This window comes from Rhodococcus sp. MT28 (genome assembly GCF_058792695.1).
The window spans coordinates 511939-627281 of record NZ_JBXAFD010000001.1; the positions used below are offsets into that span (position 1 = coordinate 511939).

The following is a 115343-nucleotide window of genomic DNA, read 5'->3' on the forward strand; positions in this document are numbered from 1 at the left end:
ATGACGCGACCACGGCGGTCGACGGCAATGCGGCGGCGGCCATCGGCGAATTGGCGCGGGCACGTTGGAAATCCGCAACCGGCGAGGATCTCACACCGGTCGAGAGCACCGCGACTCCGTGGCCCGTCAATCTGGCGCCCACCTTGCGGGTTGTCGACGTAGCCGTCGCCAGAACATTGCCGGAGCTCGGCGAACGCACGGAGGTGCGTGAGATCGAGGCGCTGTATCTCGCGGCCATCGCCGGGGCCGAGCACACGCTGTACATCGAAAGCCAGTACCTCGCCTCACGCACTCTGGCCGAGGCGATTGCCGCGCGCCTGCGTGAGGACGACGGACCGGAGATCGTTCTGGTCATTCCGCGCAACGCCGACGGTTGGCTGGAACAAAAGGCGATGGACGGGGCGCGCCACGACCTGTTGCATCTGCTGTGGTCCGCCGATATCCACGACCGGTTCGGGGCGTTTTATCCCGTGACCTCTTCTGGCGCACCTATTTACGTCCACGCCAAGGTTCTCGTGATGGACGATCGCCTCCTGCGAATCGGGTCGTCGAATCTCAACAACCGTTCGATGGGCTTCGACACCGAGTGCGACATCGCCGTCGAATCCGACGACGACGCAGATGTCGAGTTGCGCGCCTCGATCATCGGATTGAGGCGCCGCCTACTCAGCGAGCACCTCGACGTCACCGAGGAAGAAGTCGACGACGCGTTGGGCGAGCAGTCACTGTTGTCGACGGTTCGCGCTCTCGCGACCTCCGACGCTCGCAGTCTGCGCGAATTCGACCGGAACACAGTCGACGGCGAAGACCACGTGCTCGCTGAAAATGTACTGATGGATCCCGAGCGCACGCCACCCAGACTGAGCGATCGAATCGAAGGATTGCGCCGCCTGCTCGGCAAACGCTGAGACTCTAGAACACGCGCACGCAGTGCCCGGTTGCCAGCGCGAGTTCGACGAGCGTTGCACCGTGAACACTCGGGACGAGCGCGAGGAGAAACGTATCGCTGTCGCTGTCGAGCCAGGCAAGTGAAACGCCCGTATCGGTGATGTTGTCGACGATACGGGCGAGAAGCGATTCGAGTCCGGCAGCTCGATCGAAGCCCATGGCAAGACTGTCCGCCCACTCCCACGATCCTGCCGGCGCCGACGTGAGCACTCGCAGCTGACCCAGAACCTCGGCAGCGCCCTCGTTCCAATCCACCCAGACCAGGCGTTCTTGTTCGTGCAATGCGTCGACGAGAGCAAACCACGCCATTTCCGGGTGCGGCTTCTCGAGCGTCTGTGAGTACAACTCGTTCTGTACTTCGACATACCGTTCCGGCTGGTCGATCGCGAGAGTCACACGATCGATGACAACAGCGCTGTCAGGGGCGAGCAGTTCGGCGATCGCGCGCAACGCGTCGCGAGCAGTTCCACTCACTATGGCTCCAAGTTCAATTCGGTCATCGGTGCGGTTTCCACATTCTGACATGCGTGTGCGCCTCGTTCGGACGTGTCCTCGATGTCGGGACACGAGCCAGATGCTTGCCGTGAGTTCCACGAATTCCCGGGCAACACCGCTCGACGAGCTACCAAATTGGACTTTCCGGCTATCCCATTCGCCGCACTTGTCCGTTTACCCTTTCACCTGGCCTTACAATCCGGATATAGTCATCGGCGATCCAAGAAGCCAACTGGGATGTAGCGAGCCAGCGAACAGTCTGTTACCGTTCAGCTAACTACCCCTTCTGGTCAAACCGGATCGAAGGGGTTCGGGCAATGACCCACGGGGGGTTGACGTGAAGGGGCCATGTTCCGCATGAAACACGATTCACACACGACAACCTCTTGGTGGTCGATCGGCGAATGGCGCCTGGGATGGAAGGTCATCGCCGTTCTCGCATTGCCGATGATCGTCGCCGTCGTCCTCGGAGCCCTTCGCGTTCAGACGGAACTCGAAGAAGCCGCACAGCTGAGTTCCTCGTCCGAGCGCGCCCTCGCTGTGCCCGCCGCGATCAATCTCGAATCCGCGCTGTACGAGCTCGCCGAAGCCGCATCGGCACGCACTGACACCGGCCCCGCCACACAAGCGGTTTCGGACGCAATGGATCAACTGGTCGACGCCGCGCGCGCGTTCCAGTCCGACGACGACCTCAACGACCAAGTGACTTCGGCGCTCGCAGAGAGCCGTTCCATCATGGAAGAGGTCGCCGCCGGCGCGGTGGCTCCCGCACGCTTGGTTTCGCGGGTCGGCGAAGTCTCTCGCGCACTCTCGAGCACCTTCACCAGCGTCGTCGAGCATTCTCAGCGTCCGGCGCTGCGCGAAGAGGGTGGCCGACTCTCAGCACTCTGGGATGCGCGACGAGCACTGGCCGAACAACGAATCCTCTTCGGCTCAGGTGATCCGGACCAGCAGGCTCGTACCTCGATGGTCAGTGCCGCCGGTGCCGAACTGGTCGCTCTGAACAACATTCTCGCCATCGACGGGAGCAACGACACCGTCCGGACCCTCAGCAACTCCGCTCAGAACCGGATCAACGCACTCGGATCAACCCCGTCGACCTCTCCTCTGGGGAGCCGCGTCGGTACCGATCTGAAATCCGGAAACGACCAGTACAACAGCCTGACCGACACCACCGTCACCGAGTTCGGCGATACCGTCACCGCTGAATCCAATGCAGCACGAACCGCAGCACTTCGTGACACTGCAATCGTGCTCGGCGCGGTCCTGCTGGCACTGGCCATCGCCCTCGTCATCAGCCGATCGCTCATCGATCCGATCCGTCGGCTGCGATTTGCCGCATTGCAAGCAGCACGACGCGGACTCCCCGACGCGATCGAACGAATTCGCGCAGGTGCCAGTATCGACGACGTCGACTTCGCCCGTGTACCGATCCGCACCCACGAGGAAATCGGCGAGCTTGCACGCGCGGTGGACGACATGCACGGTCAGGCCATCACGCTGGCCGGCGAGCAGGCCACCCTGCGGCGCCAGGTCAACGACATGTTCGAAACGCTGTCGAGGCGTAACAAGTCCCTCGTCGACCAGCAACTCGGTTTGATCGAACAGTTGGAGCAGGACGAAGACGACCCTCGTCGCCTCGAGAATCTGTTCCGGCTCGACCACATCGCCGCGAGAATGCGTAGAAACGGCGACAACTTGTTGGTTCTCGCCGGAACCGATGTACGCCGCGCCAGAACCGCCCCCGTCGCTCTCGGCGATATCCTTCGTGCGGCGGTATCAGGCGTCGAGGAATATCGACGCGTCGAACTCGGGCAGATACCGCCCGGAGTCGTCACCGGTCATGCTGCCCCGGACGTCGTTCACCTCATCGCTGAACTGCTCGACAATTCTCTGCGGTACTCCCCGCCGGAGACCACCGTCTCCATCAACGCTGCCCGCACCATCGACGGCTCCATGATCGTCGAGATCGCAGATCTCGGTATCGGCATGTCGCCTGCCGATATCCTCGATGCCAACGAGCGCCTCGCCGCCGGCGGCGAGATGAGCGCGGATACAGCGCGTCGCATGGGTTTGTTCGTCGTGAGCCGAATCAGTCGTCGCTACAACATCTCTGTGCGCCTGCGCCCGACGGCAACGTCGTCGACGCACAGCGGCATCACCGCAACGGTGCTCCTACCGACGTCGATACTCGATTCTTCTCGGGGACCCGAGATCCGCACGCCGCGAACCGGACCCGTGCCCACGCTCGATCGGACTCCGCCGCCCGCACCGTCTGAACCGTCCTGGTCACAGCCCGTCCCGACCGAATTGGCACCCCCGCAGCCTGCGACCAGAAGTTTCGCAGATCTCCCGCGTCGAACGCCCAGCAACAGCACCGACCGGACTGAGACGTTCGCCCCGATCACACCGCAATCCATTCCCACGACAACAGCGCCTTCGGGGTTGCCACGTCGCACTCCGGGCACAAGTGGAGTACCGGCGGTCAGTACCTCGACTCCGACCACCGCTGCACCCGCCACCTCCGTGTCGTCCTTCGCTCCTCTGCCCGATCCCGAAGGCACAAGCGCATCGACGTCCCTTCCCGTGCGTACTCCTTCGCCGGAATTCACCTCGCCGGCACAGGGTCCCGAGATCCCGGTGGGTCCACACCCGTCGACAACCCCGCCGCCACGGCACCGGCTCTCAGCCCCGACGCCGACAAACACTGCGGCGTTCTTCTCCTCGCGCACCCGTGACGGGCTCTCTGCTCGCGCATCGGCGCGCGCTGACGGCGCGGGAGACGGCAACTCGAACGGCGTACTCGCTGCCCCGACCACGATGCCGATTTTCGCCCGGATGGTGTCCGAGTGGCTCGTGGACCCGACGGCGGAGACGTCAGCTGCTTCCACCGGCAGTGCGTGGACCACCGACGCGGATCAAGGCTGGCTGGCCGCTCGGACCTCGTTCGAGATGCCGGTCACCAAGATCGCCGATTCCGGACTTCCCATTCGAGACCGCGGAGCCCGCCTGGTTCCCGGCGCAGTCGGGAGAGGTGGAACGACACAGCGCCATGCATCCAATCCGGCGGACGTCCAACGTGGTTGGAGCAGTTACCAATCCGGAGTACAACGAGGGCGTCGGCGCGCTGCCGACCATCAGCCCGATGGCGGACAGTCTTTCGAATCGTCCACGATGTTGCACAACGATGAAGGAGAACAGTGAACACTGTCGGAGCCCAAGAGACTCCCCGCGCACTCGACTGGCTGGTATCGGCTTTTGCCCGAGACGTGCCGGGTGTGAGTCACGCGATCATCGTCTCAGCCGACGGGTTGTTGACGGCCTCGAGCACACATCTTCCGCTCGATCGGGCCGATCAATTAGCCGCTGTCACTTCCGGACTCGCCAGCCTGTCCGCGGGGGCGTCACGCCTCTTCGACGGTGGAGCCGTCATGCAGTCCGTCGTCGAGATGGAGAACGGCTACCTGCTTCTCATGGGCGTCGGTAGTGGCGCTTACCTTGCCGCTCTCGCTGTCGCCGGATGCGACATCGGCCAGATCGGTTACGAAATGGCGACTCTCGTCGATCGCGTCGGCACCACCATGGACATTGCCCCGAGAACATCGCAGGGTATTTGAGTTCGATGCCTCACCATCAATCCGAGTACGACGACGCCGAACCGAGCTTGGTCCGGCCGTACGCGCTCACCGAAGGTCGGACCCTGCCGTCCATCGACCTCCCACTCGAAGCGATCATCGCGACGATCGAAGACGCGGTCTCGAACAATCTTGCACCGCAGGATATTCGTGCATCGATCGTCGCACTCTGCGAGCAGCGGATCTCGGTTGCCGAGATCGCTGCCCACCTGGGTGTTCCGATCGGAGTCGTGCGGGTACTGGTCGCCGACCTCGTAGTAGCCGGATCACTGGAAATACATGCCACTCTGCGAAGCGACGCATCTCGAGTCGAGCGACGCGAACTGATCGAAAGGACCCTCAGTGGACTTCGGGCACTCTGACTCATCGTCTCGCGTGAAATCGACAAAAATCGTGATCGCCGGGGGTTTCGGTGTTGGCAAGACAACACTTGTGGGGACCGTCTCCGAAATCGTCCCCCTTCGCACGGAGGCCATGGTCACCGACGCCAGCGACGGTATCGACAATCTCGGATCCACTCCCGACAAGAGCACCACGACGGTCGCGATGGACTTCGGGCGCATCACTCTCGCCGACGACCTGGTCCTCTATCTGTTCGGAACCCCGGGACAGCGCCGCTTCTGGTTCATGTGGGACGACCTGATCACCGGTGCGATCGGTGCGGTCATTCTGGTCGACACGCGTCGCCTGGAAGACAGCTTCGCCGCAGTCGACTTCTTCGAGGCGCGAGGCCTCCCGTTCATCGTGGCGGTCAACCGTTTCGACGGCGCGCCAATCCATTCGGCGAGCGATCTCCGCCAGGCGTTGGCTCTACCCAACCGGGTTCCCATGATCGAGATCGACGCCCGAAACCGCGAATCAGCCAAACGCGCGCTGATCGCCGTCACCGAATACTCCCTCGAACGACTTGCAGCTGAAGCAGTCGTCTAGATGAATCACCAGATGCGAATCGTCGCCGAAAGGAACTGGCATGTCGGATGAAATGCACCATTTCTCGATGGGAATCTGGCTGCTCGGACTCGCCTACGTCGTGTCCGTGGTCGGGTCGGTAGTCGGCCTGGCGTGCACCAGGCATTCAGCGTCGGCGACGACAACCGCCACACGCATGCGATGGCTCGCCATGGCTGCCTTGTCGATCGGTGGCGTCGCCATCTGGCTCATGCATTTCATCGCCATGCTCGGCTTCGCGGTCCCCGGCAGTCCCATTCGATACAACCTCGGATGGACCGTGATCTCCGCGATCATCTCAGTAGGGGCCGTGTTTGTCGGCCTGCTGATCATCGGGACCGAATTTCGCTGGACGCGGCTTCTGATCGGGGGCGTGGTAACCGGTCTCGCCGTGAACATCATGCATTACACGGGTATGCGCGCCTTGCGCTTTCAGGGCGAGATCCACTACGACCTGCTCTTCGTTGCACTGTCGGTTCTGATCGCAGTCGTCGCCGGAACCGCTGCACTGTGGTTCACCATGGTGCTCGAGTCCACGATTCTGCGTTTTGTCGCCGGAATCATCATGGGCATCGCTGTCGTCGGTATGCACTACACCGGAATGGCCGCTGTCGAGGTTGTTCACGACGCGGCAGCCCCGGCGCCACAGGGACTCGAAGTGTTCTCGTTCCTCTTCCCTGTCTTCGTTCTCGGCCTGCTGGCGTTGGCAGTTCCGATTGTCGCAGTGCTGACAGCACCCAACCGCGCGACGGCACGAATGGAATCCGCCGCCGACGATCTGGCGTTCGAAGCACGAGAGTTCGCGATCTCGAACTGAGCGAGTACGGGGCGAGTACGGGGCGAGTTCACGTAAATCGACAACGCCCCGTACATTTCGGGGATGGTGGATGCCGGACACAACCCCCAGCCATCGACTCGCGCAACGCTCGTCGTGATCGGTGGTTTGCCGGCCACCGGCAAGTCGACGATCGCGCGGGCGCTTGCGCAGCGTCACCAAATCCCCTTCGTGCGGATCGATACCATCGAACAGGCGCTGATCCGCAGCGGTATCGCTGACGGGTCCGGGACCGCCGGATACATCACCGGGTACGCGCTCGCCGCCGAACAATTGCGACTCGGACTTTCGGTCGTGGTCGAATGCGTCAAGCCCGTCGAGGCGACACGAGACGCCTGGTCCGCTACCGCACAACATAATTCGGCGCGCCTGCTCGGTGTCGAGGTCATCTGTTCGGATCCCGACGAGCATCGCAGACGCGCTGAACGGCGAGTCGTCGACATCCCGGATCTCGTACTACCGACGTGGCAGGAAATTCTGGATCGAGACTACGAGCCGTGGACTACGGAACGGCTGGTGCTCGACACCGCAATCATGGACTCCGACAGTGCAGTACGACGCATCACAGCAAAGATGCTGTAGCGTGCGAGCTGCTCACAAGGTGAGAACGAAGAATGCGCTGTTCGGGTCTTCGCGGTAGTTCCCGAACGGTGGACAAGGCACGAACCCGAATTTCGCGTACAACCGGCGAGCTGGATCGAAGAACTCTTGCGTACCGGTCTCCAATTCGAGTTGCCGGTAACCTCGTTGTCTCGACTCGTCCACGACGTGTTGAAGAAGTCGCGTTCCCACGCCACGCCCCCTTGCTGCCGATGACGTTCGCATCGACTTGATCTCGCCGCCCGCCGACGACCGTTCCTTGAGCGCGACGCAACCGAGTAACTCGTCACCTTCGCTCCACAGCGTCCACATGGTCACAGAGATATCCATCAGCCCCGTGACGTCCAGCGCGTGAACGCTGTCCGAGGGCGAGGTCGCGTGCATGTCGGCGAGATGTTCGGTGAGTAGAGCACGGACCGCATCCCGACTCAGGTCGTCAATTTCGATTCGCACAGACCCTCACTGTCCTCTTCGCTTCCGGCAGCATCGAATGAAAGTATGACTGTCCGTCACTTCGCCGAAGGCCTGGCCCGAACGTGGATGCGTTCTCCTTGGGGGCCGAACAGACTCAGTACCTCGACCGGGCCGCGCCCGTCACTGCCGAACCAATGCGGGTTTCGGGTGTCGAATTCAGCAGCTTCACCCGTACCCATCACGATGTCGTGATCGGCCAACACCAACCGCAACCTCCCCGACAACACGTACAGCCATTCGTAGCCGTCGTGCACTTGGGGATCCGGTTCCGTCTGGCTTGCCGGGATGGTCATCTTGAATGCCTGCAACCCACCCGGTTGCCGAGTGAGCGGCAATACCTTTCGCCCACTGACGCTTCGAGGCGCACTCTGGATGCGTGGATCGGCGACCTGCGGTGCCGCCACCAGTTGGTCCAACGGCACTTGGTGGGCAAGCGCGATCGGAAGCAGCAACTCCAAGCTCGGGCGACGCTCCCCCGCTTCGAGCCTCGACAGGGTGCTCTTCGAAATACCGGTGGACTCGGACAGCGCTGTGAGCGTGACGTTCCTCTGTGTACGAATGCGTTTGAGGCGCGCGCCGATCTGCGAGATGGCGGCATCGATGTGCGGACCGTTGACATTCATGGTGCCGAGTCTGACGACGATTCCCAGAAATGGCAACATTAGTTGCTGAAGAACCCCCTCCGCGAGCAATCTGTGCTCATGCGAACACACACTGAAACTGAGATCCTCGACGCCGTGATCGTCGGCGGTGGCGCCGCCGGACTCAGCGCAGCCCTGGTGTTGGGTCGTGCTCGGCGCTCGGTCGCCGTCATCGATTCCGGCAAACCGCGCAACGCACCGGCAGCACACATGCACGGCTTCCTCTCGCGCGACGGCATGGCGCCACGTGAGTTGCTCGCCGTCGGACGCAGCGAATTGCAGACGTACGGAGTGGAATTGACACAAGATGACGTAGTCGACATCTCCTGGCGCGGTATCGAACCCGGCTTTGTCGTCGAACTGTCAGGAGGCACGACGCTCGAAACTCGTACTGTGCTGGTTGCCACCGGTCTACGGGATTCACTCCCGGAAATACAAGGCATCCAGGAGCTTTGGGGACAAAGCGTGCTCCATTGCCCGTACTGCCATGCGTACGAGATCAGCGACCAACCGATCGGCGTTCTCGGCGGCGACGCTCGCGAGATGTCACTTCACCAGGCGTTTCTACTCCGACAGTGGTCGTCGGATGTGACGTTATTCCCCGACAAGATCTCGCTCACCCCCGACGAACGCGCGCGACTGGCTGCCCGAGGAGTGACGGTTGCCGACGGATCGGTATCTGGATTGATCGGTGAGAGAGGCGAACTGAGGGCCGTCGAACTCGACAACGGCCAGTTGGTCCCTCGCTCAGCATTGTTCGTTGCGCCACGTTTCAATCCGAACGACACACATCTGACGCGACTCGGGTGCAAAACCGGCCCTACGGGATTCGCGGTTGTCGACCCTTCCGGCGCCACCAGCGTTCCGGGCGTCTGGGGCGCCGGCAACGTCGTCGACCCTCGCGCCCAGGTAATCAATGCTGCGGCGGCAGGTTCGACCGCGGCAATCGCGATCAACGGATATCTGGTCGAGCAAGACGTCGAATCGGCTCTTCGTTCGACCGAGCCGGAAGGGGGCTTCTCGGCGACCGTGGAGCAACGCGTCTGCGAGTTGAACGGCGGCAGCGCCCTCCACGGCATGTGACCGAGGTGTCTACGTCGCGGGGCCGCCGTGCAACTTCTCGTAGGCGGCCTTCTCGGCGTCGTGGCGCGAGATCTTCTTCGGGTTCTCGAGGTCGGAAGGCAAACCGTGACGCTCGAGGCGGCGCGACCTGTTCTGAGCCATGTAGGAGACCGAATAGAACAGTGCCAGAAGCACTCCGAGCAGCACCATCGATGCCCGCAGGGCCCACGGCCCGGGGAAGAGCATGAAGGCCGCGAACACTGGAATGAACGGCACCATGCTTCGGATCAGGTGACGCGGCACGGCCCAGTCACCGATCAGGTCGTTTCGTACCCAGTCCTGCATCGAATCGGGCAGTTTGCGCCCCACTGAATAACCCAACCACTGAAGAGGATTCGGGCTCGTACGTTGCTTTTTGGAAGTCACGGAAGTCACCTGTTCGGTACGCATCGACGGTACTGACGCAGTCATCACGTTTCTTTCGGATGCAGTCATCACATTTCTCTCATTGGTCCAAGGCTCCGGCGCGGAGCGCGGCCTCGTTGACCCGCGTCAGAACGTTGTGAAGTTCTTCGAGTTCGGCGAGGCTGACGCCGAGCTTCGCGACAACCGCCGGCGGGATCTTCTCCGCCTCCGCGCGCAGTGCCACACCGGCTTCGGTGAGGTCCACGTCCAGTTGCCGTTCGTCGGCGCGGCTACGGGTTCGCGTGATCAGCCCGGACGCCTCGAGTCGCTTGAGGAGCGGCGACAGCGTCGGCGAATCGAGTTGCAGTGCCTGCCCGATTTCCTTGACCGCCATCGGCGACTTTCCCCACAGTGCCAGCATCACCAGGTACTGGGGATGCGTGAGGCCCATCGGCTCGAGCAGTGGCCGGTAGACGGACAGCACCGCCCGGTTCGCGACCGCAAGTGCAAAGCACACCTGCCGGTCGAGAGCCAGCGGATCATCCATCTGCGTCTGCGGAGCCTTCGTCGTCATGAATCCGATGTTATCAGATTAATTAGTGCAGCAACTATTATTGCACTAATCAATCTGGCGACGATCGTCACTCTTCTCCAACGTCGACGTGGGTTGCCCGGTGAGACCCACGTGCGCTTCCGCCCTCATTCGCTCCACCATGTGCGGGTAGTGCAGCTCGAACGCCGGACGTTCACTGCGGATGCGCGGTAACTCGGTGAAGTTGTGACGCGGCGGCGGGCAGGTGGTTGCCCACTCCAGCGAGTTTCCGTAACCCCACGGATCGTCGACGGTGACAACTTCGCCGTAGCGGTAGCTCTTGAAAACGTTCCAGATGAACGGAAGCGTCGAGGCACCGAGCACGAAGGCAAAGATCGTGGACACCGAGTTCAGCACCGTGAACCCGTCCGAGGGCAGGTAGTCGGCATAGCGACGCGGCATCCCCTCGCCGCCGAGCCAGTGCTGAACGAGGAACGTGCCGTGGAAACCGACGAACGTGGTCCAGAAGTGCCACTTGCCGAGACGCTCGTCCATCATGCGACCGGTCATCTTCGGGAACCAGAAGTAGATACCGGCGTACGTGGCGAACACGACCGTACCGAAGACCACGTAATGGAAGTGGGCGACGACAAAATACGTGTCGGTGACATGGAAGTCGATCGGCGGGCTCGCGAGAATGACACCCGACAGACCACCGAAGAGGAAGGTGATCAAGAAGCCGACCGAGAACAGCATCGGCGACTCGAAGGTCAACTGCCCCTTCCACATCGTGCCGATCCAGTTGAAGATCTTCACACCTGTCGGCACGGCGATCAGGAACGTCATGAACGAGAAGTACGGCAGGAGAACAGCACCCGTCGCGTACATGTGGTGAGCCCACACCGCGATCGACAGAGCTGAAATCGCCAGTGTCGCATAGACCAATCCGGTGTACCCGAAGATCGGCTTACGGCTGAAGACCGGGAAGATCTCCGAGACGATGCCGAAGAACGGCAGCGCGATGATGTACACCTCGGGGTGACCGAAGAACCAGAACAGGTGCTGCCACAACAGAACTCCACCCGACGCCGGGTCGAAGATGTGCCCACCGAGATGACGGTCGACGAACAGACCCATGAACGCAGCGGTCAAGAGCGGGAACGCCATCAAGATCAGAATGCTGGTGATGAAGATGTTCCACGTGAAGATGGACATCCGAAACATCGTCATACCTGGTGCGCGCAGGCAGATCACGGTGGTGATCATGTTGACCGCACCGAGAATGGTGCCGAGGCCACCGACCGTCAGACCGAAGACCCACAGGTCGGCGCCGACGCCGGGACTGTGCACCGCACCCGACAACGGGGTGTACGCGGTCCAACCGAAGTCGGCAGCGCCGCCCGGCGTGAGGAATCCGCCGAGAACGATGAGACCACCAAAAGTGAAGAGCCAGAACCCGAATGCGTTCAGACGCGGGAACGCCACGTCCGGGGCACCGATCTGCAGCGGAAGTATGTAGTTCGCGAAGCCGAAAACGACGGGCGTCGCATACAGCAGCAACATGATCGTGCCGTGCATGGTGAACAACTGGTTGAACTGCTCGTTCGAGAGGAACTGCATCCCGGGGACAGCCAGTTCCGCACGCATGAACAGGGCCATCAGGCCGCCGATCAGGAAGAACACGAAAGCCGTGATCATGTACATGATCCCGATCTTCTTGTGATCGGTGGTCTTGATCATGTCGAACATCCACGACCCCTTGGGATCACGGCGCTTCGGGTACGGCCGCTCCGGAATCGGCTCCAACTCTCCGGTCCGCTCGTCCGGCACCGTTGTCGTCATGCTCGCGCGTCCTCTTTCGTGCTCGATACCGCCTCAAGAACTTTCCGCACGACCATATCGCATGTTAATAGTTAATGCACAAACTAAGTGTGGCCGACGTGAGCATCTATCGAAAACCGAACGTACGCAACCTTTTGCAGATTTCGGTGAGATAAAGTCAGGCGGCGGAATAGGTCGAGGGTCCGCCGCGTTGAACAAACCCGTGACTCTTCCCGACACATCGACAGCACCCGAGGCCTCCGCGTTGCGCGGCCTCTTCGAGCCTTTCGAGGTCAAATCACTCTCGTTGCGTAACCGTTTCGCCATGGCCCCGATGACGCGCGCCTTCTCGCCGGACGGAATCCCCGGCGCCGACGTAGCCGAGTACTACCGTCGTCGCGCAGCAGGTGGTGTCGGCTTGATCATCACCGAAGGCACGTACATCCCGGACCCGGCAGCCGGCCCGCACACCCGCGTACCGCGCATCTACGGCGATTCGAGCCTGGGTGGCTGGAAGTCGGTTGTCGACGCCGTCCACGCCGAAGGCGGATCGATCATTCCTCAGCTGTGGCACCTCGGAGTCGAACGCGGCGAGAACTCGCGCCTGAACCCCGAGGTCGAAACCGTCAGCCCCTCCGGCCTGGCACTGGACGGCACCCGCCTGGGACGAGAATTCACCACCTCTGACCTCGACGACTTGAAGCAGTCGTGGGTCGACGCCGCACTCAACGCGAAGAACACCGGCTTCGACGGTCTCGAGTTGCACGGAGCACATGGCTACCTGCTCGACGAATTTCTCTGGGCGGGAACCAATGTCCGAACCGACGGATACGGCGGATCACTCGAGGCCCGCACCCGTTTCCCGGCCGAGGTCGTCGCCGCAATCCGAGAGGCCGTCGGGGCCGAGTTCGCGATCGTCTACCGATTCTCGCAGTGGAAGTCCGGCCATTACGACGCTCGTATCGCCCAGAGCCCGGCAGAACTCGGCCGCATCCTCACTCCCCTGGTCGACGCCGGCGTCGACGTTCTGCATCCGTCCACGAGGCGTCATTGGGAACCGGCATTCGCTGAACTCGACGGTGAAGACGGCACACTCGGCCTCGCCGGTTGGACGAAGAAGCTGACCGGGTTGCCGACCATCACCGTCGGTTCGGTCGGACTCGATTCCGTGTTCACGACGGCATTCACCGGCGAAGCTGCATCTGCTGTCACCGGACTGGAGCGTCTCGAAGCTCAGTACGAGAGGGGTGAATTCGACATGGTTGCCATCGGGCGCGCGCTGCTCGCCGATCCCGAGTGGGTCGAGAAGCTCCGCACCGGACGCGCGGACGAGCACATCGCATTCACCGCAGAACATCGCACACACCTGAACTGACCTCGCACGACAAAACGGCACTCCCGCAATTGTGGGAGTGCCGTTTGTGGGTCTGCCGGAAGTACTAGCTGCCGAGCGTGACCGGGTCGGGGCCGATGCGGCCGGCCGGGTCGTCGAGAGCACCGATCGCGTTGATCTGTTCCGGTGTCAGTTCGAATCCGAAGACATCGAAGTTGGCGGCGATACGTTCGGGGGTCACCGACTTCGGAATCACCACGTTTCCGATCTGCAGGTGCCAGCGAATGATCACCTGAGCCGCGGTGACGCCATGAGCGTCGGCGATAGCGGTGATCACGGGGTCGCCGAGAACGGTTCCCTGTCCGAGCGGGCTCCACGCTTCCGTCGCGATTCCCTTGCCGGTGTGGAAGGCGCGCAGTTCGGCTTGGTTGAACTTGGGGTGAAGCTCGATCTGATTGAGGACCGGCACCTCACCGGTTTCGCCGATGACGCGCTCGAGGTTCTCGATGGTGAAGTTGGAGACGCCGATGGATCGAACCCGTCCGTCGGCCTTGAGCTTCTGGAATGCCTTGAACGTCTCGACGTACAGGTCCTTGGACGGAACCGGCCAGTGGATCAGGTACAGGTCGAGGTACTCGAGACCCAACTTGTCGAGGCTGGCGTCGAATGCCGCAAGCGTCGAGTCGTAGCCTTGGTCGTCGTTCCACAGTTTTGTCGTGATGTAGAGGTCTTCGCGGGCGATGCCGGATTCGGCGATCGCGCGGCCGACGCCCACCTCGTTGCCGTAGATCTTGGCGGTGTCGATACTGCGGTAGCCGGTCTTCAGGGCTGTGGAGACGGCCTCCTGCGTCTCGTCGTCCGGAACCTGGAACACACCGAATCCGAGTGCGGGGATCGTCTTACCGTCGTTCAGAACAATGGTCGGTACAGAGGTCACATCGTTGGTCTCGGTCATATATGGATCCAACGCGCGAGGGCCGGGAGGCATTCCCCGCCGAACCTCCGGGCAGTGCCCTTGTACCGCCCGAAATGCCGGTCTACCTTGGAAGACAAGTATTGGAATCGCCTCGAGAAAAGAGAGAGCGATGAATCTTTCATATCGTCTCGCCTACAAGGTCGGTGTCACTCCGTGGGAGCACACCGGGCACGGGTTCGACGCTCAACTGTCCGGCCTTCTGGATGCGATTCCCGTCCCGGAAGGTGGCCGTGCACTCGATATCGGTTGCGGCACCGGACGCCATTCCATCGAGCTGGCGCAACGCGGTTGGCACGTCACCGGCGTCGACGCCGAACAGGAACCGCTGGACAAAGCGCGCATACACGCGCGTGAAGCACACGTCGACGTCCGGTTCCTCCACGAGGACGCGGCAGACCTGCACATTGCTGTCGACGGCGGGCACATGCTGGTGCTCGACATCGGCTGTTTTCACGGGCTCACCGATCATCAACGACGGGACTACGGGAGGTCGGTCAACGCGATCACCGCACCCAGGGCGTCCATGGTGATGTTCGCATTCGGACCGGGGCACCGTTGGCCGATGCCACACGGCGTCTCGGAGGAGGACGTCATGCGAGCATTCGACGGTTGGTCGATGGCCTCGAGCATGGCCGCGGACGTGAGTGAATCGCCACTTCCGGTCCGTGCGGCACATCCGTGCTGGTATCACCTGGTCCGTGGCTGACTGCTGTGGGCCCTTCTTCACCGCCCGCGGTTAATAAAGGCGCACAGCACCGGGGATACTTCTCAGGTGACTGCAACACTGCGCATCAGCGGCCTCTCTGCTTCCCGGGGAGAACGCACCCTGTTCTCCGACCTCGACCTCACCGTTGCCCCCGGCGACGTCATCGGCCTCGTCGGCGCGAACGGCGCCGGCAAGTCGACGCTTCTCACCGCACTGGCCGGAATCGGAACTGCCGACGTCGAAGGTTCGATCATCCTCAGCCCGCCGGATGCTGCGGTCGGTTACCTCGCGCAGGAACCCGATCGCATCGAGGGTGAGACCGTCCTCGAGTTCCTCGGCCGCCGCACCGGCGTCGCCCACGCCGAGGAAGTCATGAACGCCGCAGCCGAAACCCTGGCCGAAGCCGAAGAGGATCTGTACTCCCCGGCTCTCGAACGCTGGCTCGCTCTCGGCGGCGCCGACCTGCTCGAGCGCGCCGAGAAGGTGGTCGAAGAACTCGGTCTCGGAGTTCCACTCGATGCTCACATGACGGCATTGTCCGGCGGTCAGGCCGCGCGCGCCGGCCTCGCGTCACTGTTGCTTTCGCGCTACGACATTCTCTTGTTGGACGAGCCCACCAACGATCTCGACCTACGCGGTCTCGAGCAGTTGGAGCGATTTGTCGCCGAGACGCGCGCAGCACTGGTTGTCGTGAGCCATGATCGCGAGTTCCTCTCGCGCACCGTCACCGGAATCGTGGAACTCGATCTGGCACAACAGGACATCGCCGTGTACGACGGCGGCTACGAGTCGTACCTCGCCGAACGCGAGATCGCCCGCCAGCACGCACGCGAGGCGTTCGAGGAATACGCAGGCACCCGCTCCGATCTCGAAGATCGCGCACAGATGCAGCGCAACTGGATGGAACACGGCGTCCGCAACGCGCGTCGTAAAGCCAAGGACAACGACAAGTTCGGACGCGGATTGCGGACCGAGTCGACGGAGAAGCAAGCCGCGAAAGCCCGCCAGACTCAACGCCGCATCGAGCGACTCGAAGTCGTCGAGGAACCGCGCAAGGAGTGGGAACTTCGCATGGAGATCGCGGCGGCGCCGCGGTCCGGTTCCGTTGTCGCAACCACGAACGGCGCCAAGGTAACTCGCGGTCAGTTCACGTTCGGTCCGGTCACGACGCAGATCGACTGGGGCGATCGAATTCTCGTCACGGGCGCGAACGGGGCAGGCAAGACCACCCTCCTCAACGTCCTGCTCGGCAAACTCGTCCCGGACGAGGGCATCGCGTCGCTGGGTTCCGGTGTCGCGATCGGTGAGATCGATCAGGCGCGTGGATTGTTCGAAGGTGATCAACCAGTCGTGGAGGCCTTCGGGGCACAGGTTCCGGACTGGCCCGATGCCGATGTCCGCACTCTCCTCGCCAAGTTCGGCCTGCGCGGACACCACGTACTCAGATCTGCCGCTTCCCTGTCCCCCGGCGAAAGAACAAGGGCTGCGCTTGCTTTGCTCCAGGCTCGCGGCGTGAACCTACTGGTACTGGACGAGCCGACGAACCATCTCGACCTTCCGGCGATCGAACAGCTCGAGCAGGCAATGGAGTCGTTCGAGGGAACCCTCCTTCTGGTCACTCACGATCGACGCATGCTGCAGTCCACCCGAAGCACGCGCCGGTGGCGAATGGAGAACGGACAGCTCTTCGAGGAGTAGCCGATCGACTCTGCTTGCGCAGACAACCCGCGTGTGCAACTATTTATCAGGCGCACGCAATAGTTGCATGCGCGGCACAGGTGGCCCGCGGATGACATGATCCCCCGTCGAGCTGCCACATCCCAGTCCCGAAAGGCACTCTTCAATGTTGTCGATCCCCGACCGCACACTGACTCACGGAACCACCGGCGAGCCGATCACCATCCCGCAACTCGGGTACGGCGTTTTCCAGGTACCGGACGCACAGACCGAAGAGGTCACTGCCGCAGCTCTCGAGATCGGCTACCGCCACATCGACACGGCCGCGATCTACGGAAATGAAGCCGGGGTCGGCCGCGCCATCGCAGGTTCGGATATCCCTAGGTCAGAGCTTTTTGTCACCACCAAGCTGTGGAATGACGATCAGGGCCACGACCGAACACTCGCCGCTTTCGACACCAGCCTCGACAAGCTCGGACTCGACTACGTCGACCTCTATCTGATTCACTGGCCCGCGCCGGCAAAGGGCCTGTTCGTCGAGACCTGGGCGGCATTCGAGCAAATTCTCGCCTCCGGCCGCACCCGGGCGATCGGTGTGTCCAACTTCCTGCCCGAGCACCTCGAACTGCTGGCCGAGCACAGCTCGATCACCCCGGCCGTCAACCAGATCGAATTGCACCCCAGACTGCAACAGCACGCGTCACGGGAGTACGCGCGAAGTCGCGGCATCGAAATCGAGGCTTGGAGCCCATTGGGACAGGGAACCATCCTCGACGACCCGGCCATCGGGAAAATTGCTGCAGCACACGGCAAGAGCCCGGCACAGATAATTCTGCGCTGGCATCTCGAACAGGGTCACACCGTTCTGTCGAAGTCGGTCACGCCTGCACGCATGCGCGACAACGCCGCAATCTTCGACTTCGCACTCGATGCCGACGAGTCAGCGACCATCGCAGCGCTGAACACCGACAGCCGTGTCGGGCCTGATCCAGTCGAATTGAACTGAATCGAAACGGCTTCAAGAATTTTCGTGGGGAGTCAACGTCAGCAGCACAGAATCGACGGACTGCTCGGCCAGGAGCGCGTCCAGCGGTAAGTGACGGAACAACGCTCGGTAATAGATCGGCGACGCCAGCGCGTCCAGGACGAAGTCCAGGTCGAAGTCGCTCCGTATGTCGCCGCGTAGCCGCGCCGATTCCAGCACTGCCGCAGTGGAATCGCGTCGAGGCTGAAAGAATGCCGACTGGAAATCCCGCGCCAATTCCGGGTCCGCCGCCAGATCCGCGACCAACGCGGGCAGGATCCGACCGACTACCGTTTCACTCAGTCCCACAACCAATGTCGTGATGCCGGCGACCAGGTCTGCCCTGAGATCGCCGGTGTCCGGCGTTGGATCAGTACCGATGTGCGCCACGACAACGTCGACCACCAGATGCCGCTTCGACGGCCATCTCCGGTAGATGGCGGGTCGATGCACGCCCGCTCTCGTCGCCACCGAACCGATCGACAGCTCCGCATATCCGTTCTCCCCCAACAACTCCAGGGTTGCCGCCAGAACGGCGTCGTCGATCCGCTCGTCGCGGGCGCGCACCATCTACAGCACCGGCCGCGGCATGAGCACCAGACGCCAGCCGTCGGGATCTTCGAAAGTCATCCCCGCATTCTCCTCCCAGTACGGATTCTCGGCGCCAACGGGTTCGTGCCCTGCTTCCCCCAACCTCTGAACTACCTCGTACATCGCCGACTCGCCGGCGAAGTAGAGCACCAACAGGTTGTCCTGCGTCGGCGCCGGGCATGGGCTTCCGTCTTCGTGGGTCGTGAATTCGAGGTGATAGTTCGAATCCGGCAGACCCAGCATGATTCCGTCGTACCCGGCATGACCGGAGAACCGGTAGAGCTCTGGCAATCCCAGACAGTCGCGATAGAACGCAATCACGTCGTCGAGCCTGTCGGTGGGTCGCGCTACGCGCACTTGCACTACTGCGAGGTCGTTCGGCCAAGTTGTCATTCCACAACAGTACAGTACGTACCGTAATGTTTCGAGAAGATGGCTGCCAGCCTCCCGACGGCAGCTCGCTGCAACTACAAGCGATCATTCTCCGGAAACGCCGCCTTGGGCATGAATTTCGGCCTGGCGAACAGCACAGACAGTTTGGTGGGCTGCGACTCCACCGGGCGATCGGACCGGTACAGCAACGCCTGCTGCGGGGTACTCACCCATTCACTGGCGAAGATCTCACCGAGGCGCGAAACCGGCACGTGCGACCCGTCCTCGAGTCGAACGGTGACGTCCGCCCCGATGTCCGACTGGCCGTACACGACCCACCACGATTCGCCTTCCACATCCCCCGGAGTGTGCTGCCCGATACCGATGACTGCACCCTTCTCCATCGGATCGCGCCAGACCGCTTCGCGCCCTTGCGGTCCCACGCAGTAGCTACCATCCTCGCGCACCTGCACGACCAGGCCGGACTCTTCGAGCACCAACTGTTCGACCACCATGCCAAGCCCCTTCCGTTGCCCGAACCTTATCCGCCGGCACGCCCCAGAAGCGGAACAATCGCGGTTCGTGTTGACAAATTGTTGGGTTTTTACAACACTTTGATGCATGAGCCCAGTCCGGCGGGGAGACGCGCTCCCCATCTTCAATCGCATCGGAGTGCTTCGCGCCGAGCGGAAGATGAGCCGGGCACAGCTTGCGCAACTCGTCGACGTGAATCCGCAGACGGTGGGGGCACTCGAACGCGGTGACCACTACCCCAGCCTGGATCTTGCATTCCGAATCTGCTGGGTGTTCGACCTCCCGGTGGAGGCGGTGTTCTCCCGGACAGAGTTCGGGCCGCTGTCGACGGAGGTCTACCGGAATGCACCGTCGACGGAGGTCTACCGATCTGACCGCACTACCGAGGGGAGTGAAAAGCCAAGTGCCTGAATCAAATCTGATCGACCGCTACCAGGCCCACCGCACTCGGCGGTTCCTGCAGAACGAGGAGACGTTCCGACATTGGCTCCCGAATTGGCGAACCCGTCGACGTCGGCGCGTACTCGTCGTCGCCCTGGCGGTCCTGTTCACCACGATGGTTGCCGTCAGCACAGCATGCCTGTTCAATCCGCTCTTCGCCGTGGCATGGCCGGTCCTCACCCTGCTGTTCCTGCCGACGTGGTCCTCACTTCAAATCGTGTCGGGCCGGCAAGGGGATGCTCCGCGGCAGGCGTTGGACGAATGGGAGATCCAGCAACGCAACGACGCTCGCTCCGTCGGGCTCAGCGTGACCCAAACGTTGGTCTTCATTGTCGCCATTTTCCTCATTTTCACCTCGTCGGTGCAGTGGAATGTAGAGAGGCTGCCTTACACGGGAGGTTTATTGGCACTGACTGCAATGCTGATCGGCGCGTGCACGCCCGCGATGATTCTCTCGTGGACCAATCCAGACCCGGATCCGATTGATTCGGAAGAGTTCGATCTCTGACCCGTATTACCGAAGCGCACCACTCGACCGATGGGAAGGACCCATGTCAGCCACCCTCACGATCGACGGCATCTCGAAACGCTACGGCGACGTCGTCGCACTCGACAACCTGAGTTTCGAAGTGCGCCCAGGCGAGATCTTCGGATTCGTCGGCAGCAACGGCGCCGGCAAGACGACCACGATGCGCATTGCGCTGGGTGTGCTCGGAGCAGATTCGGGAGAAGTTCGCCTCGGCGGCAAACCCGTCGACCTCGACGTGCGTCGCACTATCGGATACATGCCGGAGGAACGCGGCCTCTACCCCAAGATGAAGGTGGGAGCGCAACTTTCCTATCTGGCCGAGCTACACGGACTGTCGAAGGCCGACGCGCACGCGGCCACTGAGCGGTGGACCGAACGTCTGGGCATCGCCGAACGCGTCAAGGACACCGTCGATTCCCTGTCCCTCGGTAATCAGCAACGTGTGCAGCTCGCGGCGGCGCTGGTTCACGACCCATCGGTACTCGTTCTGGACGAACCGTTTTCGGGCCTCGACCCCGTAGCAGTCGATGTCATGAGTGACGTGCTGGTCGAGAAGGCTCGCACCGGCGTTCCCGTAATCTTCTCCAGCCATCAGCTGGATCTGGTGGAGCGCCTGTGCGATCGCGTGGGCATCATCAGCCGCGGCAGCATGCGAGAGATCGGAACCGTCGACGAGCTACGAGGCAAGGGCGACGGCCGAATCGAAGTCTTCGCCCCTGACGCGCCGGTCGGTTGGGCACACCATCTGATCGGTGTCACCACACTGAGCCACCTCGACGGCCGAACGCTCCTGAGCGTCGACGGCACGGCCGACGATCAGCAGATCCTGCACGCAGCATTGAAAACCGGACCGGTGCACGAGTTCACGCTACGACGTCCGTCACTGACCGATCTGTTCCGAGAGGTAGTAGCCGCATGAGCAACCAGTTGAGCGGAGGTCGAGCCATCGGGTTGGTCGCCCGACGCGAATTCATGACGCAGATCTCGAAGAAGAGTTTTGTGATCAGCAACGTCATCATTCTGGTCGCGATCATCGGCGGCATCATCGCCTTCTCGCTCTTCTCCGGCGGCGACGAGGACAAGTCGAAGATCGGCTTGGTCGGCAACCAATCACTCAGTGCCACGATGGTGTCCATCGGCGACACCCTCGGAAATCCGGTGACGGTAACGGAGGTTTCCGACGACGGCACCGCGCGTGATCAAGTCAAGGACGGCGACCTCGACGTGGCCGTGATCGCTGGATCGGGCGGCGGCGTCACTGTCGTGACCAAGAAGGAAGTAGCCACGAATCTGCGGGCCGTCATCGAGAGTTCCGTTGCACAGCAGGCACAATCGAATGCACTTTCCGCTGCGGGGATCGACCCGGCTCAGCTCGCCGAAGCCACGTCCACCGCAGTGGTCACCATCGATGCCATCGATCCCCCGGATCCCGAACAGGGCCAACGTATAGCGATGTCGATCGCTGCTGTGGTGCTCCTGTACATGCAGATCCTGTTGTTCGGAACGTACGTGGCGATGGGCGTCGTCGAGGAGAAGTCCAGCCGTGTCGTCGAGTTGCTGCTCTCCACTCTCCGTCCACTGCAGTTGTTGTGGGGCAAGGTTCTCGGAATCGGTGCTGTCGGCTTGATGCAGATGGCTGCCTATGCCGTCGCGGGCGTCGCCACCGGACTGGCGACGGGCGTCCTGACCGTGACGGGCACCGCAATCGGCGTTCTGTTCGGCACTCTCGGGTGGTTCATTCTCGGCTTCCTCTTCTTCGCCGTGCTGTACGCCGCGGCCGGGTCCATGGTCTCGCGACAGGAGGACGTCAACGCCACCGCGATGCCTCTCGCGCTGCTCGTCATGGCAATGGTCAGCGTGGCTTTCGTTTCGGTGAGCAATCCAGAAGGAACCCTGAGCAACGTGTTGAGTTGGATTCCGCCGTTCTCGGCAATCCTCATGCCCCTGCGCATTTCCGCCGGTGTTGCTTCTCCGTTCCAGATCGTGGGAACGATTCTGCTGATGCTGGTCGTGACTGCTGCGCTGTCGATGATCGCGGCAAAGATCTACCAGCGCTCCATCCTTCGTATCGGCAAGGTCGTTTCGTGGAAAGAGGCGTTCGGACGCTGATTTATCCGGCGCACAACTGACACCACACGATCACGGCAGCACCCCGCCCAGGTAGGTTCATCCTGGACGGGGTGCTGCTTACTTGGAGGACGTTGTGCGAATCTCGGCCGAAGAACTACTCACTGCGGTACTCGATCCCGAGAGCTTCGTCTCTTGGGACTCCCCGCCCGTCGACGTCGGACCTGGCGCGAAATACGCGGAAGACCTGGCGAAGGCCCGCGAGAAGAGCGGAGTTGACGAGTCCGTCGTCACCGGTGTCGGTACCGTTCGGGGACGTCGGGTCGCGGTAATTGCCTGTGAATTCAGCTTTCTCGCCGGTTCGATCGGAGTTGCTGCAGCCGAGCGGATCGTGACCGCTGTCGAACGTGCTACGGCAGAACAACTCCCGCTGCTGGCCTCGCCCACCTCCGGCGGAACGCGGATGCAGGAGGGCACCGTGGCGTTCGTTCAGATGGTGAAGATCGCTGCGGCAGTGGCTGTTCACAAAGCGGCACACCTACCCTACCTGGTTTACCTGCGCAATCCCACCACCGGCGGGGTCTTCGCCTCGTGGGGATCCCTCGGCCACATCACCGTCGCGGAACCCGGTGCTCTGGTGGGATTCCTCGGACCCCGTGTCTACGAATCCCTGTACGGCGAAAAGTTTCCCGACGGTATCCAGACGTCCGAAAACTTGTATCGCAACGGCGTGATCGACGGCGTCGTCCCCGTCGACCGCCTCCGTCTGCTGGTCAACCGAGCGTTGTGCGTGCTCACCGATCCCCCGGCCCCGGCGGCCACGGACCCGATTCCCTCACCCGAGATTCCCGATGTTCCCGCCTGGCAGTCGGTGATGCTCTCGCGCCGGGCCGATCGACCCGGCATCCGGCAGTTGCTCCGCCATGCCGCAACTGAACAGGTACCGCTCAGCGGCACCGGGCAGGGTGAAACCGACAAGACGATCTTGCTCTCGCTCGCCCGCTTCCGAGGCTTTCCGTGCATCCTGCTCGGCCAGGACCGCAGTGGCCAATCCGCGCTCACCACGATGGGACCGGCCGCGCTCAGGGAAGCGCGACGGGGCATGAAACTTGCCGAAGAACTACAACTCCCGCTTGTCCTCGTGATCGACACTTTGGGCGCGTCGCTGTCCAAAGAAGCTGAAGAACGTGGACTGGCCCCTGAGATCGCCCGTTGCATCGCCGACCTCGTGACGCTGAAGACCCCGACAGTGTCGGTGTTGCTCGGCCAGGGAACAGGCGGCGGGGCGCTCGCGCTGCTGCCCGCCGATCGGGTACTCGCGGCACAGAACGGGTGGCTCGCTCCCCTGCCGCCGGAAGGCGCAAGCGCGATCGTCCATCGCGACATCAGTCACGCACCGGAGATGGCGGCAGCGCAGGGCATTCGTTCGTTGGATCTGCTTCGAGACGGCGTGATCGACGCGATCATTCCCGAAACGCCTGACGCGGCCGACGAACCCGTGGAATTCTCCAAGAGGGTAGGGGCTGCGATAGCGCACGAACTCTTCGTGCTTGCCGAAGAGTCGGACACCGATCGCCAGTCCTCCCGTATCGCGCGCTATCGAAACCTGGGAGTTCCGCAATGACGACGAAGGACCGGAATGCGCTGACGCTGCCGCACAGTTACGACCGCGCGGCACTCGCTCGTTTCGAATTGTTCCTGTTCGCGGGCATCGCCACCGTGCTGATCACCCGCGCATATCTGGCGGCAACGGGCTATCCCCAGATCGGGGGCGGCGCCCTCCACATCGCACACGTTCTCTGGGGCGGATTGCTGATGGCCGTAGCCATCGTGGCGACCGCCATCACCGAAGGCTCTCGTACGCGTGACCTGGCCACGCTCGTCGGCGGAATCGGGTTCGGTCTCTTCATTGACGAGGTCGGAAAATTCGTCACCGCCGACGTCGATTACTTCTACCAGCCTGCCATCGCGATCATGTACGTCGTCTTCGTTCTCTTCTATCTTGCCGCGCGCGAGGTGGTGATTCGGCGCGGAATGAATGATCGTCATCGGCTCGCCATCGGGGCGCGAGCGCTCTCGGACCTCGCTCTCGGTCAGCTCGACGAGATCCAGTACAACCACGCCCTCCGCGTACTCGACGGCGTCGAAGACCGCAGCCTCACCGACCTCGTCGATTCGATCAAAGCCGGCCTGCATTCACAGACTCCGCCGACCGGCGGTATCGAATCGAAGATCACTCGTGGCCGCAACGCGTTCTTCCACCGTGCCGAGGAACTGCTCCGGCACCGGGTCGTCCGCCGACTGGTACTGACCCTGTTCGTACTGCAGGCTCTTCTGGCGATTGTCCAGGTGATCTACGCGTTGGTTTCCGAGAACGTCGTCGAGGCCGACGACGTCTCCGACCTGGTGGTCCAGATCTCCACCGTCGCAACCGGAGTTCTTGTGGTTCTGGGAGTGTGGTTCCTCTTCCGCGGTCCGTACCTGCGAGCCCTGAGACTCCTGCGTGCATCCCTCATCGTGAGTCTCCTGGTGACGCAGGTCTATCTGTTCACGCAGGACCAGTTCGGCGCGCTTTTCGGTTTCGCAGTGTCACTGTTCATGCTCGCGACACTTCGCATCGCGATTCGAAGCGAAGAGTCCGCCGCAGCTCTACCGCAGTAATCCTCTACCGCAGTGGGACCGCAGGCCGACTCGGTAGATCGCGGATCCCGCGGAGCGGGCTGAAGAGCAGGACCAATCCGCACGGCGCGATCAGGCAGGCCATGATCCACATCGTCCCGCGCGGTCCCACTGCGTCGCCGAGGTAGCCTGCCGTCAGCGCACCGAGCGGAATGCTGCTGTGCAGCAGGAACATACTCGTTGCCACCACTCGTCCGAGGCGGTCCGGCGGACAGTAACTTTGACGGAAACTGCCGAGCACCACGTTGCACGACACGACGCCCACAACCATCACCATGCCGCCGATGCAGAACCAGAACAGGCCGGCACCGTACGTCGTCAGAGGTGCTAACAGGATGAACGGTCCCGTCACCAACTGACAGATGAGAACGCTTCGGGCAGTGCCGAATCTGCGGCCGAGCGGGCGCGCGATCATCGATCCGACAATTCCGCCCACCCCGGCAATCGCCAGGAGAAGCCCGAGTCCGAACTCCCCCACGCCAACCGTCTTTTCCAGGAACACGATCTGGATCGTGGAGTACCCGGTGAGACCGAAATTGAGCAGAGTGCCGTAGACGACGATCGACCGCAGATACGGATCACCGGCGACGAATCGCAGTCCGAGCGCAATCTGGCGTCGCAACGGTTCTCGCTGATTCTGTCCGCGATGGACGGTCTCCTGCACACGAATCAGCCAGATGCATACAAAGCAGAAGGCGAACGTGAACGCGTCGACAACCAGACCGGCCGCGAGCCCGACAGTTGCAACCACCAGCCCACCGACGCTTGGGCCGATCACCCGAGTTGCGGCCTCGGCGCCCTGAATCTTCGAGTTCCCTTCGACAAGATCCGCTTCGGCGAGCACCGTGGGGAGATACGAGTGATAGGCCGCCTGGAAGAAGACGGTGGCTGTACCGGTGAGCAGCGCGACCAGGAGCAGGTGGCCGTATGTCATCGCCTCCAGGAAGCCGGCGATCGCGAGGCTCGCGAAGAACAGCGCGCACGCAGCGTTCGCGATCATCATGATCGGGCGCCGAGGCAGTCGGTCGATCCAGGCACCGGCTGGTAGTCCGACGATCAACCACGGCAACCACACTGCTGATGCCAGCACACCGATCTGGAAGCTACTCGCGTCCAGTTCGCGAAGCGCGATCAGCGGCAGTACGACGGTCGTGACACCGTTTCCGATACCGCTGACTGCGTCGCCGGTCCACAGAAGTCGGAAGTCACGCAGAGCGAGGACTCCCCAGAAGCCTGCGCGTTGCGCTGCACCTGTCACATCGATCCCCCCTTTCAGTCCCTGCCCTATCCCACCCCTGCGCGCCACTGGCCGACGGGACAGGCCCGCCCGGCGCAAAGGGACGGTACCCGCACCGCTACTGAGGCGCACCGCACTGACGGTGACCTAAGGTGTTTCAGGTCACCGGTAAGCGAAGTTCACGAGAGGACACACGTCGATGAGCTCTTCCGAGCAGGCGTCCCACACCACGTATGCCGACGCATATCGCGAGAGCATGGATCAGCCGGAGAAGTTCTGGCTCGACGCTGCGCGGGCCGTCGACTGGGATGTCGCCCCCACCAAGGCTCTCGACGACTCTGCCGCGCCGATCTATCGCTGGTTCCCGGATGCTTCGCTCAACACCAGCTTCAATGCCCTCGATCGGCACGTCCGCGACGGCCGCGGCGATCAGACCGCGTTGATCTTCGACTCCGCGATGGTCCCCACCAAGGCCACGTACACCTACGCCGAATTGCTCGAGCAGGTCTCACTCTTCGCCGGCGTCTTGAAAGATCAGGGTGTGGTGGCGGGCGACCGCGTGATCATCTACATGCCGATGATCCCCGAGGCTGCGATCGCGATGCTCGCGTGTGCGCGAATCGGCGCGGTGCATTCGGTGGTGTTCGGCGGCTTTGCGGCCAAGGAGCTCGCAACCCGTATCGACGACGCCGGTCCAGTGGTGCTCGTGACGGCGTCCGGCGGCCTCGAACCCGGACGAACAATCGAGTACCTGCCGATGGTCGAGAAGGCTCTGCAACTGTCCGCCACTCCCGCGCACACCGTGATCGTGAAGAATCGCGAGCAGATTCCCGGTGCAGCTTCCGACTACAAGTCAAGTGCCGCAGCCTGGTTCGACTGGGACGAGCTGATCGCCGACGCCACCCCGGCCGACCCGGTGTCGGTCGCCGCGACGGATCCGCTCTACATCCTCTACACCTCGGGAACGACCGGTAAGCCCAAGGGCGTCGTCCGGGACAACGGTGGCCATGCCGTTGCGCTGACGTGGACCATGAAGAATCTGTACGACATCAGCCCAGGACAGGTGTGGTGGACCGCCTCCGACGTCGGCTGGGTGGTCGGCCACTCCTACATCGTCTACGGACCGTTGCTCGCCGGAGCCACGACGGTCATGTACGAAGGCAAGCCCGTCGGCACCCCCGACGCCGGTGCGTTCTGGCGCATCATTTCCGAATACAACGTGTCGGCACTCTTCACCGCTCCGACAGCGATCCGCGCGGTCCGCAAGGCCGACCCGGACGCAAAAGAGCTTGCCAAGTACGACATCTCGTCGCTCGACACACTCTTCGCGGCCGGCGAGCGCTTGGATCCCGACACCTACGAGTGGGCTACTCGGATTCTCGATCGCCCGGTGGTCGATCACTGGTGGCAGACAGAAACCGGTTGGGCCATATGCGCGAATCTGCGCGGCCTCGAACCCATGGAGATCAAAGCGGGCTCACCCACCGTCGCCTGCCCCGGATACCGCGTCGAAATCGTCGACGGCAAGGGCGAACTCGTGGGTCCGGGCACCGAGGGCAACATCGTGATCGGCCTGCCGCTTCCTCCCGGAACACTCGCCGGACTGTGGCGTGACGAGGACCGGTACGTGAAGTCCTACCTGTCGACTTTCGAAGGCTATTACCTCACCGGCGACTCCGGGTACATCGACGAGGACAACTACGTCTTCGTGCTCGGACGAAGTGACGACGTGATCAACGTTGCCGGACATCGCCTTTCGACCGGAAGCATGGAGGCCGTCGTCGCCGGCCACCCGGCTGTCGCCGAATGCGCGGTCATCGGCATTCACGACGAACTCAAGGGGCAACGGCCGAGCGGTTATGTCGTGCTCAAGTCCGGCGTCGACATCGATCCCGAAACACTCCGACAGGAACTGGTCGCGCGGGTGCGAGACCAGATCGGTGCCGTCGCCACGTTCCGGGACGTCACCGTCGTCGCCGCACTACCGAAGACTCGTTCCGGCAAGATCCTCCGCAAGACCATGCGGCAGATCGCCGACAACGAGGAGTACACGGTCCCGTCGACCATCGAGGACGCGAGCGTATTGGACGAGTTGTCCAAACTCCTTCGCGGATAAGGATTCAGCGAATTCCCCTGTCTGTCTGCCTCCGGACGTAGCAGTATGAACACGTTCCAGTTTCGGCGATTCACACGGGCAGGGGAAGTTCGATGGGCAATTTGGACGGTCAGGTCGCATTCATCACCGGAGCGGCGCGTGGTCAAGGGCGCGCGCATGCCGTCAAGCTCGCGTCCGAGGGCGCGGACATCATCGCGGTGGATCTCTGCGCGCCGGTCGCAACGGCGGGGTACGACATGGCCACCGAAGCCGACCTCGCCCAGACCGTCGCCCTGGTCGAAGCTCAGGGCCGGCGTATCGTCGCATCCGTCGCGGACACTCGCGACCTCGATGCCCTGAAATCAGCGGTCGACGCCGGAGTCGAGAAACTCGGCCGACTGGACATCGTGATCGCCAACGCGGGAATCGCGGCGTCGGCGAAATTGTCCTGGGACCTGAGCGCCGAAGAGTTCCGCGAGCTGATGGACATCAACGTCACCGGCGTCTGGTTGACGACCAAGGTGTCGATTCCGCACATCATGAACGGCAATCGAGGTGGATCCATTGTGTTGATCAGCTCGATGGCCGGGCTTCGAGGCGTGCCGGGGATTGCACATTACTCCGCGTCCAAGCACGCCGTTCGGGGGTTGGCGAAGTCTCTGGCCAACGAACTCGGCTGGGCGGACATCCGAGTCAACTCCGTACACCCGGGCAATGTGCGAACGACGATGATCGACAACGAACCGATGGTTCGTGCGTTCCGTCCAGACTTGGAGAATCCTGTCCTCGCCGATACCGCTCCGATCATGTCGAAGCTGAATCTGCTGCCCCACCCGTGGGTCGACCCCGAAGTGATTGCGGATGCGGTGTTCTATCTGGTGGGGCCGGCCGGGCGCGGGATCACCGGCATCGCGTTGCCGATCGATCTCGGCACCTCGGAAAAATTCGCCGGCGGCTGAAGGCCCGAACTGATGCAGAATTGCCTCTGCCGGATGGGTCTCGAGCACCATCCGGCAGAGGCAATTCCGGCTTGATCAAGCCTTCGTAGCAACAGAACAAGTAGTCGACAACCTCATAGGCGCTCCTCGTCTGGTGTGGGAAAAACCGTTGTGGGATGCGCAACAAACCCAAGACCCAGCGTAGAAGCATTTGGCCGCAAACGCGCGTCATTCGGCACTATTTTTTTGGATTCGGGCATACTGGGCAACGCTCCCACCACGTATTATGGACCCGAGTTCACACTTACAGGGGGTAGGCACAGTGACGGTCAAATACGCCGTAATGGACCCGATTCACGGAAAAGTCGAGATCTCGTTCGATGTCGACACGGGGGTCGTCGACGTCCGAAACGGCAACTCACACGCTCTGTTGACGCGTCGAGTCGATGCCCCGCGCCGTGAAGGCACACCCATCGGAACGCGCGCCGCCGCCGACTTGTTCTTCACTGTCGGTGGCGACGAAGTCGAACTCACTGTCGGCAAAGGGTTTCTGTCCCGTCGCTCGTACTCTGTCTCGGCACTCGTCGACGGCGTGAGTTTGAACTTCGCCCCAGTCGACGACGCGAACAGTGCATTCACCCGCGACGGATTGCGGATCGGGCACTTCTCCAAGAACGAGGAATCCGATCCCAGACAGACCGACGCAGTCTGGTCGAGCACGCCGAGCACCGACGAACTTGTCATCGGTTACGCCCTGGCCGAAGCCTTCGATTGCGGAGCACTCAACGGGGCTTTTGCGTTGATCGAATCACTGGTGCTCGGCGGCGGATAGAGACCACTCAAAGCAGGTGGATTACCAGCAGAACAACGGCAATAGCTGGGAAAAGCATCTGCACGACGGCTGCGCGGGCTTTGTCGGGAGACGAGAGAATCAGCACCAATCCCGCGGCAACCATCGATCCTGCGCCTGCCAGGACGAGGGCAATTCCGACCGACGCGGAGCCGGTCGCCGCAATCACGATGCCGACCGCCGACACGATCGCCAGGAAAAGGTTGTAAAAGCCCTGGTTGAAGGCGAGCGGCTGCGTGGTGATCGCCTCTTCCTCGGACTTCACGCCGAACGTGGCGCGGGTCTTCGGGGCCGTCCAGAGAATCGATTCGAGGACAAAAATGTATACGTGCACTGCTGCGGCCAGTCCCGCGACGATGTAGCCGGCGACGTTCATCGTTGAGCTCCTGTTGCTTCGAGTGAATTCTGTATCGTTCGGTCCAATATATACTGGACCGAACGATACAGAAAGAGCGAGGCTTTGATGGGCAGATCACAAGAATTCGACACAACAGCCGTGGTCGCTGCCGCTTTGGACGTTTTCTGGGCACGCGGATACGAAGGCGCCTCACTCGGCGACCTCGAATCCGCGACGGGGCTGAGTCGGTCAAGTCTCTACAACTCGTTCACCAACAAGCGCGGATTGTTCGACGCCGCCGTGCAGCTGTACCTCGACCATGTCATCCGGCCACGTCTGCGCAGCCTCACGACAAATCCCGGGGCAGACGCCGTCGACGACTACCTTTCCTCGCTTGCGCACGCGATCGGCACCATGACCGCCGACTCACCTCGGCGCGGTTGCCTACTTCTCAATACGGCTGCCGGACTCGGCGCGCACGACGATGCGGTGGCCGCAGTGATCCGCGCTTACCGCCGAGAGCTCGCCGACGCGATCAACAGTGGATTACACGCCGCGTTTCCAACCGAGACAGACGCCACGCTCTCAGATCGCACTCGAATCCTTCTCTCCTGCACGGTAAGTGCATTGGTACTCGCACGAGTTGACACCGAAGAGGCCATCGCAACTCTGGAATCTGCGCGCCGACTGAACGCAGAGTGGCAGGGATAATGACCGGAAAGCTCACGCCATTGCCCGCCATCAGGCGGGTAGGCGATGATGCTTCACGTGCCCAAGTTGACTACGCCCGCGATCGCCACTGGCTCTCTCGAGGGGATGGACCAACCCTCGATCCGCGTGGGGACTTCCGCGATTCTCCGACCCTGGACCCGCGACGACGCACCGGCCGTCATGGAAGCCTTTCGCGATCCGTCGATTCAGCGTTGGCACATCCGCCGCGCCGACTCGATCGACGAAGCACGGGGTTGGCTCACCCAGTGGAGAGACGGGTGGGCAAGCGAATCCGAATGCCATTGGGCGATCGCCGCTCCCGAGACAAATGAACTCCTCGGCCGAATCGCAGCAAAGGGGGTGAATTTGTGGGACGGCACTGCCGAGCTCGCATATTGGGTGACCCCAGCGGCGCGCGGCCGCGGACTGTGCACCCAGGCTGTAACCGCACTGTCCGAGTGGGCATTCCGCGAAGTAGGGTTTCATCGATTGGAACTCGCACACTCGATCCACAACCCACGATCGTGCCGAGTCGCCACCAAAGCAGGGTTCAGCGAAGAAGGTGTTCGACGAAGCTCCGCCAGGCACGCCGACGGCTGGCACGACATGCACGTCCACGCCCGACTACGTAGCGATCAGCCTTCGGCAACGACCCGCGCCGCGAGGGCAAGCGTCTGATCCACCAATTCCGCAACTCGCTGCGGCACGACCGGTTCGAGGTCGAACAGAATTCGGTAGATGATCGGCGCCACTACATGGTCGACCACCGAATCACCATCCACGCCGGCAGCTTCCGGCCAACGCGCGAGGATCACGTCGATCTGCGTCCGACAGAAGAAGGCACACTTGAACTTCTTCGTACCGTCCGGTGCATGCGTCTGATCGTCGCTCATCAACACGTCACGCAACGAAGCACGACCGACAGGCGCAGACATCTCCTCGAGGTACTCCTGCGCCCAAATCGTCAGATCCCCTCGGAGCGAGCCCGTTTCACGCGGGTCGGCGTCCGGGCGCAATCTCTCGATCGAGACGTCGGCAAAGACTTCGTTGATGTCACCCCACCGCCGATAGATGGTCGACGGGGTCACTCCCGCATCGGTCGCGATCATCGGCACCGTGATCTCGGCTCGATCACGCTGTTCCAACAACTTGCGCGCCGACGCATGCACGGCCTGTTGGATGCGCGCACTACGGCCACCGGGGCGCGGACCTGCGGACGGACTCATAAATCCAATACTAACGCAAAGATGTTGCATTAGGCTACGGCCAGGCGTAGCGTCCCAAACGCAAAGTATTTGCGTTTGAAGTCTTCACCACCCGCACGGGAAGCGCTACGACAATGACAACGACCGTTTCACCACAGACCGAAAGCACTTCACGCCCACGCCTTGGGCGAGGCGTCGCTTTCACACTCATCGCCGTCATCATCGCCACGTTCCTGGGCGCATCCGCGACCCCGACACCGTTGTACGAGCACTATCAACAGTTGTGGGGATTCTCCTCGCTCGCGTCGACGCTCGTGTTCGGCATCTACGCTCTCGCATTGCTCGCCACGCTCCTGACCGCCGGATCCCTGTCCGATCACATCGGCAGGCGCCCGGTCCTGCTCGGAGCACTCGCGCTCGAGGCAGTCTCGCTCGCACTGTTCGCCTCGGCCGACGGTTTGACCATCCTGCTCATCGCCCGGGTCGTACAGGGTGTTGCCACCGGCGCTGCAATCAGTGCTCTGGGTTCGGCATTGATCGACCTCGAACGCACTCCGGGCCGAGGATCGATCATCAACAGCGTCGCTCCGACGATGGGGCTTGCAGTCGGAGCAGTGGGTTCGAGCCTCATCAGCGAGCACCTGCCCCGGCCCACCAGCACTGTCTACCTGGTCCTTCTCGTGCTTGTCATTCTCGAGATCTTCGGAGTATGGGCCGCTCCCGAGACTTCGGGCGGACGCCCCGGAGCCTGGCAGTCCCTGCGCCCCACACTGGCCGTTCCTCGTCAGGCGCGCACGATGATTGCCCTGACCGCACCGTGCCTGATCGCGGTCTGGGCGCTGGGAGGTTTCTACCTCTCACTCGGACCTGCATTGGCGCGCAACGCACTTGACGTTCACAGCTCCCTCATCGGTGCCATCATGGTTGCAACACTGACAGGATTCGGAGCGGCAGCAGTACTCACCTTCCGCAAACTCGGCGGCCGGACCGTGATGCTGATCGGAACCACCGCCTTGGTGCTCGGGGTGGCCGTCACACTCATCGGTGCTGAAACATCCTCTGCCGTATTGATTCTGGTCGGTACGGCTGTTGCAGGTATCGGCTTCGGAGCAGGATTCCAAGGAACTATCCTCACCGTCATGCCGCTGGCCGAGAACCACGAACGCGCGGGTTTGTTGTCCACCGTCTACGTCATCGCATATCTGGCCAACAGTCTTCCCGCCTTGCTGGCCGGCTACCTGGTCGGCAAGGTCGGATTGGTGGATACGACGCGTGGTTACGGAGCACTCGTCATGGTGCTCGCGGCAGCCGCACTGATCGGACTGCTGGTCACCGGCGAGCGAAAGGTCGAAGCCGTCTCGGTGTCGGAGTAGGTGTCCCCCGATCGGTGGACACACCGTTCCGCCTGCACAGGGTCCGGGGAGTGGACATACGACATCGATCTGCTCCGACATAGTTGTCTTCGAGAGAGCCAACCGAACGCTCACCCGGACAAAGGACACCGACGATGACGAACCCACGCTACGTAGTTGCCGCAATCACAGCTCTGGCCGCCGGCGCCCTCACGTTGGGATTGAGCGGAATCGCCAGTGCCGGAACCCTTCCCACAACCGGCAACAGCATCACGATGACGATCAGCAACGACACCGAACAGACAATTCATCTCGAAGGCGCCGACAACCCCTACGGACAGTGGATGCAGAGCCCACGCCAGTCGCTCGCGCCTCACGAGACCGAGATCGTCACGGCATACAACCAGGACCCGCGCGGCCTGACGGTCGACGTCGTCTATTCCACTCCCGACGGCGGACAAGCAGTCTTCATGGCCAACGACTATCCGCAGTTCGACACCGACGGAACTCGCACCACCGACCCTGATCACTACTTCATCTCGAGCTACATCGACGGCTACTACCCGAACCTGAGCGTCGGGTACCACCTCAGTGCGGTGTGACTGCAGCAGTCGTCATAAGTAATCCATCTGCCTCTCAGACGCACTTGTTCTTGGACATTCGTCCGGCGCGCGGGGATTGTTGAACGCAGCCCCGCACGACCAGGCACACGCCCCGCTGCCGGTGGCCCGAACATCAACGGGAGAGGGAAAACCACAGTGCGACTACCCAACCAGTTTCTGATCTACGTCAGCGATGCCGCCTCCGCAGCAGCGTTCTACGGCGAATTGTTCGACGCGAAGCCTGAGGTCCTCAGCCCTCGGTACATGACCTTCGACCTCGGCGGCGGTGTGGTCCTTGCACTGTGGAGCGGCAAGTCCCGCGACCTCGATCCCGCGACACCGCGCAATTTCGAAGTCGGCATCTTGGTCGACGGCGGGAGCAACGAAATTCGGGCGATCCACGACGAGTGGGTGGCCAAGGGAGTCGAGGTCGTCGAAGAACCCAACGAAGATGTCTTCGGTCTGACGTTTGTCATTTCAGATCTGGACGGAAACCGCGTCCGCGTAGCGCCCGCAGATCACTGAGCACTCAGCCTTTGATCTCGCCGTACCGGCGCAAGGCCTCCTCACGCTGGTGCGCGTGATCGACTATCGGGTCCGGGTAGTCGACTGGGCGCATCGCCTTCAACGAGTGGACGGCCTTCCCGGGAACATCGCGAAGTTCGGGGACCCACCGACGGACGTATGTGCCGTCGGGATCGAACTTCTCCCCTTGCGTGATCGGGTTGAAGACGCGGAAGAAGGGCGAAGCATCCGTACCCGACCCGGCAGTCCACTGCCACCCGTGCTGATTGGAGGCCAAGTCACCGTCCACCAGTTGCGACATGAAGTACCGTGCGCCGCGCCACCACGGAATGTGCAGGTCCTTCACCAGGAATGACGCGACGATCATTCGGACCCGATTGTGCATCCAGTTCTCGGCGGCGAGTTGCCGCATGCCGGCATCCACGATCGGGAAGCCGGTCTTGCCTTCACACCAGGCCGTGAAGGCGGCGTCTGCGTCGACTCCCCCGTCGTGACGTAAACGGTCGAACTTGTCGTCGTAGTTCTTCCGCGCGCTGTCGGGGCGCTGAAACAGGATGTCTGCGTAGAAGTCTCGCCAAGCAAGCTGGCGACGGTACGCCTGAGCGCCGTCTCCGAGTCGCTTGGAGAGATCTGCCAACATGGTTCTCGGATGAATCGTGCCGTACTTGAGCGGGATCGACATCCGACTCGTGGTGTCGAGGTCGGGTCGATTTCGTTCGTCGTCGTACCGGTCAAGATCGTTCTCGCAGTATTCTTTCCACTGTTCGAGCGCACCGGCCTCACCGACGACATCGCTAACGGTGCCGGACGGCGCGGGGATACTCACCCGGCGCGGGCCACCGTCCTTCTCGCTCGGATCGAACCAACGGACCGTCCCCGCATCGGTCGACGCGGGGCCCCGCCAACCATGTTCCATCCACTGACGGAAGTACGGCGTGAACACCTTGTACGGATCACCGTCCGCCTTGGTGACGCGTCCGGGCGCCACGGCATATGGTGACCCGGTGGCGATCAACTCCACCTTCTCGGCCACGGCCGCGTCGCGCCGTCGGCCGTAGGGCCCGTAGTCGCCACTGATGTGAACTTCTTCGGCGCCAACGGATTCCGCCACGCGGGGCACCACGTCTGCCGGATCACCTCGAACAACCATCAATCGTCCGTCGAGCTGGTTGTCGAGTGCCGACAAGTTGGCGAACAGTTGATTCTGGCGGGGTGAGCCTGCCGGTCCGAGCAACTTCTCGTCGAGGACGAACAAACCCAACGTCTGTCCGCCGGCATCCGCCGCTGCAGTCAGAGTCGGAAGATCACCGACCCTCAGATCGCGTCGAAACCAGATCACAGAGTTACTCACCCAGTCGAGCCTACCGATCAGATCTCAGAACGCATCCCACCGCGCGGGCCGCCAGTTGCGCCGCTCTTTCGGCTGTCGGTTCGGAGGTGAGCCCGAGCAGTCGCCGCCGGTGCTCCTCCCCGAGCAGCAAGGTGTACAACTGATCCGCGCACAGCGCAGCCTTCTGGCCGTGCTGATCGATCAAAATCTTCTCCAGAAAGGCAATCGACTTGGCCGGGCCGGATTCGTAGAACGCTGCGGCCAATTCAGGGAACTGCACGGCCTCGCCGATCATCATGCGGTGCAGCGCAATCGAGTTGTCGCTGTGCAGGGCGATGACGATGTCCACTGCAGCGGCGAGCAGGTCGGACTGGCCCTCGCCGGCATCGTCGACGTACGCGTGCTGACGCGCAACCGCAGCTGCAAAGACCGCAGACTTGTCGCCGAAGTAGCTGTACACGGTGCGCTTGGCGACGCCGGCCACCGTGGCAATGCCCTCGATGGTAGTTCGGGCGAACCCGACATCTCGAAACGAGTCGACAGCGACGTCGAGAATCTCGTTGCGTCGTTCGGCGCGCTCGGCGTCACTGGTTCTCCCACGTCTGCGCGGTTGCTCCATCAAGTCCCCTGTTACCGAGCCGGTGAATTAATGCTACGTTGACGTTTCATTAATTCGAATACTACAGGAGCACTGCATGACCGGACAACGACTCGTCCACGTCGCTATCGCCGACGACTGGGAAGCATGCAAGCGTTTCGGTGAGTACGAGGTCTCGACGCGCGGAATCAGTTACGACGAGGCAGGATTCATTCGCGCAACGAACCCGGACGCACTCGCTTCGGTGCTCGATCTGGTGTTCGGCGACCTCACATTGCCACTGGTCGTCGCCGTCATCGATCAGGACGCCCTGACCTCCGCAGGCATCGACGTCGAATGGGAGGCGGGAAAGCCCCGAATCCTCCGACCTCTACCGATGGACGAGGACACCGTGGTCGCCGAACTGGCCATGGAACGCGTTGACGGGGTCTGGCCGATTCCCGACCTGACCCCGTACGCAAGCCGCACCGACTAGACCAGCGCAGCCTCGGGTTCGACCACGGGGGTCGACGCCTTCTTCCGACCGGCAGCCACGCACAGCGCGATCCCGACGGCAATCCAGCACACCAGCACCAGAAGTGGCGTGGTGGCGCCATGGCCGTCGAAGAACGCCATCGAACGGACGGATGCTCCTGCGGCGCCGGGTGGGAGCAGCTGCCCCAAAGCGCCCCAACCCGCGGGCAACCACGCGGCAGTTGTCGCCATCCCCGAGAGTGGGTTTCCGATGAACATCATCGTGACGGCGCCCAAAGCGAACCCCTTCATCCCGAGCAGGGATTCGAGCCCCAAAATGGGAAGCGAGATGGCCGAAATACCAACGGCGAGTGTGAGCGCGGTGAGCAGGTAGTTTCCGTCAAGACTGTTGGTGCCGAACTGCAGAATGGCAGTCAGTGCAAAACCCGCGACCACCGCGACGCCGGCAGCGCCCAACACTCGCTTGACAATGCTGCGCGGAAACAGCTGCACGAGAACAACAGCAGGCATGATTCCACCGAACACCAGAGGCAAGGCCAATGCCGTGAGCCCAGCACCAGTCGGGTCGTCCGCCGTCAACGGCACAACGTCTTCGACGGGAACCTTTGCCCCCGAGGCCTCCGAGAGGCCGTTGGCCACCCCGGTCAGGGTCTGGGCGATCGGGGTTCCGCCTGCAGTCGCGATCAACACGTGAGGACCGTTGGCATCAACGGCGATTCCGCCGACCACGTCGCGATTCCGAATCGCGTCACGCAGGGCGTCGGCGTCGGCGAATTCTCGAGTATCGAAGGCGCCTTGCTTACTCGCCTCGAGCGAGGTGCTGATCTGTTCGGTTGCCGCAGCTGGACCGGTGATGCCCAACTTCAGTTCGTGCGGGCCACTGTTGACCGAGGGCAGTACGAAGGCAAGCAGCATCAGCCCGATCACGGCGGACAAGCCCAACACCACAGCCACCAACTTCTTGCGGTCCTGTGCTTCAACTTCGGCGTTCATAACTACCCTCCCTAAGTGGAAGTTTTTCCTCCACTATTTGTGGAAGATATTCCTCCGGTTATGATGAACTGTCAATACCGGAGGTGGATGTGCGAGCCGATGCACGTGAACGCAGAAACGCAATAGTCGACGCCGCACGAGCGGTGTTCACCGAACGCGGGCACGACGCGCCGCTCGATGCAGTCGCAGAACTCGCGAAAGTGGGCATCGCCACGCTGTATCGAAACTTTCCGACGCGCGAGGACCTCGTGACCGCCGTCGCCGTCGCAACACTGACCGATGTCCGCGAGGCTGCCGACATCGCACTCACGGCAATGTCCACCGATCCGGCAAACGCGTGGCACACGCTGGTGGACCGCCTCGTGGAACTGCGCCTGGGTGCGCTCATTCCTGCGCTGGTGGAACGCAGTTTCACCGAGCTGGCGCCCGAAGTTCTGGCGGTGCGTGAGGTGACGAAAACGAAGATGACCGCGACGATCGGCGCCGCTCAGAGCGCCGGACTGGTTCGCGCCGATCTGCAACCGCTCGAATTCGTCATGGCTCTGGCCAAACTGACGCGCCCGCAAATCGAGTTGTCCGACGAGGCCATGCCGAACCTGGTCCCGCGGTTGGTCGCGGTGTTCATGGCCGGTCTGCGTCCGGACGGTACCGACTTGCCGGTCTGATCGGCGAAACCCGACGTACCAGGCAAGGCACAATGGGGCTGTGACCGAGATACCGAAAATCCTCGTAGTCGACGACGACGCAGACGTCCTGACCTCACTCGAACGCGGATTGCGGCTCTCGGGATTCACCGTACTGACGGCGGTGGACGGCGCCGACGCGCTCCGAGTGATCTCCGACAAGCGACCGGACGCGGTAGTCCTCGACATCAACATGCCGGTGCTCGACGGCACCGGTGTGGTGACGGCGCTTCGTGCCGCCGGCAACGAAATCCCGATCTGCGTGCTCAGTGCGCGCAACTCGGTCGACGATCGCATCGCCGGACTCGAATCCGGTGCAGACGACTACATGGTCAAACCGTTTGTTCTTGCCGAACTGGTTGCCCGGATCCGCGCAATGCTCCGTCGCAGCAACACTCCGGCCGGCGATCACTCCGAGGGTACGAATACCCTGCGGGTCGGAAACCTCGACATCGATCTCTCCGGTCGCCGGGTTCGTGTCGACGGCAAGGAAGTACCGCTCACCAAACGCGAATTCGAGCTACTCGAAGTGCTCGCACACAATTCCGGCATCGTGCTCACTCGCGAACGTCTCCTCGAACTGGTGTGGGGCTACGACTTCGTCGCCGACACGAACGTCGTGGACGTCTTCATCGGCTATCTGCGTCGAAAGTTCGAATCCGGCGGTTCACCTCGTCTGCTGCATACCGTTCGCGGCGTCGGGTTCGTGCTTCGGGAGAACCCGTGAAGCGTCGCCGCTTCTCACTACGAACTCGCGTTGCCGCGGCCGCGGCACTGGGGGCGACGTTCATCGTCATCGCACTCGGTGTGGTCGTTGCACTGGCTATCGCACGAAACAATTTGGCGCAGTTGGACCGTCGATTGGAGACGGCATCGACGGTCATCGTGGCCAATGCGGCTACAGCGGGACCTTTTCTCGGCGCGTTCGGAGACGGCGGCGCCTTTTCCGTGACCATCCGATCCGACACCGACGGAACCGTCAAATCCAGTACCCCGACGCGACTGCCCGAACTACCGGTCGGCTCGGCGACCGTCGACGTGGACGGTACGAAGTACCGGGCATATACCGCCGAGGCCGACGGGATCAATGCCCTTGTCTCGCTGGCGGTTCCCTATGCCGAAGCGCGAGACATCACAGTCGACCAACAGCGACAGGTTGCGTTCTTCGGCGTCGGGGCCGTAGCGGCCGCAGCTGCGTTGGGATGGTTGTTCGGTGGCCCGGCGGTGCGCCCCCTCGTGGAGTTGACCCGCCGGATCGCCAGGCGCGATCCCGATCTCGCCACCGAGGTTTCCGGAATCCGTGAAGCGGACGAGCTTGCCGCAGCAGCAGAATCGATGCTCAGCGACGTCGCTCGAGCGCAAGCCGCAACCAACTCCGCCCTTGCCGCCGCCCGAGATTTTGCGTCCGCCTCGGCTCACGAACTCCGAACTCCGTTGACAGCAATGCGAACCGACATCGAAGTGTTGTCCATTCACGACCTCGATCACGAACAAAGACGGGAGATCCTCACAGATCTGGCCCGCGCGCAGGGCCGCGTCGAGTCAACTCTGAGAGACCTCGAGCGCCTGGCGAAGGGTGAACTCTCGACGGCCGAGGATTTCAAGGACACCGATTTGACCGAGGTCTGCGACATCGCTGCCGACGACGCACGCCGACATCATCCTGGGCTCGACGTCGGCGTCGTCACGGTGGATTCCCCACTCCCCTATTGCATCCGGGCCCTTCCCGGCGGAATCCGGTTGATCCTCGACAACGCGATCACCAATGCAGTCCGCCACGGCGGCGCGAGCGCGGTGCGCATCACCCTCGCTCGCCCGGCAGATTCACCGGACACCGTCACGATCACGATCGACGACAACGGTTGCGGAATACCGGCCGAGGAACGCTCGAGCGTGTTCGAGCGCTTCACTCGCGGATCGACGGCAGGCAAGACAGGCTCCGGTTTGGGCCTGGCGCTGGTGGCGCAGCAGGCGGCCCTGCACGGCGGACGGACGACATTTCACGACAGTCCACTCGGCGGGGCTCGCCTGCTGGTCGAACTCAGGGATCAGCCCGGACCCGAATAGCCCTTCAGGTCTCGATCAACTGGCCGATCCCCGACGCTGTCACTTCGATGACCCGAGCCGAGCCGATGTCGAAGAACAGTCCGGCGATACGCAGGCGACCATCCACACGGGCCTGACCGACGAGAGGATGGCGTTCGAGAGTCTGCAATTGGACTGCGACATTGACCATTCCGAGCTGATCGACCTCCGAGAAACCTGCCTCGGCCGCAGCACGCGCGACCGGATGGCCACTCGTATAGGCCTGCAAGCTCGTCTCCGCATGCCGCAGCCATTCACCGACGACTCCCGATTCCGACGGACCGTTGGTCAGGAGTGCTTGCATCGCGCCGCAGCCCGAATGTCCGCACACGACCACCGAGCTGACACCCAACTCGTCGATCCCGAAGGCCAGTGCCGCTTCCACCGACGTATCGCGGCCGCCGGCAGGAACCAGGTTTCCGACATTGCGCACGGTGAACAGGTCGCCGGGGCCACTGCTCGTGATGATGTTCGGCACCACTCGCGAATCTGCGCAGGTAAGGAAAAGAGAGTCGGGGTTCTGCCCGTCGCGCAACTGATCCATGTGCGGCCGTATCGCTTCGGCGCGATGGCGATGATAGTTGGACACCCCGTCGAGAATGGGCCGCAAGGCCGGCGGGCTGCTCAGATTCCTCCCCGAAGCCTGTGGTTGCCAACTGCCCCACGGCGCGAGCAAGCCGCGCAGGTCGGTGACTGCGGCGCCGCGCTTCGGCGGACCGGTGGTCGCGCTCTCCATACTCACCGAGCCGACTTCGTCGATGACCACCGAACCACCTGCCAACTCGTACTGCCTCGCCCACTCTTCGATGACGTCGAAGACGGCATGGTCGAGGAAGTCGACAGACAGCTCGACGGTGACGTCCGACCGCGGTGGGAGTCCGGCGAGCACCGACGTCAGCTTGGGCAGCACCAGGAAGGTGCACGAGCCTTCGACCAGGACGCGCCACTTCCCGGAATCGTTGTCGCCCAACTCTTCTGCGGTGACAGTTGCGCGGATGACACGCCACACCAGGAGGGCGATGGCCAGCGCCAACCCGATCAGGACGCCCTCGAGCAGATTCAAGAACACGACGCCGACCACCGTGATGCCGTACACCCACAGATCACCGGTCCGTCGCGCCAACCGAATGTGCGCCAGCTTGACCAGTTGAATACCGATGACAATCAACAGTCCGGCCAATGCAGACTTCGGAATCTGCTGGACCAACCCGGCGAGCGCAGCCGAGAACAGCAGAATCCACAGGCCGTGCATGATCGACGACGCGCGGGACTTCGCCCCGGCCTCGACATTGGTCGCACTGCGCACGATCACCCCGGTGACCGGAAGGCCGCCGATGGCCCCGGACACCATGTTCGCGGTGCCCTGGCCGAGCATCTCGCGATCGAAGTTCGACCGCGGGCCCGAGTGCATCTTGTCCACGGCCACGGCCGAGAGCAGACTCTCCACACTGGCGATCAGGGCGATGGTGAGGATGCCGGTTGCGACGCCGAGCCACTGGCCGTCGGGCAGAGCGGGGAGGCCGATCGAGTCCAGCAAAGATCCGTCGAGAGCAATACGCTCGACGTCGATCGGCAGCGCCAGCGAAGCGAGAGTTGCCAATACGATGCCCACCAACGCCGCCGGAACCTTGCGGACACCGGCAGGGAGATAGCGCCACCCGAGAAGGGTGGCGATGACGACGAGTCCGATCATCAGGTCCTCGACATGCAAGGCACCGATCTGTGCGGGCAACTGCCGTAGATTGTCCAGCGCCGAGCTGGCCGAGCTTCCACCCAACAACACGTGAACCTGTTGTAGCGCAATGGTGATGCCGATACCGGCGAGCATCGCATGCACCACCACTGGAGCAATAGCCAGCGCCGCACGGGCAATTCGGCTGAGCCCGAACACGATCTGCAGAATTCCGGCGCCGACGGTGATCAGGCAGGTGACTTTCCACCCGAACTTGCCGATCAGTTCGGCGACCACCACGGTCAGGCCGGCTGCGGGACCACTGACTTGCAGCGGTGAACCTCCCACAGCTCCGGCCACCACTCCGCCGACGATTGCGGCGATCAGACCTGCCATGATCGGCGCCCCGGAGGCGATCGCAATTCCCAATGACAGGGGAAGCGCCACCAGGAATACGACCAGCGACGCCGGCACGTCGTATCTGATCAGTTGCTCGAGATATCGCCTGCTTCCACCACCCGGCGGAGACGAATCCCCCACGACGCTCTCGTCTGCGGATGATTGTGCGTGCACTACGGACTGCGTCGACATAGATCTCCTCGCCGGACCCCGGATCCGGCTGCTGGGCAACATGTTCGAAGCGAATCGGCGATCGGTATCGCCGATCGACTGTGACCATGGTAACCGCGATTCCTTACCGTTCCCTTAGATGCGAGCCCAGACGTGGTCGACGTCACCGCCGCCCGGCACTGTGACTCGAACCTGAACATCGGTCCAAAAGATCGATCGAATTGCTTTAAACCGCAAGCATTTTGACTGACACACCTCCAGCGGCCGGCACACCTGAGCGCCGTCGGCGATAATGGTCGGGAGTGAACGCTCAACCGCAAACACAACGATGTGAAGGCAGGCACCATGTCCGATCAGTACGTCGCCGCGCAGGACCGCTACGAAGCCATGCCGTACCGCCGAACCGGTCGGAGCGGTCTCAAACTCCCGGCCATCTCGCTGGGCCTCTGGCACAACTTCGGCGACGACGTACCGATCGAGAACCAGCGCGCAGTTCTGCGGCGGGCATTCGATCTCGGAATCACCCACTTCGATCTTGCGAACAACTACGGTCCCCCGTACGGAAGCGCCGAGACGAACTTCGGCAGGATCCTGCGTGAGGATTTCTCTTCGTACCGCGAGGAATTGGTCATCTCGTCCAAAGCCGGCTGGGACATGTGGCCCGGCCCCTACGGATTCGGTGGTTCCCGCAAGTATTTGCTGTCGTCCCTCGATCAGTCGCTCGGACGACTCGGCGTCGACTATGTCGATATCTTCTACAGCCATCGCCCTGACGCCGAAACTCCGATCGACGAGACCGCAGGCGCCCTGATCAGCGCTGTCCAGCAGGGCAAGGCCCTGTACGCGGGTATTAGTTCGTACTCGCCGGAGCGCACCCGTGAAATCGCCGCACTGCTCGCCGCTGCGGGGGTTCCGCTCTTGATCCACCAGCCGAGCTATTCGATGCTGAACCGCTGGATAGAGCAGGACCTGCTGTCGGCTGTCGACGATCTCGGCGTCGGCGTCATCGCGTTCTCACCACTCGCTCAAGGCATGCTCACCGATCGCTATCTGAACGGCGTCCCCGAGGATTCCCGTGCAGCTCAAGGTAAGTCACTGGATCCGTCGTGGTTGACCGACGACGCTCTCACCCACATCCGCGCGCTCAACGACATCGCGGCAGACCGCGGCCAGTCGCTGGCTCAGCTGGCACTGAGCTGGGCACTCCGCGATTCGCGGGTCACCTCGGTACTGATCGGTGCGTCCAGTGTCGCCCAACTCGAAGCCAACGTCGGCGCGCTCGACAATCTCGAATTCAGCGCAGCCGAACTGGCCTCCATAGATCAGCACGCCAAGGACAGCGGCATCAATCTGTGGGCAGAGGCCAGTTCGATCTGAGCGATCACCTGCGCTAGAGCTGAGGCAACTCCACGTTCACGTGCTCGCCCTCTTCGAATACGGCCGACGCCGGCCCGACGATCAAGGGATCCGGAGTACCGACAGCCCGGTGATCCTTGTTGGGATAGTCGAAGCTGGCGAGCACGTGACGCATCGCCTCGAGGCGAGCGCGCTTCTTGTCGTTGCTCTTGATCACCGTCCAGGGCGCATCCCCGGTATCGGTGTAGAAGAACATGGCTTCCTTGGCCTGGGTGTAGTCGTCCCACTTATCGAGCGAAGCCAGATCGGTCGGTGAGAGCTTCCACTGACGCACCGGGTCCGTTCGGCGGGCCGCGAACCGCGCCAACTGCTCTTCGCGGCTGACCGAGAACCACAGCTTGTGCAGATGAATCCCGGAGTTGACGAGCATCCGCTCGAAGTCCGGGGTCTCTCTCATGAACTCGAGATACTGCGTCGGCGTGCAGTAACCCATCACTCGTTCGACGCCGGCGCGGTTGTACCAGGACCGGTCCATCATCACTATCTCGCCGCCGCTGGGTAGGTGTGCGACATAGCGTTGGAAATACCACTGCGTCCGCTCGATGTCGGTGGGCTTCTCGAGCGCGACCACGCGGGCTCCACGGGGATTGAGATGCTCGGTGAATCTCTTGATCGACCCGCCCTTACCGGCAGCATCGCGACCTTCGAAGATGATGAGCACCTTCTGACCGGTTTCCTTGACCCACAGCTGCAGCTTGAGCAACTCGATCTGCAGACGCCGCTTCTTCCGCTCGTACTCGCGGCGCGACATCTTCTTCTCGTACGGATAGCCCTGCTTCCAGGCATCCGCGAACTCCGAAGGCTCCAGCACGCCGAGCTTGTGCTTGAGACTCGACAGCTCGTCGATCTCGGCCGCGTAATCCTCGGTGACGGAAATTCTGGTCGACGGGGTCGGCAGGTCAGGAACCCGACCGTCCACACCGCTGGCGTCGGGGCTCATGAATACGCACTCCCTGTCGTCGAAATGAACGAACGTCCGGAAACTGAATTTTACGCGCCGAAGCCCGCTCCCGCGGGTCCGAAGAGAATGTTGCTTGGCATCGAGGAGGTAACGACAGGTCCGGCTTCCCAGTCGCCGAACCCTCACGCGGTACCTTGATCGAGGTAACTGAGACGGTCGGTAACCCCGAGAGAAGAGAGTTCTGGCGAGATGCGAGTAGACGGACGGGAGATCCCGGTAACGGGAAGCCTCCTGCCACCACTGCACCGCCGTACGAGCGACATCATGCGGGTTGCGATCGCTGCTGTGCTGCTCGGCGGCGTGATCGCGGGATCTCTGATCACTCGAAGTCAGTGGGACGCCCTCGAAACGTCGGTGTCCAACATCGTCGGTGTTCTCTCGCCGAGCCTGTCAGACACTGTGTACCTGCTCTACGGCATCGCAATTCTGGCGCTACCGTTCGCCATCCTGATCGGCCTGATCGTCGGGCGCCGGTGGAAGTTGCTGGCCGGATACGCCGCCGCCGGCCTGTGCGCCGGTGTCGCGCTGTCCTTCACCGGAACAGGCCTGGCGGCACCGAAATGGCACCTCGACGTGCCGGACCGACTCGACGCCACCTTCCTGTCGCAATTCCTCGACGATCCGCGATGGATCGCGATGCTCGCGGCGGTGCTCACCGTCTCGGGCCCGTGGCTTCCGAAGAAGTGGCGACGAGCCTGGTGGACGCTGCTTCTGCTCTTCGCTCCCATCCATCTGATCGTCAGCTCGATCGTTCCCGCACGATCGATGCTGGGTCTCGCCGTCGGTTACCTGATCGGCGCGGTGATCGTTCTCGCCGTCGGCACCCCTGCCCTCGAAGTGCCGTTGGACTCGGCAGTACGCGTACTCGCGCGGCGCGGTTACCGCGTCACCGCGTTCCGCGTCGTGAGTCCCTCGGGAATCGGGCCTCTTGTCATGTCCGCAGCCATCGACCAAGCACCGGACGACGAACCTTTCGACGAACTCGTCGTCGAGTTGTACGGACAGAACCAGCGAAGCAGCGGAGCAATTCGACAGACGTTCCGTTGGATCTCGTTCCGGAACCGTGAAACTCCGCCGCCCTACGGATCACTTCGTCGCGCCGTCGAACACCGAGCGCTCATGGGTATCGCGTTCGCCGACATCGGTCTGGCCAGTTCCAAGGCCGTCGCAATCTCGGTACTCGATCGCGGGTGGGAGATGTACGCGCGCCCGAGTCCTCGTGGCATCCCCCTTGCCGTCGCCGTCGAGAACCAGGCGGGCGAGGAAGAATCCACCAAACTGATCGACGCGCTGTGGCAAACACTGCATACCGCTCACGTGCACCAGATGGCGCACGGCGACCTGCGCGCTTCCGAAATTCGTGTCGAAGGCGGAACCATCCTCTTCGGCGGGTACGCGTACTCCGAATTCGGCGCCACCGAAGTTCAGATGCAGTCCGACAACGCACAACTTCTCTTCGCCACCGCATCATTGTTCGGGGTCGATGCAGCGGTGGACGCCGCGATTCGAGCGCAAGGCGCAGACACGATTCTCGCCGCCTCCGGCCGATTGACCACCGCTGCATTGCCCAACCGAATTCGGCGGACGGTCACGGATTCCGCGAAACTGATGACCGAGATCCGAGACGAGGTCGGTGCCAAGAACGGGATCGAAAAGGTCGCTCCCGCACAGGTCACCCGATTCAGTCGCAACCAGCTGATCCAGCTCGTTCTGCTCATCGGTCTGGTCTACGTCGCCTATCCCTTCATCAGCCAGGTCCCCGCGTTCATCACCGAGCTGAAGACGGCCAACTGGTGGTGGGCACTGCTCGGCCTCGGCGTCTCCGCACTGACGTACGTCGGCGCGGCTGCGGCCCTGTGGGCCTGTGCGTCGTCGATGGTCAGTTACCGCAACCTCTTGATCATGCAGGTGGCCAACACCTTCGCGGCGACGACAACTCCGGCCGGAGTCGGCGGGCTCGCGCTGAGCGTGCGGTTCCTGCAGAAGGGCGGGCTCGGTACCGTCCGCGCAACGGCCGCAGTCGCGCTGCAACAGACGGTTCAGGTGGTCACCCACGTCGGCTTGCTGATCTTCTTCTCGATCGTCGCCGGACGTGATACGAACCTCTCGCACTTCATCCCGGGATCCACTGTTCTGTACCTGGCGGGCGGCGTAGCGCTCGGAGTTCTCGGTGCATTCATGTTCATCCCGAAACTCCGTGGGTGGCTGCGCGACGATCTGCGTCCTCAGATCACCGAGGTGTTGGGTGAACTGAGCCAACTCGCGCGAAACCCGACCCGCTTCCTCATCATCGTGGGCGGCAGCGCCGCAACAACTCTCGGTGCCGCCCTGGCTCTGTGGGCGAGCGTCGAAGCATTCGGCGGCGGAACGACGTTCATCACCGTCACCATCGTGACGATGATCGGTGGGACGCTCGCCTCGGCGGCTCCGACACCGGGTGGCGTCGGAGCCGTCGAGGCCGCCCTCATCGGTGGTCTGTCCGCATTCGGACTGCCGGCAAGTATCGCGGTCCCGTCGGTCCTGCTCTACCGAGTGCTGACCTGCTGGCTCCCGGTGTTCTGCGGTTGGCCGACACTGCGGTGGCTGCAGAAGAACGACATGGTCTGAGCCGTTCCGCTACTTTTGGCGAACGACGTGAGCCTGCAGTGCTTCGCCGTCCTCGTCCACCCAGCCTTTGCTCTGGGCGTAGTCGACCATCGCGGCAACACCTTCGACGTCCGTGGTGCTCTCGCGAACGCGGGCTACCGAGATGAATGCACTACCACCGCTGACGTATCCGTAATCCTGAAGGCGCAAGAGTTCGTCCAGTTCGGCTTCGGAGATGTCGGCACTCACCTCGACGTGAAAGGCCTTCAGGTTGTCCACATCGTGGATGCTGACGCGGCCGTCGTCCACCAGTACATACATGGCTCTCCTTCCTAGAGCACTGACGTCGGTGCGTGCGTACCGAATACACGCCGGTGGTAGGTCAGTGGATTCGACTCGCGGTGCTCGACCTCGTCCACCGATCCTGTCACGATCTTGTGATCACCACCGTCCACGACGGCATCAACGGTGCACGCGATCCAGATGGATACGTCCGGCAGTCTCGGAACACCGAGATGCTCCGCCCACTCGACACCGTCGAACTTCGCACGGCCCTTCCTCGCAAAGGCAACCGCCAGTGAGCTTTGCGCGGTCCCGAGGACATTGATCGCGAACCTCCGCGTTCCTTCGATGAGGCCGAGAACTTCCGACTGTCGATCCAGAGCCACCGCGGTCATCGGCGGGTCCATCGACAACGACATGAATGCGCTGACCGTCGTGCCGTGCGGCCGGTCGCCGTCCATTGCCGTGACGACGGCGACCGGTGAGCACACGTGCGCCATGGCTTCTCGAAAACGCAACGCCCGGTTGCCCTGTGGGACATTCACGATGTCAGCCCTTGTCTGCCAACTCTTGTGCGTACTTCTTCGTCATGTGGTCGACGGCGTCGACTTGCGCCTTCGCATGCCCCTCCCTGACGGCGCGCGCGTGAGCGCGGACAGCATAAACACTACTTCGAAAAAACGGACAACTTCGCCGCCTACCAGCACTGTTGATGCCGATAACCGATACTGAGCTGTATGTCGGAACTCGGAAATGAACCAGACTCGAAGCAGAAGGCGGTGCTCGAGCGACACGCGTCGTGGATCGAATTGTTCTTCGACCTCGTCGTGGTTGCCGGTATCGGTCAGCTGGCTCACCTGCTCCACGGTTCACCGTCGTGGTCGGATGTCGCGCTCTACGCGTTGCTCTATCTCGCGTTCTGGACCGCCTGGGCGACGTTCACGATGTACGGCAACGTTGCCGGTGACCGTGTCCGAATCCCGAGCATGCTGATCGCTATGTTCGGACTGGCCGTCATGATGGCGGCCGTGGCCGGCATCCACGACAACCATGCGCTGGCCTTCGCTGTCGCCTACGTAGCCGTACGTCTGCTGGCGAGTCGGGTGTGGCACAACGGTCAGATAGTCGTGGACTGGCCGATCGCCCAGATGTCACTCGGTGTGATTCCGTGGATCGTCTCGTTCTGGTTCGAGGGTGACACCCGCTTCTGGCTCTGGACTGCCGGTGTCACCATCGACCTGCTGATCATGTTCGTCGTCTCCGGCAGCGCGATCATGGAAGACGCGCAGGAAAAGCTCGACCGCATCATCAAGGTCCGCGGGTTCAAGGACGACCGGATGCCCGAACTCGAAGCCCTGCATTCCGATCGGGCTCATCTTGCCGAGCGGCTGGGCCTGTACGTCATCATCGTATTGGGCGAGGGTGTGATCCTCGTGATCTCTGCAGCCTCGAAGCTCACCTGGGACTCCACGGTGGTCAGCCTCGCAGTCGGATCGTTTGTCCTGCTCTCGGGCATGTGGGCTCTCTCGCTTCTCTACGGCCACGCCGGTGTTCCGCACCTGCAGCCCGAGAAGTTTCCCGCTCGCATCGACATGGCGCTGCACTGTTTCACCACCGGCGCTATCGCGGTTCTGGTCGCGGGGCTCGGAGCGGCAACCGAACACGGCGCGGAGCACACGCCCGCGAACCTGCGGTGGTTGTTGTGCGGAAGCATCGCAGTCTATTTCGGAATCAGCCTGGTGGCAGGGCTGTTCGCGCGATCGGACCGACGGTGGCTGCTCGGCTGGGCGCTCCCGTGCACCGCCGTCCCCATCGTCATGGGCATCGTCGGCACGCACATGAGCGCCACGTGGATCATCTGGGTGCTGGTGGCCACCGTGACCTGGCAGAACGGCTACGAGTACGCGCAGGTGCGGCGTTCGCGCCGCTCTGCTGTGCGCATTTATTAACCCCCCGCGGTTAATAAAGGCGCACAGCAGGGACGGTTTTTACCCTCACCGCCGGGTCGAAGCGATAGGGCTGAGCCAACAGGATTCCGGCCAATCGCTTACGCAACCTCGACATCTCGGCCCGGACGGTCACCGTCTTGCGTGGATCGCCGAACAACTGTGAGGCGAGCTGCGCGGCCGTGAGGCCCTCGGGCGCCTGTGTCAGAGCCACGAGGATCTGCGAATGGCGCGGGCTGAGGTCGATACTCCAGCTCCCCATTGCCGAGGAGTACCGCAATTCCATCGCATTCGGATCTTGCACATCCAATTCGACTTCTGCACAAACCGTTCCGGACGCCGGATCCATCTGAGGGCGGACGAGCCAACCACCCGGAAGCGGCTCGCACATACATAGTCCGAGCGACGGGAGCCAATGCTCGCCGCTGCTCATCACTTTCGGCAGTGCGATTCTGTAGATCGGTGCCATCGAGTCCACCGCCGCGACCCAGCCACTGCGGTCCACGACCACAGTCGGCTGACTCGCACGAGCCAGCGTCGATGCCGAGATCATCCGGAGCTGATCCAATCCGATTCGATGCTTCTCCCGCAGTGCGGATTCCGCCAGCCTGGCCACACTGTCCACCAGAGCGAGAGTCGACGGGTGGACCGTGTCTGCTGCGCCGGCGACGTTCACGACGGCGATGGCCCGGCGACTACGCGGATCTCGAACCGTCGCCCCGGAGCAGGTCCACGGATGCTGCGAGCGCGAGTAGTGCTCGGCCGAGAACACCTGCACTGCCGAACCTGATGCCAAGGAAGTGCCGATCCCGTTGGTACCGACAGCTTCCTCCGTCCACGACGCACCCTCGATCATCCCGAGCCGTTCGGCCCGATCCAGCATTCGACTGGACCCGTGTCGCCAGAGGATACGTCCGTAGCGGTCCGCCACCACGATCAGATTCGCGTCGTCCGGGCCGACGAGTGGTGCCAGACCGTGCACCGCCTCGTCGAAGATCTCCGCCATGCCGGCTGCGCGTCTGCCTTCTTCGATCTCGGATTCGCGGCCCGTCTCGGTGATCGAGCACCGGTCCGGATCGAGTCCGAGCGCACGCAAACGCGACCACGAATTCGCGATGACGGAGCGCGGACGCGCAGGCGGCTTGCGTCCCGACATCGTTGCTTCGTAGACGGATTCGAGAACACGTGCGTACTGCGCCGGGTCTTCACCACTGGCCAGGGCCGGTTCGAGTCGATTCGTTTCGCCGATCACACTCCAGTCCTATGTGACGGGGTCATCGAAAGCGAGCGTTGCACCCGGTTGCAGAGTTGTTCGCGTGCGTGAACGAAAGGACGGCGTTCACGCACGCGAACGGTGCTCACGCGTTGAGGGGTCTCCCCAGCGCCGAGAGCACAGACTCGTGCATTGCCTCCGAGAGCGTCGGATGAGCAAACACGACCTCGGCGAGATCCTCGCCGGTGGCTTCGAGGGATCGAGCGATACCGAAACCCTGAATCTGCTCGGTCACATCCGGACCGACCATGTGCGCGCCGAGAAGTTCCCCGGTATCGGCGTCGAAGATCGTCTTGACGAAGCCTTCGGCCTCGCCGATCGCCAGTGCCTTGCCGTTCGCCTGCAGGTCGAAGTGTCCGACCCGCAGCGCGCGACCAGTACCGGCGCACTGCTTCTCCGTCAGACCCAGGCTCGCCACCTGTGGGCGGGCATACGTGCATCCCGGAACGTAGTCGCGATCGAGCGGATGAACGTCGGGCACGCCTGCCAACTTTTCGACGCACAAGACAGCTTCGTGACTTGCCTTGTGCGCCAGACATGGAGCGCCCGCGACGTCACCGATCGCATAGATCCCGAAAGCGCTGGTACGGCACCACTGGTCGGTGACGATCGCACCGCGCTCGATCTCGACGCCCAGAGCCTCCAACCCCAGATCCTCGACGTTGCCGGTGATTCCGGCCGCCACCAACACCCGGTCCACGGTCAACGACTCGACACCGTCGCTCGTCTGCACATTCACCTCGACGGCGTCGTCGCCGACGGTCACCGCCGACACCGAGGCTCCGGTGTGAATCGTGATGCCACGCTTCTCGAACTGCTTGCGAACGAAGGCCGAGATCTCTTCGTCCTCGACCGGCATGATGTGTGGTGCCATCTCGACGATGGTCACCTCGGTTCCGAGATCGCGGTACAGGCTGGCGAATTCGACTCCGATCGCGCCGGACCCGATCACGAGCAGCGACTTCGGCAGTTCCTTCGGGACGAGCGCGTCGAAGTAGGTCCACACCCGATCACCGTCGGGGGCAACGCCGGGAATCGAACGCGGCCGGGCACCGGTTGCAATGATCACGTGGTCGGCTCGATACGTCTGTCCTCCCACGGATACGACGCCTTTGTCCACCAACTTCGCGGCGCCTGAGATGACGTCGACGCCGTTCTTCTTCATCAGATAGGCAACACCGCCGGACAACCTCTCCGAAACCCCTCGGCTGAACGATACCAACTTCGAGATGTCGAACTGGACAGACGCCGAACTGAATCCGTATGTGTCGAGTTCACTCAAGGTATGCGCGACGTCCGCGCCGTGCAGCATCGCCTTGGTGGGGATACAACCCCAGTTGAGGCAGATACCTCCGAGGCGATCACGTTCTACCAGCGCGACGTTCAACCCCAACTGGGCAGCCCGGATCGCCGCCACGTAACCACCGGGGCCGCCACCGATGACAAGAACGTCGTACTTATGCGACGTATTGTTTTCCACCACAGCCCCTTACACCAACATCAGCGCGGGAGAAGCGACAAAGCGCTGGAGCTCCCGAAGGAAGGTCGCACCCAGGGCTCCGTCGATAACCCGGTGATCGCACGAGAGGGTCACGGTCATCACGGTCCGGGCAGAAACACTGTCACCGACCACCACCGCGCGCTTCTCCCCCGCACCTACGGCAAGGATCGCTCCCTGGGGCGGATTGATGATCGCGTCGAATGCCTTGATCCCGAACATGCCGAGGTTGGACACCGTGAAGGTTCCGCCCTGGAATTCTTCGGGACGAAGTTTGCCGGTCTTCGCCTTGGTGGCCAACGAGAGCACCTCACCCGAGATGTCCGCCAACGACTTGGTATTCGCGCTACGCACGATGGGCGTGATCAGCCCGGTCGGAAGTGCAACTGCCACCGAGACATCTGCCGACGCGAATCGAAGAACCGATTCGTTCGCGGCATCGAACTGGACGTTCACGTCCGGCACCTTCATCAGTGCAGCGGCGCAAGCCTTCACGATGAAGTCGTTGACCGACAGCTTGACCGCCGGGACGGTCGAATTGATCTCCTTGCGCAGAGCGAGAAGCGCATCGAGCTCGAGGTCTGCGGTGAGCCGGAAATGGGGTGCCTGCTGCTTGGACGCCTGCAACCTACCGGCGATTGCCGATCGCATGGGGGTGAAAGGAATTGTGTCGTACTCGGGTTCGGCCGCAACAGATTCGGTCTCAGCCGCCGCCTCGGGCAGGAGCTGCGCGGAACGAGCGGCGTCGTGCACGTCGGCGACGCAGACGCGCCCCCGCGAACCCGTCGGACGACAGTCATGCAGGTTGACCCCCAGTGATCGGGCAGTTCTGCGTGCGACCGGGGTGGCAGGCACGGCACTGTCGTCGGCGGTCGATCGCAGCGGGAGGCCGGATCTCGCGGCCGGCACTACCGGCGCAACAGTGCCACCGGCGTCACGAATCGCGTCGTCGATGTCGCGGACACTGATCCGCCCGAGGGGACCGGTACCCACTACGGCGGCGAGATCGATTCCGAGCGATTCCGCACGTCGGAGTGCGCGAGGACTCGCAAACACATCGTCCTGCGTCGTGCCTTGCAGAACGCTCGGTACGACGGTGGAACCGGTTGTTGCAGGTTTCGGTGCAACAACCACCTTCGCAGCCGGTGTAGCCGCAGGTGTCACGGGAGCCGCCGGCGCAGCAGCTGGTGACGGTGCCGGCTCTTCCGCCGGCGCGGTTGCGCCGCGGGCGGCGAGGAACTGCTCGATCTCCGCATCCGTCGCGGACGCATCGGCGGATACACCGATCACGGCGCCGACGGGCAGAGTCTGCCCAGGCGTGCCGACGATCTTGCGGAGAACACCGTCGAACGGCGCCTCGAGCTCGTTGGTGATCTTGCTGGTCTCGATCTCACAGATCAACTGGCCCTTGGTGAACGAGTCACCTTCCTCGATGAGCCACGCGTTGACCAACCCCTCCTCCATGGAGAGCCCCCATTTGGGGATGTCGATAGCTTTGATGTCAGCCATGATCAGGCTCTCACCAGCTTGCGAACCGACTCTTCGATGCGCGCCGCGTCAGGCAGCCAGGCAGTTTCGAGGGTTGGGGAGAACGGAACCGGCGTGTGCGGCGGCGTGATCAGTTCGATCGGCGCTTTCAGGTAGTTGAATCCCTTGGTGGCGATCAGCGCGGCTACGTCGTGCCCGAAACCGCAGCGGGCGGCGGATTCGTCGACGATCACGACCCTTCCAGTCGATGCGACGGATTCGAGGATGCCGTCCTCGTCCAATGGTGAGACGGTACGAGGATCGACAACCTCGACCGAAATACCCTCGGCGGCCAGCTTGTCTGCTACGTCGTTGGCGCGGTTCACCATTGCGGACAACGCGATGATCGTGACGTCGTCGCCCTGCCTGGTGTAGTTGGCGACGCCGAACGGAATCGCGTACGGCTCGTCCGGCACTTCGTCCTTGAGGTCGTAGAGAACCTTGTGCTCACAGAAGACGACGGGATCGTCGTCCCGGATGGCTTGGATGAGAAGGCCTTTGGCGTCGTAGGCATTGGACGGCGCGACTACCTTCAGACCAGGCACCGCCGCGAACACGTTGTACGGAGACTGAGAGTGCTGTGCAGCGGCGGAGAACCCTGCGCCGATCATGCCTCGCACCACCAGCGGGGTTCTGGCCTTGCCACCGAACATGTAGCGGAACTTGGCAGCCTGGTTGTAGAGCGCGTCGTAGGAGACTCCGAAGAAGTCCATGAACATCAGCTCGGCGACCGGCCTCAGGCCGGTCAGTGCGGCTCCGGCAGCCATTCCGATGATCGCGGATTCGGTGATCGGGGTATCGATTACACGCTCCGATCCGAACTCCGTCCACAATCCCTTGGTGACACCCAGGACACCGCCAAATGCCTCGATCTTCTTCGTCTCCAGATCGGGATTGGTACCGGCATGCCCACCCCGTACGTCCTCACCGATGAGAACGACGCTCGGGTCGCGTTGCATTTCTTGGGCGATGGCCTCTTTGACGGCCTCGCGGTAGGTCTTCTTCGACACGTTCTCGGCTTCCACGCTTGTCATCTCGGGCTCCTCAGTACGACACGTAGACATCGGTCAGCAGATTCTCGACGGGTGGATACGCCGCGGCACGCGCCTTCGCTACCGCCTCGTCCACCAGCACTCGCGACTGCTCGTCCACCGCGTCCAGATCAGCGGTGCTGACCTTCTTCACATCCACGCTGCTACGGAAATTCTTGAGCGGATCCTTGGTTTCCCGTAGTTGCGCAACCTGTTCCGCCGTGCGGTACAGCTGCGCGTCACCCTCGAAGTGGCCGTGCCAACGGAATGCCGCCGCCTCGATCGTGGTGGGGCCGCCGCCGATCCTGGCGCGCTCGGATGCTTCCGCCATTGCGTCGTAGACCGCGAAGAAGTCGGTGCCGTCCACCTTGACGGCAGGCATGCCGAAGGATGCGGCGCGCGCGGCGATGTCGGGTGCACCAACTGCGTAGTCGGTTCCGGTGGCCTCACCGAATCCGTTGTTCTCGATCACGAAGACGATCGGAAGGTCCAGCACCACAGCCATGTTCATCGCCTCGAAGACGGTTCCCTGGTTGGATCCACCGTCACCCGTGAACGACGCTGCGATGACACCGTTTCGAAGCGTCTTACCACTCAGTGCAGCGCCGATCGCCAACGACGGGGCTCCGCCGACAATCGCGTTGGCGCCGAGCATTCCCACGGACAGGTCGGCGATGTGCATCGAGCCGCCCTTACCGCGACACAGGCCGTCGTCCTTGCCGAAGATCTCGGCCATCATGCCGTTCAGATCGCAGCCCTTGGCGATGCAGTGCCCGTGACCGCGGTGAGTGGATCCGATGTAATCGGCGTCGCTCAGGTTCTCGCACACTCCCACCGCGATGGCTTCCTGGCCCGAGTAGAGGTGAATGAAGCCGGGGATGTCACCGGTTGCATTCTCTTCGTGCAGTCGATCCTCGAACGCACGGATGCGCGACATCTTCTCGTACGCCTTCAGCAATGCATCCCGGTCCAGCCCCGAATGAGGCTTGGCGCCGGTCTTTTTCGATCCTGGGGTTGTCGGCTTCTGCGCCGTCCGTTGAACCACAGTCACACTCCTCGTTCTCGATCACTCGTCGCCATGCAGTGTCGTGCAGGTCACGGGCGAAGGGAAAGAGTTGCGTGAGGTTGCCGGGAGTTGCGAAGGGTTGCAGCTGTTGACTTTCGAGCGTTGATTCAGGCGCCGCTCAGGCTGTCGCGTCTGATCTTGGCCAGCGCGCGGTGTTGGGCGAGTTCGACGGCGCTCGTTGTCGTTCTCAGTGACAGCGCCGTCTCGCGCACGTCGAAGCCGACAACGATGCGAGCTACCAAGACGTTGCGTTCTGCGGCCGACAGATCACCGAAGGGCAGAGTGAGTCGACTGGAGGCGGGTAGCGAATCGATTTCGCGACTGATCGCGTCGTACAGATGCGCGAGGAACGCTTCTCCGGCACGTCTACGTCGCCGAATGTCGGACAGGACGGATCGGCAGATACCGACGGCAATACGATCAGCGTCGAGCGGTCGCAGTTCGGCACGGCAGCGCCGCGTCACCAGAGGCACGATGCGTTGAAGGAGTTCTGCAATCGCGTCCCGATCCCCTCGGGACGCATCGTCGGCAACACTGTCGATCGAACGTCCACCTGCCCTGCTTGTCATTCCGATCTCCCCCTGCTTCGGCTCTTGGTCGAATTCCCGACTACTGCTCAGGTTTTGAAGTCGCTAGGGGCGTATCGGCTCGGGGCAGATCCCGGTTTGTTCCCCGATGATGTTGATCTCGGCGTTGGAACGAGGGTCAGCGCCGTAGTTGATCTGGTCGGTGCATTTCTCGGAGGGCTCGACGGCATCGGGCGGGAGCGGCGCCGGGCATGAACCCATCTGCTCTCCGATGCTGTTGATCTCCGCATTCGAACGAGGGTCACCCACATAATTGATCTGATCGGTGCACTTGGTCGACTCGGTAGCCGGACCAGGGGCCGCAGGGGCAACCGCGCTGGTCGAGACCGGGGTCCAGGCCGGCGCTGCTCCGCCCGCCGGGACTCCGGGGGTGGATGCGTCCGTACCGCCGCCCACCGAGTTGGAGCTTTCGACTGTCTCCGAAGTGGTCGCTGCGGTCAGCGGCGGTGGGGTCGTAGACGCCGCAACCACCGATGTAGTCGTCGGTTCGTCTCCTGGAGCGCTGTTGTCATCACTCGAACACCCTGTCATCGCGCACACCACCCCGATCGTCAGTACGGCGAGCAGCACTCGCAGACGCCGAGTCTTGTTGGTCAGCAATACTTCAGGCATTTGCTCTCACACTCCTCGATACGCGGATCAGCTCGTTCCGCCCAAGCGGTGAACACCGACGTGACTCACTCTAGGAGCCTGATTCCATCGGTTTCGTAACAGAATTCCGTCGGTCGCGTACCAACTCTCGACGGTCCTGACATTCATACGATTACGTAACGGTGGGTGGCAAAACTCCGATATCGAGATCACCTGTGATCGTATGAAAACGCACATGCCGATGAGAGGGTTCGCAGCGGCCGGGGAGGGGAACGTGTTGTATCGGAGTGACATCTGCGGCGGTCGATCAGACCGTACTCGCAGCCTGTTCGGTACAGCGCTCGCGGCAGCAACCCTCGGAGCGTCCGTGATCACCGGCTGCGCGTCCACCCAGGGCGTTGTGATCGAAGGCGATGTCGCTTCCACCGGGTTGCCCGTCACACAACCTGCAGACCTGGCCAGACGGGTTGCCGAAAACTCGAGGTTGGGCCGGGCGCTCCTCGACGATCCTGGGGTGTCCGAGGGAGTGAAGACAGAACTTCGGTCGTGCCCTGACTGGTATCCGATCTCGGTCGGGTCCATCCTTCTCGATCCAGGCGCACCGCGTATCGTGCCGGAGACCGAACTCGTCGTCATGAATGTGTATCCGTGCCAACCGGCCCACCAACCCGGGACCGGAGTGTCGATTTCGGTCAACCTTGCCGGCTACGTCTACCGCAGCGGCAAGGCCGGTTCGAGTGAAGACGATCCCGAACTGGGTGAGCGCCTGTTCTCCGTCGAAGAGCGCGGAAAGTTCATCGTCAGCGGTCAACGCGCCGCGAGTTTGTCTGTCCTGGAAACGGATCCGCGGCCACCGGAGTTCGAATGTTGCCCCCGTCCACCGCTTCGGACCGAGTTCCACTGGGATGGAATGGAGTTCATCCGTGATTGATCGCCGTCGGCGCGCGATGCTCGCCGGTGTTTGCCTGCCGGTCGCGTTTGCTCTCGCCTCCTGTTTCACCGAGCCTGAATCAGAACCCACTCCGAATATCGCAGCATCACTCGACCCCTCGGATCTCTCACAGGGCTTGAGCATCGATCCTGTTGCCCTCCTCAGAGCAGACCCGGAAGTGTCCGATGCGGTCAAGGACAGTCTCCGACTGTGCGGTGATGCGAACTTCCCCTACGAAATCCGGTACTCCCCCGTGACAGGCGCCGTTTGGCAAGATGCCGTCGTCAATGTCTTCACCTGCGAGTCTGTCGGCATCTGGGGACGACCGGCCCCACCGGTCAGCTTCATGGTCGCCGGATTCGTCTACCAGATCGACGAATCGGGCGCTCACAAAGTCTTCGGAGTGCAAGACCCGGGACGCTACGTCGTCGGCTCAACCGGAGGATTGTCGGTCATGGTCGACCTGTGCAAAGACCCCGGCATTCCGGAGTTCTGTCAATCGTCGACTGCATACAAGTGGACCGGTGAAGGGTTTGAGAGTGTTCCGTTCCCATGAAAGCGAAGGCCGATGACCGATCCGTTGATTTTGCTGGTCGAAGACGACGCTGTCATCCGCGAAGCAACGCAATTGAATCTCGAACGCAACGGGTTTCGGGTGATCACCGCATCGGGAGGGTTGACCGGAATGAATATGGCGGTCGACGCCAAGCCGGATATCGCCGTCCTCGACGTGATGCTTCCCGACCTGAACGGAATCAGCCTGTGCCGACGCATTCGTGAGGAACTGTCGGTGCCGGTCATCATGCTGTCCGCGCGCGACGACCCGGTCGACATCGTTCTCGGATTGGAAGCCGGTGCCGACGACTACGTCACCAAGCCCTTCGACAGCGGTGTCCTGGTGGCACGCATCCGAAGTGTGCTCCGGCGGGTCGAATCCCATTCCGGTACGGAGAAAGACATCGTGACTCTCGGCGATCTGGAGATCGATCGCGAGTTGGTGACCGTCACGCGTTCGGGCGCCGAAGTGGCTCTCACACCCACCGAAATGAAGCTGCTCCTGGTCATGGTGAGTGTGCCGCGCAAAGTCTGGTCTCGCTCCGAACTGCTCTCGGACGTCTGGGATTACGACTGGGGCGGCGATACTCGCATCGTCGACGTTCACGTTCAGCGATTGCGCACGAAGATCGGCTCCGAACAGATCCGGACCGTCCGGGGGTTCGGCTACACGATGGACAACCATCGGTGAGATCGCGGGATCTCGCCGCCAAGCTCCCGTCCACCGGGAGGCGGTTGTCGTTTCAGTGGAAGATCGCGGCGGCCATCACGTTCGTGATTGCCGTCGCCTCGATCACGCTCAGTACCGTGATGCATCAAACCTTTTCACACAACCAAGAGGATGCAGCGCGGGCGGCAGCTGATCGCAATCTCCAACTGGTGCTGCAGGACGAAACGGGCAGCATGCGTGCGCTGTTCCGCGCCACCACAGATGGTCTCGACGTTCCGGAAGAGTTGCGCGAGGCCGTGGCGGGCGGCAAACGTGCCACCTACCTTGTCGACAGCGGGGACCAGCCATTCGTCTGGGCTGCTGCCGACGTCAACACTCAGGTGGTGGCGATTCGCGTCCCGTACACCGCGCAGCGGGAATCGATCGCCAGCGTCGATCGGACACTTCGCAACGCCACCGTCGCAGTGATCGCAGCGGGTGCCGTCCTGGGTGTGCTGCTTGGACTCGCGATGTCGTATCGATTGCGCTCGGCCGCCCGTGCGGCCCGCAAAGTGTCTACCGGAGCGAACATCCGCGTCCGCTCGGTCACCTGGTCACTCTTCGACGACGAGATCACCGAGCTGGCGGATGCGGTCGACGCAATGTCGGATGCGCTGCGGGGACAACTGGACGCCGAGAAGCGCGTGACAGCCAACATCGCGCACGATCTCAGAACACCCATCTCCGGACTGGTCGGCGCCGCAGAGCTCCTGCCACCCGGTAGGCCAACCGAATTGGTGCGCGACGGCGTCCACAAACTCAGGAGGCTCGCCGAGGACGTCATCGAAGTGGCCCGCCTCGACACCACCTCCGAGCAGGCTGACATCCAATCGGTGGAACTGGCACCGGTGGTTCACCACGCGATTTCCACCACCGGGGTGGAGTGCAAAGTGAGAGTTCACGGGACCCCTGTGTCGCACACCGACGCACGTCGGCTCGAGCGGATCATCGCCAACCTGATCTTGAATGCTCGAAATCACGGTAAGCCGCCGATCAATGTCGACGTCGACCACTCCCGCGTCACGGTGCGGGATCGGGGCATCGGGTTCACTGAAGAGTGGCTTCGTCAGGGGCCGAGGAGATTTCAGACCAACTCCGTCGAACGCGGCCCGAACTCAGGCCTGGGCCTCGGCTTGACGATCGTAGTGGGACAAGCGGCGGTCATCGGCGCTCGTATCAACTTCTCGAACCATCCGAACGGGGGCGCGGTGGTGACGATCGACCTCCCTGAATGCCCGTCAGACGAGTTCGATTGACACCGAGCCAGTTCTGCCGATCGGCCGGGACGCAGTGCCCCGGCCGATCAGTGGTGTCTCAGGTTCAAACCTGTCCGACAGCGACTCCGGTGCGAACGTCCGGTGCACCAAGGCGCGCCGCATCAGCGGTCAGGTCATCGGGCTGCTCCTGAGATTCCCGCTCGGCTGCAACACGCAACCGGTAGTGTTCGATCTCCTCGGCAATGTGCTCGGGAGTCCAACCCAGCACCGGCGCAACCAGTTCCGCAACTTCGGCAGCTGCCGCATCGCCGCGATCGGTAACCTCGATGGAGATGCGGGTGCGACGGGTGAGGATGTCGTCGAGATGCTGTGCACCCTCGTGACTCGCGGCGTAGTGAATCTCCGCCTTGAGGTACTCAGGGGCGGAGTCCAACGGCTGCCCCAGTTCAGGCCTCGCCTCGATGAGTTCGAACAACTCGTCAGCCAAAGTGCCGTACCGCCCGAGTAGGTGCTCGATGGTCGAAACGTGGAGCCCGGTGCGCTCAGCGGTGAGATGCCGATTGTTGTGTGCGGCAAAATAACCGTCGGCACCCACCAGTTGGATACGCTCGGTGCAGGACTTCGGCACCTTCTGTTCCAATCCGTGCACCGCGGAATCGACAGCGTCCTTGGCCATCACGCGGTAAGTGGTGTACTTGCCACCGGCGACCACCGTCAAACCTCGGACCGGACTCGACACCGCATGCTCACGCGAGAGAGTGCTGGTCGAATCCGATTCGCCGAACAGCAACGGACGCAACCCCGCGTACACACCGACGACGTCCTCGTGCGTCAACTCGTCCTGAAGGAGCTTGTTGACATGTCCGAGGATGTAGTCGATATCGCTTCGGCTCGCTGCCGGATGGGCGAGGTCGAGGTTCCAGTCGGTGTCCGTCGTACCGATGATCCAGTGGCTTCCCCACGGAATCACGAACAGCAGACTCTTCTCGGTCCGCGTGATGATTCCGGTCGCAGAGTTGATGCGGTTTCGCGGGACGACCAAATGCACACCTTTCGAAGCGCGAACCTGGAATTGTCCTCGACCACCTACCATTTCCTGAATCTCGTCAGTCCACACACCGGCGGCGTTGATGACCTGACGAGCACGGATCTCGAACGCGCGACCTGTTTCCAGATCCACGGCCTTCACCCCGACTACGCGGTCCTCCTCACGGAGAAAGCCGATTACGCGGGTGCTGTTGACGCACAGCGCACCGTACTCGGCCGCCGTGCGCGCCAGCATCATCGTGTGGCGGGCGTCATCTACCTGACCCTCGTAGAACTTGACCGAACCCCGGATAGCAGAGCGCTTTCCGGACGGAAACGATTCGAGAGTCTTCTTCTTGCCCACATGCTTGTGGTGTGAGGGAACCCCGCGGCCTGCGCCCATCACGTCGTAGACGCCGATGCCCAGACCGACGTACGGCCGGTCGATCAACTTCTCGAGTGGGTAGATGAACGGCACCGGCTTCGCGAGATGCGGGCACAGCGAATTCAGAACCAGCGACCGCTCACGCAGTGCCTCGAACACGAGCGCAAAATTGAACTGCTCGAGGTAACGCAGTCCGCCGTGGAACAGCTTGCTCGACCTGCTCGAGGTTCCGGACGCGAAGTCGCGAGCCTCCACCAAGCCCACCTTCAGACCGCGAGTTGCGGCGTCGAGCGCGCTACCCGCTCCGACCACGCCACCGCCGATAACGAGGACGTCGAGTTCGGTTTCTTCCAACTTCTTCAGCGACTCCGCCCGCGAGGACGGACTCAATGCTTGTGCTGTGCTCATGAAAACTGTTCCTTCACTTGAAAATAGGTAGAAATGGGGGCGCCGCGATCAGTCTGCGTCGACCCAGTCGAGTGTCCGAGTGACGGCTTTCTGCCAGCCTGCATACAGGCGCTCACGCTCGGCCGAATCCATCGACGGCGTCCAGCTCTTGTCCTTCGCCCAGTTGCTGCGAATGTCGTCCTCGCTCTCCCAGTACCCGACCGCGAGACCAGCGGCGTACGCAGCGCCCAATGCCGTGGTCTCCGCAACGACAGGGCGGATCACCTCGACGTCGAGCAGATCGGCCTGGAATTGCATGAGGAGTTCGTTCGCGACCATTCCGCCGTCGACCTTGAGAACCTTCAAGTCGACACCCGAGTCGAGGTTCATCGCCTCGATCACCTCACGACTCTGGTACGCAGTCGCTTCGAGCACCGCCCGGGCAAGGTGCCCCTTGTTCACGAACCTTGTCAGACCGACGATCGCACCGCGTGCATCCGCGCGCCAATGCGGTGCAAACAGGCCCGAGAACGCGGGCACGAAGTACGCGCCACCGTTGTCGTCCACAGAGCGCGCGTTCACCTCGATGTCGGCCGCGTTGTCGATCATGCCGAGGTTGTCCCGAAGCCACTGGACCAGCGAACCGGTAACGGCGATCGATCCTTCCAGTGCGTAAACCGTTGGCTGCTCACCGATCTTGTAACAGACCGTCGTCAACAAGCCGTTCTTGCTCATCACCTTTTCGGTGCCGGTGTTGAGGAGCACGAAGTTGCCGGTTCCGTAGGTGTTCTTCGCTTCTCCGGGCGAGAGGCAGGCCTGACCGAAAGTCGCTGCTTGCTGATCGCCGAGGATTCCGGCGATCGGCACGCCGGACAACGTTCCGCGTTCGCGCACGAATCCGAAAGTTTCGGACGAGCTGCGAATCTCGGGGAGCATCGATTCGGGGATGCCCATGTCGGCGCAGATCGCCGAATCCCAAGCGAGAGTGTCGAGATCCATCAACAGAGTGCGCGACGCGTTGGTGGGGTCGGTAGCGTGCACTCCGCCGTCGACGCCGCCGGTCATGTTCCACAGCACCCAGGTGTCCATCGTGCCGAAGCACAACTCGCCTGCTTCGGCCTTCTCACGCGCGCCCTCGACGTTGTCGAGAATCCACTTGACCTTGGGGCCCGAAAAGTACGTGGCCAACGGCAATCCGGTGACTTCGGTGTACTTCCTGGGGCCGTCTTCGCCGGCGAGTGCAGTACAGATTCGATCGGTGCGTGTGTCCTGCCAGACGATGGCGTTGTAAACGGGCTTTCCGGTTGCTCGTTCCCAGACCACTGCCGTCTCACGCTGATTGGTGATGCCGACGGATGCGATGTCGGCCGCGGTCAGATCTGCGTTGGCCAAGGCGCCCGCGGTGACGTTGCGGACGTTGTCCCAAATTTCGATCGGATCGTGTTCGACCCAGCCTGCCTGCGGAAAGATCTGTGTGTGCTCGTGCTGTTCGACAGCGACTACGTGCCCACTGTGATCGAAGATCATGCATCGCGTGGAGGTGGTTCCCTGGTCTATCGCGGCTACGAACTGCGCCATCGTGCTACCCCTTTGGTGTCGAAGAAAGTGCGAAAGATTTACTGTCAGAGATGATGATTCGCCATCAGGCCGGTATCGTGGCCGGCTCCTCGGCTGCCTTCTCCACCGACTCGTCAGGCAGGAATCGACCAATCAGCTTGTCGTAGAGGAACACCCCGATCGGAGCGCCGATCAGCGGCCCCACGATGGGCACCCAGAAATACAGGCTCCCGTACTGATCTCGCCAGGCGCTGCCGTAACCGGTGAGATACGACGCCAGCCGCGGACCGAAGTCACGGGCCGGATTGATGGCGTAACCCGCGTTGGTCGCCCATGCGAATCCGATTGCCACCACGATCAAACCGACGACGAAGGGCGCAAGATTCGCGAGCGGCGGAGTTCCCCGAGTATCGGTCACCGCAACGATGAGGAACAACAGGATCGCCGTGCCGATGATCTGATCTATCAGCGCTGATCCCAGACTGACCGGGAGCGTTCCGTTTCCGGGCATCGTCGAGAAGATCGTCTGAGTCGCCGTTGTGTGTCCGGGATCGATGGCATTGAGCATGTCGTTGTAATTCCACCGGACGATCAGGGCCGCGACAAAGGCTCCAGCGGTCTGCGCCAGCGTGTAGGGCAGGACCTTGCGCCAGGAGAATCCCCGGAAGATCGCAAAGGCGAAGGTCACTGCGGGGTTCAGATGAGCACCCGTCACCCGGCCTGCGACATAGATGCCGAACATGACGCCGAGTCCCCAGGCCCACGCGATACTGTCGTGTCCGCCGAGACCCCCACCGCTCCCGCCGGACACAACCTGCGCCACAACTCCGACGCCGAACAAGATCAAGATCATCGTTCCGGCGAACTCGGCTGCCAACTCGCCTGGAAGCCCTAATCGCTTGGCTTTCTCCATCCCCACCCTCACTTCGTTGTGATGCATGTCATAGTTTGGATTGCTGCACCCGTAGCGTAAGGCCGTTTGCACATTCACGCATAGCTCGTGCACATATGTGCAAATGCCCCATTTGCGCACCGTAACGCGGGTAACAGACACACTTCTGGGACTTTGCGTGATCGAGCGCCTCGGCCTGGGCCTACTCGGATAAGATTCGGTTCAATGCTCTTGCACGTACGTGCAGACAGGACGAACCCATGGAAACTCCCACTTCGGACTCCGCTACCTCCGATCCGGCGGACCCGCGCATCGCCGACGCAGTTCAGGCCGCACGCCTCTACTACTTCCAGGACCAGACCATGGCTGCCATCGGCCGCGACATGGGGGTGTCCCGATCCACCGTCTCCCGATTGATCACCTACGCGCGCACCTCGGGTCTCGTCGAGATCAAGATCAGCACCCCGCACGGCCAGGCTCCTCGCATCGAACGCGAGTTCTCGGAACGGTACGGAGTGCGCGCCCACGTGGTGACCGTGCCGGAACTGGTGGGAGATCTCGAGCGACTCGAAAAGGTCGCAACCTTTGCCGGACGCCTGCTGGCGTCGTTCTTCGACAGCGACATGGTGATGGGGATCGCCTGGGGAACCACTCTCAGTGAAGTCAGCAAGCACCTTGCCCCCAAACGCACGTACAACTCGTACGTCGTGCAACTCAACGGCGCCGCGAATACTCGCACCACCGGGATCTCTTACGCCAGCGACATCATCAGAACCATCGCCGACGCCTACGGTGCTCTGCCACAAGGATTTCCGGTGCCTGCCTTCTTCGACTACCCGGAAACTCGGGAGCAACTGTGGCGCGAACGAAGCATCAAACGCGTCTTGGACATGCAGAAGCGAATGGACCTGGCAGTCTTCAGCATCGGCGTACCGGGCGGCAACGTACCGAGTCACGTCTACACCGCCGGATACCTCGAACCCGATGAAGCAGAAGCACTTCGACGCGACGGAGTGGTCGGCGACATCGCAACCGTCTTCTTCCGGTCGGACGGGAGCTACCGCGGAATCGAACTCAACGAGCGCGCGAGCGGCCCGCGACTGGACCTTTTCGAGAAGGTCGCCAGGCGCGTGTGCATCGTCGCCGGAACAGCAAAACTGCCGGCCCTGGAGGGAGCACTACGGGGCGGGCTGATCACCGATCTGATCATCGACGACGTCAGCGCCACCGCGCTGGTGTCCTGACCGCTGCACCAGCTTCTCGATTCCGTCGAGAAGTAAGCCGAGCGAGAAACTGAAATCGAAGGCATCGTCGCCGGCGGCCTCACCCTCCGGGCTGCCGTCCTCGAAGCCGCCTTCCTCGATTGCTGCACTCAGGTAGGGGAATCCCTCCCGATTGATGACACGAGCAATGAGAGCGCCGTATGCGACGTCGTCGTCTGCCGACTGCGCTGAACGAGAAGCCAGGTCAGCCGAGAATCGAGCGCGGCCGATGACGAACAACGACACGTTGGTCACCACCTGGAACTTCGACGCGGCGCTCAGGGCGACCCCGTCGAGGGCGCTCAGACCCGCGTCGAGCCACGCCATGTTGTTGGGCCCGGTCGGTGGAGCCGTGATGGGCAGCTTGAGCCACCACGGTCGACTCAGCATCGTGGCATACTCCTGATTCGCCCACGCCTCGAGCTTGACGCGCCAGGTCACGCCGTCGGGAATCACCGGCGGCGGCCCGATCACCCGATCCGAAATCAGTTCGATCAGTTCGTCTTTGCTTGCCACGTAGCGGTAGAGCGACATGGTCGTGAACCCGAGCGCTTTGGCCACGCGGCCCATCGACAGAGCGGTGACGCCTTCTGCGTCGGCCAATTCGATCGCGGTGTCGAGAATTTGCTCGAGACTGAGCCCCTTCTTCGGACCCCGCGTTCCCGGCTGGTCCAGTCCCCAGGCCAGTTCAACTGCTCTCGGTAGCGCTCCGCGATCCATAAGCTCCCACTCTTCACTCTTGCCATCATCCTAGAACTGTGTACGCTATAAACACGAGTTTATGACATACACAGTTCTTACTTGGAGGTCTCGATGTCAGGAACGATCCCCGCAATCTCGGTCCGCGGACTCCGTAAGCGCTACGGCGATCAACAGGTACTGGCTGGACTCGACCTGTCGGTCCCGGCCGGATCGGTGTACGCCCTCCTCGGCGCGAACGGCGCCGGAAAGACCACGGCCGTAAGAATTCTCACCACCCTCATCCCCTTCGACGGAGGCGAGGTCATGGTCGCGGGGCATTCACTGCCCGGAGATCCACAGAACGTTCGGCGGCGCATCAGCGTGACCGGGCAGTACGCAGCCGTCGACACCTTGCTGACCGGATTCGAGAACCTCACCCTACTGGGCGAACTGAATCACCTGGGCCGGAAGAACTCCCGTCGCCGTGCCGAGGAATTGCTCGACCAGTTCGTTTTGACGGACTTCGGCGACAAACGCGCCGGCGACTACTCGGGCGGCATGCTCAGACGACTCGACATCGCAATGAGCCTCGTCGCCCGACCGGACGTCGTCTTTCTCGACGAACCCACCACCGGCCTGGACCCGCGAAGCCGCCACGACATGTGGTCGATCGTTCGAGGACTCACAGCGTCAGGCGTCACCATCTTCCTCACCACCCAATACCTCGACGAGGCAGACGAATTGGCCGATACGGTCGGCGTGCTGAGCGGCGGCCGCATCGTCGCCGAGGGAACACCGGACGAACTCAAACGCCTTGTTCCCGGCGGCCACGTCGCACTGCAATTCGAGAACCTGGCCCAACTCGAACTCGCCGCGGCATCACTGCCGCAGGCGCATTCGAATGCCGAGACCTTGACCCTGCACATCCCTTCCGACGGGGCAGTTCCGTCGATCAAAGCGATCCTCGACTCGATCGACGATCCGTCGATCACCGTCGAGAAGTTCTCCGTTCACACTCCGGATCTGGACGACGTGTTCTTCGCGCTCACCGGATCAGGCCAACCCGAGATTGCGAGCGTTCGATGACCTCCACCATTGCAATCGATTCCGCGGTGATGCTCCGCCGGAATCTCAAACACGTTCTGCGCAGTCCGGATTCGATGATCACCGCGATAGCCCTTCCGGTCATGCTCATGCTGCTGTTCGTCTACGTCTTCGGCGGCGCCATCAACACCGGTAGCGAGTACATCGACTACGTCGTGCCAGGAATCATCCTTCTGTGCGCCGGTTTCGGCGCCTCGACCACTGCGGTCAGCGTCTCGAGCGACATGAAGGACGGGATCATCGACCGTTTCCGGACCTTGGCGATCTCTCCGCCGTCGGTCCTGACCGGTCATGTACTGGCCAGCGTCGTCCGCAACGTCCTGACTACGGCGATCGTGGTCGTGGTTGCGCTGATCATGGGATTTCGCCCGACCAGCGATCCGTTGCGCTGGCTCGGCGTCGCCGCTGTGATCGTCGCCTTCGTCTTTGCCATGTCGTACCTCTCGACAGCTTTGGGACTCTTGGCCAAGAACGCGGAGGCTGCAAGCGGATTCACCTTCGCCATCATGTTCCTGCCCTACGTCAGCACTGCTTTCGTACCGGCTGAGACCATGCCGTCCTGGCTGCAGGGGTTTGCCCGGCACCAACCCGTGACTCCGATCATCGAGACTGTGCGCGGACTCCTGATGGGCACGCCGATCGGGAACAGCGCGGCCATCGCCCTCGCGTGGTGCCTGGGCATCGCCGCCGTGGGATTCGTGTGGTCGAACTGGCTCTACCGACGAAAGACCGCGAGCTGACCACACAAGAAAGCCCCACACCTGACGGTGCGGGGCTGCTTGTGCTGTGCGCCTTTATTAACCGCGGGGGGTTAATAAAGGCGCACAGTGGATTACTTGGCGTCCAGCAGATCGATCACGAAGACCAAGGTCTTGCCGGAAAGCTGGTGCCCTGCACCGGCGGGGCCGTATGCCAGCTCCGGCGGAATGGTGAGCTGACGGCGTCCGCCGACCTTCATGCCCGGGATGCCGTCCTGCCAGCCCTTGATCAGGCCACGAAGCGGGAACTGAATGGACTCGCCACGGCTCCAGGAAGAGTCGAACTCTTCGCCGGACTCGAACTCGACACCGACGTAGTGAACGTCGACGGTGCCACCGGGAACGGCTTCGGCGCCTTCTCCGACAACCAGATCCTTGATGACCAGATCGGTCGGCGCGGGGCCTTCCTGGAACTCGATTACGGGCTTGCTACTCATGGGTCCTCCTCGTTGAGGCGAAATGTTGGGTACAGAAGACTAGCGGGTGGTGATATCGCTAGGTCACGCGTCAGCGGGACGTGATGTCTCTGTAGTCACGCTCGGTGTAGCCGGTGTAGATCTGGCGCGGGCGGCCGATCTTCGTAGCCGGATCCTCGTGCATTTCACGCCAGTGCGCAATCCAGCCGGGCAGACGGCCCATGGCGAACAGCACCGTGAACATGCGCGGCGGGAAGCCCATCGCGCGGTAGATGAGGCCGGTGTAGAAGTCGACGTTCGGGTAGAGCTTGCGCTCGATGAAGTAGTCGTCCGTGAGGGCGGCCTCTTCGAGTTGCATTGCGATGTTGAGCAGTTCGTCGTCGCCGCCGAGCTTGGCGAGGATGGTGTGCGCGGTTTCGCGGACCAGCGCAGCGCGCGGATCGTAGTTGCGGTAGACGCGGTGCCCGAAGCCCATGAGCTTCACGCCGTCTTCCTTGTTCTTGACCTTGCGGACGAACTCGGCTGCGGTGCTGCCGCTGGCCTTGATCTCGTCGAGCATCTCGAGCACTGCCTGGTTGGCGCCGCCGTGCAGCGGGCCCCACAGTGCGTTGATGCCGGCAGAGACGGAGGTGAACAGGTTGGCGTCCGACGAGCCGACCATACGCACGGTCGACGTGGAGCAGTTCTGCTCGTGGTCGGCGTGCAGGATCAGCAGCATGTCGAGTGCCTTGGCGACCTCGGGATCACCCTGGTACGGCTCGGCGGGGAAGCCGAACGTCATACGCATGAAGTTCTCGACCAGGTTCAACGAGTTGTCCGGGTACAGGAACGGCTGTCCGACGGACTTCTTGTACGCGTACGCAGCGATGGTCGGCAGCTTCGCGAGAAGACGGATGGTGGACAGTTCCACCTGCTCCGGATCCTCGGGATCGAGCGAATCCTGGTAGTACGCCGACAATGCGTTCACTGCGGACGAGAGAACCGGCATCGGGTGAGCGTTGCGCGGGAATCCGTCGAAGAACCGCTTGAGGTCCTCGTGAAGCAGGGTGTGTCGACGGATGCGGTCCGTGAAGGACTCGAGCTGGGCGTCGGTCGGCAGTTCGCCGTAGATCAGCAGGTAGCTGACCTCGATGAACGTCGACTTACCTGCCAACTGCTCGATGGGATATCCGCGGTAACGCAGGATTCCCTTCTCACCGTCGATGTAGGTGATTGCAGAACTGGTGGATGCAGTGTTCACAAAACCGGGGTCAAGGGTGGTGTACCCCGTTGTGGCCAGCAGCTTTCCCAGCTCGATGCCGTCATTGCCCTCTGTTGCCCTGGCAATGGACATCGTGTACTCACCACCGGGGTAAGTAAGCGTGGGCTTTGTGTCATTGTCAGCGGGCACGAAGGATCCCTCTCAAGCTCGAACCAACGAGTAACTACATGCGATCAACTAGAAACTAGTCGCACGGGAGAGATCGTGCCGAAGGAGGGTCGCTCCACGGCTATTTTTCGGGTACTCACGAACCCGACATACCCACCGAAACTGAAACATGTTCCAGTCTGGGCTTTCCCACTCGCGTGACCGGTACTCCAGTCTACGGAATCGCGCATTTACCCACACTGATCTGCAAATCTCGGCTGCAATTCGCAAATGGGAGCAACGTCGGACCTTCCGGACCACTGACACGGGGTACCGAAAACCGATTGTTATCGGCTGATGCCTACTTGGTGTTACACGATCCCACGGTATGAGAGCCGGATCACAGCGCCTTGATGCCCCAGCTACCCGTCCACGTCTGACCCGGATGAAGCACCAGGAGATCGATGCCCGAGTTGAAGGCGTCAGGCGGGCAGGTCATCGGCTCCAAAGCCAATGCGCGGCCGCGATCGGGATACCCCTTGTCGTTGGCGGGATCTGCGACGAATGCCTGAATCCACGGGAACTCGCGGTTGGTCCACAGGGCAGTGCCCGTTCCATCCGGAGCCAGCAGCTCGTGTTGCGTGCGACCACTGCCGTCGACGACGTCCAATGCGCTGTACGGAGTGTCCAACTGCACCCCGGCAAGCAGTCTCGGTGTCCGGAAGTCGTAGTCCGTACCGGCGACTGCCTGCGAATACGCGTTCGGCAGCATCCTTGCCGGATCGATCGGCAACCGCGTGCCTGCTGCCAGATGCAGAGCACATTCGTCGAGCGGAAAGTCGCCGGCGCGAATGAAGGTGTGCATTCCGAGCCCGAACGGCGACGAGGTCGCACCCTTGTTCGTGGCCGTGTGCGTGACGGTCAGTCCGTCGGCACCGACCTCGTAGGCGACCGTCAGCTGCAACGGATAGGGCCAACCCTTGTGAAGTCCCACGTCGACCGACAGTTCGACGCGCTCGTACGTGTGGTCCACGAGGCTCCAATTGCGACGCCGGACGAACCCGTGGCTCGCGTTCCCCAGCGCAGGTTCGGTGATCTCGAGTTGATGCTCGATCCCGTCGAACATGAAGTGCCCGTCGCGAATTCGGTTGGGCCACGGCGCGAGAACCAATCCGGCCGACAGCGGTGGCTTCGATCCGAGTGCCCAGGTCTCGGTCAGCGCGCGCTGACCGTTCGGTCCTTCGTGATCGAGTAGCCGCAACCCGGCACCGGCCGCGGCGATCTCGGCTCGATAGCCTCCACCACGGATCTCGAACCCTCCCCTACCCGTGCTGTGCGGCGCAGTCATACGTACCAGTTTCCACCACGAGCGACCGGTTAACCAGGACGTCAGACGGCGCGTCCCACCTTGTAGCGAACGAATGCCGGAAATGCGAGGGCAGAAAGGACAACACCGACAATCACCAGGAAGCCGCCGCCCGCTGCCGCGACACCGGTCCCGAACAGGAAGGCTGCACCGCCGTGCAGCACGTCACCGATACGCGGACCACCCGCCACGACCACGATGAACACGCCCTGCAGTCGTCCGCGCATGTCGTCGGTTGCCACTTGCTGGAGCATCGTGCTGCGGAAAGCCGCCGAGACCATGTCGACGGCTCCGCCGAATGCCAGGAATGCGACCGCCACCCAGAGCAGAATCACACTGGAACCGGGACTCGCGAAGTACACGGCAACGCCGAAGCCGACCATGGACAGCCCCCACAGCGCGATGCAGACCAGAACGGCTCGCCCCTGGTACTGAACCCGTGGCAACCAACCCGAGAAGACTCCGCCCAGAACGGCTCCCACCGACATCGCCGCGAACAGCAGTCCCAGCGCAAAACCGCCGCTGGCGGGGTCACCGAAGGATTCGTGAGCGATCTCCGGGAACAGTGCTCGCGACATCCCGAACACCATCGCGATGATGTCCACCACGAACGACGCGAGCAGAACCTTCTGCGTCGCGAGATACGTGAAACCGCCGAGGACCTCGCTCAATCCGGCTCGCCGAGACGTTCCGGTCGGCGGAATCGCCGGGAGCTTCCATACCGCCCACAGAGTGGCGAGAAGAAAGATCGAGTCGAGCAGGTACAGCAGTTGCAGACCGGCCGACGGTATGAGGACACCCGCCAGTAGCGGGCCGGCTATCGCACCGAACTGCACGACAGTCATGTTCAGCGAGTTCGCGGCCGGTAACTGCCTGCCCGGAATCAACCGAGGGATGATCGCCGCTCGCGTCGGCTGGTTCACCGCGAAGAACGCCTGTTGAACCGAGAACAATCCGAGCACCAACCACACGTTGTTCACGTTCAGGGCAGCCTGGATCCAGAACAGCACCGACGTGACGCCGAGTCCGATCGAGGTGATCATCAACAGCCGTCGTCTATCCATGACGTCGGCCAGTGCGCCGCCCCACAGACCGAAAACGACCAGCGGGACCAGACCGAAGATTCCCGTCAGACCGACGTAGGCCGAGCTTCGGGTGATCTCGTACACCTGTTGCGGTACGGCGACCACGCTGAGCTGAGCGCCGATGACGGTGACGATGCCGGCCGTCCACAGCCGTCGATAGTCGCGATTCTCGAGCGGAGTCGTGTCCGCGAGTAGCCGGCTCACGGCTGGAGACGGACGGCGGACCACTGTCCGTCGACGAGGCTCGTGCGAACTCGATTGTGCATGCGGTTCGCGCGTCCTTGCCAGAACTCGACAGACTCGGGCCGAATCAGAATCCCGCCCCAGTTCGGTGGCACCGGAATCTCACCGTCCACGCCGAATCGAGCAGCGACCTCACGCAGTTGCTCGTCGAGATCGGCACGCGAGTCGATCGGACGAGACTGCGACGACGCCCACGCGCCGAGCTGTGAACCTCGAGGCCTGGTTCGCCAATACTCCTGCGTCAGTTGAGCACTCACCCGCTCGGTGGTGCCGCGGACGATCACCTGCCTGGCAAGAGTCAGCCACGTGAAGTTCGCCGACGCGTACGGGTGGGCGTCGAGGTGACGAGCCTTGTCGGATCCGTAGTTGGTGAAGAAGAGGACGCCGTCCTCGCTGAGCCCTTTGCAGAGCACGGTGCGCGACGCCGGACGGCCACCGTCGTCCACCGTCGACAGAGTCATGGCGTTGGGCTCCGGCGCGTCAGCTTCGACGGCGTCCACGAGCCATTGGCGCATGAGGGGCAGCCAACCGGTTTCGACAACCGAAGTATCCAATTCCGCACTCATGCGGTCCTCGACGGACTCCGATTCGCTGCCTGCTTGCGGATAGCCCACACGCATGGCCGCGAGTTCGTTGTCCACCGCCTGCGGGTCCTGACGTTCATTCGACACAGCCGAGAACGCTACTCCCGGGTACTCACTGGCCAACGGCTACGCGGCACGCGCTAAAGTTTGCCGTGGCTAGACCCGACCCGGACCGCGAGCCGCACCAGCGACAGCGCCGAATCGGGACGAGACGATTGCGCAGTACAAAACACGGTGCGTGCTCATCCCTGCGAGCACCGAGGCGCAGTCACTGAAGCTGAGGCAGTGCGACTGTAGACCTGGCGCACTCGAACGAGGAGAGTCCACGAGAATGGCAGCGAGCGCAGCAATACCGGACGATTTTGTGAGCGGACTCGAAGGCGTCGTCGCCTTCACCAGCGATATCGCAGAACCCGACAAGGACGGCGGCGCACTGCGCTACCGCGGAGTCGACATCGAAGACCTGGTCGGCCAGAGGGTCACCTTCGGCAACGTATGGGCCCTTCTCGTCGACGGCCGCTTCGGCCCCGGCCTCCCGCCGGCCGAGCCGTTCCCCCTCCCCATTCACACCGGCGACGTCCGTGTCGACGTTCAGGCCGGACTGGCGATGCTGGCTCCCATCTGGGGCTACCAGCCGCTCCTCGACATCGATGACGAGACCGCCCGCGACCAGCTCGCCCGCGCATCCGTCATGGCGCTGTCGTACGTCGCGCAGTCCGCTCGCGGCATCTACCAGCCGGCAGTCCCGCAGAGCCGCATCGACGAGGCCAAGACCGTCACCGAACGCTTCATGGTTCGCTGGAAGGGTGAGCCCGATCCGGCACACGTCGAGGCAATCGACGCGTACTGGGTCTCGGCAGCCGAGCACGGCATGAACGCCTCCACCTTCACGGCCCGCGTCATCGCCTCCACGGGCGCCGACGTCGCGGCTTCGCTTTCCGGCGCCATCGGCGCGATGTCCGGCCCGCTGCACGGCGGCGCACCGGCCCGAGTTCTTCCGATGATCGAAGAGACCGAGAAGACCGGCGACGCCCGCGCACTGGTCAAGGGAATCCTCGACCGCAAGGAAAAGCTCATGGGCTTCGGACACCGCGTCTACCGCGCCGAAGATCCCCGTGCACGCGTGCTCCGCGCCACGGCCAAGCGCCTCAACGCTCCCCGCTACGAGGCTGCCGCAGCTCTCGAGCAGGCTGCACTGGCAGAACTGCGTGAGCGTCGTCCCGATCGCGCGATCGAGACCAACGTCGAGTTCTGGGCCGCCGTCATCCTCGACTTCGCCGAGGTTCCCGCGCACATGATGCCTGCCATGTTCACCTGTGGCCGCACCGCCGGCTGGTGTGCACACATCCTCGAGCAGAAGCGTCTCGGTAAACTGGTACGCCCGGCCGCCATCTACACCGGCCCGGCGCCCCGTACTCCGGAGTCGGTCGAGGGCTGGGACCAGATCAGCCACGCGTAGTACCCCGCTCGAATTCGCCAATCACGGTAGTACAGAACACAAGTGAAGGAACAGAAAGAAGCGATGACCTCCACACCGATCATCCCCGCCGACCTCAAGCCCGCCGACGGACGCTTCGGCTGCGGTCCTTCCAAGGTTCGCCCCGAGCAGCTGCAGTCCCTGGTCGAGGTGGGCGCTTCGGTGTTCGGCACCAGCCATCGCCAGAAGCCGGTCAAGAACGTTGTGGCCAGCATTCGTTCCGGCCTCGCCGATCTGTTCTCACTGCCCGAGGGCTACGAGGTCGTCCTCGGCAACGGCGGAACCACTGCGTTCTGGGATGCGGCCGCATTCGGCCTCATCCGCGAGAAGTCGCTGCACCTGACCAACGGCGAATTCAGCTCCAAGTTCGCTTCGGTCGCCAAGGCCAACCCGTTCATCGGTGACCCGATCGTCGTTTCCGCCGATCCGGGCAGCGCACCGGTGCCGGTCTCCGACCCGTCCGTCGATCTCATCGGCTGGGCGCACAACGAGACCTCCACCGGTGTGTCGATCCCCGTCTCGCGTCCCGCGGGTTCGGAGAACGCACTGATCGCCATCGACGCCACCTCGGGCGCCGGCGGACTTCCGGTCAATGTCGCCGATTCCGACGTCTACTACTTCGCTCCGCAGAAGTGCTTCGCTGCAGACGGCGGACTGTGGATCGCGCTGATGAGCCCGGCCGCCCTCGAACGCGTCGCGGAGATCAAGGATTCGGGACGCTGGACGCCTGACTTCCTCTCGCTGCCCATCGCCGTGGACAACAGCTCCAAGGATCAGACGTACAACACCCCGGCCCTGGCCACCCTCTTGCTCTTCGCCAACCAGATCGAGTGGATGAACAGCAACGGCGGCCTCGACTGGACTACCGCTCGCACCGCGGATTCGTCCTCGCGCCTGTACAACTGGGCCGAGGCCAGTGAGTTCGCAACGCCGTTCGTCGCTGATCCGGCACACCGCTCGCAGGTTGTCGGCACCATCGACTTCAACGACGACGTCGACGCTGCCGAGGTGGCAAAGATCCTGCGCGCCAACGGAATCGTCGATACCGAGCCGTACCGCAAGCTCGGCCGCAACCAGCTGCGCGTCGGCATGTTCCCGGCCATCGACCCCGATGACGTCACCGCTCTCACCAAGAGCATCGACTGGGTCGTTTCTCAGCTCGGCTGATTTTCACATTTGCTTCACCGCTCGGCCCCCGGCATGACGTCGGGGGCCGAGCGTCGTTTGCGCCAGGCCTTGTGAGCTACCACACCGGTGGGCGGATCCGAGGTCATCTCGCCCTGCGTGTCCTGCCGAGTCCATGGTCACGAATGAATTACAGTTGAGCGCGGCGCAAAGTCGCGAGCCGGCGCGATAAGGAGGTCAATGTGCGAGAGCTTCGAGTGATCGGACTTGAACCCGATGGATCGCATGTGGTGTGCGCAGATGCTGAAACCGGCCAGAAATTCCGGCTTCCCGCCGATGACAAACTTCGTGCAGCTTCCCGCGGAGACGTGGCTCGACTCGGCCAGATTGAGATCGAAATGGAAAGCCAACTCCGTCCCCGCGAAATTCAGGCGCGCATTCGTTCCGGTGCCTCCGTAGAGCAGGTCGCCGAAGAAGCGAAGATCCCCATCAGCAAGGTCGAGCGCTTTGCGTACCCCGTTCTGCTCGAGCGCTCCCGCGCCGCGGAAATGGCGCAGGGCGGACACCCGGTGCGCGACAACGGTCCGACAGTTCCCACCCTCTCCGAAATCGTGACCCACGCATTCCGCGCCCGCGGCCACAGTATCGACGAGGCCACCTGGGATGCCTGGCGCGACGAGGACAATCAGTGGGTCGCCCAGCTGCAGTGGCAGGCCGGCCGCACCACCAACGCCGCGCACTGGCGCTACCAGCCCGACGCGCACGGCGGAACGATCGTCGCACTCGACGACGCGGCATTCGACTTGATCGATCCTGACTTCGGTCGCCCACTCCGCGGCCTGGTACCGGTGGTCTCGAACGAGCCGCAGCAGCTCGAACTGTCCCGATTCGACGTCGAGCCGGTGGCGGAGATCGAGCCCGAGCCCGCAGCAGTTTCCGAGCGGACAGCAGTTTCCGAGCGCACAGTAGTCCCCGAGCGGACGGTGGTGGCGGAACGGATCGTGGCGCCCGAACCGATTGCTGTCGAGCCGGAAACCGTCGTCACCGAAGAGGTTCCCGAACCCGCACCGGATGTGACCCCGAAAACCGCTCCGCAGCAGACGCAGACCAAGGACAAGCGCGGACGGCCTGCTCTTCCCTCGTGGGACGACGTACTCCTCGGGGTCCGCAGCAGCGGTCGCTGACCCGAAGGAAAGTATTCTTCTTTCGAGCGAGGCTGAGGAGAGAGGGCTGCCGGTGGCTGCACGGGTATCGACGATCTGGTTTCTGGGCGGCGCAGACGCTCGCACCGAATTGAGCAGGTACCCACAGCCGGATCAGACCGAGGCCCTGAAAATCGCCATGTCGCTGTACCCGGACAAGGAGTTCGAGTCGCTCGGGCCTCAGCCGCTGTCGATGGCCGCGACGGTGAGCCCCGGCTACGTCTTCGTCGGCGCGTACGGCCGAGTGAGTGTCGTCTGCAGCTCCGAACTCAGCACCTTCGTCCCCTCGAAACTGCCTGATTCCTGGCACCTTTCGGCAGAGGGTGGCTCGACGCTGTTGATCAGCTCCGTCCCCGAAACCGCGCAGGGTTCGTTTGCACTGTGGGAGGACGGCGAGCTACGACGCTCGTTCAGTGCCATCCCGATCGACATCGTCGAAAATCTGGGGATCCCCCAGACCTGGGAACTGGAATTCTGGGCCGGCAACCATCCCCTGCGTTACCCGCCCGGGATCCTGCCTGATCCGCAGTCACTTCCGTTCCACCCGCAACAGTTCGCGGAGTCCGCCAACCTCGAGTGGCTGGGATTTCGATACACCGGCGCGCCGCGAGAACACGAACTCGACACAACGCAGATTCTCCTGTGGGGCTTCAAGATTCACCGACCCGGCGAGGCACCCAAACCTGCACCACCAGCCCCCGCGCCGATGCCCGAGCAGGCGCCGACAGAGGTACCCATGCCCGAAAACATGCCGCCGATCCACGACGCACCGGTGGCCAAGCCGCGCGGCCGCCTCGCTCGGTACTTCGGCTTCAAGTAGCGCCGAGCAGCCTCACAGGTTCACGCGGCTATCGCTGCGATCCACCCGAGCGGTACGCCGGCTACCGCGCCGTAGACCACCCATCGCCAGACGGGGACGGCTCGCCAGCGCCAGACGGTCGGCGCAAGTCCGCCTACCGCAATGACATTGACGACAACCGCCAGGAGCACGTTCACGTTGCCCAGCGCGACACAGAACGCCGCGACGGCACTGGTCGAGAGCATGGCTGCGAACACCGACACCGCGATTCCGGTGAACCAGGGCGTGCGGTCCTGAGTCACCGGCCGGTCCTGACACGTTCGTAGAAGGCCATCGCCGCTGCGGTCGCGACGTTGAGCGAGTCGGTGCCGGGCGCCATCGGTATCTTGGCACGAATGTCGGTGGCCCGCATCGCATGTTCGGTCAAACCTGGCCCCTCGGCGCCCAGCAGTAGCGCTACCTTCTCCCCGGTCATCGCTTCGGCCAAAGTGACCGCTTCCGGATTCGGAGTCAAGGAAATGAGCTGAAAACCGTTGCCACGCAGCTCATCCAAGTCGTGTGGCCACTTTGCCACATGCGCGAAGGGCACTCGCAGCACGTGCCCCATCGACACACGGACCGACCGCCGGTACAGCGGGTCGGCACAACCCTTCCCGAACAGAACTGCATCGACACCGAGCCCCGCCGCGTTGCGGAACATCGAGCCGAGATTCTCGTGATCGTTGACGCCTTCGAGAACCACGACGGTCTTCGCGTCCTTCAACACGTCCGAGACCGCGAGCGGTGCCGGGCGTGCTGCTGCAGCGAGGACGCCGCGGTTGAGGTGAAATCCGACGACCTCGGCCATCACTTCGGCGCTCGTACGGTAGAACGGCACGTCCACACCGTCGAGATCGTCAGCGAGCTCCAGGAGCCGTCGTTCGACGCCGAGGAGACTGATCGGCTCGAACCGCGAAGTCAGCAGTCGCTGAGTGACGAACACTCCCTCGGCGATGACCAGTCCCTTGCCCTCCGGGAGGTCGGGGCGCCGATCCGAAGAGTTGAGATCGCGAAAGTCATCCAGCCGGGGGTCGGCGGGATCTGAGATGTCGATGACGTGAACCACGGGTCTATCGTGCCGTACGCACCGCGAGCCCCCACCACTACTCCCGACCTAACGCAACAGCGTGACAAAATGCGCGTCGAGCACCTGGCTGATCACCTCTGGATTGGTTCGCTCGGGATTGTCGACGCCGTGCGACGCGAGCCCGTCGGCGAGCGCATGCAATCTCATCGCCTCGATGTCGACCGAGGCACCCGGCCGTAGAAAACCCGCTCGATGCGCCGCTTCCACGAACGAACGAAAGTGCTCGAACAAGGTCCGGTCTGTCTCGTCACGCACGGCCGTCAACGCCGAATCGGCTTGGGCGGCAGCAGCAAAGGCCTCCCAAACCTGCATTTCTTCACGCCGATCTTGGTCGAGGGGAACGAACTGATCGGTGAACTGACGTATCGCGCGGCGGATGTCGGGATCGAAGTCGATGCCGGCAATCCTTTCCTCCACCCGGACGGTCACGAGCGTCATCGCGAACAGCAAGAGTTCGGACTGCGTCGCGAAGAAGTGCCGTAGCGACCCCGTCGACATCTTCGCCTCGTCCGCGACCGCCCGGACGCTGGCGCTCGCCACACCGTCTCGACGGATCACACGCCACACGGCCTCGGCGATCTCTTCACGCCGCTCATCCGGACTGCTACGTTTCACCACTTCACAAAACTAACACAGCTGTGCTAGTTTTCGATCACTAACACAGTCGTACTAGAAATGAGCTGATGTCATGATCGTCCACTTGATCATCGCGTGCGAAATCATGTTCTGGGTGTTCATCGCCGCAGGTCTCGCGGCCCGCTATCTACTGCGCCGCAAAACGCTGGGCGCCGCACTGCTCATCTGCGCGCCCCTGGTGGATGTCGTACTGCTCGTCGCCACAGCCCTCGATCTTCGTGGCGGTGGCGAGGCGAACTTCACCCATGGGCTTGCCGCGGCCTACATCGGATTCTCCGTCGCGTTCGGACACAGCCTCATCTCCTGGGCCGACGCCAGGTTCGCCTACCGATTCGCCGGCGGCCCGGCTCCCGTCGCACCACCCAAGTACGGGAGTGCGCGAGCACTGCGCGAATGGCGCGAGTTCGGCAAAGCCGCGATCGCCTGGGCCGTCGCGTGCGGACTTCTCGGCGCGGCCATCTTCCTCGTCGACGACCCCACCCGCACTGGAGCCCTCGACGGATGGATCAGCAAGCTGACAGTGGTACTCGCAATCTGGGGAGCAATCGCCCTGAGCTACACGGTGTTTCCCAAGCGTGAGAAGGTCACGGCGCGCGGCTAGCCTCGACTGCCTGTTCGGTCGCGTCGCATACGATCACCGGACGCAGGACGAAAACCGGTAGCCTGCCACCGTCTTCCGGTCGCGCAAGACGAAGTTTCAGCCCTTCGCTGCGTAGCAGGTACACCCCGGCCACAGTGCCCGAGACGAGCGAGATCACTCCGCCCACGATCAAGGGCGCACGTGGGTCCACGGAGTCGGCGAGCCAACCCAGCAACGGGCTTCCCAGCGGTGTGCCACCGAGGAAACTGAGCATGTAGATACCCATCACCCGCCCGCGCATCTCGGAAGGCACCGACATCTGCAGGATGTTCATCGCGGACGTCGTGAACGTCAACGTCAGTGCGCCCGTGGGGATCAACATCAGCGCCACCAACGCGTAGGTGGGCATCAATCCCACCGCGACCTCGAACACACCGAAAGCCACGGCGGCACCGAGGAACGTCCGCAACCGCGGCGCTTCCTTCCGTCTTGCGGCGTACGCAGCGCCGGCAAGGGTGCCCACGGCGAGCGTCGTGGACAGCAATCCGTAACCGTCGGCCTCGAGGCCGAACGTGTTGCGCGCCATCACCGCCAGGCTGATCGCGAAGTTCAGGCCGAAGGTCGAGACCATGAAGACCGACACCATGATCACGCGAAGGTCCTTGCGGCCCCATACATATCGGAACCCGTCGCGCACCTGCCCCTTGGTGCGCGGGGCCGGTTCCGACGGGATCAACTCCTTCTTGTTCATCAGGTAGAGCGCGATGAGCACCCCACCGAATGTCGCGACGTTGAGCAGGAACACCCACCCTGTTCCGATCAGGTTGATCAGCACACCCGAGATGGCCGGACCGACGATGCGGGCCGTGTTGAACGTCATGGAGTTGAGCGCGATGGCGTTGGACAGGTGTTCCTTGCCCACCATTTCGATGGTGAACGATTGACGCACGGGTGCGTCGAGCGCCGAGACACAGCCGAGGGCAAAGGCAATCAGGAAGACATGCCACAACGCGACGAGCCCACCGACGTCCAGCAGACCCAACACCAGCGCGCATACCGCACTCGCCCACTGCGTGAAGATCAGGATCCGACGCTTGTCGTACCGATCGGCAAGCACCCCACCCCACACCGACAAGAACAGCGTCGGGCCGAACTGCAAGGCCATGACGATGCCCACCGCCAGCGCATTGCCGTCCGAGAGCGTCAGTACCAGCCAGTCCTGGGCGATGCGTTGCATCCACGTGCCGACCAGAGAAACGATCTGTCCGGAAGCCCAAAGGCGGTAGTTGCGGTTGTGGAGCGCGGCAAACATGCCGGAATCGGGGTCTCGGGGCACCCCACTATCTTGCCCCTCGAGTAATTCGTTTGGGCAACGACCTCTAGGTAGCGGAGCTACGCGACCTCTAACTCACGGAGCTACTCCGTCTTGTTGACCATCTCGGTGATGATCTCGACGGCACCGCGCAGCGTCGCGAGTTCTTCGCCACCCAGCCCGGCCAGCTGCTCGTTCATCCACGCCTCACGCGCATGGGTTTCGTCCGCGAGCAACGCCTGCCCGGCGTCGGACAGATTCACGATGATCTGACGACCGTCCGTGGGATGCGGCGAGCGCTCGACCAGACCGAGCTCGGCGAGAGAAGCAACAACGCGCGTCATCGACGGCGGCTGCACTTTCTCACGTGCTGCGAGTACGCCAGGAGTCATCGGGCCGTACTGATCCAGGCTCGCCAAGGCGGACAGTTGCGTCAGCGATACCTGAGCGTCGACTCTGCGGCCGCGCAGATGCCTGGTGAGACGCACTACAGCCAGGGAAAGATCGCTGGCCAGCGCACGAGTTTCGGTGGTCACGCGTCAGACAATACGTCAAGAGCTGGCCGGTAGCTCACGTAATCGAATACCGGTCAACCCTGATTTCACGTAAGGGCGTCGGTAATGGGTCCGACAGTGAAGTAGGCCACAAAAAGTGCCGCCACGATCCAGAGCAACGGGTGGATCTTCTTGATACCACCGCTGGCAGCGTGCAGGACCACCCATGAAATGAAGCCGACGCCGATGCCGTTGGCGATCGAGTAGGTGAACGGCATGACGATCATGGTCAGGAACGCCGGGAGAGCAACCGAGAACTTGGTGAAATCGATGTCTCGGACCTGCCCGATCATCAGCGCACCGACGACGACGAGGGCAGGCGCAGCTGCCTCGATCGGCACGACGGAGTAGAGCGGCGTCAGGAACATCGCGACGAGGAAGAGCAGTCCGGTCACGACGTTTGCCAGGCCCGTGCGGGCGCCTTCGGCAATACCCGACGCGGATTCCACGAACACGGTGTTCGACGACGCCGAAGCGCCACCGCCGACGATCGCGCCCGCGCCTTCGACGACAAGCGCGCGACCGACGTTGGGGAGGTTTCCGTCCTTGTCGGTCAGGCCGGCTTCCTTACCGAGACCCGTCATCGTGCCCATGGCGTCGAAGAAATTCGCGAGCACGAGGGTGAAGACAAGCAGGCTGGCGGCCAGAACACCGATGCGGGTGAATGCGCCGAAGATGCTGACGTCGCCGACCAGGCTCAGATCAGGCATACCACCGAGCATCTCCGGGATCGCGGGGATGCTGAGGTTCCAGCCCTTGGGGTTGGTTCCGAGCGAGGGTCCGACGTCGGCAACTGCCTCGATGATCGCGGCGAGGATCGTCGTGACGACTATGCCGATCAGCAGTCCACCACGAACCTTGCGCACTACCAGAACACCCATGAGCAGCACACCGAAGATGAACACCACGGTCGGCCACGAAGCGATGGAGCCGTTGATTCCGAGTCCGACGGGAACCGTCGTACCGGCGGCATCGGGGATACGGCGGACGAATCCGGCGTCGACCAGTCCGATGAAGGCGATGAACATGCCGATACCGGCCGCGATCGCGGACTTCAATGCCGAGGGAATCGCATTGAACACCGCAGTTCGGAAGCCGGTGAGTGCCAACAGAACGATGATCACACCGTCGATGACCACCAGGCCCATCGCCTCGGGCCAGGTGACCTGAGGTGCGATTGTGACGGCGAGCAGGCTGTTGATGCCGAGACCCGCGGCGATGGCAAACGGATAGTTGGCAACGACACCGAAGACGATGCTCATCAGGCCGGCAACCAGAGCGGTGACCGCAGCCACCTGGTTGACCGGAAGGATGTTGCCGAGAACGTCGGTCTTCGCTGCAGCGTCGTCAGCCGAGAAACTGCCGAGGATCAGGGGGTTGAGGACCACGATGTAGGCCATCGCCACGAAGGTGACGACACCGCCGCGAATCTCGGTCGAGATCGTCGACCCTCGTTCGCTGATCTTGAAATAGGTGTCGAGGATCTTGCCGGGTGCCGCCATGTTTGTTCTTTCCCCATCGCTGTAGGTCGCCGTGTGCCGGCGCACATGAAGCCGGTCGCACTAGGGAGAGTAGGCCACCGGGGTACGGGTAGCGTTAATTTTGTGACGGAGACTCGCAACACAACAGGCCTGATCGGCAAATTGTCCGCACCCGCGCCGGCACTGATCATCGGCACCGCGTTGTGGGTGATCGCCACGATCGTGGTCGCGGTGAGCGGCGATCGTTGGTCGGATGCACTCCCGATCTGTTACGCGGGTATCGGAGTCGGCTTCCTCGGCTTCGCTCTGTTCTCCATTCAACGACGCGCAGCTGTGCGCGGTGACAAGGGCGCACAGCAGGGCGCCGGTCTGGTCGACTGAGCAGGTCGATTCACCCTTTCAGTATGGTAAGCCTACCCTGCACTCCAGTGTCGGTCTTAGCTTGTCAATGCTGAAAGGAACCACGTAGCCGTGAAGATCTCCCACCGAAATCGTTGGAAAAGCCGAGGACGTTGGACGAGACTGACATCCGTTGCTGTGGTCGCCCTGGTCGGCACAGCACTCGTCTCCTGCAGTTCGAACGACGACGCAGCAAGTAGTCCGTCGAGTTCCGGTGGTGGCGCCTTCCCCGTCACGATCGATCACGCTTTCGGCAGCACCACGATCGATTCCGAACCACAACGGATCGTCACCGTCGGTTACAACGACGAGCAGGCTCTGTTGGCTCTGGGCATCAAGCCCGTCGGAATGGTCAACCAGTACCCGGGCGAACCGGACGTCAACCGCACGTGGCCATGGGTCACCGGCCCTTGGGGCGGAACCGAACCGACCGTCGTCGGCAGCAATCCCGAAACCACGATCAGCGTCGAAAAGATCGCTGCGCTCGAGCCCGACCTGATCCTCGCGCTCTACTCGAGCATCGACAAAGACCTGTACAGCACACTTTCCGCGATCGCCCCGACCGTCGCGAAGGATCCGGCCTACGGCGACTACGCAACTCCGTGGCAGATCACGACGAAGACCGCAGCGAAGGCAGTGGGTCGCGAAGCCGACGGCGAGAAGTTGGTCGCCGATATCGACAAGCAGTTCGCCGACGCCAGAAGCGCTCACCCGGAATTTGCAGACCAGACCGCGGTGATCATCAGCGTCGACGCGACCCCGGAGTTCTACGCCTTCTCCTCCGAGGACGCCCGCGGACGGGTTCTCGGCAGTCTCGGATTCAAACCTGCTCCCGCGGTCGAGGCCTTGATGAACGGTGAGTTCTACGCGCCGATCTCCACCGAACGACTGGATCTTCTCGACGTGGACCGTCTCGTTGTCATCGGCAATCCCGATGCCGCACAGGCGGTCCGAAACAACCCTGGCTTCCAGCAACTCGACGTGGTCAAGGACAATCGCGTCGTCTACGTCAACGACGATCAGGCTCCGCAGGTCGGTGCGGCCTTGACCGCAAGCTCGGCACTGAGCTTGCCGTGGGCCACGAGCCAACTACTCGCCGAGCTCACGAAGTAACCAGCGCCCGGCGCTTTCTGATCTGCGCGGTTCCCCAGATCCACACCCCGGCCCACATCATCCCGAACGCCCAACCTGCTAGTACATCGGTCATCCAATGGGCAGCCAGGTAGACGCGGGAGAATCCGACGGCGATCGTGTACAGGCCGAGGCTCGCGAGCATTGCCGTCTTCGCGAGCCTCGGCAAGGCAAGACGAAGGATCACGGCGGCAACCGAAGTCGCCAGGATCGCGCTCATCATCGCGTGGCCCGACGGGAACGAATACGAATCGATTTCGATCAACCGCTCCGGCAGGGGTGGACGGGTTCGCGTGAAGATGCGCTTCAATCCGCTCATCACGAGCAGACCGGTCAACATCGATCCGGCGATCAGCAGAGCTTCGGTACGCAGTCCCCGAACCAGAAGCACGATAGTGAGCAGCGTCGCGATCAGCCACGACGCGAGGGTTCCGCCGCTGTCGGTGATGACGTCGACGACGTCCACGAGCCACGCCGTCCGCTGACTCACTGCGCTGTCGAGTACCCACTGATCAAAAGACATCTGCCCTCACATTCCTTGCGGCAGAGTCCACGTACGCATCACGTGATGAACGCCGTCCGAGTCCACCCACCACGGCACGATCACCGTCGTCTCGACCGTCCCCGTCAGTTCCACCGACAGTTCGTGATGGATCACTACCTCGCCGCCGGGAACCTCACGGCCGAGGGCTGCGAAGCCGAGAACTGCCTGCGGTTCGTTCGCCCACGTCGTCACGACGCCGGTGCTGCTCACTCGTCCGTGAACGGATGCAGACGCCGTCGCGACGTCGAGCAGATCTGCCAGTGCGTCGGCCGTCTCGAAGCTGCCGAGCACGACTCGTTGTGCAGGCAGTGCCGCTCCCAGCCACGGTCGGTCGAGAACAAGGGCGTCGCCGGGATCGACCAGATCGCCGGAAAGGCCTCGCACGAACGGCGGCAAGTGCAGTTCCTCCAGGTCGAGAACCCGTCGCTGCGCTGCCTCCCCCAGTAGCCGGTGCGTCCGCGCGACGACGGCGGAGGCCGGCATCCGTAGTGGGTCGGCAAGCCGATCGAGCAGCAGCTGAGCCAGTTCCGGATCGTCGACGGTATCCGATGCCAGCAATCCGGAGAAGAATCCGGCGTCGGGGTGTTCGGCAGCATCGAGCAATCCCTCGAAGGTGCGATCGCCCGGAGCGCGCAGCAAGCCCAGCACCTCACCGCCGAGTTCGGCATTCGAACGCAACCACCACGCCGTGTATCCACGACGGTCGGTGAGCAGCGCCCGCGTCGCCGGCGACTCGACCAGCAGCGACAACGCCTGCGGCCAGCGGTCTTCGTCCACGAGGTCGAGATCGCGCACGGCTTCGATGTATTCGGGGTCCTCGTCGAGGGTGTCCCACCATGCGTCTTCGGCGTCGAGATCGTGATCGGGGCCGGAAGGCAATTCCTCACGGACCACCGTGAAACCCCACCCGACACCGACTACCCGTAGCGCCTGCTCCCCCACCCGCTGAACAAAATCAGCGTCGACGATGCCGAAGGGAGAATCCTCGACCAGGACGCTTGCAAGGGGAGCTCCCGGAAGCAGAAGTTGGTCGGCGGACCGCAATTCGCCTTCCGAATCAGGAAGCAGCACTTCACCGATCCACGACGGCAGCGCCCCTGGCGCCACGTGGGCCGCCAATCCGAGCACCACTTGCGCCAACTCCGTCGCTACCGAATCATCTTGGTCCGCAGCATCTTCGATCAATGCGCGCAGCGCCGGATCGGACAGCAGGTCGGTGGCACTCGCGGTCTGCGCTCCCAATCGAGAGAGCAACGGGTGAACCGCGACGGGATGAACCAACCTCGTCCACTGCACCGACGGCGCGTCTTCGCCCAGTTCGACGCCGACGACGACGGTCCGCGGCCCGGTCACCGTCCGTCCGTCGGAGAGCGGAACCGGCAGTGTTCCAAGCTCTTCCACCGCAAGAGTGTCGATCACCAAGGGCTCGAGAGCCGAATAGAGGCGATTCCACCACTTCGGTTCACGTTCCGAACCGCTGAGCAGTTCCGCGATGCGCGCGAGCCCGATGCGGTGCGTCGACACTGCCGCGAGTGCTCGCTCGTGCTTGGGGCCGGAGAGCTCGGGGACAACCAGGCCGCCGATGATGTCGGTGAGCAACTCGGCAAGGTCATCACCGAGCCCGGGCACCACGGATGCTCGCTGCGGCGCGCGGTCGGGTTCACCGACCACCGGAAGCCACTCGTTTTCCTGCAGCTCCTTCAGAAGCGCTTCGCGCAGAAGCGAATCGGTTTCGCTGCGGGCAAAGGCAGGGATCGGGACGAGTGCCGTTCGCTGCCGAGGAGGTAGTGCAGCAAGGAACTTCGCGTACCCCTCGGCAAGCGGAGCGATCGGTGCAGCGGGCATGAGGCGTCGCCGATCGGGTTGCATTGCAATGTCGGCAATGATGATCGCGGGGATCGACAGTTCCTCGTCGGATCGCGTCGGCGCCCGCAGGACGTCGTCTGCGACCGGCTCGACGACTCCGTCGCGGACGGGCACCAACCATCGTGCGTTCGGCGCGGTGTACTGCCACCACGTGCGATCACCGATCGCGATCTCGACGAGGCCGGAATCCAGCACCCGTTCCGATCGCCGAAAAGTCTTCTCACCCAGACGAATTGATCCGAGAGCTGGGAGTTCGAGGAGCAGGTCGACAGCCTCACGTGCCATCTGCGAAAGCAGCGCTGCGGCATCGACGTCCGGCCGAAGCGTCAGCACCACTTCCGAATCAGCACCATCGCTCGGCAATTCGCCAGACGGCCACACCAAACGAAGTACGGGGACACCGGTTTCCGGCACCGGGAGTTCGCGAGACTCGATCTCGCGCAGAGTGTGCGAGGCAGAGAATCGAATCGATCCCGTCGACGAGCGCAGTTCCACCTCGTCACTGACCGAGAGAACTGCCGAGAATCCGACGCCGAACCGTCCCGTCACACCTTCGTCGGCGTCGACCTTGTTCGACGCGCGCAGCGCGGTCAGCGCATGTACACCGGATTCGTCCAGTGGACGGCCCGTGTTCGCCACCGTCAGCGTCCGACCGTCCACATCCACCCACAAAGAGCCCTGGACGCCCTCGCGTGCAGCTGCATCGGCAGCGTTCTGCGCCAGTTCGGTGAGCAGACGGTCGCGGTACCCGGCCTTTGCGAGGTCGGATTCCGCAGCCGCGTCTTCACGCAATCGCGTCGGAGATTCCGACCACGCGCGCAGCGTCGCCTCGCGGAGTGCGTCCGTACCGAACGGATCTTCTACTCGGTGGATACCGAATCCTCAACTGCAACAGCGCTCGACGGGCGAGCGGGCACCGCAATCAGCTCGACGGCCCCGTCGTCGAATGCGTCGAACTGCGGCGAGCCCGCACCGAGCGGCAGGCTGGTGTCCGAGTGCGCGCCACAACCGTAGGACACGCTGACCACACGGCCGTCTGCGGAGAGTTCGTTTCCGCACACACCGAACGCTGCGTGCAGCGAACCGGCGAGTGGAAGGAAGAATCCACACAGTCCACACGTCGACGGCGCGGCCTTCGCCATCTCCGACTCCGGGCCGAAGTCACCGTCGAACCAACGCTGCGCGGCATCGAGTCGGCCCTCGCGGCTCATGACCTGTTTGCGGCCGAGCCCGATTTCGAGAGCTACCTCGTCGACTTCCGGGTCACCGGTGGCGACGTAGCCGGGAACGAGGCGAGGATCCTCGGCCGGCGGGGCGAGTAGGTCACCGACGGACAGATCGCCGGGACGAATCCGCTGATCCCATGGCAGCCATTCCGGCGCAACCAACGCGTCGGGACCCGGCAACAGCGCCAACTCACTGATCGTGGCGTGGGTGTCCTCCGGTCCGGCAGCGACGACAACCGCCCACTGCCAACCGCGGTATCCCGGAATGTCTGCTGCAAATCGATGGGTGGCGGCAAATTCGTCCTCCGACGTCACGCCGAGGTATGCCCCCACACCGCCTTCATGCAGGTCGACGACTGCCTTTCGGGCAAGCTCGACCGCATCGGCCAGTACTGGGCGCGGCACTGCACGCTCTGGAGAAGTAGCAACACTCACTCCTCCAGTTTGCCGCACCACCGCAAGTCCGCAACGCACTGGGCTGCCATGCTGGGCAGATGAGTAGGTCACACGCCAATTCCGTGCGCACTTTTGCAGTGGTCGCCGTGATCGCCTCGGCCTTGGCGGGGTGCTCCGATTCCCCCGGCGCTCCCGACAACCTCACGTCCGAAACCGGCTCCGTCGAGATCGTTCGAGTGTCCGCGCACGATCCCGACGCGTTCACGCAGGGCCTCGAGATCGACGGAAACCGGTTGTACGAAAGCACCGGACGCGTCGGGCAGTCCTGGGTGCGCTCGAGCGAGATCTCCGACGAGCAGTCCCCCGCTTCGGGACCGGAAGTTGCGCGTGCCGATCTCGACCCGCCGTTGTTCGGTGAGGGCATCACGGTTGCCGGAGACACACTGTGGCAACTCACCTGGAAAGACGGCGTTGCCATCGCCCGTGACAAGGACACCTTGACCGAACGAGGGCGGTTCCCACTCGACACCGAGGGATGGGGAATCTGTTCGCTCGGGGATCGGCTGGTCTCGAGCGACGGTTCGGCCACGTTGACCTTTCGCGATCCCGAAACCTTCGCGTCGATCTCGACCGTCGACGTCACCAGATCTTCGGAGTCCGTCGGCAAGCTGAACGAATTGGAATGCGCCGAAGACGGCTCCGTCTACGCCAATGTCTGGACCACGGACACCGTCGTCCGAATCGACCCGTCGGACGGCAGCGTCACGAACGTGTACGACGCATCGGCGCTACGCGAAGAACTCGTCACGGATGGATCGACCAGCACCGTCGACGTTCTCAACGGCATCGCGCAGATTCCCGGTACCGATCGATTCCTGCTCACCGGCAAGTATTGGCCGCAGATGTTCGAAGTCCGTTTTGTTAACTGAGTCCGACATGACACAGGACTCGCAGGGGTGTGCGTGGTAGCCGCGCCGACACTAGGACAGAATTGAGTGGTGACCGGACCGCGCGAACCCTACGACCCCGAAACTCGGCGAATCCACGACGAGCCGGAGGGGCAACAGGTGCACCCCGGTTACGACAATTACCCACCCGCGGCCCGCCCGGACAATTACCCACCTTCGGCCCGTCCCGCTGCCCGTCGCACGCCTTTGCCACCGCTGCATCCGATTCCCGAATCGCGGGGAGACTCCGAATCCGCGGCCGGTTCGAAGACGCCGGGGGCGGACGCTCCCAAGGCTCCACCGATGCCTCGCAAGCTCACCGTCACTCGCGTCGCAGCGATGCGCAGCCGCGAACTGACGAACAAGGGCATCGCGACCTTCCAGCGCGCGGCGAAGGCCGACGGCGCGGACAAGTCCGGTCTGACCGCTCTCACCTACGCGGTGATGACGAACAACGCGACCGACGCGGCGATCTCCGTCGCTCTGGCCAACACCCTGTTCTTCTCGGCGGCGACGGGCGAGGACAAGACCAAGGTCGCGCTCTATCTCCTGATCACGATCGCACCGTTCGCGGTCATCGCACCGCTCATCGGCCCCATGCTCGACCGGTTGCAGCGCGGACGCCGCATCGCACTCGCGTCGTCGTTCGGAATCCGGACGCTCCTCGCGGTGATCCTGGTCTTCAACTTCGACAGTTGGATCCTCTATCCGGCCGCGCTCGGCATGATGGTGCTCAGTAAATCGTTCTCGGTGCTCAAGAGCGCAGTGACACCACGCGTCCTACCACCGGAAATAGACCTGGTGCGCGTGAATTCGCGTCTGACGGTCTTCGGGCTGATCGGTGGAACGATCGGGGCCGGAGCTGTCGCAGGTGCGCTCGCGCTCGCTTTCGGTTCCACCGGCGCCTTGTGGTTCGCGGTCGCCGTCACCGTGTTCGGCGCATATCTGAGCATGCGAATCCCGTCGTGGGTCGAGGTCACCGAGGGTGAGGTTCCCGCGACCATCACCTACCACCCGGACGAAGCGCATCACGCCGGCAGCGCCCCACCGCAGCCGGACGCCAAACCTGCCAAGGTCCGTCAGCCTCTCGGACGCGCCGTGATCATCGGACTCTGGGGCAACGGCACCATTCGCGTGCTCACCGGCTTCCTGACGCTCTACATCGCGTTCGTCGCCAAATCACGCACCGATCACGAGCCGCTCCAGCAGGCCATGATGCTCGGCCTGGTCGGCGCAGCAGCCGGTCTGGGTAACTTCGCCGGAAATGCCACGGGTGCGCGCCTCAAGCTCGGCCGGCCTGCCTTGATCGTGCTCCGGTGTACTGCGTCGGTGTGGATCATCGCGGTGATCGCAGCGCTGACGGACAACCTCATGACGGCCGCGCTTGCCACGCTCATCGCATCGGCCGCCAGCGCGCTCGCCAAGGTCTCACTCGACGCGTCACTCCAGCACGACCTGCCCGAGGAATCGATCGCGTCCGGATTCGGTAGATCCGAGACGGTTCTGCAGCTGAGCTGGGTACTCGGCGGCGCATTGGGGGTTCTGCTTCCGACCGAATACTGGATCGGGTTCACTGTTGTATCGGTGTTCCTGACGATCGGGCTTCTGCAGACCTTCCTGAGCTACCGAGGAAGCAGCCTCCTGCCCGGCCTCGGCGGGAAGCGACCCGATCTGGCCGAACAAGAAGTGACCGAAGTGATTTACACCGGTAAATCCAACCGAGGACAAGGAAGTACTCCGCAGTGATGATGCGCTCGAGAACAAAGAAGATCGTGGCAGCGATCAGTGTCCTGATGGTGGTGGCACTGGTTGCTTACGTCTCCGTTCTTTTCGTGATCATCAAGAACATCAACGACGACCCCGAAAAGCTACCGGTCATCACTGCATACGCACACGGCAAGACGATCGAAACGAACCCTGCCGGTTTCTGCACCATCGACCTGTCCCAGTGCGCCCAGGTGGGCGACATCTACGCACTCGACGTTCCAGCGGGCTACCCGCTGCAGCTGTCGTTGTCGACGGACGTCTCGGATGCGCAGTGGGCACTGCTCGCCGTCTACGAGGATGCCGACGGCAACCAGACCGGTGAGCCCCGAGTCTTCGAGCCCGGCGAGGCCCTGGCAGTGACGGTCGAGTCTTCGAGCGATCCCGTCAAGCAACTGGTCGGCGTCGAAATCCACCTCGCCGTCGGTGAAGGAAGCGAACAGGGACTGCTGATCTGGTCGATCAAGACCGCTTGATCCCCGGAACGTCGAAAATGCCCTGCACACCGATTGGTGTGCAGGGCATTTTGTTTCGAAGCCGTGTACGGCAGCTCGTATCGAGCGATCAGGTGTCGAGCTCGCGAGCGACGGCCCGGACGACCTCGGAGATCCGCTGAGCGGTCTTGCGGTCCGGGTACTTGCCGTTGCGCAGATCCGGCTGGACCTTCGCCTCGAGCAACGTGATCATGTCCTCGACCATGCCGTGCAACTGATCAGGGGTGTGCTTACGCTCGACGGGCTCACGACGCGTCGCCGTCGCGCCGCGCAACGACGGCGCCGGCTCGAGTACCTTCAGGCTCAGTGCCTGCGGACCGCGGCGGCCCGCAGCCATTCCGAACTCGACGCGCTGGCCGGCCTTCAAGCCTTCGACGCCCTCGGGGAGAGCGGAAGCACGGACGTAGACGTCCTCGCCCTCTTCCTGCGACAGAAAGCCGAAACCCTTTTCGACGTCGTACCACTTCACCTTGCCGGTCGGCACCGCGTTCACCTGCTCATCACTCGACTGGGGCGTCTGCCCCAATGTGCTCGGGAGGCTCTCGGAAGAGCCTCATGGCCTTGCTCGCATCGCTTCCGGTGGAAGAATGCAAAAGAACGCGCCCCACACTTGCTTCAGCGGGGCGCGCAGTCTGTTAACAGTCTACCTGTGACGAACCCGGGTCGGCACCCAGGTTTACAGGCACTATCCTCGTAGGTGTGGACCCTCAACCGAACCCGCGCACTTCCGGCACCGGAAACGGTCTGTTCCGTACGGCGATGGCACTGTTCATCGTCGGATTCCTGGCGATCGTGGCCATCTTCGCAGTCCATATCTTCAGCGACACCCCACCCGGCCTGGCGTTGTACCTGGTAGCACTCGCGTGCCCGATCGGCTTCCTTCTGGCCATCGTCTACACGCTCAGATCCGGTCGACGCGTGCGCTGATCACTCCCGCCTCCAACCGAAAGGTCACTGACCATGAGAATCCTCCTGAACGTGATCTGGCTGGTCTTCGGCGGCTTCTGGCTGGCGTTGGGTTACTTCGCCGCAGGCATCATCTGCTGCATCCTCATCATCACGATTCCCTTCGGAATCGCGGCATTCCGCATCGGCATCTACGCACTGTGGCCGTTCGGTAAGACCGTCGTCGACAAGCCGACCGCTGGTGTCGGTTCGATGATCGGCAATGTCATCTGGGTGATCATCGCCGGTATCTGGTTGGCGATCGGACACATCGTCACCGCCGTCGCGATGGCGATCACGATCATCGGAATTCCGCTCGCGGTCGCGAACCTGAAGATGATTCCGATCTCGCTGATGCCGCTCGGCAAGGAGATCGTCGACGTGAACCGGGTGAATTACGCATAAGTCGTCGATCGCGTTACGCGAAAAGCGGCCTCGCAGACCGAAGAACCCGACCACAGCAGTTGCTGTGGTCGGGTTCTCTCGTATCAGGTCGGATCAGCGCCCGAGGCTACCGAGTCCGGGGAGGTTACCGAGCGAACCGGTACCAGTTCCCGGGTTGCCCGGATCGACGGGGCCGACCGGCCCCTCGGAGACCACGATGGTCACGCTCGAAGCACGCGAAAGCACGCTCTTCGCAGTGATCTCGACGGTGACGCTGCCGACAGCGGTGGGGGTACCCGAGATGGTGCCGTCCTGTGCGAGGGACAGTCCGCCGGGCAGAGTGCCACTGGTGAGTGCAAACGTTGCGCGCGCATCGGCGGCAGTGAGCTTCTGCGAATACGCCTTACCTACCTGAGCGGCAGGCAATTCGACGGTGGCGGGTAGCGGGTACGCAGCAACGACTGTCACCTTGCCCCCGTTGGTCGTCGACGCGATGGCGCCGGTCGAGGTGTCGAGCGCGAGGTTTTTGACCTTCTCCAGTGCCGGAACCTTGGTATCGGTCAGAGCGGTGGTGGCGCGGGTCGTCAGATCGACCGACCACAGGTGTCCGTTCATGACGTCCGCGACATATGCAATGCCTGCCGCAGCGTCGACGACCACGCCGTTGGGAATCGCGGTCGGAGACAGCGTGGTCTTCGACAGAACCGCGCCGGCCGGGGTGATCGCCCACAGGTTGGTTGCCCGGGTGTCGGTCATGTAGATGTTGCCGGTGTTCGTGTCGACATCGACGTCGACCGGGTAGAGGTTGTCGGCACGCACGATCGACTTGAGTGCTCCGCCCTTGCGTACGTCCGCCTGCCACAGCGTGCGGCCGTAATTCTCGTCGAAGAAGTTGGTGTCCGCGATGTAGAGGAAGCCGCGGACACTGTCGAAGGCGAGCTTGGTCGGCGTTGCCGACTTGTGGACCAGAATGCTCGACACGGCGTCGGCGGCGTTGGGGTCGACGACTCGGATGTTGCCGGACTTGTAGTCCGAGAAGTACGCGCGGTGTGTTGTGGGATCGACGACGACATCGTTGATCTGCGGACGCGAGCCGTCGGGGTTCTTCTCGCTCAGCGTGACCGTCTTTTCGACCTTCCCGGTCTTCGTGTCGACAATCGAGATCGCGCCGCCGTAGGAGGAGGACACGTATGCGCGTCCGAGGCCCGAGTCGACGGCAAGTGCCGACGGGTAACCGACGACGCCGTCGATGGCGCCGACGGACTTGCCGGTGTTCGTGTCGACGACGGACAACGAGCTGGTCGGTCCGCCGTACTGCGTGATGTATCCGCGGTGGGTTGCCGCGTCGACGACGATGTCGCCGGGCTGGGTTGCGGAATAGCTTCCGACAACACCGTGTGTCGGATCCTCGGGTGAGGCGTGTGCAGCGGGAGCAGTGACGGCCAGGCCGACAGCAGCAGCGGCAACGGCGAGTGACGCGGTGACCGCACGCCGACGGTATTGCAGTTTCATGAGGGGTGCCCTACTTCTTTGGAAGACTCTGCGAAACCTGCCCAAGCGAGGCAAGTCAGGCAAACCTAACCTAAGTTCCAAAGTCGATGTTGAGACACGGGCCACAACCTTGGGTCCGGATCGACGCACCTCTCAATCGCCCGAAATTCTATTTCCGCATAACGTGTGACCTTGCTCACATTACGGATGGATAACGGAACGGACACAACCGGACATTCACTCGGGCACCCCCACCTACCTGGGAAGAGTCTCCTGCGCTTTGTGTGACGCGTTGTACGTCTTTCGCCACGCCGCGTTATCAAATGGTGACACGAGCGACTCGAGCCGTTACCGTCGTTTTCGGCCGGGAAACTCGGCCACCTCCGGCCCGCCGCGCCAAGCCTTGTCCCGCGGGTACCGGACTTCCGACAGAGCATTCCAGGGACGAGGACGGGGGACCCAAAGTCCTCTGTGAGAACAGAAAAGTTCTCCAGTGGACACCGGTTCGATCGCAAGACCGAATCTTGGGGTGAAGCCAGACCCTTTCCAGCCAGGAAAGGCGAGGCCGGGCGACCTCTCAGCCCGAACCCGACAGCTGACCTCGCAGGCGCGTGTGGAGAGGATTTCGACCATCATGAGCGGACGCCATCGCAAGCCCACCACCACCGGCCGCACTGTCGCCAAGGTCGCCGTCACCGGCGCCATCATGGGCGTAGCAGGAATTGCAGCCACCGGAACCGCAAACGCTGCCCCCGACTCCGACTGGGATCGTCTCGCCCAGTGTGAGGCCGGCGGAAACTGGGCCATCAACACAGGCAACGGTTACCAGGGCGGACTGCAGTTCTCCCCCAGCACGTGGAACGCACACGGCGGCGGACAGTACGCAGCCACCGCAAACCAGGCCACTCGCGAGCAGCAGATCGTTGTTGCCGAGCGTGTTCTCGCAAACCAGGGTTGGGGCGCATGGCCGTCCTGCTCCTCCAGCCTCGGGCTGAGCAGCGGCGCCACCGAGCGTTCCGCTCCGGCCACGACGGCTCCTCAGGCAGCTCCGGCTCCGGCGCAGCAGGTCGCACAGACCGTTGCACACCCGGTCGCCGACGCCATCGATCAGGCAATCGCATTCGCCGAGGCCAACGGCATCCCGGTCGACCCGCAGATCCTCGCAGTCGCCGACACCGCGAAGTCGTTCCTCAAGTAACACCGGCAAGACTGTCCGCTCGGACGCTCGAACATCAAGAAGGCCCGCACCGATTCGGTGCGGGCCTTCTTCGTGTCGAGTTGTTATCGGTTGATGACGGTGTGCGGGTGTACGTAAGGAAGTGACTCCACCGGAACCGGAAAGGTGGTGTCCTCGCCGAAGGGTGAAAGTCCACCTGCGCGGGTCGATGACAATTCGGTCACTGCGTGATCTCCGTCTGCAGTTTCCGGCCATCCTGGATCTACATAGTGTTGCTTCGAATTGTTGGCCACGAAGTCATTTTGACAGGACGCCGTTACGCCGTACAGACCAGGTCTCTAATCTGATACCTGATGACCGAAACACGTGGCACCCCGGCGGGCAGTTCCGCAGCCGAAAGTCTGACCGATTGGCTCTCGGCGCGCAGTGACGCCGAGTTGACGGAGTTGTTGCGTCTGCGCCCCGATCTGGCCGTACCGCCGCCGAGCACGATGGTGGTTCTCAGCGGTCGGGCACAGCAACGCGCGTCGGTCAGCCGAGCCGCGGACGAACTCGACACCCTCGATTTCGGTCTTCTCGAATTGTTGGCACTGGCTGGCGCCGAGGAAACTCCGATGACGCGGGCGGAGCTCAACAGTGCGATCGCCGAACGAGCGCTGACCGGCAAGGGCAAGGTCACCAAGAAGGCCGTCGACAAGTCTCTGTCGAAGATGCGCGCGTCCGCCCTCATCTGGGGTGTCGATCCCATCAGCGTCGTCCCGGCAGTCATCGGGATGATTCCGTGGCGTGTGGGGCGCGCCCTCGAACCTGCCGAGGCGATGACCGAGACCGAGATCTCGGCTGCGCTCAACGCTCTGGACACCCGCGAGCGGGATCTCCTCGAGACACTCGCCAACTCCAGCCCGATCGGTCGCACCCGCGACGCTGCCCCCGGAACGCCGCCTGAGCGCCCGGTTCAACGACTGCTGGCGGCCGGCCTGCTGCGGTGGCTCGACGAGCAGACCGTCGAGCTTCCGGCGACGGTTCGTCAGGTCATCCGCGGCGAGCCGGTTTTCGATCCGACGACGCTGACCGCACCCGTCATCGGGGGCGACAAACTCAAGCCGGCGGACGTGAACGCCGCAGCAGCCGGCGAGGCGCTCGAGTTGGTACGCCAATGCGAGAACGTGATCGCTGTTCTGGGCGCAGCGCCGGCCCCCGCACTGCGAGCCGGTGGGCTCGGTGTTCGAGAACTACGACGCGTGGCCAAGACGGCCGATCTCGACGAAGCGCGCGTGAGCCTACTTGTCGAGTTGCTCTCGGCAGCCGGACTCATCGCCAGTGGAACACCAGATCCGGCGCCGGTCTCGGACAACGCGGACGAATACTGGACGCCCACGCTTGCGGTCGACGGCTGGCTGAACGCATCCACAGCGCGACGGTGGGAGGTCCTGGCGTCCGCCTGGGTCGACGTACCTCGAGTCCCGTGGATGATCGGGCTGCGCGATTCCACCGACAAGCCGATCGCGGCGTTGTCCGAGGAGGGCCGCGCTCCGGCGGCTCCGCGAGATCGTCAGGCCATTCTGGGGCTGCTCTCCGAACTCGACAGCGGCCAGACCGCGTCGACCGTCGAGGTAAGTCGGCTGCTGGCGTGGCGACGCCCGCGATGGAGCGGGCGCCTGCGGACGTTCGCGATCGAGCGGACTCTGGACGAGGCCGCTGCTCTCGGGCTGGTGGCCCGCGGCGCGTTGTCGTCACCTGGACGAGCCTTGCTGCACGGCGGGGACGCCGAAGCCGAAATGCAGTCCGCGCTACCCGAGCCCATCGACTACATCCTGGTCCAGGCGGATCTGACTCTGGTTGCGCCCGGCCCGCTGGTACCGGACCTGCTCGAGCAGGTGAGCCTGGTCGCAGACATCGAGTCGGCCGGATCGGCGTCCATGTACCGCATCAGCGAGGACAGCGTGCGTCGTGCGCTCGACGCCGGTCTGACGGCCACCGAACTGCATGCGATGTTCGCTTCGAAATCGAAGACTCCTGTCCCCCAATCACTTTCGTATTTGATCGACGATGTCGCCCGTCGACACGGACGACTGCGTGCCGGAGTGGCGGCGTCGTTCATTCGATGTGAGGACGCGTCACTGCTGGCGGAGGTCCTCGCATCCGCAGTGGCCGAGCCGTTGGCACTGCGCGCCTTGGCTCCCACCGTCGCGATTTCGCAGGCCCCTCTCCGCGAAGTCCTGACCGAGCTGCGAGCCGCCGGATTCGCGCCGGCAGGTGAGGACTCCTCGGGCACGTTGGTCGATCTCCGCCCACGTGGGGCACGTGTACCCAACCGTCGCAGCCGACCGGCGTCGAGGATGCCGGCGAGCCCGTCGGCGGATCAGCTGGCGTCGTTGGTCCGCACGATGCGGGCCGGAGACCGTGCTTCCGCCCCCGGCCGCGGCGGAGTGCGAACGGACGGTTCACGGGAGAACAACGCCGCCACCATCGCCTTGCTGGCCACGGCGGCCCGAGACAATTCGAGCGTCAACATCGGCTACGTCGACGCCCAGGGGGTCGCGACGCATCGCATCGTCGACCCCGTCAGCGTGGGCGGCGGACAGCTGGACGCCTTCGACCCCGCGAGCGGCGCGGTTCGCCGTTTCACGTTGCACCGAATTACTTCCGTCAGCCCCGTCGACTCCGGAAAAAAGTAGCAAAAAAGAAGCAACTGGCTTTTTTCTGTAAATGAAGTATGGTCGAGGTCAGTTTGTGATTGCCACTTCGAAAAATGAGGAGCGACAATGGCTGACAAGGCGCCGGGTAAGAACATGAAGAAACCCGCCCAGTCGATCAAGGAACGCCGCGCGGAGAAGCGGGCGAAAACTGCGGAGTCTTCCGAGTTCATCCGTAAGCGGAAGCGGAGCTGACAGCAAAGTCCAGAGAAGACGAGCTGATTGCGAAGCTGACCAATGCCTGCCTCCACCGACACCCTCGTGCACCTGCACGAAACGTTCAACCTGTTCAAGTCACGTAATCGAGGAACTGACGCACGCTCGCGCGGGTACGCAGCGGGCATGACCCTCGCTTCACTCTGCGTCCTCGACGAACACGCTCGGCAATCCGGAATACTTCTATCGGATTTACCGCAGAAAGAGAATCAACCATCGTGAAAAGAACAATCCATACCCTGGACCGCATTCAAACGAGACTCGAATCGGAGCTTGATTCCACTCCGGGTGATTCCGAAAAGAATATCGGTTACCGGTCCGGAATTTCCGAAGCTATTACTCATGTAATGGAAATGCGGAAGTCAGTGGTCGCGCAGAAATAGGAGACGCATCGATTAGGCGCTCACCCCAATAACTGCCGCACACCACCCACCAGAAAGACGACCTGGTCCTCGTAGAAGTCGGCAAGCCGCTCCGGCGCGAGCGGCTTGCCACTTCCGCTCCAATCGTCCGCCCGGCTCAACGCCTGGAGGAAGCCCATCAAGGCAATCGCCCAGCGAGTCTCGAGCCGTTCGGGATCGGTAGCAGGAAAAGTACGACGGACCTGGTCGAGAAGATGTTCACGCAGGTGCAGCTCGGTCGCCTCGAGGGCTGGATGGCCCGGTCGTGACATCTGCGGCTGCGAGATCTGCGTGACGATTCTGATCCATCGGATTCCCCGCGTGCGATGGCGAAGGAGCAATGCCTTGTAGGGCGCAGTGACGGCCCGTACCAGCGCCTCCACCGTCGGCGGCGTCTTGTCGGCGGAGAGGGCGTCGACGTTCGCGCTGATCTGATCTCGCACCGACGTTCCCATGTCCAACAGCACCGCTGCGACCAGATCGTCCTTGGTTCCGAAATGGTAGTGGACCGATGACGGCCCGAGACCGGCCGCGGCGTTGACCGAGCGCAGCGAAACTGCATCCAATCCCTCTGTCGCGAAAAGCCTTTCAGCAGTTTTGAGCAAACGCAGACGCGTCGCGTCGCCTTGACGGTTCTGCCGGGAGTCGGTCATACGAACGAGCTTCGCACGGGCTCGACAAACGTCTCAACCGTGGCGAACGCGGAGTCAGAGTGATTCACGGTGTGCTCGCACCCTGTTGTCGCGATCCACCCAGCCGTGGGCGCGTGCGTAGACCACCATCGCGGAGAACTTCTGTCTCCACTCGGTGTTTCCGATCCGGGCAGCGACGGCTTGCTCCAAGTGGCCGATGTCGAGCCAGACGTGATCCCCCTCGAGTTCCCCCCACGGTTCCAGTACCCGACTCAGAGTCTCGGATCGATCGTCGCCGCCAACGACGACCGAGAGACTGGTGAAGTCGTCGACACTGTTCAGTTCGACGGTCGAGGAGTCGGGGGTAATTGTGACGTCCAGTTGCATACCTCTTCAATACTCCTTCGGAAAGTACTTGGTTCAGTCGATCGACTCGCAACAACGATATCCGACGTCATTGCACCAGATAACGTTGAACTACAGGTGATTACAAATCTCCCACTGTGCGGGAGGCTCAACTTATTGGATCAGTTGATCCATGTTAGACATCTCGATCAGAGCGAGTGATCCAAATCACTCCCCTGTCGACAGGAGTTGTCATCGTGTGGTCCGCATCGTCCATCCGCTTCGGAGCCTTCCTCGCCCCGTACCATCCGCTCGACGCCGATCCCGCCCTGCAACTCAGACGCGATATCGACCTCATGACACACCTGGACCACCTCGGATTCGAAGAAGCGTGGATGGGTGAGCATCATTCGACCGGCGCCGAGATCGTGCCTGCCCCGGACATGTTCATCGCGGCCGCCGCAGAGCGAACCGAGCGCATCCAGTTCGGCACAGGCGTGACGTCTCTGCCCTATCACCACCCGTTGATCACGGCCGACCGCATCACTCAGCTCGATCTGCAGACGCGCGGACGACTCATCTTCGGCACCGGCCCGGGCAAGATCCCCCTCGATGCGCACATGATGGGCATCAACCCGTCGGACCAGCGTCGTCGCCAGGGCGAAGCGCTCGAGGCCATTCTCGCGTTGCTTCGCGGCGAGGTCGTCAACATGGAAACCGACTGGTTCACGTTGCGTGACGCACGCGCACAGCTGCCCACCTACCGCGCGGACGGCATCGAGACAGTGACAGCGTCCACGATTTCCCCCAACGGTTCGGTGCTCGCAGGCAAGAACGGCCTCTCCCTGCTCTCATTGGCCGCGAGTTCACCCAGCGGCTTCGACGCACTGGATCGCAACTGGGATGTGTACGAGAAGGTCTCGGCCGAACACGGCCACCGCGCCGACCGAGCGACGTGGCGTGTGGTCAATCCGATGTTCATCGCCGAGACCCGAGCGGAGGCCGAGCGCGCCGTGAGCCGACGGATCGGATCGATGGCTTCCTACGTGAATCGACAGACCGGCCAGAACCCGGCCTGGGCAGATACACCGGCCGGAGTCATCGATCAGTGGCGCAACGACACGCTCGGCGAGTTCGGTCAGGCGATCATCGGTACCCCCGAAGATGCGATCGCACAGATCGAGCGTCTGATCGAGAAGACGGGAGGGTTCGGCACGTTCTTGATCCTTCACGTCGACATGGCGAGCTGGGAGGACACCAAACGCAGCTACGAATTGTTCGCCTCCGAGGTGGTCCCGCACTTCCGGAAGCGAAATGTGGGGCGTCAGGCGAGCATGCAGTTCGCCGAGGACAATCGCGAGTACCTGATCGGCGGGCTGGTCGGAGCGATCACCAAAGCCCATACCGACTACTACGGCCGGCCGGCCGAGACGGGAGCCGTGCGCGCATGAGGGCCGTCCGTTTCCAGCAGGGAGAATTCGCGGTCACCGAGATCGCCGACCCGCCGCCGTTGGCACCCCATCAGATCCGCATCGACGTCGTCGCCTGCGGGATCTGCGGCAGTGACCTGAGCATGTCGAAGGACCCGTGCCGCTTCGTTCAGGTCGCGCACGACGGGGGCTACCCGCTCGCCACCTTCGATCCGGACGCGCCAGTGGTGCTGGGGCACGAATACGCGGGTATCGTCTCCGAGACCGGTTCTGCAGTAGACGATTTCGCGATCGGCGATCGGGTGGCCGGCATCGGCTTGGCCACCGACACCGCTACCGGGATCCCGACGATCATCGGCTACTCGAACGAGTACCACGGCGCGTTCGGCGATCACATAGTCGTCGACGCGTTCTGGGTCCGCAAAGTTCCCGACCACCTGTCACTCGAGCACGCCACACTTGCCGAACCTCTCCACGTCGGCGAGATGCACCTCCAACAGTCCGGCCTCACCTCGGCCGATTCGGCGCTCGTCATCGGTTGCGGAACGATCGGACTGGGCGCCATCGTCGCCGCGAAAGCGCGCGGAGCGCAGATCGTCATCGCGTCGGAGCCCTCCCCCAAACGACGCGAGCTCGCCGCGAAGATGGGCGCGGACATCGTCGTCGATCCGGCCGAGCAGGATCCGATCGAACTGTGGAATCGAATGATCGCCGAAGGCAACCAGCTTGTCGGTCAGGCCGCGAACGGAGTTCTGATCGCCTACGAATGCAGCGGCCGGGCGGGAGTCATCGGAGAACTGATGCACACTCTGCCGTTCAACTCGAAGATTCAGGTTCTGGCTGCGCCGTTCGGCGACGAGACGATCATTCCCGTCGTCGGGCAGTTCCGGAGGATCTCGATCAACTTCGGTCACGGTCCTTACGAGAATGCCTACGACATCACCCTGCAGAGGCTCGCCGACGGCGAGATCGACGCCGAAGCGATCATCACCGGCAGGGTCGGTCTGGATGGAGTCTCGGACGCTTTCGCAGCTCTGCGCGCACCCGACGAACACGTGAAGATCCTCGTACTACCCGCGGGCCTCCCGGAATAGCGGTCGATCCTGCCCTGTTGACGTAGGGGTGCTCGCACTCGGGCACCTCTACTTCGGGCTGTGCGAGCGTCGCCTGTTGGCGTCTGCGCCCCGATACCAGGACAATGGCAGGGTTGGCGTCAGCCGACAACGCGGCGCAACGCTCTGTGGCTGCCGCGTTAGCTTCACTAGGAGGATTCCGTGACCGACGGACCGTTGATCGTCCAATCCGACAAGACGCTGCTGTTGGAGGTCGACCACGAGCGCGCCGGCGATGCCAGGCAGGCAATCGCCCCCTTCGCGGAACTCGAACGGGCCCCCGAACACGTCCACACCTATCGCATCACTCCCCTGGCCTTGTGGAATGCCCGCGCCGCCGGACACGACGCCGAGCAGGTTGTCGACGCGCTCGTGTCGTACTCACGATTCGCGGTTCCACAACCGCTGCTGGTCGACATCGTCGACACGATGGCCAGGTACGGACGCTTACAGCTGGTCAAGAGCCCGGTGCACGGCCTCATCCTGGTCAGCCTCGACCGCGCAGTCCTCACCGAGGTGATGCGACACAAGAAGATCTCGCCGATGCTCGGTGAGAAGGTCGACGACGACACCGTGATCGTCCACCCGAGCGAACGCGGCCGCCTCAAGCAGATGCTGCTCAAGGTGGGCTGGCCGGCCGAGGACCTCGCCGGCTACGTGGACGGCGAAGCGCACCCGATCGATCTCGCTTTCGAAGAGGGCCACTGGGAACTGCGCGACTACCAGCAGATGGCAGCGGATTCGTTCTGGGCCGGCGGCTCGGGCGTCGTCGTGCTGCCGTGTGGCGCCGGCAAGACGATGGTGGGCGCCGCAGCGATGGCAAAGGCCAAGGCCACCACCCTCATCCTCGTCACCAATACCGTTGCCGGTCGTCAGTGGAAGCGTGAGTTGATCGCGCGTACATCGTTGACCGAGGAAGAAATCGGCGAATACTCCGGCGAGCGCAAGGAGATTCGGCCGGTCACGATCGCGACCTACCAGGTGATCACACGTCGCACGAAGGGCGAGTACAAGCACCTCGAACTTTTCGACTCCCGCGACTGGGGACTGGTGATCTACGACGAGGTCCACTTGCTGCCCGCGCCTGTCTTCCGGATGACGGCAGATCTGCAGTCGCGCCGCCGTCTCGGCCTGACCGCAACGCTGGTTCGTGAGGACGGCCGCGAAGGCGACGTCTTCTCGCTCATCGGCCCCAAGCGCTACGACGCTCCGTGGAAGGACATCGAAGCGCAGGGCTGGATCGCGCCGGCCGACTGCGTCGAGGTGCGAGTGACGATGACGGACGCCGAGCGCATGTCCTATGCCGTCGCCGAACCGGAGGAGCGCTACAAACTGTGCTCGACGGCTCACACGAAAATTGCGGTCGTGAAGTCGATCCTGGCCAAGCACCCCGATTCTCCGACTTTGGTGATCGGTGCGTATCTCGATCAGCTCGACGAACTCGGCGAAGCCCTGAACGCCCCGGTGATCAAGGGATCCACCAAGAACAAGGAACGCGAGATCCTCTTCGATCAGTTCCGTAACGGTGAGATCCAGACGCTGGTGGTGAGTAAGGTCGCGAACTTCTCGATCGACCTTCCGGAGGCGTCTGTCGCCGTGCAGGTTTCGGGAACCTTCGGGTCGAGACAGGAAGAAGCGCAGCGACTCGGACGCCTACTGCGACCCAAGCACGACGGCGGTCAGGCTCACTTCTATTCGGTGGTCTCGCGCGACACTCTCGATGCGGAGTACGCGGCACATCGTCAGCGATTCCTCGCCGAACAGGGCTACGCCTATCGGATCACCGACGCCGATGACCTGCTCGGACCTGCCATCGGCTGAGCATTTCTGCAACACGTTGCAGAATCAAATGGACATACGTCCAGTTATCTGTAGAGTGTCCCCTGTCACAGTCGTGTCCATCGGCCGGGGGTCACCAGCACCATGCGCTCAGTTCCACGTCTACGGGGTCGGCTCGCCGGAACCATCTCGCTGCTGACTGCCGCCGTCGTCGTCGCCACGACCGGCGTCAGCGCCGCGGCACCGAGTCCTGCTCCTACTGCGCAGAACTCGGTGTACGCACTTGCGAACGGTTGCTTCGCGCTGCGCACCGAGTCTGGTGATTTCGTCCGTCGTGACGGATCGGCGTACCTCACCGACGTAACGAAAGCCGCAGACGCCGAACCGTTCCGGCTACATGCGGCCCAGTTGGGTCGTTTCATGCTGTACGGCCCGGACGGGTCGATGCTCTCGCACGACGGCGCAGACTCGGTGCTCGCCACTTCCGAAGCAACTCCGTCCACCGACTGGACCGTGATGTCCACTGGCGAGTCCTTCGTTCTGACAGCGACCTCGAACGGCCGACAACTGATCTCGCGAGATTTGATGCTCACGATGTCCGATCCCGGTGACGTTCCCGACTCTGCGTTCACGCTGATCCCGCGCGACGGCTGCGCCGACTTCCCCGAAGCGGAGGTGGGCGCAAACGGCGTTCCGGGAGAAATCGGACCGAACGGTGAAGTCACCGGATTCATCGACACACACGTGCACATGAATGCTTCCGAGTTCATGGGCGGAAACCTGCACTGCGGCCGACCTTTCGATCCTCAGGGCGTCACCGCAGCGCTCGTCGACTGCCCGGACCATCAACCCGACGGGATACCGGCGCTCCTCGAAAACGTTCTGTCGTACGGCAATCCCTTCGAAACTCACGACACCACCGGCTGGCCGAGTTTCACCGACTGGCCGGCGCACGATTCACTGACACACGAGCAGACGTACTACAAGTGGGTCGAGCGGGCCTGGCGTGGCGGTCTGCGAATCTTCACCAACCTCTTTGTCGCCAACCGTGTCCTGTGCGAGCTGTATCCGAGTAAACGAAATCCCTGTGACGAGATGGAGACCGTCCGGATCCAGGCGCAGCAGACACGCGAACTCCAGGACTACATCGACGCCCAGTACGGCGGTCCCGGCCGGGGTTGGTTCCGCATCGTGAGCTCCCCTGAACAGGCCAGGCAGGTGGCCGCCGACGGAAAGCTGGCCGTCACCCTCGGGGTGGAGGTGTCCGAACCCTTCGGTTGCTCTGTGCGCAACGGTATTCCGCAGTGCACCGAGGACGACATCGACCGCGGCCTGGACGAGTTGTACGACCTCGGTGTCCGGCAGATGATCGTCACGCACAAGTTCGACAACGCCCTCGGCGGTGCCCGTTTCGACGGCGGCGTCACCGGAGTGGCCGTCAACATCGGCAACTACCTGGGCACCGGGGAGTTCTGGCAGTCGGAACCATGCACCGGCGTTGCCGAGGACAATGTGCTGCCCACCAAGGTCGACGGCGCACAGAATCTTCTCGCGGTACTCCCACCCGGAGTGACGCTTCCGGTGTACCCCTCTGGTCCGCAATGCAATTCGCACGGCCTGACCGACCTCGGCGCGTACACGATCCGAGGTTTGATGGACCGAGGGATGATCGTGGACATCGATCACATGAGCGTCAAGACCGCCGAAGCGGCTCTCGATATTCTCGAAGCTGCGAACTACTCCGGCGTCGTTTCCAGTCACAGCTGGAGCGACCCGAGCCTGTACAAGCGGATCTACGCACTCGGCGGATTTGTCGCCCTGTACGCCGGACAACTCGACGCATCGGACGAAAAGCCCGAAGAGCGTGGGTTCATCGACCAGTGGCGGGACGCACGGGCGATGCGAAGCGAGAACTACTACTTCGGTTTCGGCTACGGCGCCGACACCAACGGCTTCGGGCCGCAGGCCGCACCGCGCGGCGACGCCGCAGAAAATCCGCTGCAATATCCGTACACCGCCTTCGACGGCACGGTCATGGACCAGCAGCGCGCCGGCACCCGGGTTTTCGACGTGAACACCGACGGCGTGGCGCAGTACGGGATGATTCCCGACTGGATCGCGGACATGCGCATCGCTGCGGGAGCCGACGGCGACACCATCATCGAGGACATGAGCCGCGGCGCCGAGGCTTACCTGCAGATGTGGGAGCGCGCGCGAAACTAGCTACGCTGGTGGACGGCTCCCGGGCGATCGGGGGCCGGTCCTAGATCGTCCGGCACCACCCGAAGGAATTTTTCGTGGCTGACTTCCAGTTCACCGTCGACAAGGCTCATGCCAAGTCGGTCAACGACACACTGGCCGATGTACGCCGCCTGCAGATTTCTGCGGTGATCTTCGCGATCGTCCTCGCCGCGGTCGGGGCCTGGTTGATCAGCATGGGTGAGGTGTGGTCCATCATCATCGGCGCAGTCCTCGCCATCGGTGCGGCCAGTTCCCTGTGGGTTGCCGTGTGGGCACCTCGCAAGGTGGGAAGCGTCGAATCTCTGTATGCGGACAACCCACTGGTTCCCGCGATCGTCACCGAGGTTCACCCTCGAGCGGCGACCTTGACGGCGTTGATCGACATCGCGAAGCCTGCGGCCGGAGCACCGCAGTACGCGCTCGTCAGCCGCAACGTTCGACTCAATCCGAAGTGGCGAGTCGGCGACCGCATTCCGTCGGTCGCACTGCGTTCGGATCGTTCCACCCGCAGCAAGGCTGACACGTGGCAGATGGTCAGTCCCATGCCGATCGAGTGGGGGACCAAGGACTCGGCAGTGCTGGCACGCGCGATCGCTGCTGTCAGTGCGAGCGAGTGGAACTTCCTGCAGAGCCGGATTCCCGATTCCGAAGAAGTTCGCACCCACCCCGATCGCCGGGTTCTGATCAACCCGGCCGATCTTCCTGACTCGCTGCGCTAGCCCCAACGGTTACGCGAGCGCGGGCAGCACTTCCTTCTCGAACATCTCGATTCCCGACGTGTCGTACGCGGCCTCGGGGAAGTAGAAGATTCCGTACTCGAGTCCCTGCGCCTCGAGCGCCGACAGGTTCTCGATGATCTGCTCGGGCGTACCCACGGCGGGCATTCCGCGGAACGCATCGAGCGACGCATCGGCGGCAGCTTCGCCGACCAACGGCGTCAGTCGGGCCTTCAGTGTCTCCAACCGCTGAGCCACCTCGGATTCCGTCGCGCCGATGGCCACGTTGTAGTTGGCCGAACGGACGATGGCGTCGAAATCGGTACCGACGGTGTCGCAGTGCTTCTTCAGGATCTCGGACTTGTGCGCGAAGCCGGCCGGGGTGCCGTCGAAGTTCGTGTACTGCGCGTACTTGGCCGCGATCTTGAGTGTGACCTTCTCGCCGCCACCGGCAACCCAGATGGGAATTCCGCCCTCTTGCAACGGAAGTGGACGGCACAGCGCTCCGTCGACCTGGTAGTACTTGCCGTCGAGCGTCGAACTGCCGGTCGACCACGCCTGCTGCATGATCTGGATTCCTTCGTCGAGGCGGCCCAGACGCTCACCGGCAGAGGGGAAACCGTAGCCGTATGCGCGCCACTCCTGCTCGTACCAACCGCCGCCGATGCCCATCTCGACGCGTCCACCCGTGATGAGATCGGTGGTCGCGGCGACCTTGGCGAGGTACGCCGGGTTTCGGTAACTCATGGCGGTACACATCTGGCCCAGTCGGATACGCGAGGTCGACGCACCGAGTGCGGCCATCAACGTCCACGCCTCGTGAGTCGCTTCTTCCGTCGGCTGGGGAACGGTGTGGAAGTGGTCGTAGACCCACACCGACTCCCACGGCCCTGCCTCCGCGCGCAGCGTGAAGTCTCGCATCACCTCCCACTGCTTCGCGGGGTCGATGCCGACCAGGTCCAGACGCCAGCCTTGAGGTACGAACAGTCCGAATCGCATGTAGCGAGCCTACCTACAGTTTCCCGACGCGCGACCGGGGTGACACCCGCGGAGAGTAGACCGGAATGAAGCGGAACATCATCGCCGCGCCGGCGAACGACGTCGCGCCCAGAGCGGCGAATGCCCACCCGAGTGGGAGCACCGCGGCGAGTAGACCGATCGCGAGCGGCCCACCGAACATGCCGGTGTCGTGAGTCAATCGCCATGCAGCGAGGAACTCGGCGCGTTCTTCGGGCGGGGCGATATCGGCACCGAGGGTCATGATCACGCCGTTGCCCAGCCCGTTGCCGATCCCCATCACGACAGCGACCACGGTCAATCCCACTGCACCCGTCGAGAACGGCAACAGTAGGTACGACACACCGATCACCGTCAGCGAAGGCACCGCGACCAGCCTGCGGCCGTATCGGTCCATGATGTGTCCGGCCGGGTACGAGCACAGCAGGTCCACGGCCGCACCGATACCGAAGATCACACTCACCTGGGCTGCATCCAATCCGAGGTGCAATGCCCACAATGGAAGAACGGCCTCACGCGAAGCGCGGGCGGCGCCCATCAGAAGGGAGCCTGTCCCGAGCGTCGACAGAGCGGCACGATGACGGCGAAGGATCTCCGGGAGCGTAACGTGTCCGTGATCGCTGTTGCCTGCCTGCACCTTTCGTGGCGGGTCGGGAACGCGGGCCATCAGCGCCCCGGCGAGCACGACGCCCACCAACTGGACAAGGAATCCTCCGCGCGCTCCCACCAGGAGAATCACGCCGGCCCCGATAAGCGGTCCCAGGAAGAAACCCAACCGCCACATCGCAGCGAACGACGACATTGCTCGGGCCCGTAGACCGAGTGGCACGGTCTCGGCGAGGTAGCTCTGCCGCGCAAGGCCCCACACCGCATTCGCCAATCCGGTCAACAGTGCGCCGATACCGAGCATCCACGGAGTCTGTGCAAGGAGACAGATCACCACTCCTGTTGCACCCAAGGAACTTCCGCCGATGATCGACCTGCGCTCACCGAAACGCGACACGATCCTGCCGGCGGGGAGGTCACCGAGTACGGCGCCCAAACCACCGAGTGCAACGATCAGGCCGGCGACGGCAACCGAGGCACCCAGGTCGCGCGCGGTGACGGCCATGATGGGGGCAGCCGCACCCTGACCGATCCCGAAGATGGCCGCCGGTACGAAAACCGTTGTGACCAGTGGCTTGAGACCGGCAATCGCCGGCTGTTCCTTGGGCAGTGTTTCCGTCACGCGCTCACTTCTGCCGCGTCAGCGGCCCGCGAGAACCGATTCGCCGGACGATCGAGGCCGTAGTGACCCCGCAGGGTGGATTCCGTGTATTCGGTCCGGAAGAGCCCACGCGCCTGCAGAATCGGCACGACCCGGTCGACGAACACCTCGAGCCCTCCGGGCAGATAGGGCGGCATGATGTTGAAGCCGTCCGCGGCGCCCTTGTCGAACCATTCGGTCAACTCGTCCGCGACCTGCTCCGGTGTCCCGGCAAATGTCCGATGCCCACGGCCACCGCCGAGTTTGCCGATCAGTTCACGGACGGTGAGGTTTTCGCTCTCCGCAAGGTCTTTGACGAGCTGGTATCGACTCTTGTTTCCTTGGATGCGATCGATGTCCGGCAACGGGGGCAACGGGGCATCCAGCGAATGCTCGGTGAGGTCGACGCCCACCATGTTCGAGAGTTGGCGCAGCGAGTACTCAGGTGAGATGAGATCCGTGAACGACTGCTCCAGTGCCTTGGCTTCTTCTTCCGTATCCGCGATGAAGGGAACGATGCCTGGCAGCACCTTGATCTCGTCGGGACTACGCCCGTACTTGATCAGCCGCGCTTTGAGGTCGGTGTAGAAATCCTGCCCCTGCTCGAGTGTTCGTTGAGCGGTGAACACGGCCTCGGCATACTTCGCCGCGAAGTCCTTACCGCTCTCGGAGGAACCGGCTTGCACGAGCAACGGACGTCCCTGTGGAGACCTCGGCGAATTGAGCGGGCCAGCCACCGTGAATCGTTGACCGTCATGGTCGATGCGATGGACACGATCAGGATCGGCGAAGATTCCGGTCTCTTCGTCCAGGACAACTGCCCCCTCTTCCCAGCTGTCCCAGAGTCCGAGCGTCACGTCGAGAAACTCCTCGGCGCGCTCGTAACGACCGCTGTGCGTCGGTACCGCATCGAGGCCGAAGTTCGCGGCCTCGTCGGCGCCGGCCGACGTCACGATGTTCCACCCGCCTCGTCCACCACTGATGTGATCGAGGGAAGCGAACTTCCTTGCGAGAGTGTACGGATCGCTGTAACTGGTCGACGCGGTTGCAATCAGTCCCACCTTGTCGGTGGCCGCAGCGATCGCCGACAGCAAGGTGACGGGTTCGAAGATCGCCTGGGTGTTGTACTTGACCCGCGGGCCGACTGCTAGACCGTCGGCGAAGAACACCGAGTCCAGCTTTCCACGCTCGGCGATTCTCCCCAATTCCTGGAAGTGCTTGACGTCCAGGAGGTTGGCCGCGTTTGTGCGTGGGTGGCGCCACGCCGCCTCATGATGGCCGACGCCCATCAGGAAGGCGTTCAGATGAAATTGTCGTTCGGACATGAGTTCGCAGAATCTTTCCGTGAATGTGTGGTCAGGTGGTGACGCGCCAGCGCGAGAGCCGACGTTCGATCAGGACCAGAATCGCGTTGATTGTCAGACCCAACAACGAGATCGCGACGATGCCCGCGTACATGTTCGGGATCTGGAAGTTGAGTTGTGAAGCGGTGATCAGATACCCGAGACCGGCTTTGGCCCCGACCATTTCGGCGGCGATCAGCACGAGAATCGACGACGCGGCTGCCATGCGGATACCCGTGAAGATCGTGGGAACGGCGGCGGGCAGAACCACCTTCTGAAACAGCCGAATCGAGGAGAACCCCAGCGAGGCAGCGGACTTGATCAGCAGCGGATCGACCGTGCGCACACCCGAAATGGTGTTGAGCAGGATCGGGAAGGTGCAGGCGTAGATCACCAGGGCGATCTTCGATTCCTCACCGATTCCGAGAATCAGCACGAAGACGGGAAGCAGCGCCAAGGCTGCTGTGTTGCGGAACAATTCGAGAATCGGGTTGAGGAAGTCGGAGACCGGGCGGTACCAGGCGATCGCGATTCCCAACGGAATCGCGATCGCGATGGCCACGAAGAAGCCGGTCAGCGCACGCGTCAGACTGGCCGAAACATGCTCTTGCAATTGTCCGTTCTCGGCGAGAGTGAAGAATGCGGACACAACTTCGGTGAAGGGTGGGAGGAAGACCTTGTCCACCAGCCCGAGCCGAGGTGCCGCTTCCCAGATCCCGAGGAAGATCGCGATCGCAATCGACGGCTTGGCAATCCGCCAGGCTGTGGAACGAATGTAGCGCGCCGCCTTGCCGCCGGCCTGGCTCCGCTGCGCAATGTCAGGTGTTTTGTCGGCCAACGGTTTCGGGGTGGCGACCACCTCCGGCGTCGCCAATGCGCTAGACATGTGCAACCTCCTTGGCAGGATCGAGTTCGCCGGCCCGAGCGCGCTCGACTTCACCGTGCAGCAGCGTCCAGATCCGGTGCCGGAACACTCGGAACTCCTCACCTGATCGCACGTCGTCGCCGGACCGGTCGATGTCGATGTCGACGATCGTCTTGACGCGCCCCGGCCGCGAAGTCAGTACTGCAACACGTTGCCCGAGGTAGATGGCCTCGTCGATTCCGTGGGTGATGAACAAGATGGTCTTGCCGGTGGCCTTCCAGATGCGCAGAAGCTCGTCCTGCAGCGACTCTCGCGTCTGTGCGTCCAGCGCAGCAAATGGTTCGTCCATCAGCAACACTTCGGGGTCGAATGCCAGGCTGCGGGCGATCGCGACTCGCTGCTTCATTCCACCGGACAACTCGTGCGGATAGCGATCCGCGAAACCTTGCAGACCGACCAGTTCGAGGTAATGCTCGGCGAGCTCGCGTCGCTCGCTCTTCTTCACGCCCTTCGCTTCGAGTCCGAACTCGATGTTGTGACGTGCAGTTCGCCATGGAAGTAGCGCGTATTGCTGGAAGACGATTCCCCGATCCAAGCCTGGGCCCGTGATCTGCTTGCCGTCCAGAAGGATTCGACCGGAAGTGGGCGAACTGAGTCCTCCGAGGAGGTCCAGCAGAGTCGACTTGCCGCAACCACTCGGCCCGACGAGGACCAGGAACTCCCCCGGCGCCACGTCGATGTTGATGTCCTCGACCGCGGTGAAAACTTCGTCGGTCCCACGAATGTCGAACTGTTTGGTGACGTGCTCGAGCCGTAGTTTCGGTTCTGTGCTCATTTTGCTGCCTCCAGTGCCTGTCCGTCAGCGCCGCTGTCGGGTGAATACGTTCCGTTGGCGTACGGGTTGAATTCGTTGGTGTAGATGTCCGACGGCTTCAACTTTCCTTCTTCGAGTTCGCCGTTACGGGTGAGCCAGTCGATCCACGTGCTGATCTCGGTATCGGTGATCGTTCCGCCGGGGCCGGCGACTCCTGGGCTCTTCCAGTAGCTGATGAGCTTGGTGTCCTCGTTGCGTCCGCGGCTGTTGATGATCGACGTCAGCTTCGCGACCACTTCTTCTCGTGGGTGTGTCTGCGTCCAGCGGATGGCCCTCGCTGTTCCCTGCACGAAATCGGCGACCGCCTCCTTGTTCTGCGCGATGTAGTCGTCACGGAACACCAACGTGCCGTAGGTGAACGAGCCGAACAACGATTCGTCCGTGAACAGCTCGCGAAGGCCACCACGTTCGAGCGCGGAGTCACGGAAGACCGAGCCGAGGGTGGCGACGTCGATCTGTCCCTGCCGCAACGCTTGTTCCGTGTTGACCGGCGGAACCACGATCAGTTCCACCTGCTTGATC

Annotated in this window: 116 protein-coding genes and 1 riboswitch (2 of these 117 only partly in view); of the genes, 60 read left to right on the top strand and 56 right to left on the bottom strand. The window is 62.8% G+C overall.

Translation table 11 applies throughout. The features are described from left to right. Positions 1–908 carry the 3' portion of a phospholipase D-like domain-containing protein gene (locus AC1Q6C_RS02400; protein ID WP_230358964.1) on the top strand. Its footprint begins 535 nt before the window's first position, so 908 of the gene's 1443 nt are visible here — the last part of the coding sequence; its start codon lies off the left edge, out of view; the stop codon is at positions 906–908. 4 nt (positions 909–912) lie between these two features. On the opposite strand, the gene AC1Q6C_RS02405 is transcribed toward AC1Q6C_RS02400, so the two are convergent. After that, on the bottom strand, positions 913–1422 hold the full coding sequence (locus AC1Q6C_RS02405; RefSeq protein WP_042451123.1) for a DUF6630 family protein: 510 nt from the start codon (positions 1420–1422) through the stop codon (positions 913–915). Between the two features lie 378 nt (positions 1423–1800). Here AC1Q6C_RS02405 and AC1Q6C_RS02410 point away from each other — a divergent pair, with 378 nt between their 5' ends. The 6 genes from AC1Q6C_RS02410 to AC1Q6C_RS02435 all read left to right on the top strand — a co-directional run bounded on the left by AC1Q6C_RS02410 (position 1801) and on the right by AC1Q6C_RS02435 (position 7443). Then, positions 1801–4647 (top strand): ATP-binding protein, encoded by a 2847-nt coding sequence (locus AC1Q6C_RS02410; RefSeq protein WP_235867902.1) that lies wholly within the window; start codon positions 1801–1803, stop codon positions 4645–4647. Then, positions 4644–5060: a roadblock/LC7 domain-containing protein gene (locus tag AC1Q6C_RS02415; protein WP_003940329.1), complete on the top strand. Its 417-nt coding sequence runs from the start codon at positions 4644–4646 to the stop codon at positions 5058–5060. The genes AC1Q6C_RS02410 and AC1Q6C_RS02415 overlap by 4 nt, the downstream gene beginning before the upstream one ends. A 5-nt stretch (positions 5061–5065) precedes the next feature. Next, entirely contained in the window at positions 5066–5440 is a 375-nt protein-coding gene (locus AC1Q6C_RS02420; RefSeq protein ID WP_007727785.1) for a DUF742 domain-containing protein, read from the top strand. Further along, complete coding sequence (locus AC1Q6C_RS02425) at positions 5421–6008, top strand: GTP-binding protein (RefSeq protein ID WP_003940118.1); 588 nt, start codon at positions 5421–5423, stop codon at positions 6006–6008. Before AC1Q6C_RS02420 ends, AC1Q6C_RS02425 begins: the two co-directional genes overlap by 20 nt. A 40-nt stretch (positions 6009–6048) precedes the next feature. Then, a complete protein-coding gene (locus tag AC1Q6C_RS02430; RefSeq protein ID WP_003939865.1) occupies positions 6049–6843 on the top strand; it encodes an MHYT domain-containing protein in 795 nt (264 codons plus the stop codon). 63 nt (positions 6844–6906) lie between these two features. Beyond that, positions 6907–7443, top strand: coding sequence for a P-loop nucleotide/nucleoside kinase family protein (locus AC1Q6C_RS02435; protein ID WP_492666357.1), 537 nt, complete (start codon positions 6907–6909; stop codon positions 7441–7443). A gap of 12 nt (positions 7444–7455) precedes the next feature. Here the strand turns inward: AC1Q6C_RS02435 and AC1Q6C_RS02440 are convergent, their stop codons facing one another. Together AC1Q6C_RS02440 and AC1Q6C_RS02445 are read right to left on the bottom strand one after the other, a co-directional pair. Continuing rightward, positions 7456–7914, bottom strand: coding sequence for a GNAT family N-acetyltransferase (locus AC1Q6C_RS02440; RefSeq protein WP_007727787.1), 459 nt, complete (start codon positions 7912–7914; stop codon positions 7456–7458). A gap of 56 nt (positions 7915–7970) precedes the next feature. Further along, the gene (locus AC1Q6C_RS02445) at positions 7971–8597 is read right to left on the bottom strand and encodes a helix-turn-helix domain-containing protein (protein WP_082900904.1); all 627 of its coding nucleotides are present in this window, start codon (positions 8595–8597) and stop codon (positions 7971–7973) included. Positions 8598–8630: 33 nt separating this feature from the next. Between AC1Q6C_RS02445 and AC1Q6C_RS02450 the strand changes: the two genes are divergently transcribed. Continuing rightward, the gene (locus AC1Q6C_RS02450; protein ID WP_064444227.1) at positions 8631–9659 is read left to right on the top strand and encodes an NAD(P)/FAD-dependent oxidoreductase; all 1029 of its coding nucleotides are present in this window, start codon (positions 8631–8633) and stop codon (positions 9657–9659) included. Positions 9660–9668: 9 nt separating this feature from the next. Here the strand turns inward: AC1Q6C_RS02450 and AC1Q6C_RS02455 are convergent, their stop codons facing one another. Genes AC1Q6C_RS02455 through ctaD form a run of 3 tightly spaced genes read right to left on the bottom strand, consistent with a single transcriptional unit; the run spans position 9669 to position 12417 of the window. Beyond that, positions 9669–10088 carry a DUF5313 family protein gene (locus AC1Q6C_RS02455; protein WP_042451127.1) on the bottom strand — a complete coding sequence of 140 codons (420 nt, stop codon included), beginning with the start codon at positions 10086–10088 and terminating at the stop codon, positions 9669–9671. Positions 10089–10143: 55 nt separating this feature from the next. Then, on the bottom strand, positions 10144–10617 hold the full coding sequence (locus tag AC1Q6C_RS02460; protein WP_003939892.1) for a MarR family winged helix-turn-helix transcriptional regulator: 474 nt from the start codon (positions 10615–10617) through the stop codon (positions 10144–10146). A gap of 45 nt (positions 10618–10662) precedes the next feature. Further along, a complete protein-coding gene (gene ctaD, locus AC1Q6C_RS02465; RefSeq protein WP_046379038.1) occupies positions 10663–12417 on the bottom strand; it encodes an aa3-type cytochrome oxidase subunit I in 1755 nt (584 codons plus the stop codon). A gap of 202 nt (positions 12418–12619) precedes the next feature. Between ctaD and AC1Q6C_RS02470 the strand changes: the two genes are divergently transcribed. Next, on the top strand, positions 12620–13771 hold the full coding sequence (locus tag AC1Q6C_RS02470) for an NADH:flavin oxidoreductase (protein ID WP_075834118.1): 1152 nt from the start codon (positions 12620–12622) through the stop codon (positions 13769–13771). A 64-nt stretch (positions 13772–13835) separates the two neighbouring features. Here AC1Q6C_RS02470 and AC1Q6C_RS02475 read toward each other — a convergent pair whose 3' ends face one another. Further along, on the bottom strand, positions 13836–14684 hold the full coding sequence (locus AC1Q6C_RS02475) for an aldo/keto reductase (protein WP_037128502.1): 849 nt from the start codon (positions 14682–14684) through the stop codon (positions 13836–13838). A gap of 130 nt (positions 14685–14814) precedes the next feature. On the opposite strand from AC1Q6C_RS02475, the gene AC1Q6C_RS02480 reads away from it, so the two are divergent. The 3 genes from AC1Q6C_RS02480 to AC1Q6C_RS02490 all read left to right on the top strand — a co-directional run bounded on the left by AC1Q6C_RS02480 (position 14815) and on the right by AC1Q6C_RS02490 (position 18094). Then, entirely contained in the window at positions 14815–15411 is a 597-nt protein-coding gene (locus AC1Q6C_RS02480; RefSeq protein ID WP_047270898.1) for a class I SAM-dependent methyltransferase, read from the top strand. A 66-nt stretch (positions 15412–15477) separates the two neighbouring features. Continuing rightward, positions 15478–17109 (top strand): ABC-F family ATP-binding cassette domain-containing protein, encoded by a 1632-nt coding sequence (locus tag AC1Q6C_RS02485; RefSeq protein ID WP_064113361.1) that lies wholly within the window; start codon positions 15478–15480, stop codon positions 17107–17109. Positions 17110–17254: 145 nt separating this feature from the next. Continuing rightward, entirely contained in the window at positions 17255–18094 is an 840-nt protein-coding gene (locus AC1Q6C_RS02490; RefSeq protein WP_042451167.1) for an aldo/keto reductase, read from the top strand. 12 nt (positions 18095–18106) lie between these two features. On the opposite strand, the gene AC1Q6C_RS02495 is transcribed toward AC1Q6C_RS02490, so the two are convergent. The 3 genes from AC1Q6C_RS02495 to AC1Q6C_RS02505 all read right to left on the bottom strand — a co-directional run bounded on the left by AC1Q6C_RS02495 (position 18107) and on the right by AC1Q6C_RS02505 (position 19590). Beyond that, entirely contained in the window at positions 18107–18682 is a 576-nt protein-coding gene (locus tag AC1Q6C_RS02495; RefSeq protein WP_007733408.1) for a TetR/AcrR family transcriptional regulator, read from the bottom strand. Then, a complete protein-coding gene (locus AC1Q6C_RS02500; protein ID WP_021332241.1) occupies positions 18683–19096 on the bottom strand; it encodes a VOC family protein in 414 nt (137 codons plus the stop codon). Between the two features lie 74 nt (positions 19097–19170). Next, the gene (locus AC1Q6C_RS02505) at positions 19171–19590 is read right to left on the bottom strand and encodes a hypothetical protein (RefSeq protein ID WP_007733415.1); all 420 of its coding nucleotides are present in this window, start codon (positions 19588–19590) and stop codon (positions 19171–19173) included. 106 nt (positions 19591–19696) lie between these two features. Between AC1Q6C_RS02505 and AC1Q6C_RS02510 the strand changes: the two genes are divergently transcribed. The 6 genes from AC1Q6C_RS02510 to AC1Q6C_RS02535 all read left to right on the top strand — a co-directional run bounded on the left by AC1Q6C_RS02510 (position 19697) and on the right by AC1Q6C_RS02535 (position 25307). Further along, positions 19697–20020 (top strand): helix-turn-helix transcriptional regulator, encoded by a 324-nt coding sequence (locus AC1Q6C_RS02510; RefSeq protein ID WP_003940147.1) that lies wholly within the window; start codon positions 19697–19699, stop codon positions 20018–20020. Beyond that, the gene (locus AC1Q6C_RS02515; RefSeq protein WP_003939943.1) at positions 20013–20558 is read left to right on the top strand and encodes a hypothetical protein; all 546 of its coding nucleotides are present in this window, start codon (positions 20013–20015) and stop codon (positions 20556–20558) included. The genes AC1Q6C_RS02510 and AC1Q6C_RS02515 overlap by 8 nt, the downstream gene beginning before the upstream one ends. 43 nt (positions 20559–20601) lie before the next feature. Next, a complete protein-coding gene (locus AC1Q6C_RS02520; protein ID WP_003939757.1) occupies positions 20602–21498 on the top strand; it encodes an ABC transporter ATP-binding protein in 897 nt (298 codons plus the stop codon). Then, on the top strand, positions 21495–22688 hold the full coding sequence (locus AC1Q6C_RS02525; RefSeq protein WP_007733417.1) for an ABC transporter permease: 1194 nt from the start codon (positions 21495–21497) through the stop codon (positions 22686–22688). The genes AC1Q6C_RS02520 and AC1Q6C_RS02525 overlap by 4 nt, the downstream gene beginning before the upstream one ends. 94 nt (positions 22689–22782) lie before the next feature. Further along, positions 22783–24270 carry an acetyl-coenzyme A carboxylase carboxyl transferase subunits beta/alpha gene (locus tag AC1Q6C_RS02530; RefSeq protein ID WP_003940141.1) on the top strand — a complete coding sequence of 496 codons (1488 nt, stop codon included), beginning with the start codon at positions 22783–22785 and terminating at the stop codon, positions 24268–24270. Beyond that, complete coding sequence (locus AC1Q6C_RS02535) at positions 24267–25307, top strand: hypothetical protein (protein ID WP_007733419.1); 1041 nt, start codon at positions 24267–24269, stop codon at positions 25305–25307. Before AC1Q6C_RS02530 ends, AC1Q6C_RS02535 begins: the two co-directional genes overlap by 4 nt. A 4-nt stretch (positions 25308–25311) precedes the next feature. On the opposite strand, the gene AC1Q6C_RS02540 is transcribed toward AC1Q6C_RS02535, so the two are convergent. Then, entirely contained in the window at positions 25312–26583 is a 1272-nt protein-coding gene (locus AC1Q6C_RS02540; protein WP_230358968.1) for an MFS transporter, read from the bottom strand. A 178-nt stretch (positions 26584–26761) separates the two neighbouring features. Between AC1Q6C_RS02540 and AC1Q6C_RS02545 the strand changes: the two genes are divergently transcribed. The 3 genes from AC1Q6C_RS02545 (at position 26762) to AC1Q6C_RS02555 (ending at position 30427) form a co-directional block, all read left to right on the top strand. After that, on the top strand, positions 26762–28678 hold the full coding sequence (locus AC1Q6C_RS02545) for a propionyl-CoA synthetase (RefSeq protein WP_003940009.1): 1917 nt from the start codon (positions 26762–26764) through the stop codon (positions 28676–28678). Between the two features lie 92 nt (positions 28679–28770). Beyond that, positions 28771–29616, top strand: coding sequence for a mycofactocin-coupled SDR family oxidoreductase (locus AC1Q6C_RS02550; protein WP_020970454.1), 846 nt, complete (start codon positions 28771–28773; stop codon positions 29614–29616). 301 nt (positions 29617–29917) lie between these two features. Continuing rightward, the gene (locus AC1Q6C_RS02555) at positions 29918–30427 is read left to right on the top strand and encodes a hypothetical protein (RefSeq protein WP_223304422.1); all 510 of its coding nucleotides are present in this window, start codon (positions 29918–29920) and stop codon (positions 30425–30427) included. A gap of 7 nt (positions 30428–30434) precedes the next feature. On the opposite strand, the gene AC1Q6C_RS02560 is transcribed toward AC1Q6C_RS02555, so the two are convergent. Further along, the gene (locus tag AC1Q6C_RS02560; RefSeq protein WP_230358969.1) at positions 30435–30821 is read right to left on the bottom strand and encodes a DUF1304 domain-containing protein; all 387 of its coding nucleotides are present in this window, start codon (positions 30819–30821) and stop codon (positions 30435–30437) included. An 87-nt stretch (positions 30822–30908) separates the two neighbouring features. Here AC1Q6C_RS02560 and AC1Q6C_RS02565 point away from each other — a divergent pair, with 87 nt between their 5' ends. Together AC1Q6C_RS02565 and AC1Q6C_RS02570 are read left to right on the top strand one after the other, a co-directional pair. Continuing rightward, the gene (locus AC1Q6C_RS02565) at positions 30909–31493 is read left to right on the top strand and encodes a TetR/AcrR family transcriptional regulator (protein WP_064443857.1); all 585 of its coding nucleotides are present in this window, start codon (positions 30909–30911) and stop codon (positions 31491–31493) included. A gap of 57 nt (positions 31494–31550) precedes the next feature. Next, entirely contained in the window at positions 31551–32171 is a 621-nt protein-coding gene (locus AC1Q6C_RS02570) for a GNAT family N-acetyltransferase (protein ID WP_230358970.1), read from the top strand. Here AC1Q6C_RS02570 and AC1Q6C_RS02575 read toward each other — a convergent pair. Continuing rightward, on the bottom strand, positions 32129–32719 hold the full coding sequence (locus AC1Q6C_RS02575) for a TetR/AcrR family transcriptional regulator (protein ID WP_007733425.1): 591 nt from the start codon (positions 32717–32719) through the stop codon (positions 32129–32131). The genes AC1Q6C_RS02570 and AC1Q6C_RS02575 overlap by 43 nt on opposite strands. A 113-nt stretch (positions 32720–32832) precedes the next feature. On the opposite strand from AC1Q6C_RS02575, the gene AC1Q6C_RS02580 reads away from it, so the two are divergent. The 3 genes from AC1Q6C_RS02580 (at position 32833) to AC1Q6C_RS02590 (ending at position 35177) form a co-directional block, all read left to right on the top strand. After that, entirely contained in the window at positions 32833–34071 is a 1239-nt protein-coding gene (locus AC1Q6C_RS02580) for an MFS transporter (protein ID WP_003940229.1), read from the top strand. 134 nt (positions 34072–34205) lie between these two features. Further along, complete coding sequence (locus tag AC1Q6C_RS02585) at positions 34206–34652, top strand: hypothetical protein (RefSeq protein ID WP_003939681.1); 447 nt, start codon at positions 34206–34208, stop codon at positions 34650–34652. Between the two features lie 156 nt (positions 34653–34808). Continuing rightward, a complete protein-coding gene (locus tag AC1Q6C_RS02590; protein ID WP_003939994.1) occupies positions 34809–35177 on the top strand; it encodes a VOC family protein in 369 nt (122 codons plus the stop codon). Positions 35178–35181: 4 nt separating this feature from the next. Here AC1Q6C_RS02590 and AC1Q6C_RS02595 read toward each other — a convergent pair whose 3' ends face one another. Continuing rightward, entirely contained in the window at positions 35182–36528 is a 1347-nt protein-coding gene (locus AC1Q6C_RS02595) for a cryptochrome/photolyase family protein (protein ID WP_230358971.1), read from the bottom strand. A gap of 10 nt (positions 36529–36538) precedes the next feature. After that, a complete protein-coding gene (locus AC1Q6C_RS02600) occupies positions 36539–37126 on the bottom strand; it encodes a TetR/AcrR family transcriptional regulator (protein WP_042921655.1) in 588 nt (195 codons plus the stop codon). A gap of 76 nt (positions 37127–37202) precedes the next feature. On the opposite strand from AC1Q6C_RS02600, the gene AC1Q6C_RS02605 reads away from it, so the two are divergent. Then, positions 37203–37580: a DUF952 domain-containing protein gene (locus tag AC1Q6C_RS02605; protein ID WP_073512668.1), complete on the top strand. Its 378-nt coding sequence runs from the start codon at positions 37203–37205 to the stop codon at positions 37578–37580. On the opposite strand, the gene AC1Q6C_RS02610 is transcribed toward AC1Q6C_RS02605, so the two are convergent. Beyond that, on the bottom strand, positions 37577–38572 hold the full coding sequence (locus AC1Q6C_RS02610; RefSeq protein ID WP_007733448.1) for a hypothetical protein: 996 nt from the start codon (positions 38570–38572) through the stop codon (positions 37577–37579). The genes AC1Q6C_RS02605 and AC1Q6C_RS02610 overlap by 4 nt on opposite strands. An 89-nt stretch (positions 38573–38661) precedes the next feature. On the opposite strand from AC1Q6C_RS02610, the gene AC1Q6C_RS02615 reads away from it, so the two are divergent. The 3 genes from AC1Q6C_RS02615 to AC1Q6C_RS02625 are packed head-to-tail and all read left to right on the top strand — an operon-like array spanning position 38662 to position 41322. Further along, positions 38662–39237, top strand: coding sequence for a TetR/AcrR family transcriptional regulator (locus AC1Q6C_RS02615; protein ID WP_003939888.1), 576 nt, complete (start codon positions 38662–38664; stop codon positions 39235–39237). 40 nt (positions 39238–39277) lie between these two features. Further along, positions 39278–39982: a response regulator transcription factor gene (locus AC1Q6C_RS02620; RefSeq protein ID WP_003939853.1), complete on the top strand. Its 705-nt coding sequence runs from the start codon at positions 39278–39280 to the stop codon at positions 39980–39982. Next, positions 39979–41322 (top strand): sensor histidine kinase, encoded by a 1344-nt coding sequence (locus AC1Q6C_RS02625; RefSeq protein WP_003939972.1) that lies wholly within the window; start codon positions 39979–39981, stop codon positions 41320–41322. The genes AC1Q6C_RS02620 and AC1Q6C_RS02625 overlap by 4 nt, the downstream gene beginning before the upstream one ends. Before the next feature lie 4 nt (positions 41323–41326). Here the strand turns inward: AC1Q6C_RS02625 and AC1Q6C_RS02630 are convergent, their stop codons facing one another. Beyond that, a complete protein-coding gene (locus AC1Q6C_RS02630; RefSeq protein WP_492666358.1) occupies positions 41327–43603 on the bottom strand; it encodes a SulP family inorganic anion transporter in 2277 nt (758 codons plus the stop codon). 324 nt (positions 43604–43927) lie between these two features. Here AC1Q6C_RS02630 and mgrA point away from each other — a divergent pair, with 324 nt between their 5' ends. Beyond that, positions 43928–44959, top strand: a complete 1032-nt coding sequence (gene mgrA / locus AC1Q6C_RS02635; protein WP_007733451.1) for an L-glyceraldehyde 3-phosphate reductase — start codon at positions 43928–43930, stop codon at positions 44957–44959. 13 nt (positions 44960–44972) lie between these two features. Here mgrA and ppk2 read toward each other — a convergent pair whose 3' ends face one another. After that, positions 44973–45938: a polyphosphate kinase 2 gene (gene ppk2 / locus AC1Q6C_RS02640; RefSeq protein WP_003940295.1), complete on the bottom strand. Its 966-nt coding sequence runs from the start codon at positions 45936–45938 to the stop codon at positions 44973–44975. 210 nt (positions 45939–46148) lie between these two features. On the opposite strand from ppk2, the gene AC1Q6C_RS02645 reads away from it, so the two are divergent. Further along, the gene (locus AC1Q6C_RS02645) at positions 46149–48566 is read left to right on the top strand and encodes a lysylphosphatidylglycerol synthase transmembrane domain-containing protein (protein WP_007733454.1); all 2418 of its coding nucleotides are present in this window, start codon (positions 46149–46151) and stop codon (positions 48564–48566) included. 9 nt (positions 48567–48575) lie between these two features. On the opposite strand, the gene AC1Q6C_RS02650 is transcribed toward AC1Q6C_RS02645, so the two are convergent. Both AC1Q6C_RS02650 and AC1Q6C_RS02655 read right to left on the bottom strand, forming a co-directional pair. Next, positions 48576–48866 carry a hypothetical protein gene (locus AC1Q6C_RS02650; protein WP_042451185.1) on the bottom strand — a complete coding sequence of 97 codons (291 nt, stop codon included), beginning with the start codon at positions 48864–48866 and terminating at the stop codon, positions 48576–48578. Between the two features lie 11 nt (positions 48867–48877). Next, complete coding sequence (locus AC1Q6C_RS02655; protein ID WP_007733458.1) at positions 48878–49327, bottom strand: flavin reductase family protein; 450 nt, start codon at positions 49325–49327, stop codon at positions 48878–48880. A gap of 237 nt (positions 49328–49564) precedes the next feature. Between AC1Q6C_RS02655 and AC1Q6C_RS02660 the strand changes: the two genes are divergently transcribed. After that, positions 49565–50776: a low temperature requirement protein A gene (locus tag AC1Q6C_RS02660; protein WP_230358973.1), complete on the top strand. Its 1212-nt coding sequence runs from the start codon at positions 49565–49567 to the stop codon at positions 50774–50776. 10 nt (positions 50777–50786) lie between these two features. Here the strand turns inward: AC1Q6C_RS02660 and AC1Q6C_RS02665 are convergent, their stop codons facing one another. The 7 genes from AC1Q6C_RS02665 to AC1Q6C_RS02695 all read right to left on the bottom strand — a co-directional run bounded on the left by AC1Q6C_RS02665 (position 50787) and on the right by AC1Q6C_RS02695 (position 58367). Next, on the bottom strand, positions 50787–52025 hold the full coding sequence (locus AC1Q6C_RS02665) for a helix-turn-helix domain-containing protein (RefSeq protein ID WP_230358974.1): 1239 nt from the start codon (positions 52023–52025) through the stop codon (positions 50787–50789). Positions 52026–52131: 106 nt separating this feature from the next. Beyond that, positions 52132–53529, bottom strand: coding sequence for a dihydrolipoyl dehydrogenase (gene lpdA / locus AC1Q6C_RS02670; protein WP_193595029.1), 1398 nt, complete (start codon positions 53527–53529; stop codon positions 52132–52134). A gap of 6 nt (positions 53530–53535) precedes the next feature. Next, complete coding sequence (locus AC1Q6C_RS02675; protein WP_030535375.1) at positions 53536–55053, bottom strand: dihydrolipoamide acetyltransferase family protein; 1518 nt, start codon at positions 55051–55053, stop codon at positions 53536–53538. A gap of 2 nt (positions 55054–55055) precedes the next feature. Next, positions 55056–56105 carry an alpha-ketoacid dehydrogenase subunit beta gene (locus AC1Q6C_RS02680; RefSeq protein WP_007733466.1) on the bottom strand — a complete coding sequence of 350 codons (1050 nt, stop codon included), beginning with the start codon at positions 56103–56105 and terminating at the stop codon, positions 55056–55058. A 10-nt stretch (positions 56106–56115) separates the two neighbouring features. Beyond that, complete coding sequence (locus AC1Q6C_RS02685) at positions 56116–57039, bottom strand: thiamine pyrophosphate-dependent dehydrogenase E1 component subunit alpha (protein ID WP_042451488.1); 924 nt, start codon at positions 57037–57039, stop codon at positions 56116–56118. Between the two features lie 236 nt (positions 57040–57275). After that, a complete protein-coding gene (locus AC1Q6C_RS02690) occupies positions 57276–57737 on the bottom strand; it encodes an RNA polymerase sigma factor SigD (RefSeq protein WP_007733468.1) in 462 nt (153 codons plus the stop codon). 63 nt (positions 57738–57800) lie between these two features. Continuing rightward, on the bottom strand, positions 57801–58367 hold the full coding sequence (locus AC1Q6C_RS02695; RefSeq protein ID WP_030535373.1) for a hypothetical protein: 567 nt from the start codon (positions 58365–58367) through the stop codon (positions 57801–57803). A 253-nt stretch (positions 58368–58620) separates the two neighbouring features. On the opposite strand from AC1Q6C_RS02695, the gene AC1Q6C_RS02700 reads away from it, so the two are divergent. From AC1Q6C_RS02700 to AC1Q6C_RS02715, 4 genes are read left to right on the top strand one after another with little or no spacing between them, the layout of a single operon-like run. Then, complete coding sequence (locus AC1Q6C_RS02700) at positions 58621–59277, top strand: hypothetical protein (RefSeq protein WP_003939689.1); 657 nt, start codon at positions 58621–58623, stop codon at positions 59275–59277. After that, positions 59270–59833 (top strand): hypothetical protein, encoded by a 564-nt coding sequence (locus tag AC1Q6C_RS02705; protein ID WP_230358976.1) that lies wholly within the window; start codon positions 59270–59272, stop codon positions 59831–59833. Before AC1Q6C_RS02700 ends, AC1Q6C_RS02705 begins: the two co-directional genes overlap by 8 nt. Positions 59834–59845: 12 nt before the next feature. After that, entirely contained in the window at positions 59846–60523 is a 678-nt protein-coding gene (locus tag AC1Q6C_RS02710) for a response regulator (RefSeq protein ID WP_230358977.1), read from the top strand. Further along, positions 60520–61797, top strand: coding sequence for a sensor histidine kinase (locus tag AC1Q6C_RS02715; protein ID WP_230358978.1), 1278 nt, complete (start codon positions 60520–60522; stop codon positions 61795–61797). The genes AC1Q6C_RS02710 and AC1Q6C_RS02715 overlap by 4 nt, the downstream gene beginning before the upstream one ends. A 64-nt stretch (positions 61798–61861) precedes the next feature. Here the strand turns inward: AC1Q6C_RS02715 and AC1Q6C_RS02720 are convergent, their stop codons facing one another. The 3 genes from AC1Q6C_RS02720 to AC1Q6C_RS02730 all read right to left on the bottom strand — a co-directional run bounded on the left by AC1Q6C_RS02720 (position 61862) and on the right by AC1Q6C_RS02730 (position 66026). After that, positions 61862–63577 (bottom strand): glycerol-3-phosphate dehydrogenase/oxidase, encoded by a 1716-nt coding sequence (locus tag AC1Q6C_RS02720; protein WP_230358979.1) that lies wholly within the window; start codon positions 63575–63577, stop codon positions 61862–61864. A 48-nt stretch (positions 63578–63625) separates the two neighbouring features. Continuing rightward, positions 63626–65134 (bottom strand): glycerol kinase GlpK, encoded by a 1509-nt coding sequence (gene glpK, locus AC1Q6C_RS02725; RefSeq protein ID WP_003939742.1) that lies wholly within the window; start codon positions 65132–65134, stop codon positions 63626–63628. A 64-nt stretch (positions 65135–65198) separates the two neighbouring features. After that, complete coding sequence (locus AC1Q6C_RS02730) at positions 65199–66026, bottom strand: MIP/aquaporin family protein (protein ID WP_003940085.1); 828 nt, start codon at positions 66024–66026, stop codon at positions 65199–65201. 239 nt (positions 66027–66265) lie between these two features. Between AC1Q6C_RS02730 and AC1Q6C_RS02735 the strand changes: the two genes are divergently transcribed. Continuing rightward, a complete protein-coding gene (locus AC1Q6C_RS02735) occupies positions 66266–67249 on the top strand; it encodes a sugar-binding transcriptional regulator (RefSeq protein WP_007733475.1) in 984 nt (327 codons plus the stop codon). On the opposite strand, the gene AC1Q6C_RS02740 is transcribed toward AC1Q6C_RS02735, so the two are convergent. Beyond that, positions 67184–67987, bottom strand: coding sequence for a TetR/AcrR family transcriptional regulator (locus tag AC1Q6C_RS02740; RefSeq protein ID WP_007733476.1), 804 nt, complete (start codon positions 67985–67987; stop codon positions 67184–67186). The two genes, AC1Q6C_RS02735 and AC1Q6C_RS02740, sit on opposite strands and share 66 nt — an antisense overlap. Before the next feature lie 93 nt (positions 67988–68080). Here AC1Q6C_RS02740 and AC1Q6C_RS02745 point away from each other — a divergent pair, with 93 nt between their 5' ends. Continuing rightward, positions 68081–69034, top strand: coding sequence for an ATP-binding cassette domain-containing protein (locus AC1Q6C_RS02745; RefSeq protein ID WP_063315906.1), 954 nt, complete (start codon positions 68081–68083; stop codon positions 69032–69034). Continuing rightward, positions 69031–69792 (top strand): ABC transporter permease, encoded by a 762-nt coding sequence (locus tag AC1Q6C_RS02750; protein WP_230358980.1) that lies wholly within the window; start codon positions 69031–69033, stop codon positions 69790–69792. Before AC1Q6C_RS02745 ends, AC1Q6C_RS02750 begins: the two co-directional genes overlap by 4 nt. Before the next feature lie 92 nt (positions 69793–69884). On the opposite strand, the gene AC1Q6C_RS02755 is transcribed toward AC1Q6C_RS02750, so the two are convergent. The 5 genes from AC1Q6C_RS02755 to pdxH form a co-directional block, all read right to left on the bottom strand. After that, positions 69885–70247: an FKBP-type peptidyl-prolyl cis-trans isomerase gene (locus tag AC1Q6C_RS02755; protein ID WP_003940440.1), complete on the bottom strand. Its 363-nt coding sequence runs from the start codon at positions 70245–70247 to the stop codon at positions 69885–69887. 70 nt (positions 70248–70317) lie between these two features. Further along, on the bottom strand, positions 70318–71616 hold the full coding sequence (locus AC1Q6C_RS02760) for a citrate synthase (RefSeq protein WP_003940509.1): 1299 nt from the start codon (positions 71614–71616) through the stop codon (positions 70318–70320). 358 nt (positions 71617–71974) lie between these two features. Continuing rightward, complete coding sequence (locus AC1Q6C_RS02765; protein ID WP_042921680.1) at positions 71975–72922, bottom strand: aldose 1-epimerase family protein; 948 nt, start codon at positions 72920–72922, stop codon at positions 71975–71977. Between the two features lie 41 nt (positions 72923–72963). Further along, the gene (locus AC1Q6C_RS02770; protein WP_021332219.1) at positions 72964–74229 is read right to left on the bottom strand and encodes an MFS transporter; all 1266 of its coding nucleotides are present in this window, start codon (positions 74227–74229) and stop codon (positions 72964–72966) included. Further along, positions 74226–74939: a pyridoxamine 5'-phosphate oxidase gene (gene pdxH / locus AC1Q6C_RS02775; protein WP_007733483.1), complete on the bottom strand. Its 714-nt coding sequence runs from the start codon at positions 74937–74939 to the stop codon at positions 74226–74228. The genes AC1Q6C_RS02770 and pdxH overlap by 4 nt, the downstream gene beginning before the upstream one ends. Before the next feature lie 244 nt (positions 74940–75183). On the opposite strand from pdxH, the gene AC1Q6C_RS02780 reads away from it, so the two are divergent. From AC1Q6C_RS02780 to AC1Q6C_RS02795, 4 genes are all read left to right on the top strand, one after another. Further along, positions 75184–76311, top strand: a complete 1128-nt coding sequence (locus AC1Q6C_RS02780) for a citrate synthase 2 (protein WP_003940025.1) — start codon at positions 75184–75186, stop codon at positions 76309–76311. Positions 76312–76374: 63 nt separating this feature from the next. Next, on the top strand, positions 76375–77496 hold the full coding sequence (gene serC / locus AC1Q6C_RS02785) for a phosphoserine transaminase (protein ID WP_007733484.1): 1122 nt from the start codon (positions 76375–76377) through the stop codon (positions 77494–77496). Positions 77497–77696: 200 nt separating this feature from the next. Then, complete coding sequence (gene sepH, locus AC1Q6C_RS02790; RefSeq protein ID WP_030535368.1) at positions 77697–78638, top strand: septation protein SepH; 942 nt, start codon at positions 77697–77699, stop codon at positions 78636–78638. 52 nt (positions 78639–78690) lie between these two features. Further along, positions 78691–79476, top strand: coding sequence for a DUF6928 family protein (locus tag AC1Q6C_RS02795; RefSeq protein ID WP_042451221.1), 786 nt, complete (start codon positions 78691–78693; stop codon positions 79474–79476). A gap of 20 nt (positions 79477–79496) precedes the next feature. Here AC1Q6C_RS02795 and AC1Q6C_RS02800 read toward each other — a convergent pair whose 3' ends face one another. The 3 genes from AC1Q6C_RS02800 to AC1Q6C_RS02810 are packed head-to-tail and all read right to left on the bottom strand — an operon-like array spanning position 79497 to position 81199. Further along, on the bottom strand, positions 79497–79757 hold the full coding sequence (locus tag AC1Q6C_RS02800; protein WP_030535366.1) for a DUF2537 domain-containing protein: 261 nt from the start codon (positions 79755–79757) through the stop codon (positions 79497–79499). Beyond that, on the bottom strand, positions 79754–80560 hold the full coding sequence (locus AC1Q6C_RS02805) for a TrmH family RNA methyltransferase (RefSeq protein ID WP_003939731.1): 807 nt from the start codon (positions 80558–80560) through the stop codon (positions 79754–79756). The genes AC1Q6C_RS02800 and AC1Q6C_RS02805 overlap by 4 nt, the downstream gene beginning before the upstream one ends. Before the next feature lie 48 nt (positions 80561–80608). After that, on the bottom strand, positions 80609–81199 hold the full coding sequence (locus AC1Q6C_RS02810) for a TetR/AcrR family transcriptional regulator (protein WP_030535365.1): 591 nt from the start codon (positions 81197–81199) through the stop codon (positions 80609–80611). Between the two features lie 70 nt (positions 81200–81269). On the opposite strand from AC1Q6C_RS02810, the gene AC1Q6C_RS02815 reads away from it, so the two are divergent. Then, complete coding sequence (locus AC1Q6C_RS02815; protein WP_003940103.1) at positions 81270–81818, top strand: hypothetical protein; 549 nt, start codon at positions 81270–81272, stop codon at positions 81816–81818. Here the strand turns inward: AC1Q6C_RS02815 and AC1Q6C_RS02820 are convergent. The 3 genes from AC1Q6C_RS02820 to AC1Q6C_RS02830 form a co-directional block, all read right to left on the bottom strand. Further along, positions 81802–83109 carry an MFS transporter gene (locus tag AC1Q6C_RS02820; protein WP_007733487.1) on the bottom strand — a complete coding sequence of 436 codons (1308 nt, stop codon included), beginning with the start codon at positions 83107–83109 and terminating at the stop codon, positions 81802–81804. The genes AC1Q6C_RS02815 and AC1Q6C_RS02820 overlap by 17 nt on opposite strands. A gap of 104 nt (positions 83110–83213) precedes the next feature. After that, entirely contained in the window at positions 83214–83645 is a 432-nt protein-coding gene (locus AC1Q6C_RS02825; RefSeq protein WP_003939901.1) for a MarR family winged helix-turn-helix transcriptional regulator, read from the bottom strand. Between the two features lie 65 nt (positions 83646–83710). Next, entirely contained in the window at positions 83711–85165 is a 1455-nt protein-coding gene (locus AC1Q6C_RS02830) for an NCS2 family permease (protein ID WP_003940242.1), read from the bottom strand. A gap of 102 nt (positions 85166–85267) precedes the next feature. Here AC1Q6C_RS02830 and AC1Q6C_RS02835 point away from each other — a divergent pair, with 102 nt between their 5' ends. Continuing rightward, the gene (locus AC1Q6C_RS02835; protein WP_007733492.1) at positions 85268–85525 is read left to right on the top strand and encodes a DUF2530 domain-containing protein; all 258 of its coding nucleotides are present in this window, start codon (positions 85268–85270) and stop codon (positions 85523–85525) included. Positions 85526–85615: 90 nt separating this feature from the next. After that, a complete protein-coding gene (locus AC1Q6C_RS02840; RefSeq protein WP_058037819.1) occupies positions 85616–86656 on the top strand; it encodes an iron-siderophore ABC transporter substrate-binding protein in 1041 nt (346 codons plus the stop codon). Here AC1Q6C_RS02840 and AC1Q6C_RS02845 read toward each other — a convergent pair. From AC1Q6C_RS02845 to AC1Q6C_RS02855, 3 genes are all read right to left on the bottom strand, one after another. Then, positions 86646–87197 (bottom strand): phosphatase PAP2 family protein, encoded by a 552-nt coding sequence (locus tag AC1Q6C_RS02845; RefSeq protein WP_042921691.1) that lies wholly within the window; start codon positions 87195–87197, stop codon positions 86646–86648. The two genes, AC1Q6C_RS02840 and AC1Q6C_RS02845, sit on opposite strands and share 11 nt — an antisense overlap. A 6-nt stretch (positions 87198–87203) precedes the next feature. After that, entirely contained in the window at positions 87204–89876 is a 2673-nt protein-coding gene (locus tag AC1Q6C_RS02850; protein ID WP_492666359.1) for a sacsin N-terminal ATP-binding-like domain-containing protein, read from the bottom strand. 68 nt (positions 89877–89944) lie between these two features. After that, entirely contained in the window at positions 89945–90766 is an 822-nt protein-coding gene (locus tag AC1Q6C_RS02855; RefSeq protein WP_030535360.1) for a DUF3027 domain-containing protein, read from the bottom strand. 38 nt (positions 90767–90804) lie between these two features. On the opposite strand from AC1Q6C_RS02855, the gene AC1Q6C_RS02860 reads away from it, so the two are divergent. The 3 genes from AC1Q6C_RS02860 (at position 90805) to AC1Q6C_RS02870 (ending at position 93893) form a co-directional block, all read left to right on the top strand. After that, positions 90805–91635 (top strand): glutaminyl-peptide cyclotransferase, encoded by an 831-nt coding sequence (locus AC1Q6C_RS02860; protein WP_230358982.1) that lies wholly within the window; start codon positions 90805–90807, stop codon positions 91633–91635. A 69-nt stretch (positions 91636–91704) separates the two neighbouring features. Continuing rightward, positions 91705–93399, top strand: coding sequence for an MFS transporter (locus AC1Q6C_RS02865; protein ID WP_223304424.1), 1695 nt, complete (start codon positions 91705–91707; stop codon positions 93397–93399). 26 nt (positions 93400–93425) lie between these two features. Further along, positions 93426–93893, top strand: coding sequence for a DUF2771 domain-containing protein (locus AC1Q6C_RS02870; RefSeq protein ID WP_225989529.1), 468 nt, complete (start codon positions 93426–93428; stop codon positions 93891–93893). A gap of 88 nt (positions 93894–93981) precedes the next feature. On the opposite strand, the gene AC1Q6C_RS02875 is transcribed toward AC1Q6C_RS02870, so the two are convergent. After that, positions 93982–94395 (bottom strand): cold-shock protein, encoded by a 414-nt coding sequence (locus tag AC1Q6C_RS02875; RefSeq protein WP_007733502.1) that lies wholly within the window; start codon positions 94393–94395, stop codon positions 93982–93984. Positions 94396–94610: 215 nt separating this feature from the next. On the opposite strand from AC1Q6C_RS02875, the gene AC1Q6C_RS02880 reads away from it, so the two are divergent. Next, positions 94611–94838 carry a hypothetical protein gene (locus AC1Q6C_RS02880; RefSeq protein WP_003940194.1) on the top strand — a complete coding sequence of 76 codons (228 nt, stop codon included), beginning with the start codon at positions 94611–94613 and terminating at the stop codon, positions 94836–94838. 33 nt (positions 94839–94871) lie between these two features. Beyond that, on the top strand, positions 94872–95261 hold the full coding sequence (locus AC1Q6C_RS02885; protein ID WP_230358983.1) for a YccF domain-containing protein: 390 nt from the start codon (positions 94872–94874) through the stop codon (positions 95259–95261). Positions 95262–95354: 93 nt separating this feature from the next. Here AC1Q6C_RS02885 and AC1Q6C_RS02890 read toward each other — a convergent pair whose 3' ends face one another. Next, positions 95355–96752, bottom strand: coding sequence for a YncE family protein (locus AC1Q6C_RS02890; protein ID WP_230358984.1), 1398 nt, complete (start codon positions 96750–96752; stop codon positions 95355–95357). 395 nt (positions 96753–97147) lie between these two features. Then, a riboswitch (cyclic di-AMP (ydaO/yuaA leader) is annotated at positions 97148–97357 on the top strand. A gap of 8 nt (positions 97358–97365) precedes the next feature. Between AC1Q6C_RS02890 and AC1Q6C_RS02895 the strand changes: the two genes are divergently transcribed. Next, positions 97366–97929, top strand: a complete 564-nt coding sequence (locus AC1Q6C_RS02895; protein WP_003939675.1) for a transglycosylase family protein — start codon at positions 97366–97368, stop codon at positions 97927–97929. An 83-nt stretch (positions 97930–98012) separates the two neighbouring features. Here the strand turns inward: AC1Q6C_RS02895 and AC1Q6C_RS02900 are convergent, their stop codons facing one another. Further along, complete coding sequence (locus AC1Q6C_RS02900; RefSeq protein WP_019744939.1) at positions 98013–98201, bottom strand: hypothetical protein; 189 nt, start codon at positions 98199–98201, stop codon at positions 98013–98015. Between the two features lie 60 nt (positions 98202–98261). Here AC1Q6C_RS02900 and AC1Q6C_RS02905 point away from each other — a divergent pair, with 60 nt between their 5' ends. Beyond that, positions 98262–100586: a helicase-associated domain-containing protein gene (locus AC1Q6C_RS02905; protein WP_081558297.1), complete on the top strand. Its 2325-nt coding sequence runs from the start codon at positions 98262–98264 to the stop codon at positions 100584–100586. A gap of 87 nt (positions 100587–100673) precedes the next feature. Continuing rightward, the gene (locus AC1Q6C_RS02910) at positions 100674–100799 is read left to right on the top strand and encodes a hypothetical protein (RefSeq protein ID WP_007733507.1); all 126 of its coding nucleotides are present in this window, start codon (positions 100674–100676) and stop codon (positions 100797–100799) included. Positions 100800–101223: 424 nt separating this feature from the next. On the opposite strand, the gene AC1Q6C_RS02915 is transcribed toward AC1Q6C_RS02910, so the two are convergent. Together AC1Q6C_RS02915 and AC1Q6C_RS02920 are read right to left on the bottom strand one after the other, a co-directional pair. Beyond that, positions 101224–101874, bottom strand: coding sequence for a TetR/AcrR family transcriptional regulator (locus tag AC1Q6C_RS02915; protein ID WP_230358985.1), 651 nt, complete (start codon positions 101872–101874; stop codon positions 101224–101226). A 54-nt stretch (positions 101875–101928) separates the two neighbouring features. After that, complete coding sequence (locus AC1Q6C_RS02920; protein WP_064073975.1) at positions 101929–102240, bottom strand: hypothetical protein; 312 nt, start codon at positions 102238–102240, stop codon at positions 101929–101931. A gap of 215 nt (positions 102241–102455) precedes the next feature. Between AC1Q6C_RS02920 and AC1Q6C_RS02925 the strand changes: the two genes are divergently transcribed. From AC1Q6C_RS02925 to AC1Q6C_RS02945, 5 genes are all read left to right on the top strand, one after another. Beyond that, a complete protein-coding gene (locus AC1Q6C_RS02925; protein ID WP_064074070.1) occupies positions 102456–103649 on the top strand; it encodes an LLM class flavin-dependent oxidoreductase in 1194 nt (397 codons plus the stop codon). Then, positions 103646–104722, top strand: coding sequence for an alcohol dehydrogenase catalytic domain-containing protein (locus AC1Q6C_RS02930; RefSeq protein ID WP_064073974.1), 1077 nt, complete (start codon positions 103646–103648; stop codon positions 104720–104722). The genes AC1Q6C_RS02925 and AC1Q6C_RS02930 overlap by 4 nt, the downstream gene beginning before the upstream one ends. A gap of 180 nt (positions 104723–104902) precedes the next feature. Continuing rightward, the gene (locus AC1Q6C_RS02935) at positions 104903–106561 is read left to right on the top strand and encodes a DNA repair helicase XPB (protein ID WP_003940219.1); all 1659 of its coding nucleotides are present in this window, start codon (positions 104903–104905) and stop codon (positions 106559–106561) included. Positions 106562–106663: 102 nt separating this feature from the next. Further along, positions 106664–108742, top strand: coding sequence for a dipeptidase (locus tag AC1Q6C_RS02940; RefSeq protein WP_230358986.1), 2079 nt, complete (start codon positions 106664–106666; stop codon positions 108740–108742). Between the two features lie 74 nt (positions 108743–108816). After that, positions 108817–109479, top strand: coding sequence for a DUF3239 domain-containing protein (locus tag AC1Q6C_RS02945; protein WP_007733514.1), 663 nt, complete (start codon positions 108817–108819; stop codon positions 109477–109479). Positions 109480–109488: 9 nt separating this feature from the next. Here the strand turns inward: AC1Q6C_RS02945 and AC1Q6C_RS02950 are convergent, their stop codons facing one another. The 6 genes in view from AC1Q6C_RS02950 to AC1Q6C_RS02975 are tightly spaced (at most 31 nt apart) and all read right to left on the bottom strand, a layout consistent with a single transcriptional unit that may run on beyond the window. Further along, positions 109489–110475: an LLM class F420-dependent oxidoreductase gene (locus AC1Q6C_RS02950; RefSeq protein WP_050654730.1), complete on the bottom strand. Its 987-nt coding sequence runs from the start codon at positions 110473–110475 to the stop codon at positions 109489–109491. Between the two features lie 13 nt (positions 110476–110488). Then, a complete protein-coding gene (locus tag AC1Q6C_RS02955) occupies positions 110489–111721 on the bottom strand; it encodes an MFS transporter (RefSeq protein ID WP_042451237.1) in 1233 nt (410 codons plus the stop codon). Beyond that, positions 111718–113064, bottom strand: a complete 1347-nt coding sequence (locus tag AC1Q6C_RS02960; protein ID WP_007733520.1) for an LLM class flavin-dependent oxidoreductase — start codon at positions 113062–113064, stop codon at positions 111718–111720. Before AC1Q6C_RS02960 ends, AC1Q6C_RS02955 begins: the two co-directional genes overlap by 4 nt. Before the next feature lie 31 nt (positions 113065–113095). Beyond that, positions 113096–113968, bottom strand: a complete 873-nt coding sequence (locus tag AC1Q6C_RS02965; protein ID WP_007733521.1) for an ABC transporter permease — start codon at positions 113966–113968, stop codon at positions 113096–113098. After that, the gene (locus AC1Q6C_RS02970; RefSeq protein ID WP_003940477.1) at positions 113961–114782 is read right to left on the bottom strand and encodes an ABC transporter ATP-binding protein; all 822 of its coding nucleotides are present in this window, start codon (positions 114780–114782) and stop codon (positions 113961–113963) included. Before AC1Q6C_RS02970 ends, AC1Q6C_RS02965 begins: the two co-directional genes overlap by 8 nt. After that, on the bottom strand, positions 114779–115343 hold the 3' portion of the coding sequence (locus AC1Q6C_RS02975; RefSeq protein WP_492666360.1) for an ABC transporter substrate-binding protein. It continues 515 nt past the right edge of the window; 565 of the gene's 1080 nt are visible here — the last part of the coding sequence; the start codon falls outside the window, past its right edge; its stop codon occupies positions 114779–114781. The genes AC1Q6C_RS02970 and AC1Q6C_RS02975 overlap by 4 nt, the downstream gene beginning before the upstream one ends.

Coding starts and splice junctions, on each gene's coding strand:
- AC1Q6C_RS02895 (WP_003939675.1), top strand. CDS start 97,366: ATGAGCGGACGCCATCGCAAGCCCACCACCACCGGCCGCACTGTCGCC.
- AC1Q6C_RS02460 (WP_003939892.1), bottom strand. CDS start 10,617: ATGACGACGAAGGCTCCGCAGACGCAGATGGATGATCCGCTGGCTCTC.
- AC1Q6C_RS02860 (WP_230358982.1), top strand. CDS start 90,805: ATGAGTAGGTCACACGCCAATTCCGTGCGCACTTTTGCAGTGGTCGCC.
- AC1Q6C_RS02445 (WP_082900904.1), bottom strand. CDS start 8,597: ATGTTGCCATTTCTGGGAATCGTCGTCAGACTCGGCACCATGAATGTC.
- AC1Q6C_RS02695 (WP_030535373.1), bottom strand. CDS start 58,367: ATGCCTGAAGTATTGCTGACCAACAAGACTCGGCGTCTGCGAGTGCTG.
- AC1Q6C_RS02950 (WP_050654730.1), bottom strand. CDS start 110,475: ATGCGATTCGGACTGTTCGTACCTCAAGGCTGGCGTCTGGACCTGGTC.
- AC1Q6C_RS02655 (WP_007733458.1), bottom strand. CDS start 49,327: ATGGCGCACGTGTGCTCACCGGTCGCCGTCGTCACGGCAATGGACGGC.
- AC1Q6C_RS02675 (WP_030535375.1), bottom strand. CDS start 55,053: ATGGCTGACATCAAAGCTATCGACATCCCCAAATGGGGGCTCTCCATG.
- AC1Q6C_RS02745 (WP_063315906.1), top strand. CDS start 68,081: ATGTCAGGAACGATCCCCGCAATCTCGGTCCGCGGACTCCGTAAGCGC.
- AC1Q6C_RS02970 (WP_003940477.1), bottom strand. CDS start 114,782: ATGAGCACAGAACCGAAACTACGGCTCGAGCACGTCACCAAACAGTTC.
- AC1Q6C_RS02820 (WP_007733487.1), bottom strand. CDS start 83,109: ATGTTTGCCGCGCTCCACAACCGCAACTACCGCCTTTGGGCTTCCGGA.
- AC1Q6C_RS02720 (WP_230358979.1), bottom strand. CDS start 63,577: ATGAGCACAGCACAAGCATTGAGTCCGTCCTCGCGGGCGGAGTCGCTG.
- AC1Q6C_RS02630 (WP_492666358.1), bottom strand. CDS start 43,603: ATGTCGACGCAGTCCGTAGTGCACGCACAATCATCCGCAGACGAGAGC.
- AC1Q6C_RS02500 (WP_021332241.1), bottom strand. CDS start 19,096: ATGACAACTTGGCCGAACGACCTCGCAGTAGTGCAAGTGCGCGTAGCG.
- AC1Q6C_RS02890 (WP_230358984.1), bottom strand. CDS start 96,752: ATGAAACTGCAATACCGTCGGCGTGCGGTCACCGCGTCACTCGCCGTT.
- ppk2 (WP_003940295.1), bottom strand. CDS start 45,938: ATGAGCCCCGACGCCAGCGGTGTGGACGGTCGGGTTCCTGACCTGCCG.
- AC1Q6C_RS02910 (WP_007733507.1), top strand. CDS start 100,674: ATGGCTGACAAGGCGCCGGGTAAGAACATGAAGAAACCCGCCCAGTCG.
- AC1Q6C_RS02505 (WP_007733415.1), bottom strand. CDS start 19,590: ATGGTGGTCGAACAGTTGGTGCTCGAAGAGTCCGGCCTGGTCGTGCAG.
- AC1Q6C_RS02495 (WP_007733408.1), bottom strand. CDS start 18,682: ATGGTGCGCGCCCGCGACGAGCGGATCGACGACGCCGTTCTGGCGGCA.
- AC1Q6C_RS02645 (WP_007733454.1), top strand. CDS start 46,149: ATGCGAGTAGACGGACGGGAGATCCCGGTAACGGGAAGCCTCCTGCCA.
- AC1Q6C_RS02605 (WP_073512668.1), top strand. CDS start 37,203: ATGACCGGACAACGACTCGTCCACGTCGCTATCGCCGACGACTGGGAA.
- AC1Q6C_RS02780 (WP_003940025.1), top strand. CDS start 75,184: ATGGCAGCGAGCGCAGCAATACCGGACGATTTTGTGAGCGGACTCGAA.
- AC1Q6C_RS02420 (WP_007727785.1), top strand. CDS start 5,066: ATGCCTCACCATCAATCCGAGTACGACGACGCCGAACCGAGCTTGGTC.
- AC1Q6C_RS02600 (WP_042921655.1), bottom strand. CDS start 37,126: ATGGAGCAACCGCGCAGACGTGGGAGAACCAGTGACGCCGAGCGCGCC.
- AC1Q6C_RS02710 (WP_230358977.1), top strand. CDS start 59,846: ATGACCGATCCGTTGATTTTGCTGGTCGAAGACGACGCTGTCATCCGC.
- AC1Q6C_RS02580 (WP_003940229.1), top strand. CDS start 32,833: ATGACAACGACCGTTTCACCACAGACCGAAAGCACTTCACGCCCACGC.
- AC1Q6C_RS02410 (WP_235867902.1), top strand. CDS start 1,801: ATGAAACACGATTCACACACGACAACCTCTTGGTGGTCGATCGGCGAA.
- AC1Q6C_RS02815 (WP_003940103.1), top strand. CDS start 81,270: ATGATCGTCCACTTGATCATCGCGTGCGAAATCATGTTCTGGGTGTTC.
- AC1Q6C_RS02845 (WP_042921691.1), bottom strand. CDS start 87,197: ATGTCTTTTGATCAGTGGGTACTCGACAGCGCAGTGAGTCAGCGGACG.
- AC1Q6C_RS02475 (WP_037128502.1), bottom strand. CDS start 14,684: ATGACCGAGACCAACGATGTGACCTCTGTACCGACCATTGTTCTGAAC.
- serC (WP_007733484.1), top strand. CDS start 76,375: ATGACCTCCACACCGATCATCCCCGCCGACCTCAAGCCCGCCGACGGA.
- AC1Q6C_RS02550 (WP_020970454.1), top strand. CDS start 28,771: ATGGGCAATTTGGACGGTCAGGTCGCATTCATCACCGGAGCGGCGCGT.
- AC1Q6C_RS02525 (WP_007733417.1), top strand. CDS start 21,495: ATGAGCAACCAGTTGAGCGGAGGTCGAGCCATCGGGTTGGTCGCCCGA.
- AC1Q6C_RS02510 (WP_003940147.1), top strand. CDS start 19,697: ATGAGCCCAGTCCGGCGGGGAGACGCGCTCCCCATCTTCAATCGCATC.
- AC1Q6C_RS02585 (WP_003939681.1), top strand. CDS start 34,206: ATGACGAACCCACGCTACGTAGTTGCCGCAATCACAGCTCTGGCCGCC.
- AC1Q6C_RS02565 (WP_064443857.1), top strand. CDS start 30,909: ATGGGCAGATCACAAGAATTCGACACAACAGCCGTGGTCGCTGCCGCT.
- AC1Q6C_RS02520 (WP_003939757.1), top strand. CDS start 20,602: ATGTCAGCCACCCTCACGATCGACGGCATCTCGAAACGCTACGGCGAC.
- AC1Q6C_RS02915 (WP_230358985.1), bottom strand. CDS start 101,874: ATGACCGACTCCCGGCAGAACCGTCAAGGCGACGCGACGCGTCTGCGT.
- AC1Q6C_RS02965 (WP_007733521.1), bottom strand. CDS start 113,968: ATGTCTAGCGCATTGGCGACGCCGGAGGTGGTCGCCACCCCGAAACCG.
- AC1Q6C_RS02885 (WP_230358983.1), top strand. CDS start 94,872: ATGAGAATCCTCCTGAACGTGATCTGGCTGGTCTTCGGCGGCTTCTGG.
- AC1Q6C_RS02690 (WP_007733468.1), bottom strand. CDS start 57,737: ATGACAAGCAGGGCAGGTGGACGTTCGATCGACAGTGTTGCCGACGAT.
- AC1Q6C_RS02455 (WP_042451127.1), bottom strand. CDS start 10,088: ATGCGTACCGAACAGGTGACTTCCGTGACTTCCAAAAAGCAACGTACG.
- AC1Q6C_RS02545 (WP_003940009.1), top strand. CDS start 26,762: ATGAGCTCTTCCGAGCAGGCGTCCCACACCACGTATGCCGACGCATAT.
- mgrA (WP_007733451.1), top strand. CDS start 43,928: ATGTCCGATCAGTACGTCGCCGCGCAGGACCGCTACGAAGCCATGCCG.
- AC1Q6C_RS02830 (WP_003940242.1), bottom strand. CDS start 85,165: ATGGCGGCACCCGGCAAGATCCTCGACACCTATTTCAAGATCAGCGAA.
- AC1Q6C_RS02430 (WP_003939865.1), top strand. CDS start 6,049: ATGTCGGATGAAATGCACCATTTCTCGATGGGAATCTGGCTGCTCGGA.
- AC1Q6C_RS02905 (WP_081558297.1), top strand. CDS start 98,262: ATGACCGAAACACGTGGCACCCCGGCGGGCAGTTCCGCAGCCGAAAGT.
- AC1Q6C_RS02930 (WP_064073974.1), top strand. CDS start 103,646: ATGAGGGCCGTCCGTTTCCAGCAGGGAGAATTCGCGGTCACCGAGATC.
- AC1Q6C_RS02920 (WP_064073975.1), bottom strand. CDS start 102,240: ATGCAACTGGACGTCACAATTACCCCCGACTCCTCGACCGTCGAACTG.
- AC1Q6C_RS02765 (WP_042921680.1), bottom strand. CDS start 72,922: ATGACTGCGCCGCACAGCACGGGTAGGGGAGGGTTCGAGATCCGTGGT.
- AC1Q6C_RS02680 (WP_007733466.1), bottom strand. CDS start 56,105: ATGACAAGCGTGGAAGCCGAGAACGTGTCGAAGAAGACCTACCGCGAG.
- AC1Q6C_RS02735 (WP_007733475.1), top strand. CDS start 66,266: ATGGAAACTCCCACTTCGGACTCCGCTACCTCCGATCCGGCGGACCCG.
- AC1Q6C_RS02750 (WP_230358980.1), top strand. CDS start 69,031: ATGACCTCCACCATTGCAATCGATTCCGCGGTGATGCTCCGCCGGAAT.
- AC1Q6C_RS02560 (WP_230358969.1), bottom strand. CDS start 30,821: ATGAACGTCGCCGGCTACATCGTCGCGGGACTGGCCGCAGCAGTGCAC.
- AC1Q6C_RS02610 (WP_007733448.1), bottom strand. CDS start 38,572: ATGAACGCCGAAGTTGAAGCACAGGACCGCAAGAAGTTGGTGGCTGTG.
- AC1Q6C_RS02660 (WP_230358973.1), top strand. CDS start 49,565: ATGTCGGAACTCGGAAATGAACCAGACTCGAAGCAGAAGGCGGTGCTC.
- ctaD (WP_046379038.1), bottom strand. CDS start 12,417: ATGACGACAACGGTGCCGGACGAGCGGACCGGAGAGTTGGAGCCGATT.
- AC1Q6C_RS02480 (WP_047270898.1), top strand. CDS start 14,815: ATGAATCTTTCATATCGTCTCGCCTACAAGGTCGGTGTCACTCCGTGG.
- AC1Q6C_RS02535 (WP_007733419.1), top strand. CDS start 24,267: ATGACGACGAAGGACCGGAATGCGCTGACGCTGCCGCACAGTTACGAC.
- AC1Q6C_RS02685 (WP_042451488.1), bottom strand. CDS start 57,039: ATGTCGCGCATCCGTGCGTTCGAGGATCGACTGCACGAAGAGAATGCA.
- AC1Q6C_RS02740 (WP_007733476.1), bottom strand. CDS start 67,987: ATGGATCGCGGAGCGCTACCGAGAGCAGTTGAACTGGCCTGGGGACTG.
- AC1Q6C_RS02490 (WP_042451167.1), top strand. CDS start 17,255: ATGTTGTCGATCCCCGACCGCACACTGACTCACGGAACCACCGGCGAG.
- AC1Q6C_RS02755 (WP_003940440.1), bottom strand. CDS start 70,247: ATGAGTAGCAAGCCCGTAATCGAGTTCCAGGAAGGCCCCGCGCCGACC.
- AC1Q6C_RS02650 (WP_042451185.1), bottom strand. CDS start 48,866: ATGTATGTACTGGTGGACGACGGCCGCGTCAGCATCCACGATGTGGAC.
- AC1Q6C_RS02940 (WP_230358986.1), top strand. CDS start 106,664: ATGCGCTCAGTTCCACGTCTACGGGGTCGGCTCGCCGGAACCATCTCG.
- AC1Q6C_RS02730 (WP_003940085.1), bottom strand. CDS start 66,026: ATGGAGAAAGCCAAGCGATTAGGGCTTCCAGGCGAGTTGGCAGCCGAG.
- AC1Q6C_RS02960 (WP_007733520.1), bottom strand. CDS start 113,064: ATGTCCGAACGACAATTTCATCTGAACGCCTTCCTGATGGGCGTCGGC.
- glpK (WP_003939742.1), bottom strand. CDS start 65,134: ATGGCGCAGTTCGTAGCCGCGATAGACCAGGGAACCACCTCCACGCGA.
- AC1Q6C_RS02435 (WP_492666357.1), top strand. CDS start 6,907: ATGGTGGATGCCGGACACAACCCCCAGCCATCGACTCGCGCAACGCTC.
- AC1Q6C_RS02575 (WP_007733425.1), bottom strand. CDS start 32,719: ATGAGTCCGTCCGCAGGTCCGCGCCCCGGTGGCCGTAGTGCGCGCATC.